Source organism: Robertkochia flava (assembly GCF_020166515.1).
GTDB lineage: Bacteria > Bacteroidota > Bacteroidia > Flavobacteriales > Flavobacteriaceae > Robertkochia > Robertkochia flava.
In genome coordinates this window covers 115,343-230,685 of record NZ_JAINZT010000002.1, presented here as the reverse complement: position 1 = coordinate 230,685, position 115,343 = coordinate 115,343, and the positions used below count along the sequence as shown (strand labels likewise).

At 48.2% G+C, this 115,343-nt stretch carries 94 protein-coding genes, 1 tRNA gene and 1 pseudogene (2 of these 96 running past the window's edge); 57 read left to right on the top strand and 39 right to left on the bottom strand.

The annotated features are described in order from the left end of the window. The 3 genes in view from K7R11_RS01500 to K7R11_RS01490 are tightly spaced (at most 49 nt apart) and all read left to right on the top strand, a layout consistent with a single transcriptional unit that may run on beyond the window. On the top strand, nucleotides 1–998 hold the end of the coding sequence (locus tag K7R11_RS01500) for a SusC/RagA family TonB-linked outer membrane protein (RefSeq protein WP_224488094.1). Its footprint begins 2,368 nt before the window's first position; only the last 998 of its 3,366 coding nucleotides appear in the window; the start codon falls outside the window, past its left edge; its stop codon occupies nucleotides 996–998. A gap of 11 nt (nucleotides 999–1,009) precedes the next feature. Further along, nucleotides 1,010–2,419, top strand: coding sequence for a RagB/SusD family nutrient uptake outer membrane protein (locus tag K7R11_RS01495; protein WP_224488092.1), 1,410 nt, complete (start codon nucleotides 1,010–1,012; stop codon nucleotides 2,417–2,419). Between the two features lie 49 nt (nucleotides 2,420–2,468). After that, nucleotides 2,469–3,437 carry a hypothetical protein gene (locus K7R11_RS01490; protein ID WP_224488090.1) on the top strand — a complete coding sequence of 323 codons (969 nt, stop codon included), beginning with the start codon at nucleotides 2,469–2,471 and terminating at the stop codon, nucleotides 3,435–3,437. 116 nt (nucleotides 3,438–3,553) lie between these two features. Here the strand turns inward: K7R11_RS01490 and K7R11_RS01485 are convergent, their stop codons facing one another. Next, on the bottom strand, nucleotides 3,554–4,138 hold the full coding sequence (locus K7R11_RS01485; RefSeq protein WP_224488089.1) for an RNA polymerase sigma factor: 585 nt from the start codon (nucleotides 4,136–4,138) through the stop codon (nucleotides 3,554–3,556). A gap of 47 nt (nucleotides 4,139–4,185) precedes the next feature. On the opposite strand from K7R11_RS01485, the gene K7R11_RS01480 reads away from it, so the two are divergent. The 7 genes from K7R11_RS01480 (at nucleotide 4,186) to K7R11_RS01450 (ending at nucleotide 13,771) form a co-directional block, all read left to right on the top strand. Further along, nucleotides 4,186–5,382 (top strand): FecR family protein, encoded by a 1,197-nt coding sequence (locus K7R11_RS01480; RefSeq protein WP_224488088.1) that lies wholly within the window; start codon nucleotides 4,186–4,188, stop codon nucleotides 5,380–5,382. Nucleotides 5,383–5,463: 81 nt separating this feature from the next. Continuing rightward, nucleotides 5,464–8,994, top strand: coding sequence for a SusC/RagA family TonB-linked outer membrane protein (locus tag K7R11_RS01475; RefSeq protein WP_224488087.1), 3,531 nt, complete (start codon nucleotides 5,464–5,466; stop codon nucleotides 8,992–8,994). Between the two features lie 3 nt (nucleotides 8,995–8,997). Next, on the top strand, nucleotides 8,998–10,395 hold the full coding sequence (locus K7R11_RS01470; protein ID WP_224488086.1) for a RagB/SusD family nutrient uptake outer membrane protein: 1,398 nt from the start codon (nucleotides 8,998–9,000) through the stop codon (nucleotides 10,393–10,395). Nucleotides 10,396–10,403: 8 nt separating this feature from the next. Further along, nucleotides 10,404–11,639, top strand: a complete 1,236-nt coding sequence (locus K7R11_RS01465; protein WP_224488085.1) for a TlpA disulfide reductase family protein — start codon at nucleotides 10,404–10,406, stop codon at nucleotides 11,637–11,639. 27 nt (nucleotides 11,640–11,666) lie between these two features. Further along, a complete protein-coding gene (locus K7R11_RS01460) occupies nucleotides 11,667–12,650 on the top strand; it encodes a DUF1028 domain-containing protein (protein WP_224488084.1) in 984 nt (327 codons plus the stop codon). A 185-nt stretch (nucleotides 12,651–12,835) separates the two neighbouring features. Next, the gene (locus K7R11_RS01455) at nucleotides 12,836–12,982 is read left to right on the top strand and encodes a hypothetical protein (protein WP_224488083.1); all 147 of its coding nucleotides are present in this window, start codon (nucleotides 12,836–12,838) and stop codon (nucleotides 12,980–12,982) included. 132 nt (nucleotides 12,983–13,114) lie between these two features. Further along, nucleotides 13,115–13,771, top strand: a complete 657-nt coding sequence (locus tag K7R11_RS01450) for an ion channel (protein WP_224488081.1) — start codon at nucleotides 13,115–13,117, stop codon at nucleotides 13,769–13,771. A gap of 240 nt (nucleotides 13,772–14,011) precedes the next feature. On the opposite strand, the gene K7R11_RS01445 is transcribed toward K7R11_RS01450, so the two are convergent. Both K7R11_RS01445 and K7R11_RS01440 read right to left on the bottom strand, forming a co-directional pair. After that, nucleotides 14,012–16,861 (bottom strand): M16 family metallopeptidase, encoded by a 2,850-nt coding sequence (locus K7R11_RS01445; RefSeq protein WP_224488079.1) that lies wholly within the window; start codon nucleotides 16,859–16,861, stop codon nucleotides 14,012–14,014. Between the two features lie 176 nt (nucleotides 16,862–17,037). Beyond that, a complete protein-coding gene (locus K7R11_RS01440) occupies nucleotides 17,038–17,889 on the bottom strand; it encodes a ChaN family lipoprotein (RefSeq protein ID WP_224488078.1) in 852 nt (283 codons plus the stop codon). Between the two features lie 141 nt (nucleotides 17,890–18,030). On the opposite strand from K7R11_RS01440, the gene K7R11_RS01435 reads away from it, so the two are divergent. Further along, nucleotides 18,031–19,032 (top strand): amidohydrolase family protein, encoded by a 1,002-nt coding sequence (locus K7R11_RS01435; protein ID WP_224488077.1) that lies wholly within the window; start codon nucleotides 18,031–18,033, stop codon nucleotides 19,030–19,032. 69 nt (nucleotides 19,033–19,101) lie between these two features. Here the strand turns inward: K7R11_RS01435 and K7R11_RS01430 are convergent, their stop codons facing one another. Both K7R11_RS01430 and K7R11_RS01425 read right to left on the bottom strand, forming a co-directional pair. Continuing rightward, the gene (locus K7R11_RS01430) at nucleotides 19,102–21,642 is read right to left on the bottom strand and encodes an ABC transporter permease (protein WP_224488076.1); all 2,541 of its coding nucleotides are present in this window, start codon (nucleotides 21,640–21,642) and stop codon (nucleotides 19,102–19,104) included. Beyond that, nucleotides 21,639–22,280: pseudogene (locus K7R11_RS01425) on the bottom strand (ABC transporter ATP-binding protein); the annotation flags it as partial. The gene K7R11_RS01430 and the pseudogene K7R11_RS01425, both read right to left, overlap by 4 nt. A 106-nt stretch (nucleotides 22,281–22,386) precedes the next feature. Here K7R11_RS01425 and K7R11_RS01420 point away from each other — a divergent pair. Further along, complete coding sequence (locus K7R11_RS01420; RefSeq protein ID WP_410528189.1) at nucleotides 22,387–23,130, top strand: arylesterase; 744 nt, start codon at nucleotides 22,387–22,389, stop codon at nucleotides 23,128–23,130. 52 nt (nucleotides 23,131–23,182) lie between these two features. Here K7R11_RS01420 and K7R11_RS01415 read toward each other — a convergent pair whose 3' ends face one another. Then, nucleotides 23,183–23,539 (bottom strand): four helix bundle protein, encoded by a 357-nt coding sequence (locus tag K7R11_RS01415; protein WP_224488074.1) that lies wholly within the window; start codon nucleotides 23,537–23,539, stop codon nucleotides 23,183–23,185. Between the two features lie 302 nt (nucleotides 23,540–23,841). On the opposite strand from K7R11_RS01415, the gene K7R11_RS01410 reads away from it, so the two are divergent. After that, the gene (locus tag K7R11_RS01410; RefSeq protein WP_224488072.1) at nucleotides 23,842–24,090 is read left to right on the top strand and encodes a hypothetical protein; all 249 of its coding nucleotides are present in this window, start codon (nucleotides 23,842–23,844) and stop codon (nucleotides 24,088–24,090) included. Between the two features lie 66 nt (nucleotides 24,091–24,156). Here K7R11_RS01410 and K7R11_RS01405 read toward each other — a convergent pair whose 3' ends face one another. Next, nucleotides 24,157–24,660: a hypothetical protein gene (locus K7R11_RS01405; RefSeq protein ID WP_224488070.1), complete on the bottom strand. Its 504-nt coding sequence runs from the start codon at nucleotides 24,658–24,660 to the stop codon at nucleotides 24,157–24,159. 311 nt (nucleotides 24,661–24,971) lie between these two features. Here K7R11_RS01405 and K7R11_RS01400 point away from each other — a divergent pair, with 311 nt between their 5' ends. The 4 genes from K7R11_RS01400 to K7R11_RS01385 all read left to right on the top strand — a co-directional run bounded on the left by K7R11_RS01400 (nucleotide 24,972) and on the right by K7R11_RS01385 (nucleotide 28,673). Next, nucleotides 24,972–26,612, top strand: a complete 1,641-nt coding sequence (locus K7R11_RS01400) for a BCCT family transporter (RefSeq protein ID WP_224488068.1) — start codon at nucleotides 24,972–24,974, stop codon at nucleotides 26,610–26,612. After that, nucleotides 26,599–27,453, top strand: coding sequence for a universal stress protein (locus K7R11_RS01395; RefSeq protein ID WP_224488066.1), 855 nt, complete (start codon nucleotides 26,599–26,601; stop codon nucleotides 27,451–27,453). Before K7R11_RS01400 ends, K7R11_RS01395 begins: the two co-directional genes overlap by 14 nt. A 222-nt stretch (nucleotides 27,454–27,675) precedes the next feature. Continuing rightward, the gene (locus K7R11_RS01390; RefSeq protein ID WP_224488064.1) at nucleotides 27,676–28,110 is read left to right on the top strand and encodes a nuclear transport factor 2 family protein; all 435 of its coding nucleotides are present in this window, start codon (nucleotides 27,676–27,678) and stop codon (nucleotides 28,108–28,110) included. A gap of 83 nt (nucleotides 28,111–28,193) precedes the next feature. Beyond that, nucleotides 28,194–28,673, top strand: coding sequence for a hypothetical protein (locus K7R11_RS01385; RefSeq protein ID WP_224488062.1), 480 nt, complete (start codon nucleotides 28,194–28,196; stop codon nucleotides 28,671–28,673). Nucleotides 28,674–28,899: 226 nt separating this feature from the next. On the opposite strand, the gene K7R11_RS01380 is transcribed toward K7R11_RS01385, so the two are convergent. Continuing rightward, a complete protein-coding gene (locus K7R11_RS01380; protein WP_224488061.1) occupies nucleotides 28,900–30,054 on the bottom strand; it encodes a hypothetical protein in 1,155 nt (384 codons plus the stop codon). A 182-nt stretch (nucleotides 30,055–30,236) separates the two neighbouring features. On the opposite strand from K7R11_RS01380, the gene K7R11_RS01375 reads away from it, so the two are divergent. The 6 genes from K7R11_RS01375 to K7R11_RS01350 all read left to right on the top strand — a co-directional run bounded on the left by K7R11_RS01375 (nucleotide 30,237) and on the right by K7R11_RS01350 (nucleotide 40,457). Then, a complete protein-coding gene (locus K7R11_RS01375) occupies nucleotides 30,237–33,491 on the top strand; it encodes a SusC/RagA family TonB-linked outer membrane protein (protein WP_224488060.1) in 3,255 nt (1,084 codons plus the stop codon). Nucleotides 33,492–33,510: 19 nt separating this feature from the next. Next, on the top strand, nucleotides 33,511–34,932 hold the full coding sequence (locus K7R11_RS01370; RefSeq protein WP_224488059.1) for a SusD/RagB family nutrient-binding outer membrane lipoprotein: 1,422 nt from the start codon (nucleotides 33,511–33,513) through the stop codon (nucleotides 34,930–34,932). Nucleotides 34,933–34,949: 17 nt separating this feature from the next. After that, the gene (locus K7R11_RS01365; protein WP_224488058.1) at nucleotides 34,950–35,717 is read left to right on the top strand and encodes a DUF4886 domain-containing protein; all 768 of its coding nucleotides are present in this window, start codon (nucleotides 34,950–34,952) and stop codon (nucleotides 35,715–35,717) included. Further along, nucleotides 35,717–37,201, top strand: coding sequence for an SLC13 family permease (locus K7R11_RS01360; protein ID WP_224488057.1), 1,485 nt, complete (start codon nucleotides 35,717–35,719; stop codon nucleotides 37,199–37,201). Before K7R11_RS01365 ends, K7R11_RS01360 begins: the two co-directional genes overlap by 1 nt. A 36-nt stretch (nucleotides 37,202–37,237) precedes the next feature. Further along, on the top strand, nucleotides 37,238–39,016 hold the full coding sequence (locus K7R11_RS01355; protein ID WP_224488055.1) for an Ig-like domain-containing protein: 1,779 nt from the start codon (nucleotides 37,238–37,240) through the stop codon (nucleotides 39,014–39,016). Between the two features lie 73 nt (nucleotides 39,017–39,089). Then, nucleotides 39,090–40,457, top strand: a complete 1,368-nt coding sequence (locus tag K7R11_RS01350) for an Ig-like domain-containing protein (RefSeq protein WP_224488053.1) — start codon at nucleotides 39,090–39,092, stop codon at nucleotides 40,455–40,457. A 243-nt stretch (nucleotides 40,458–40,700) separates the two neighbouring features. Here K7R11_RS01350 and K7R11_RS01345 read toward each other — a convergent pair whose 3' ends face one another. Further along, entirely contained in the window at nucleotides 40,701–41,639 is a 939-nt protein-coding gene (locus K7R11_RS01345) for a carbon-nitrogen hydrolase family protein (protein WP_224488051.1), read from the bottom strand. Nucleotides 41,640–41,773: 134 nt separating this feature from the next. After that, nucleotides 41,774–42,286, bottom strand: coding sequence for a c-type cytochrome (locus K7R11_RS01340; protein WP_224488049.1), 513 nt, complete (start codon nucleotides 42,284–42,286; stop codon nucleotides 41,774–41,776). Nucleotides 42,287–42,690: 404 nt separating this feature from the next. Between K7R11_RS01340 and K7R11_RS01335 the strand changes: the two genes are divergently transcribed. Beyond that, nucleotides 42,691–42,993 (top strand): hypothetical protein, encoded by a 303-nt coding sequence (locus K7R11_RS01335; RefSeq protein ID WP_224488048.1) that lies wholly within the window; start codon nucleotides 42,691–42,693, stop codon nucleotides 42,991–42,993. Between the two features lie 320 nt (nucleotides 42,994–43,313). Then, entirely contained in the window at nucleotides 43,314–43,556 is a 243-nt protein-coding gene (locus tag K7R11_RS01330; protein ID WP_224488046.1) for a hypothetical protein, read from the top strand. A gap of 117 nt (nucleotides 43,557–43,673) precedes the next feature. Here the strand turns inward: K7R11_RS01330 and K7R11_RS01325 are convergent, their stop codons facing one another. The 4 genes from K7R11_RS01325 to K7R11_RS01310 form a co-directional block, all read right to left on the bottom strand. Further along, complete coding sequence (locus tag K7R11_RS01325) at nucleotides 43,674–44,030, bottom strand: hypothetical protein (protein WP_224488044.1); 357 nt, start codon at nucleotides 44,028–44,030, stop codon at nucleotides 43,674–43,676. 563 nt (nucleotides 44,031–44,593) lie between these two features. After that, nucleotides 44,594–46,609, bottom strand: coding sequence for a M13 family metallopeptidase (locus K7R11_RS01320; protein ID WP_224488042.1), 2,016 nt, complete (start codon nucleotides 46,607–46,609; stop codon nucleotides 44,594–44,596). Between the two features lie 717 nt (nucleotides 46,610–47,326). Next, complete coding sequence (locus K7R11_RS01315) at nucleotides 47,327–48,451, bottom strand: glycoside hydrolase family 130 protein (protein ID WP_224488040.1); 1,125 nt, start codon at nucleotides 48,449–48,451, stop codon at nucleotides 47,327–47,329. A gap of 269 nt (nucleotides 48,452–48,720) precedes the next feature. Further along, nucleotides 48,721–50,580: a DUF4139 domain-containing protein gene (locus K7R11_RS01310; RefSeq protein ID WP_224488038.1), complete on the bottom strand. Its 1,860-nt coding sequence runs from the start codon at nucleotides 50,578–50,580 to the stop codon at nucleotides 48,721–48,723. Nucleotides 50,581–51,263: 683 nt separating this feature from the next. Here K7R11_RS01310 and K7R11_RS01305 point away from each other — a divergent pair. Continuing rightward, a complete protein-coding gene (locus K7R11_RS01305) occupies nucleotides 51,264–51,725 on the top strand; it encodes a (2Fe-2S)-binding protein (protein WP_224488035.1) in 462 nt (153 codons plus the stop codon). After that, on the top strand, nucleotides 51,722–53,896 hold the full coding sequence (locus K7R11_RS01300) for a xanthine dehydrogenase family protein molybdopterin-binding subunit (protein ID WP_224488033.1): 2,175 nt from the start codon (nucleotides 51,722–51,724) through the stop codon (nucleotides 53,894–53,896). Before K7R11_RS01305 ends, K7R11_RS01300 begins: the two co-directional genes overlap by 4 nt. Nucleotides 53,897–54,482: 586 nt before the next feature. On the opposite strand, the gene K7R11_RS01295 is transcribed toward K7R11_RS01300, so the two are convergent. Next, a complete protein-coding gene (locus tag K7R11_RS01295; protein ID WP_224488031.1) occupies nucleotides 54,483–55,832 on the bottom strand; it encodes a serine hydrolase domain-containing protein in 1,350 nt (449 codons plus the stop codon). A 945-nt stretch (nucleotides 55,833–56,777) separates the two neighbouring features. Between K7R11_RS01295 and K7R11_RS01290 the strand changes: the two genes are divergently transcribed. Together K7R11_RS01290 and K7R11_RS01285 are read left to right on the top strand one after the other, a co-directional pair. After that, the gene (locus K7R11_RS01290; protein ID WP_224488030.1) at nucleotides 56,778–57,041 is read left to right on the top strand and encodes a hypothetical protein; all 264 of its coding nucleotides are present in this window, start codon (nucleotides 56,778–56,780) and stop codon (nucleotides 57,039–57,041) included. Between the two features lie 499 nt (nucleotides 57,042–57,540). Then, entirely contained in the window at nucleotides 57,541–57,948 is a 408-nt protein-coding gene (locus K7R11_RS01285; protein ID WP_224488029.1) for a hypothetical protein, read from the top strand. 37 nt (nucleotides 57,949–57,985) lie between these two features. Here K7R11_RS01285 and K7R11_RS01280 read toward each other — a convergent pair whose 3' ends face one another. After that, nucleotides 57,986–58,333 (bottom strand): four helix bundle protein, encoded by a 348-nt coding sequence (locus K7R11_RS01280; protein ID WP_224488028.1) that lies wholly within the window; start codon nucleotides 58,331–58,333, stop codon nucleotides 57,986–57,988. Nucleotides 58,334–58,377: 44 nt separating this feature from the next. On the opposite strand from K7R11_RS01280, the gene K7R11_RS01275 reads away from it, so the two are divergent. Together K7R11_RS01275 and K7R11_RS01270 are read left to right on the top strand one after the other, a co-directional pair. After that, entirely contained in the window at nucleotides 58,378–59,373 is a 996-nt protein-coding gene (locus tag K7R11_RS01275) for a tetratricopeptide repeat protein (protein ID WP_224488027.1), read from the top strand. A gap of 280 nt (nucleotides 59,374–59,653) precedes the next feature. After that, complete coding sequence (locus tag K7R11_RS01270) at nucleotides 59,654–60,127, top strand: nucleoside deaminase (protein ID WP_224488026.1); 474 nt, start codon at nucleotides 59,654–59,656, stop codon at nucleotides 60,125–60,127. Between the two features lie 221 nt (nucleotides 60,128–60,348). Here the strand turns inward: K7R11_RS01270 and K7R11_RS01265 are convergent, their stop codons facing one another. Beyond that, nucleotides 60,349–62,334: a sensor histidine kinase gene (locus K7R11_RS01265; RefSeq protein WP_224488025.1), complete on the bottom strand. Its 1,986-nt coding sequence runs from the start codon at nucleotides 62,332–62,334 to the stop codon at nucleotides 60,349–60,351. A gap of 292 nt (nucleotides 62,335–62,626) precedes the next feature. On the opposite strand from K7R11_RS01265, the gene K7R11_RS01260 reads away from it, so the two are divergent. Further along, on the top strand, nucleotides 62,627–64,957 hold the full coding sequence (locus K7R11_RS01260; protein ID WP_224488024.1) for an OmpA family protein: 2,331 nt from the start codon (nucleotides 62,627–62,629) through the stop codon (nucleotides 64,955–64,957). Nucleotides 64,958–65,500: 543 nt separating this feature from the next. On the opposite strand, the gene K7R11_RS01255 is transcribed toward K7R11_RS01260, so the two are convergent. After that, on the bottom strand, nucleotides 65,501–66,100 hold the full coding sequence (locus tag K7R11_RS01255) for a riboflavin synthase (protein ID WP_224488022.1): 600 nt from the start codon (nucleotides 66,098–66,100) through the stop codon (nucleotides 65,501–65,503). Between the two features lie 122 nt (nucleotides 66,101–66,222). Between K7R11_RS01255 and pdxA the strand changes: the two genes are divergently transcribed. The 10 genes from pdxA to K7R11_RS01205 all read left to right on the top strand — a co-directional run bounded on the left by pdxA (nucleotide 66,223) and on the right by K7R11_RS01205 (nucleotide 74,490). Beyond that, complete coding sequence (gene pdxA, locus K7R11_RS01250) at nucleotides 66,223–67,269, top strand: 4-hydroxythreonine-4-phosphate dehydrogenase PdxA (protein ID WP_224488020.1); 1,047 nt, start codon at nucleotides 66,223–66,225, stop codon at nucleotides 67,267–67,269. Nucleotides 67,270–67,367: 98 nt separating this feature from the next. Beyond that, nucleotides 67,368–67,904: a YceD family protein gene (locus K7R11_RS01245; protein WP_224488018.1), complete on the top strand. Its 537-nt coding sequence runs from the start codon at nucleotides 67,368–67,370 to the stop codon at nucleotides 67,902–67,904. A 9-nt stretch (nucleotides 67,905–67,913) separates the two neighbouring features. Next, nucleotides 67,914–68,111, top strand: a complete 198-nt coding sequence (gene rpmF / locus K7R11_RS01240; protein ID WP_136334730.1) for a 50S ribosomal protein L32 — start codon at nucleotides 67,914–67,916, stop codon at nucleotides 68,109–68,111. A 171-nt stretch (nucleotides 68,112–68,282) separates the two neighbouring features. Continuing rightward, nucleotides 68,283–69,278 (top strand): beta-ketoacyl-ACP synthase III, encoded by a 996-nt coding sequence (locus K7R11_RS01235; protein ID WP_224488016.1) that lies wholly within the window; start codon nucleotides 68,283–68,285, stop codon nucleotides 69,276–69,278. Between the two features lie 27 nt (nucleotides 69,279–69,305). Further along, nucleotides 69,306–69,803 carry an acetyl-CoA carboxylase biotin carboxyl carrier protein gene (accB, locus tag K7R11_RS01230; protein ID WP_224488014.1) on the top strand — a complete coding sequence of 166 codons (498 nt, stop codon included), beginning with the start codon at nucleotides 69,306–69,308 and terminating at the stop codon, nucleotides 69,801–69,803. Between the two features lie 95 nt (nucleotides 69,804–69,898). Then, nucleotides 69,899–71,251 carry an acetyl-CoA carboxylase biotin carboxylase subunit gene (accC, locus tag K7R11_RS01225; protein ID WP_224488012.1) on the top strand — a complete coding sequence of 451 codons (1,353 nt, stop codon included), beginning with the start codon at nucleotides 69,899–69,901 and terminating at the stop codon, nucleotides 71,249–71,251. 154 nt (nucleotides 71,252–71,405) lie between these two features. Next, nucleotides 71,406–71,900 (top strand): CIA30 family protein, encoded by a 495-nt coding sequence (locus tag K7R11_RS01220; protein ID WP_224488010.1) that lies wholly within the window; start codon nucleotides 71,406–71,408, stop codon nucleotides 71,898–71,900. Nucleotides 71,901–72,176: 276 nt separating this feature from the next. Further along, the gene (locus tag K7R11_RS01215) at nucleotides 72,177–73,349 is read left to right on the top strand and encodes an NAD(P)/FAD-dependent oxidoreductase (protein ID WP_458693829.1); all 1,173 of its coding nucleotides are present in this window, start codon (nucleotides 72,177–72,179) and stop codon (nucleotides 73,347–73,349) included. 82 nt (nucleotides 73,350–73,431) lie between these two features. Continuing rightward, nucleotides 73,432–73,941, top strand: coding sequence for a DUF5004 domain-containing protein (locus tag K7R11_RS01210; RefSeq protein ID WP_224488008.1), 510 nt, complete (start codon nucleotides 73,432–73,434; stop codon nucleotides 73,939–73,941). A gap of 78 nt (nucleotides 73,942–74,019) precedes the next feature. Next, complete coding sequence (locus K7R11_RS01205; protein WP_224488005.1) at nucleotides 74,020–74,490, top strand: GreA/GreB family elongation factor; 471 nt, start codon at nucleotides 74,020–74,022, stop codon at nucleotides 74,488–74,490. Here the strand turns inward: K7R11_RS01205 and K7R11_RS01200 are convergent. From K7R11_RS01200 to K7R11_RS01170, 7 genes are all read right to left on the bottom strand, one after another. Further along, nucleotides 74,474–75,448, bottom strand: a complete 975-nt coding sequence (locus K7R11_RS01200; RefSeq protein WP_224488003.1) for an ABC transporter ATP-binding protein — start codon at nucleotides 75,446–75,448, stop codon at nucleotides 74,474–74,476. The genes K7R11_RS01205 and K7R11_RS01200 overlap by 17 nt on opposite strands. 109 nt (nucleotides 75,449–75,557) lie before the next feature. Continuing rightward, on the bottom strand, nucleotides 75,558–77,720 hold the full coding sequence (locus tag K7R11_RS01195; RefSeq protein WP_224488001.1) for a prolyl oligopeptidase family serine peptidase: 2,163 nt from the start codon (nucleotides 77,718–77,720) through the stop codon (nucleotides 75,558–75,560). Nucleotides 77,721–77,931: 211 nt separating this feature from the next. Further along, nucleotides 77,932–78,918: an aspartate-semialdehyde dehydrogenase gene (locus tag K7R11_RS01190; RefSeq protein WP_224488000.1), complete on the bottom strand. Its 987-nt coding sequence runs from the start codon at nucleotides 78,916–78,918 to the stop codon at nucleotides 77,932–77,934. 240 nt (nucleotides 78,919–79,158) lie between these two features. Continuing rightward, nucleotides 79,159–79,515 carry a four helix bundle protein gene (locus K7R11_RS01185; RefSeq protein WP_224487998.1) on the bottom strand — a complete coding sequence of 119 codons (357 nt, stop codon included), beginning with the start codon at nucleotides 79,513–79,515 and terminating at the stop codon, nucleotides 79,159–79,161. Nucleotides 79,516–79,711: 196 nt separating this feature from the next. Then, complete coding sequence (gene mscL, locus K7R11_RS01180) at nucleotides 79,712–80,128, bottom strand: large-conductance mechanosensitive channel protein MscL (protein WP_224487997.1); 417 nt, start codon at nucleotides 80,126–80,128, stop codon at nucleotides 79,712–79,714. A gap of 61 nt (nucleotides 80,129–80,189) precedes the next feature. Beyond that, nucleotides 80,190–81,302 (bottom strand): alanine racemase, encoded by a 1,113-nt coding sequence (gene alr / locus K7R11_RS01175; RefSeq protein ID WP_224487996.1) that lies wholly within the window; start codon nucleotides 81,300–81,302, stop codon nucleotides 80,190–80,192. After that, on the bottom strand, nucleotides 81,295–81,948 hold the full coding sequence (locus K7R11_RS01170) for a thymidine kinase (protein ID WP_224487995.1): 654 nt from the start codon (nucleotides 81,946–81,948) through the stop codon (nucleotides 81,295–81,297). Before K7R11_RS01170 ends, alr begins: the two co-directional genes overlap by 8 nt. A gap of 261 nt (nucleotides 81,949–82,209) precedes the next feature. Here K7R11_RS01170 and K7R11_RS01165 point away from each other — a divergent pair, with 261 nt between their 5' ends. Together K7R11_RS01165 and rsmI are read left to right on the top strand one after the other, a co-directional pair. After that, nucleotides 82,210–82,917: a hypothetical protein gene (locus K7R11_RS01165; RefSeq protein WP_224487994.1), complete on the top strand. Its 708-nt coding sequence runs from the start codon at nucleotides 82,210–82,212 to the stop codon at nucleotides 82,915–82,917. Between the two features lie 63 nt (nucleotides 82,918–82,980). Then, the gene (gene rsmI / locus K7R11_RS01160; RefSeq protein ID WP_224487993.1) at nucleotides 82,981–83,658 is read left to right on the top strand and encodes a 16S rRNA (cytidine(1402)-2'-O)-methyltransferase; all 678 of its coding nucleotides are present in this window, start codon (nucleotides 82,981–82,983) and stop codon (nucleotides 83,656–83,658) included. Nucleotides 83,659–83,846: 188 nt separating this feature from the next. Here rsmI and K7R11_RS01155 read toward each other — a convergent pair whose 3' ends face one another. After that, complete coding sequence (locus K7R11_RS01155; RefSeq protein ID WP_224487992.1) at nucleotides 83,847–84,437, bottom strand: carboxymuconolactone decarboxylase family protein; 591 nt, start codon at nucleotides 84,435–84,437, stop codon at nucleotides 83,847–83,849. Between the two features lie 133 nt (nucleotides 84,438–84,570). Between K7R11_RS01155 and K7R11_RS01150 the strand changes: the two genes are divergently transcribed. From K7R11_RS01150 to K7R11_RS01140, 3 genes are all read left to right on the top strand, one after another. Next, on the top strand, nucleotides 84,571–84,993 hold the full coding sequence (locus K7R11_RS01150; RefSeq protein ID WP_224487991.1) for an OsmC family protein: 423 nt from the start codon (nucleotides 84,571–84,573) through the stop codon (nucleotides 84,991–84,993). A gap of 65 nt (nucleotides 84,994–85,058) precedes the next feature. Beyond that, nucleotides 85,059–86,744 carry a single-stranded-DNA-specific exonuclease RecJ gene (gene recJ / locus K7R11_RS01145; RefSeq protein WP_224487990.1) on the top strand — a complete coding sequence of 562 codons (1,686 nt, stop codon included), beginning with the start codon at nucleotides 85,059–85,061 and terminating at the stop codon, nucleotides 86,742–86,744. Between the two features lie 28 nt (nucleotides 86,745–86,772). Next, nucleotides 86,773–88,908, top strand: coding sequence for a glycoside hydrolase family 97 protein (locus K7R11_RS01140; RefSeq protein ID WP_224487989.1), 2,136 nt, complete (start codon nucleotides 86,773–86,775; stop codon nucleotides 88,906–88,908). A gap of 16 nt (nucleotides 88,909–88,924) precedes the next feature. Here K7R11_RS01140 and K7R11_RS01135 read toward each other — a convergent pair whose 3' ends face one another. Both K7R11_RS01135 and K7R11_RS01130 read right to left on the bottom strand, forming a co-directional pair. Then, nucleotides 88,925–89,701 (bottom strand): UDP-2,3-diacylglucosamine diphosphatase, encoded by a 777-nt coding sequence (locus K7R11_RS01135; RefSeq protein WP_224487988.1) that lies wholly within the window; start codon nucleotides 89,699–89,701, stop codon nucleotides 88,925–88,927. Between the two features lie 48 nt (nucleotides 89,702–89,749). Next, the gene (locus tag K7R11_RS01130) at nucleotides 89,750–90,205 is read right to left on the bottom strand and encodes a 6-pyruvoyl trahydropterin synthase family protein (protein ID WP_224487987.1); all 456 of its coding nucleotides are present in this window, start codon (nucleotides 90,203–90,205) and stop codon (nucleotides 89,750–89,752) included. Between the two features lie 105 nt (nucleotides 90,206–90,310). Here K7R11_RS01130 and K7R11_RS01125 point away from each other — a divergent pair, with 105 nt between their 5' ends. Further along, on the top strand, nucleotides 90,311–90,961 hold the full coding sequence (locus tag K7R11_RS01125) for a 2OG-Fe(II) oxygenase (RefSeq protein WP_224487986.1): 651 nt from the start codon (nucleotides 90,311–90,313) through the stop codon (nucleotides 90,959–90,961). A gap of 3 nt (nucleotides 90,962–90,964) precedes the next feature. Here the strand turns inward: K7R11_RS01125 and K7R11_RS01120 are convergent, their stop codons facing one another. The 3 genes from K7R11_RS01120 to K7R11_RS01110 are packed head-to-tail and all read right to left on the bottom strand — an operon-like array spanning nucleotide 90,965 to nucleotide 93,614. Next, nucleotides 90,965–91,732: an enoyl-CoA hydratase/isomerase family protein gene (locus K7R11_RS01120; protein WP_224487985.1), complete on the bottom strand. Its 768-nt coding sequence runs from the start codon at nucleotides 91,730–91,732 to the stop codon at nucleotides 90,965–90,967. Between the two features lie 31 nt (nucleotides 91,733–91,763). Then, on the bottom strand, nucleotides 91,764–93,089 hold the full coding sequence (locus K7R11_RS01115) for an MATE family efflux transporter (RefSeq protein WP_224487984.1): 1,326 nt from the start codon (nucleotides 93,087–93,089) through the stop codon (nucleotides 91,764–91,766). Between the two features lie 12 nt (nucleotides 93,090–93,101). Beyond that, nucleotides 93,102–93,614 carry a GNAT family N-acetyltransferase gene (locus K7R11_RS01110; RefSeq protein ID WP_224487983.1) on the bottom strand — a complete coding sequence of 171 codons (513 nt, stop codon included), beginning with the start codon at nucleotides 93,612–93,614 and terminating at the stop codon, nucleotides 93,102–93,104. 122 nt (nucleotides 93,615–93,736) lie between these two features. Here K7R11_RS01110 and K7R11_RS01105 point away from each other — a divergent pair. From K7R11_RS01105 to K7R11_RS01075, 7 genes are all read left to right on the top strand, one after another. Continuing rightward, nucleotides 93,737–93,810, top strand: a tRNA-Ala gene (locus tag K7R11_RS01105). 336 nt (nucleotides 93,811–94,146) lie between these two features. Then, entirely contained in the window at nucleotides 94,147–94,488 is a 342-nt protein-coding gene (locus tag K7R11_RS01100) for a hypothetical protein (protein WP_224487982.1), read from the top strand. 285 nt (nucleotides 94,489–94,773) lie between these two features. Continuing rightward, the gene (locus K7R11_RS01095; protein ID WP_224487981.1) at nucleotides 94,774–96,321 is read left to right on the top strand and encodes a M20/M25/M40 family metallo-hydrolase; all 1,548 of its coding nucleotides are present in this window, start codon (nucleotides 94,774–94,776) and stop codon (nucleotides 96,319–96,321) included. Nucleotides 96,322–96,567: 246 nt separating this feature from the next. Beyond that, the gene (locus tag K7R11_RS01090; protein ID WP_224487980.1) at nucleotides 96,568–97,281 is read left to right on the top strand and encodes a TM2 domain-containing protein; all 714 of its coding nucleotides are present in this window, start codon (nucleotides 96,568–96,570) and stop codon (nucleotides 97,279–97,281) included. A gap of 189 nt (nucleotides 97,282–97,470) precedes the next feature. Next, nucleotides 97,471–98,610 carry a hypothetical protein gene (locus K7R11_RS01085; RefSeq protein WP_224487978.1) on the top strand — a complete coding sequence of 380 codons (1,140 nt, stop codon included), beginning with the start codon at nucleotides 97,471–97,473 and terminating at the stop codon, nucleotides 98,608–98,610. A 219-nt stretch (nucleotides 98,611–98,829) separates the two neighbouring features. Continuing rightward, nucleotides 98,830–100,323: a carboxypeptidase-like regulatory domain-containing protein gene (locus K7R11_RS01080; protein ID WP_224487976.1), complete on the top strand. Its 1,494-nt coding sequence runs from the start codon at nucleotides 98,830–98,832 to the stop codon at nucleotides 100,321–100,323. 187 nt (nucleotides 100,324–100,510) lie between these two features. Further along, nucleotides 100,511–101,518, top strand: a complete 1,008-nt coding sequence (locus tag K7R11_RS01075) for an acetylserotonin O-methyltransferase (protein ID WP_224487974.1) — start codon at nucleotides 100,511–100,513, stop codon at nucleotides 101,516–101,518. A gap of 108 nt (nucleotides 101,519–101,626) precedes the next feature. Here K7R11_RS01075 and K7R11_RS01070 read toward each other — a convergent pair whose 3' ends face one another. Continuing rightward, nucleotides 101,627–102,373, bottom strand: a complete 747-nt coding sequence (locus tag K7R11_RS01070) for a fasciclin domain-containing protein (RefSeq protein ID WP_224487972.1) — start codon at nucleotides 102,371–102,373, stop codon at nucleotides 101,627–101,629. Nucleotides 102,374–102,642: 269 nt separating this feature from the next. Then, a complete protein-coding gene (locus K7R11_RS01065) occupies nucleotides 102,643–103,389 on the bottom strand; it encodes a sulfite exporter TauE/SafE family protein (protein ID WP_224487970.1) in 747 nt (248 codons plus the stop codon). 225 nt (nucleotides 103,390–103,614) lie between these two features. On the opposite strand from K7R11_RS01065, the gene K7R11_RS01060 reads away from it, so the two are divergent. Beyond that, on the top strand, nucleotides 103,615–104,331 hold the full coding sequence (locus K7R11_RS01060) for an SDR family oxidoreductase (RefSeq protein WP_224487969.1): 717 nt from the start codon (nucleotides 103,615–103,617) through the stop codon (nucleotides 104,329–104,331). A 32-nt stretch (nucleotides 104,332–104,363) separates the two neighbouring features. On the opposite strand, the gene K7R11_RS01055 is transcribed toward K7R11_RS01060, so the two are convergent. From K7R11_RS01055 to K7R11_RS01030, 6 genes are all read right to left on the bottom strand, one after another. Continuing rightward, nucleotides 104,364–105,359: a succinylglutamate desuccinylase/aspartoacylase family protein gene (locus K7R11_RS01055; protein WP_224487968.1), complete on the bottom strand. Its 996-nt coding sequence runs from the start codon at nucleotides 105,357–105,359 to the stop codon at nucleotides 104,364–104,366. Between the two features lie 147 nt (nucleotides 105,360–105,506). Then, on the bottom strand, nucleotides 105,507–106,352 hold the full coding sequence (locus K7R11_RS01050) for an alpha/beta hydrolase family protein (protein WP_224487967.1): 846 nt from the start codon (nucleotides 106,350–106,352) through the stop codon (nucleotides 105,507–105,509). Further along, complete coding sequence (locus K7R11_RS01045; RefSeq protein WP_224487966.1) at nucleotides 106,342–109,119, bottom strand: PD-(D/E)XK nuclease family protein; 2,778 nt, start codon at nucleotides 109,117–109,119, stop codon at nucleotides 106,342–106,344. The genes K7R11_RS01050 and K7R11_RS01045 overlap by 11 nt, the downstream gene beginning before the upstream one ends. Nucleotides 109,120–109,211: 92 nt before the next feature. Next, nucleotides 109,212–110,567, bottom strand: a complete 1,356-nt coding sequence (locus K7R11_RS01040; RefSeq protein ID WP_224487965.1) for an OmpA family protein — start codon at nucleotides 110,565–110,567, stop codon at nucleotides 109,212–109,214. A 108-nt stretch (nucleotides 110,568–110,675) separates the two neighbouring features. Continuing rightward, a complete protein-coding gene (kbl, locus tag K7R11_RS01035; protein WP_224487964.1) occupies nucleotides 110,676–111,869 on the bottom strand; it encodes a glycine C-acetyltransferase in 1,194 nt (397 codons plus the stop codon). A gap of 34 nt (nucleotides 111,870–111,903) precedes the next feature. Beyond that, the gene (locus K7R11_RS01030) at nucleotides 111,904–115,026 is read right to left on the bottom strand and encodes a UvrD-helicase domain-containing protein (protein ID WP_224487963.1); all 3,123 of its coding nucleotides are present in this window, start codon (nucleotides 115,024–115,026) and stop codon (nucleotides 111,904–111,906) included. Nucleotides 115,027–115,151: 125 nt separating this feature from the next. Here K7R11_RS01030 and K7R11_RS01025 point away from each other — a divergent pair, with 125 nt between their 5' ends. Beyond that, nucleotides 115,152–115,343, top strand: the 5' portion of a protein-coding gene (locus K7R11_RS01025) for a superoxide dismutase (RefSeq protein WP_224487961.1). The gene runs 417 nt beyond the window's last position; only the first 192 of its 609 coding nucleotides appear in the window; it begins with the start codon at nucleotides 115,152–115,154; the stop codon falls past the right edge of the window.

Genomic DNA, 115,343 nt, shown 5'->3' with positions numbered 1-115,343 from the left:
TCTTTAATGGGGGCTTGTCCGGTTCCCTGGACTACTATAAGCGGGTGAGTACTGATATTTACGGGAGACGGTCATTAGATCCAACCGTTGGTTTCACTTCAGCTACGGTAAACTACGTAGGAATTGACAACCAGGGTGTGGAGCTGCTGATAAATGCAAGAGTGATCGATCACGAAGATTTTAAATGGGATCTTCGCGCCAACATCAACTACAATGAAAATATCACTACCGAGTTTGAACCAACTACCGAAACTGCCGACTATCTGGCAGGAGGTTTTGGGGTGATCGAAGGAGCTTCCATTAACAATTATTTCGCCTATAAATTTGCCGGGTTAAATGAGAATGGAGAGGCTACTTTTTACGATAAAGATGGAGTTGCCCAGCATTGGTCTCATGATTTCGATAAGGATGACCTGTTGTATATGGGAGGAAAGACGCCTCAACATTACGGAGGAATTTCATCTACCCTTACGTATAAGAATCTGGACCTCACGGTTAACCTTAATTATGGGGCGAAATTCGCTTTCCGGCATGCACCGAATTATATCTCTTCAGGCCTGGGTAACTACAATAATAACCGTTACAACTATGCCAACCTGAGACTGCATGAATTATGGGCAGAACGCTGGCAACAACCCGGAGATGAAGCGACTACCGGGGTGCCAAGAATGTACTATAACGGGGTAAATCCCCAGACAGGACTAACAGAAAGCCGCTTTGACGGTAGCGCCCAGGACAGAAAATGGGGACAATCTACTTTCAATACGTTTAAAGGAGATTACCTCAGGGTACAGGATATCATCCTGGGTTATAACCTGCCGCAATCGGCACTCGACAGAACCTTCTTTAAAAGCCTGAGATTCACCGCACAGGTTGCAAATCCATTCCTGTGGGTGGCCAATGATCGCGGACTGGATCCAACAGTGGGAGCCTTCGGATTAGAGCAGGCTACGCAGAACCTGACCAGAATTATTTTTGGACTTAGAGCTAACCTTTAAACAGAAAGAAAATGAAACTAAATAAATATTATTACCTGCTACTTTTCATAGCTGTACTCTTTTCTTGTGAGAAACCGGATGACTTTCTGGATGTGAAACCTACCGGTCGTGTGATCCCAACCACACTGGAAGATTTTGATAACCTGTTGAATGGGATCGATATGATGTTTTCCAGAAACATTCACATGCGATATATGGATCCTGATGTCTATATGAATGAGGCCAGTTACGCCAGTATCAGCGGTAACAGCATTAATGAAAATGCCTATAACTGGAATTCTGATCTGACCCTTCCGGACCAGGCCAACTCCGATTATAATGAGTCCTATCAGTTTATCCATATGATGAACTTTGTGCTCAGCGAGATCGATGAAGCAGAAACGGGAACCTTTAACCCTGCAGACCGGACCGACCTTAAAGCCGAAGCTCATGCCCAGAGGGCCATGGAATTATTCCTGGCTGTTACGGAATTTGCTCCCGCATACAGTCCCGAGAATCGGGAAACACTGGCTATTGCCATGCCCCTGGAGGTAGATATCAGTAAGTTCTATTCTAAAAGGACCCTCGGGGAGGTGTATGATCAGATCCTCCTAGACCTGAACAGTTCGCTGGAATTACTTTCCCCGGGCTATCCTGCTTATAACAAGGTTGGTAATTTCAGACCCGGGAAGGCCTCTATTTATGCCCTTTTGGCCGAAGTTCATCTCCATATGGGAAATTTTGAAGAAGCCAGAGAATTCTCAGACAGGGCCCTGAACTTGTACAGCTTTTTATACGACTGGAACGATATCGATTTTACAAATCCGGAAGATCCATGGGCGGGGTATAACACGGGTGTTTATGACCAGGTGGATGCCAGTGAAGAAACCTTGTGGAACAGATCGTATATCTGGAGCTATGCCAACCCATGGCAGCTGTATCATCCCGACCTTGCCAACCTGTATGACCAGGATAATGACAGAAGATGGTACCTGAGAGCCACTCAGGTGTCTCCGGGTGGTGTTGATGTGAGTCCGGATCATGTCTTCATGTTTCCCCGGGCTTATACGCAGCACGGGTTAACCACACCACGCTTAATTCTTACCAATGCAGAGGCAAAGGCAAGAACCGGAGATGGTGCAGGGGCCATTGCGGTGCTGAACACCTTATTAGAGAACAGGATCAGCAATTTTACCCCGCTTACGCATTCAGATGATGCAACAACGCTTCAGATCATTAAAAATGAAAGAAGAAAGGAATTGGTGGGTACCGCCTTAAATCTCCTTGATCTTAAACGATACCATGCCTATGGGGAAGCCATTCCAACCTTTTCCAGGACCAACCCGGTAAGTGGAGCAACGGTTACCCTGGAGCCGGGCGATGAAGATTATTATGTGAAGATTCCTGCCCAGGTACGCAACCTGAATCCAAACTTAAATTAGTGACCTGCCTTTTGGAGGATCATTTTAATCAGATTTAAAATTTAGAGAAATGAAGAACATATATAAATATTTAATTGCAGTATTACCCTTTTTTGTTTCCTGCAGTACAGAGGAAGATGAGGTGGTTCTACCCCCCGAATACGATGCCAAATGGTTCGAACAAGCAACGGTCGATTTTATACCCTTGGGAGAAGAAAATGGCTTTGTATATAATATCAACGAGAGTACGGGGCAATCCTTTTGGGGCACTACAGAAGCAGATTTTCAGGTAAGCCTGGATCTTGGAAGTGATAGTGATGCCAATATTGAGAAAATTCAATTTTTTGCCTTTGTAGAAACCAGGTCCGGAGCGAACACCCAATATTACGGGGGAGCAATGGGAAAACCTGTTGCTACTGTAAACAACCCCGGAGATACCTTTGAGATCACTATTTCTTCGGATGAGGTGTACCAGTTATACAGTACTGAATTAGCTTCAAGCCGTCCTGATGGCCTGGCTACAGACGATTTGGTAGAGCTCAAATGGGCAATTACCGATGCCAATGGCGATGTGTTGGATACCCGCGAAGGTTGTGTCGGGTTTAATTGTACCTATGGTATACAAACTAAGGTGAACTATGTGGATACCTGGCTTGGAGAATTTGAATATACCTGGATCGAAGTGGGACCTGATACAGAAACCTATTCTCATGGCGATCTGACCGTGGGATCTAAAGGCTCCGTGTTGTTTAGTCCCGGAGACGAGGAAGGACAATACAGTGTAGACGATCTTTCCATGGGGGCTTCTTTTTCCGTTAACAGCGGGTATATCACCTTTGATGATGCTACGGGAGTATTAAGCGTATACAATAACACCACCTATGCCAATAAGTGGACCCTGGTAAGTGTTACCCCGGAGGTATTAACCCTGGAATGGGAATATTACTATACCCAGTGGTATGCAGAATATGGAACCGTCGAATTGAGAAGGGACGATGGCCTGTCCTGGCCGGAGATCACCACAATAGAGAATTATTAATAATCATTGGTTTTTTGGTTTAGTTGATGAGGATCCTGCGGAAACGCAGGGTCCTTATTTTTTTAAAAACCATTTGGATCTGCCTTTCCGCTCAGGAGAATTATCAGGCCTTCGGATCAGGCTACAGATCTTGTATTTGAGCGTTGACAAAACAAGGTAAGGAAGAACAGGAAAAGCTCATCATCTTTAAAGGCTTCCCGCAATTTTTTAAAGGCAATACGCATTTGCGATTCTACTGTTTTTACTGAAATATCAAGGGCTTCAGAGATCTCCTGATAAGAGTACCCCTGCAGTTTATTCATAACGACGATATTTCTGCATTTCTCAGGCAGGTTTTCGATCTCCCCGGCTACCTTATTAAATCGTTCCCGGATCAGTTCTTCCTGGTCTGTGGCTTCTTCGATAATGGCGGTCTCCCTGATTTCTTCCAGGATCTCGTTCGCTTTACGCTTTCTTCGGTATTCATCGATAAAAATGTTCTTGGAGAGCGTGAACAGGTAACTCAAAGGAGCTTCGATCTTATGGAGTTTATGGCGCTTCTTCCAGAGCCGTAGAAAGGCTTGTTGGGTAATATCTTCGGCCTGGGCCTGATCCTGGGTATAAGTACAGCAAAATGCTACCACGCGAGTATAATATTCCTGGTAATATGTATTGAAAAGCGAATCAGGATCTGTGGTGTAATCTGCTTTAAATCGGCTCATTAACCTTGAGTTTCAACAAATGTAAACCAAAGTTTTTAAAGAAAAAATTGGTTATATTTAAGGGTGGAGGTAAACCTATTCGTTATGCCTGTAGCAGGCACACCCACCCGATGGAAGAACTTATATTAAAATACCTGGCCAATGAATTGCCTCCCGAGAAAGAAGCAGAGCTGTTGTTATGGCTGAAAGAGCCGGGAAATAAAGAGATCTTTAAAAATTATGTCAAGCTGGATTACCGTTTGCGACATGGTTTTATCGAGGCTCAAAATGCCGCCGGGCCTCCGGTGTTTAAACCCATACAGGAAGATCAGGTTCCGGTAAGAACCCTTAACCCGCAATGGTGGAGATACGCTGCCGTTATCGCGGTATTGATCGCGGTCTCAGCCTATCTTTTACTGAACGACCAGGGTAAAACATGGGAAGATAATTGGCAGCGCAGCCAATACAGTCTGTTAATTCCCGGTGATCATTCAAAACCCATAATACTCGATAAAATCCAGGAAGTAACCAATGCCCGCGGAGAGGTCATTATACGCTTTACAGGAGATTCATTGATTTACGCGTCTAATAATGCTGCATCCTTAACTGAAATGCATCAGCTCTTTGTGCCTTTTGGGAATACGGTGATCGTAAAAACCTCAGATGCTTCGGTAATAGAGGTTAATGCGGGGTCACAGTTTATTTATCCTGACGTTTTTCAACCCGGAGAACAACGGGAAGTGAATATAGCAGGAGAGGCCTATTTTAAGGTTAAGGCAGATCCGGCTGCCCCCTTCGTAGTCAATGCCTATGATCTTAATGTTGAGGTATTGGGCACGGCCTTTAATGTAAATGCCTATGAAGAACACGATCACACAGAAGTGGTTTTGGTAGAAGGGAAAGTAAGCTTATACGATGATGACCATGAAACAGAAGCCTTACTAAACCCCGGAATGATGGGTAGCCTGGAACGATTTAATGACCGGGCGATCATCGAAACGGCTTCGGTAGATCCTGAAGCCTATCTCGGTTGGAGAAACCAGGTGTTGAATTTTGATGATCATACCCTGGGAGAGGTTTTGTTACTGCTGGAAAGGCAATATAATGTGAATTTTAGAACTGATGATCCGGCATTATTGGAAAAACCCATCGCAGGGTCCTTTAAAAAGGAACAGCTGGAAACCGTACTGGACTATCTGAAGAATCTTTATAACCTGGAATACAGGATCGAAGACAGAACCGTTTTCCTGACCTCATCGAAATAATGACGGTCGCCCTTGTTCTGTATCAACAGATCTTACCGGAGAACTTATAATTAGAGAGCATGTAAAACTCATATGATCGGAATGCGCTATATCAACTATATAAGCACCCTGGTTTTTGTGCTTTGCACAGGGGCTGTCGTGCATGCGCAAAAGAAGGAGAAGATCTCGCTGAAGGCCTCAGGAATTACACTTTTAATGGCCGTAGATTCTATCCGGCTCAATACGATCTATAATATTGCCTATAACCCGGAGGAGATCGATCTTTCTGCCCGGGTAGATATCGACCTTGAAAATGCAGGGATCTATGAGGCCCTTGATATGCTGTTCAGGGATTCGGGGATCTATTATACGCTTATAGGCCAACAGGTCTTGCTCAGTAGTACTCCCCCGGTATCAGACCCCAGGCCACGCCCCCCCGGACTTGTTACCGATCGCATCGATATTAGTGGGGTAGTAACCGATAATTTTCGTTCTCCACTTCCGGGAGTCACCATTTATTCGAATTCCGGAGGATATACCCAAAGTGATAATAACGGATACTTTCTTCTAAGTGTCCCCGTTACCGATACCTTACTGAGTTTTAGTTTTCCGGGATTTCACCCGGTAGAGATCGACCTGGAAGGCCTGGAGAACAAGCAGGGAATGCGGGTGATCCTGGAAGAGAAGATCAACCCGCTGGAAGAGGTGGTGCTTACAGGTTACCAGGAATTAAAGGCTGAAAGGGTTACGGGATCTTTTGAAACGGTAGACCGCGAAGCACTGGAAGAGCGCCCGTTCTTTGGTATTCAGGAACGCATCAACGGAAAGGTCCCCGGCTTAAGTTTTAACCCGGTTACCGGCAGCCTGCAGATCAGGGGACAATCGTCCATATTGCAGGGCGCTACGAACCCCCTTGTGGTCGTAGATGGGTTCCCCCTGGTAGATCAGCAGAACCTCAACGCCATCAATGCAGAAGATATCGAAAGTATCACGGTTTTAAAGGATGCTGCCTCGGCTTCTGTTTGGGGGGCCGGAGCAGGAAATGGGGTGATCGTTATTGAAACCCGGGGAGGACGTTTCAATGAAGGACTTAACATTGAGTTTTCCAGCTTTACGGCTATTGATAAAAAAGCAGATCTCGACAATTTACCTTGGTTAAGTACCCGGGAGGAGCTTGACATGGACCTTGAATTTTTGGAGAAAGGATGGGTAGACCTGGAGAACTATCTGCAACGTGGCAGGAGTCTGAACGACCTTCACCTGGCTGAGGTATACCGTCAGGGTTTGGCGCCTGACGGGGGCATGTGGTCGAATACCACCTTCCAACGCTTTCTTGATGAGCTTGCAGACCGCAACGTAAATAAGGATTGGGAACGCTATTTACTGAGAAACCGTTTTACGCAGACCCTGAACTTCTCAGCCAGAGGAGGAGGTGAAGGCTATGGGTTTTTCGGTTCGCTATCTTATGTAGACCGGTTAGAACAGGAGGTGGGCAACAGCCAGGAAAGGTTAACCGCCACCTTGCAAAATGAATTGGTTATCACCGATCAGGTTAGATTGAGTACCGGACTTTTTGGAGCACTTGGCCGTATGGAATTAAACGGCATCCCCATTAACACCCTGCAGCGTATGCAGCCCTATGATCAATTGGTCGATGAGCAGGGCAACCCACAGTCTTATTATGTGAACTGGAATCCCTGGGTATCCCGGCAAAGAGAGGAGGAGATCGGGGGGAGTTATGGTTTTAGCTGGCTGGAAGAACAACAGAACAAAGAACATTTTGCCGACACCTATGATGTAAGAGGTAATATTAGCCTGGGAGTGACCTTTCTTAATAACTGGAAATTCACCTCTGCCTTCCGGTTTGAAAAAGGGCGAAATGATAAAAAGGATTACAGATCGATGACCCTGCCCTCTCACCGTAATTTCATCTATGATTATTTTCAGGAGGGTGAATTTGCGATTCCCAGGGGGGCAGATTATACCCGGGATATCAACGCCTATGAAGGTTGGACCTTTCGGAATACCCTCAACTATGAAAATACCTGGGGGGAGCATAATTTAACGGCATTTGTTGGGTTTGAATACCAGCGTCGCTCCAGGCAATTCACCAGGGACCGCAAGCTGGGTTACGACAGGAATTCAGGGGCCTTTACCAGTGTGGAGGCTATAGGGATAACCGACGGGAATTTTAGTGACTGGCAGGGTAACCGTTTCATTTATCGCGAAAATCAGTTCGATTTTTTCTCCTCCTCAGATAACCGCCTGGTGAGTGGTTTTACTAACATAGGGTATGAGTGGAAAGAAAAATACCTGTTTAGTGCGGGTTTGCGACTCGACCAGGCAAACATTTACGTTGACGATCCGCAGTTTCGCTACAAGCCCCTGTGGTCGGTAGGTGCGGGATGGATCGTGAGCCGGGAGAATTTTCTTGAAAACGAGGACTGGATCGATTTTTTAAAAATGCGGATCTCCGCAGGCACAGGAGGTAATACCATCTACTCCCTTTCTCCCCGGCCTACCGCAAACACCGCCTCCCGCAGCTATGGAAATTTTTACCGTTATAATTACTATATAGAACCCGGAAATCCCGATCTGAAATGGGAAGAGACCTTTACCGGAAATTTGGGAACTGACTTTTCCTTTCTTGAGGACCATCTCACAGGGAGTGTTGACCTTTATTACAAGCGCAGCCGCGATGTAGTGGGGCGGCGGCCGCTTGACCCCACCAACGGATTTGGTGAGGGCCTGCTTAACTACGCTTCTATAGAGAACCTTGGCTATGAAATAAGTATGCAGGCCATCTTGTTAAATACCGGCAGTTTTGAATGGACGGGAGGCTTCAACTTTAATTATAATAAGAACACGGTAAAGATCTTTGAAAACGCCAATGCCACTCCCGACAACCTTTCTTCCGGAGGGTTTATTGTTGAAGGGAGATCACTTTATGGCTTGTTTGCCTACCGTTTTGCGGGCCTCAGCAGTAGTGGAGAGCCGCTTATCTATAATGCCCAGGGCGTACCCCAATTATGGAGTGACCCCCTCACGCTTGATGCTCTTGCCTATGTAGGTAACAGGGAACCCAAATATTACGGAGGGATATCTTCCGGATTAAGGTTTGGCAACTTTGATCTTACGGTAAATATGAACTACCAGTTCGGTAATATATTCAGGTATTCCTATAATTACGCAAACTCGGGATTTGGGGTGGCAAACAATACAGGGTCTGCTACCTCCAATTTAAGGATGCATGAGATCTGGGCCAGCAGGTGGCAGAAACCCGGGGATGAAGCATTTACCATGGTCCCGGCCATTCCTTACAACGGCATAAATCCTTATACCCAACAGGCTCAAAGCCTGTCATCGACCAACCCGAGTCACCGTGTCTGGAGCTTGTCTGATTTTACGATCCATCCTGCCGGTTTTATCCGGGTTCAGGATATCATCCTGGGCTATACCCTGAAGGGGACTTCCCTTAAAATGCCCTCGCTTGATCAGTTAAGACTGAGCCTGCAGGTGGCCAATCCTTTTCTTTGGGTAGAGAATGAATTGGGAGTAGATCCACTGGCCCCGCAAGTGGAGGCCTACACCTACCTGCCGAGATTAATAATGGGAATACGTGCTAAATTCTGAGGCATGAAGAAGATCACTGCAAGTATATTCGGATTTTTAATTGGTGTCACCGCTTGTGAGACCCCTTCAGAGTTCTTAGATCAAAATCCAAGTAATCTCTTTACCCCTAATACCCTGGAAGAATTGAACGGAGTACTTAACAATCCGACGGTCTCTTTTTCCCGCTGCCTGAACCTGGACCTGATGGATCCGGATGTCTTTATGGATGCCCGAAGTTATGCCGGTATAAGAGGCATCCCCTCAGAAGAAAGGGCCTACCAATGGAACCATGAGCTTTATGATGAATTTGAGGATGACCCCGATTACCTGAAAGGCTACAATAATATTTTTATTTTCAATGAAGTTTTAGAGGTCATAGATGAGGCGGCTGCGGGCGATTATTCAGAGCGTGACCGGGAAATATTAAAGGGAGAAGCTCTTGCCCAGCGGGCGATGGAATTCTTTCTTCTGCTCAATGAGTATGCCCCCCATCCTGATCCGGGTAACCCCGGGCTTCCCGGGATACCCATGCCACTTAAAGTGGATATTGATGCACAATTATCAAGATCCTCGGTTCAGGAAGTCTATGCACAGATCCTTACTGACCTGCATATGGCTTTGACACTCTGGGGAGACCAACGCGAGGTCAGAATAGAAAATGCCAATTTCAGACCCGGGCTGGCAGGGGTTTACGGCCTGCTTGCAGAGGTTTATCTCTACCTGGGAGATTTTGAGCAAGCAGCCACCTACGGACAGCTGTGCCTGGAGCGCTATGATTTTATGTATGATTACAACGCGATAGAACTCCGGGATCGCGACGATAAATGGCAGGGGCTTGATCAGGAAGAGCTGTATTTTGCTACTACGAACCGTTCAGTGATATGGTCAAGAGACCACCGCTTTGATTATTCCTTTCAATACCAATTATACCATCCGGAACTGGAAACTCTCTATGATAAGCCCAATGATCGCAGGTGGTATTTCTGGTCTACACAGCGAACACTTTTCGGCGATGATCTGAGTCCGTATTATATCATGGCCATCTCCCAAATGGATACGAATATCGGTATAACCGTTCCAAGGGTGCTGCTTACTACCGCAGAGGCCCTTGTTCGTGAGGGAATGGTAGAACAGGGAATACAGCTTCTTGAGCAATTACAGGCGCACCGGCTGGCGAATGTACGCCCGTTTAATATGCCGGCACAGTCAGAAGCCCTGCAAATGATCAAGGAAGAAAGGCGGAAAGAACTGGTTGGCACCACCCTTAACCTCCAGGATCAGAAACGCTATCACGCCTATGGTGAAGAAGTGCCTGCATACACCCGCCTGGTGGATGCTTTTGCCTATGTACTGTTACCCGGATCAGAAGGGTATTACCTGGCCATACCGAAAAAAGTGAGAAACACCAACCCTAATCTATAACCTAAGCTATGATGACCTTAAAACGATCTTTGACCCTGATCTGGCTCCTGACGTGCTGTTTGGTCCTGACCGGGGTTGTATCCTGCAGAAATCAGGAAATTCCCGCCACAGGGTCCGATCCGGATCAATTTGTGTTGACGGCAGAAATAAAAGGGCTAAATGCAGACTACCTTGTTTACAAAGAAACCAATGACGCCTATCCGGAAGGTATCAGACGCGATACTATTCGGGTTAAGAATGGCAGGTTCGCCTTCTCAGACAAGATAAAGAAGCATAAATATTATCGCCTGTTGGTACCTCAAACCCTGAAGTATCTTGAACCGGACAATCCCAGATCATCATACCTGCCTTCTCCTGTTACCTGGATCGAATTCATAGGGTACCCCGGAGGTCGTACAAACCTGAAAGGCAGGATCACCGATTTTGCGGAGGTCTATGCAACAGGGGAGGATGTAAGTGGAGAACTTAGCATATTAAAAAGGGAGACCTACCCCCTATTAAATACCATAGTTAATATCAAACAGGATTTTTATAAACGAAAAGGGAGTGCCCGGGAATACGGTGCCGTTAGAGATACCACCATGAAGCTGTTTGAGATGGTTAAGGAGAAAAGGCGGCATTTTATCAGGGATCATAACAATTCGCCCGCTGCAGCCCTGGTGTTACTGAACGCTTTTGAGAGACGGGAATTCAGTACCGAAGAAGAGAAAATGTTATTTGAAGTATTAGATAGTGTTGCCCTTGCAAAGGTTAGCTTTTACCAGGAGTTGTCGCAACGTTTAGAGGCCCTTGAAGGAGCTGTAGTCGGACATGAAGCTCCTGACATTGCCCTCCCGGAGACGAATAGCGAAAGGGCCTTTGCCCTGAATGACCTTAGGGGCAATTATGTACTCATACATTTCTGGGGGACCTGGTGTGGTCCTTGTGTGGCAGAAATGCCGAAGATCAAGGCCTATGCCGATGAATTTGCAGACCGCAATTTCAAGGTGGTGGGTGTAGATAGTGGCGATGGAAAAGATATATGGCAGCAGTTTATAAGTGAGAATAATTATAACTGGACCCACTTACGTTCGGTAAAGGGCGAAAATGACCTTTTGATCCCATACAATGTTACTGCCCTGCCCAAGAAATTCCTTATAAGTCCTGAGGGGGTCATTTTGGCTGTTTCTGAGGGTGGATCAGAAGCGATCTTTAAAAAAATTGATGAGATATTTTCAAGGGAACATCAGGCAGATTCTCACTAAATTTAGAATATCAAAAACAACACTCCTATGAAAAATTGCCTTACCCTGATCGTATTGTTTGTTTCTTTCCACTGGTCTGGTGCTCAACAAAAACCAGCCGATCCGTTAGCGCATACTTTTTCTATTGTTGCCCGTGATGCCAATACGGGGGAGATGGCGGTGGCTGTTCAGAGCCATTGGTTCTCTGTTGGTACCGTAGTGGTCTGGGGCGAGGCCGGAGTTGGGGTGGTAGCAACCCAGTCGTTCGTGAACCAAAGCTTTGGGCCTAATGGACTGGCCCTGATGAAGGAAGGGAAAAGTCCGCAGGAAGCTATGGACGTGCTGCTCACCGCCGATCAAGGCCGGGATTTCCGGCAGCTGGCTTTGCTTGATACCCAGGGCCGGGTGGCCACCTATACCGGTGAAAAATGTATTGATCATGCGGGGCACTCGAATGGAGAAAATTTCTCTGTTCAGGCCAATATGATGCTTACCGACGGGGTGGTGGCGGCTATGGAGAAAGCGTGGAAAGCCCATGCAGAAATGCCCCTGGCCGAACGCATGGTGGCCGTTTTACAGGCAGCCCAGGAAGCAGGAGGTGATATTCGCGGAAAACAATCGGCAGCCCTCCTGGTAGTAAAAGGGGAAGCCACCGCAGAACCCTGGAATGCTCGGTTGGTAGATCTGAGGGTAGATGATCATCAGGATCCCATTAAAGAATTGGAACGATTGCTCAGGGTACATCGCGCATACGAACATATGAACCGGGGCGACCTTTATGTGGAAAAAGGGGCCATGAATGATGCGATGAAAGAATACAACGCGGCTATGAATATGTTTCCGGACAACCTTGAAATGCAGTACTGGACAGCCATAACCCTGGCCAATGACGGAAAGGTGGAAGCGGCTACGGCCATGCTTCAGAAGATCTATGCAGAAGATTCAAACTGGCGTGAACTCACCCGGAGACTACCCAAAGTGGGTTTGCTGACTGTGACTGAGGAAGATTTCGGGAGTTTGATTATGGAATAGGTAAGTATTAATATAATCGCCCTGGTATTTATTCCAGGCATTTAGGGCATTCGGTATAAGGTGGATTATTGCGAATATAAGTCGGACAATATATTTCTGGTTTAACAGGCTTGATGTTTAGTTGTAATATCCTGAATATCAATTAAATAATAATTATTTTCGCAATAACTTTTAATTACGTTCACATGAAGAAAACGGTAGCGGTAGTACTCTTTTTCCTTGCCGGGTGGCTTTTGGTTATCGCCATCATGAACAGGATCACAGCACCCGGTTTAACGGCGATCGGATTTCTGGCGATCGGGGCGATGTTGTGGTCAACCGAAAAGGTCTGATACCGATTTTGTTAAGTCGTATCTCCCCTATCGGGAAGCCTGGTTGCGGTTTCCCACTCTTCTGTCCCGCATGCCGGTATTCCTGAGCGCATGATTCCGAACTATTTCGTAATTTGATATAAATTCCCGGAGATGAGGCTTTTCAGACCCTTTTACCCTTATCGGTTTCACCTGTATCTGCTCACCCAGCTGTTGGTGTTGTTCGGGTCTTTACTACTCCCATTTGATGAGTGGGATCAACTGTTGCTTTCCATTTTTCTGTTATCCAACCTGGTGGGAGGATTAACCATTATTTCCGGAAGAAAATGGCTCTTCCGGGGGGTCGTTTCCCTGATCATTTTTCAGATGGTTCTCGCCTTTGTCGAATCGGAGAGCATCTCGCTGATGTCCGGCAGAACGGCCCTGTACCTCTTTTTATATATCGTGTTATTTGTGGAGATCATTCTCCAGGTCATAAGGGAGGAGAGTGTTGGAACCCGTGTGATCCTTGGAATGTTCAGCGGGTACATTACCCTGGGCTTTATAGGAATGTTCTTATTGCAACTCATCATGTTAAAGGATCCTGAAGCCCTCCTGGTCACCTATGAGACCTCAAGAGAGCTCGGGGTGAACTCATCCCGGCTAATGTATTTTTCCTTTATCACCGTGTTAACAATTGGCTACGGTGACCTTATACCCAATTCTGTACTTGTGCAGAAAACTGCCGTTCTTCTGGGACTTTGTGGTCAGTTTTACATCACCGTGGTCATCGCCCTTATCGTGGGGAAATATCTTAAAGATAAAAATTAGGTCTGCGGGTTGTCTTGAATGCCCCTGTATAACACGGATACCTGCAATGCCATTCCTTTTTCGATTGTTATCCTGGTTCGTTGCTCTTGTCTCCTGCTTCTTGTCTCTTGATTCTTTGCTCTTGTTCCTTGTCTCTTGTTTCTTGGCTCTTTACTCTAGATTCTTACTTCCGGTGTCTTTCCTTTATCCATAAAAAAAGCCCCCGAAAACGGAGGCTTTTTAATTATAGAAACCGAAATATTACAAAACACTGTCCCCGACCGGGTTCCCATGGATATCGAGTTCAATAACCGGTTTCCCGAGTTTTTTAACTTCCTCCAGCTGCGTGGCCTTGTCCCCCACGATGAGGTACATCATTTCATCCTCCTGCATATACTTTTCGATGGTGGCTTTGAAGTCAGCAAGGGTCATATTAACCAGTTCCTGTTGATCTTTCGTGATGAAATTATGGGATCTTCCGTATTTGCTGATCTCTCTCAGGATGCCAAGTTTTGCTCCCATGCTTTCGTAGGCCAGGGTAGCGCTCTTCAATAGTTTATTGCGGGTGGTTTGAACATCCTCTTCATCAAATGCTTCCCCGTAATCCCTGAGCATGCTGGTTATGATTTCCATGGAAGGAAGGGTCGCATTCGACCGGACTGAGGTGGAGAGGTAGAAGGGTCCCATGGCTTCGCGTTTAACAATAAAGGAATAGGCCCCATAGGTATATCCCTTTTCGATCCGCAGCACCTGGAACAGGTCTCCACTGCTTCCGCCACCTAATTTTTCGTTGGCGTATTCGAGGTTGTTGAAATCCTCGTTTCCTCCTGCCAGGGCCAGTTGTCCGCCATTGATCACCGATTGCTTGGCACCGGGAACATCGACAAAGAAAATGGTTCCCTGGTGATTTCTTTCTGGTTCCGGATATTCCGGAACGACAACTTCCTTGCTATCCCATCTGCTGTCAATGCCGGCAAAGGCTTTTTGAACCCTGTCTTCATTGGCCATTCCCACAAAGTGGATATTAGCCATGGAGGCACTCACGTTGTTTTCATAATAGGTTTTCAGATCGTCCAGAGTGATGCTTTCTGCAGTTTCCAGGGTTCCGGCAGATGATATTCCCAGGATATGGTCATCTCCATATAATAATTTAAACGCTGCATTTTGTGCAATGGCATTCGGATTGGCTTCCCTGCCTTTTAGATTGGTAAGCATTGCGCTTTTCAGGCGGTCAAATTCCTTTTCATCCCACCGGGGTTCCAGCAGGATTTCCTCTACCAGGGCCACAGTTTCTTCAAAATTCCTGGCCAGGCAACTGGCAGAGATCCGCATTTCTTCTGTACCACTGTAAACGCTGATGTTTGCCCCGAGCAGGCCAATAGCTTCTTCCAGCTCCTCGGGGGTTTTATTTACGGTACCCTGCATCATCATACTGGCCATGAGGCTGGAAAGGCCTGATTTTTCTATAGGTTCAAGCATATGACCTCCTTTAATGGTGATGTCAAAACTTACCAGGGGTAGTTCGTCATAGGTGATCCCGAGGATGTCAATATTTGATTGAGAAAGAGCAGTTGACCATACTTCCGGCATTTCAAATGTGGGCAGTTCCCCGTATTCGGGCTCTGACCTGTCGAAAGCAGAAGGGGTCTTTTCATATTGGGCTTCCTCTCCCTGGGAAACTTCTTCATTCGCTTTTCCGGGCACGATCTCCTCCTGCCATACTTCGGCAAGTTGTGCACCCTCCACCTTGAGGCTTTCAGCTCCCTTGGGAACAAAACTGGTCATTACATAGGGTTTCCCCTGGATGTATTCCCGGTATACCCGCATCACATCTTCCTTTGTGATGTCAGCCATGATCCTGGCCTGGGTAGTGATATAGGCAGGATCTCCCTTATACTCATTGTCCTGAACCAGGGTAAAGGCTTTGTTTAAAACGGTTTCCACGCCCCGGTACAAACTGGTTTCCAGTTCGGCTTTGATCCGTTTCAGTTCCGTATCGGAGATCCCTTCTTCCTCAAAAGTGGCGAGCGCTTCCTCAATAGCTACCTTTACCGAATCCAGGTCTGTACCTGCATTGGCACGAACCCGGAATATAAATTCTCCGGCCAGTTCGTTGCTGCTCTGGTAGGTGCCTGCTTCCGGGGCAAGTTTCTTTTCTTCTACGATCTTTTTATACAGGGGTGCCTTTTTGCTGCCGCTAAGCAATTGCCCCAGGGCCATTAAGGCATAAGAATCTTTATGGTACTGCTCTACGGTGGGGTAGACCATGCGAAGTTCGGGAAGCTTGGCAAAGTTGTCCTCAAAATAAAGTGATTTCACACTGTCAAGGGTTACAGGCATTGGTCGCATCTCCGGAACTTCCGGCCCCTTCCTGATCTCTCCAAACCAACGCTCTACCAGCTGCTTGGTTTTCTCTGCGTCTATATCCCCGGCGATCACCAGGGTGGCATTTCCAGCACCGTAATATTGATTGTAAAATTCTTTTACATCTTCCAGGGTAGCTGCCTGCAGGTCCGGTAGCGAACCAATAACCGTCCAGCTGTAGGGATGACCTTCCGGATACAGGTGTTTGCGGATGATCTCATCGGTGTAGCCGTAAGGCTGATTATCCACCCGTTCGCGCTTCTCATTCTTTACGACCTGCTTTTCCCGTTCAAGAGCTTCCTCGGTTACGGTGTTGATCATATAACCAAATCGGTCGGAGTCTATCCAGAGGATCTTTTCGAAGGCATCCTTTGGCACCACTTCATAGTAGATTGTACCATCACTCCAGGTACCTCCATTGCGTTCTCCGCCCCATTCCGGGATGAGTTTTCGGTTGGCTCCTCTCGGTACATTTTCAGAGTCGTTAAAAGACATGTGTTCAAAAAAATGAGCGAACCCCGTGCGGTTGGGTTTTTCCCGGTTAGATCCTACGTGCATAAGGGTAGCCACGGCCACGATGGGATCGGAGTGATCCTCGTGTAATACAACTTCGAGTCCGTTGTCAAGAGTGAATTTTTCGTAATCGAGGGTAAATTCCTGTTCCTCTTCTTTTTCTGCAGCCGGTCCGGCACATCCCACTATTAAGAGAAGGGTAAGCATCCAGCTGCTTAAATATTTAAGTTTCATGCGATTGATGTTTTATCGCATGAATATAGTAAGAAATTTACTAAGAGGGAGTTGGTGAACAGGAGCCGGCATTCACAGATTCAAATGGCCCGTATTTAAACTCGATAAGATAATTTTAAACTCACAACTCACAACTCACAACTCACAACTCACAACTCACAACTCACCACTCACAATTAATAAGTTCGCGTCATATCTTCATCCACCACCAGGATGTAATCGGCTTTGCCTTCGTGTTCTTCCTTGAGCTTACTGATATCGTCCTGAAGCACGGTAGAAAAGGTTACGATTTCCAGCTCCGGCCTGGCCTGTTTGATATACCACACGATGCCTTCGTAAAAGTCAGAATGATAGGCGCCGTTATAGTGGACGAAGACCGCATTGTTTTTCATATTCTCCAGGATGAAGTGCGCCATGGTGGCATCTTTGGTGGACTGGGCCATCACCAGGGTCTGGGAGCCGTGACCGCCCATCATTTCCAGGATCTTGCGGTAGGTGGGCAGGTCGGGGTCGAAGGCCATAGGCAGGGGCGCCATCCAGCTTTTTTCCTGGTCGCTCAGGCTGTCCAGTACTTCGAAGCCGCCTTTGTAAACCATATTGGCATAACGCCTTGGAATATTCGTAGCGATAAACTTCAGCTTGTTGTCCCGGGCGTAATTTAAAAGGGGCGCATAATCTGTAGGATAATTGGGCCACAGCCGGGCAAGGGAGTCCAGCGCCTTTTTGTCAATTTTCTTTTCCAGGTATTGGGATACCTCCTCCTGGTTGTCGGCCTCGAACATCTCGGCTCCCAGCACCAGGTCTTCCTTTTTATGCAGGTCTTTGGTGATCTCCAGTTGCATCCAGTGGGCTATAGGGTCGTTGTGCAATTCCCCCAGGAAAACCAGTTGCGACCGGGACATATCACGCAGCATCTTATTGTAACGAACCTTTTTTCCTTTGGCAGTATAGATCCTGAACGCTTCTTTCTGGGCAGACAGGGTTAGGGAGGTAAGAATACAACAACTCAGGAAGATTAATTTTTTCATGTACGGGGTTTCATTTTCGGTAAATATAATCAAGCTGTAAAAATTTTCGCCCTTTGTCACAGATTATTGCCGCTTAACAGAATGCTAAGAAAAGTTGTAATGGGAATTGTTTATTTTCATAATTCACTAATTCAGTCTTTCATGAGAATCTCAACTCCATGGTTGCAAAACCTATGCATCTTCTTCCTTTGTGTTTCCGTGCAAATGGCGGCAGGGCAAACCTTTGAGCAGTTTATGCGTGGCCAGCCGGTGATCGACGTACACCTCCATTTGTATCGGGGCGACACCCGGAGTGAGCATTATAACCCCGACCATCTTAACAAAGGGGAGGCCCTGGACAGCCTCCGGGAAGAGTGGGTTATGGGTACCCTCTCCAGGAACCAGGTGGTGTTGGCCATTGCCGGTGGAAGTCCGAAATATGCAGGAGAATACGCGGAGGCCGATACCCGGATCTGGGCAGGGATCACCTTTCCCTGCAGCGCTATGGTCGACCGCGACTGGCCCTGCGAGAAGGATTTTATGACCTATGAAGAGCTACGCGAACTTTATAAAGAGAAAAATCTCCGGGCCATGGGAGAGACCCTGTTCAATTACTACGGAATACCCCCCACAGACCCCCGACTGGAGCCATACTGGCGCCTGGCCTCAGAACTGCAGCTGCCCATCGGCGTGCATGCCGATGCCGGTCCGCCCAGCGTGAATGAAAAGGAACGCCCCAATTACCGCCCGGATTATGCCAATCCGGAATTGCTGCGCCCTGTGCTTCAAAAATACCCAGACCTTAAGCTCTATCTCATGCACTTCGGCGATTCCTATTCTGAACAGGCCATAGCCCTGATGAAAGACTTTTCCGGGGTATACTGCGATATCAGTGCCATCTCCCTCTACCAACCCCGGCAGATCTGGGAGCCCAACCTCAGAAGGCTTTTCGCCCAGGGGCTTGGAAACCGGCTGATGTTTGGTTCCGATTTTGAGGGGACCATCGAAGAAAACCTTCGGGTGATCTTTAATATCGGATGGCTAAACGAAGCCCAAAAAAGGGATATCCTGTATTTTAACGCCGCCCGGTTTTTAAACCTTTCCGAAAAAGAAAAGCATCAGCATCATTCGGAGGTGGTTTCCATGATGAAAGAGCAAAGATGAAAGAGCAAAGACTACAATCCATCATTTATAATTCATCATCTATAATTAAACGAGCAAGGCTCGTTTTACTTACTCCCTTCTTAGCACCTTCAACGGCGCACTTTTGATCACCCCCCGGCTGTTGCTCCATCCGATAATCAAAGTGAGCAGGGTAATGCCCGGGAACAGCACTACAAACGGGAACCATGACGGCACAAACGTGGTGTCGAAGGCAAAATAGGCCAGGAGCCAGCAGCTGATCAGCGAAAGCAGGATCCCGATGAGGCTTCCCAAAGCTCCGAGATAGAGATACTCCAGGGCAACGATCCTGGTGATCTGTTTTCCCCTGGCACCCAGCGTCCGCAATAAGACGCTTTCCCGGATGCGCTGGAAACGGGTACTTCGTATGGCGCCAAACAGGACAATGATCCCGGTGATGATACTGAAGGAGGCTATAAAATTGATGATCCAGGAGATCTTACCCAGCAGGTCCTGGAGAACATTGAGCAGTTGTCTGAGGTCGAGCACAGAAATGTTCGGGAAGAGTCTTACCAGTTGCTGCTGGAATCGTGCAGAAACATTTTCATTCCCGGCCTTGGTGGTAAACACTCTGAACTGGGGCGCATTTTCCAGAATTCCCGCCGGGAAAAGGATGTTGAAGTTGGGCTCCATCCGGCTCCAGTCGACCCGGCGCACACTTTTTATCACTGTAGGCATGATCACCCCCTGCACGTTAAAGGAAATGCTGTCGCCCAGGGAAACATTGGCATCGTCAACAAAATTTTCACTTACAGAGATCGGGATCACCCCCTGGCGATCTGCAGAATCGACAAAAGCACCTGATATTAATTCCTCAGAATCCACCATATGATCGCGGTAGGTGGTGCGAAACTCATGGCTCAGGATCCACCGGTTTACCTCATTTACGGTATCTCTTCTGATCTCATTTACGGGTCTGCCTTTAATGCTGGCAATGCGCATGGTTACAATGGGAATATCGCTGATCACATTCATCTCATTCCCCTCAATAGTTTTCGTTACCCCCTGTCGCTGGTCACTCTGCACATCGAGCAATACGATGTTCGGGTTGTTCTGCTGGTCTTCCAGGGTGGCCTGGGCCAGAAGCATGTCTTTGGTAAAATACAGGGTCGAGATCAGGAAGCTGCCCACGCCGATGGCCAGAATGAGGATCAGCGTCTGATTCTGCGGACGGAACAGGTTAAGCAAACTCTGCCGGGCTTCAAAATTCCAGTGTTTAGGGAAATACCTTTTAATGCCCTTCATAAAAAGATGGGCTGCTCCACTGAGGATGGCAAAAGTAACGCCAATGCCGATCACGAACCAAAGGGCGTAACGGGCATTGTCGAGTAACCATAGCGAGATCAGGAAAATACTCAGGAATATGGTGCCAAATACCCCCCATGCCCATTTTCGGGAGAGGGAACTTCCGGCGGCCTGTTTTCTTAGGGTTTGTAAAGGCGATACGCCAAGGGTGGTGAGCAGCGGGTAGAGCGCAAAGAGTACGCTCATGATGACTCCCAGTAAAAGTCCGCTAACCACTGCCGGTACCGAAACAGAAAGGCTGAGGTTTACCGGTAACAGGTCTCCAAGAAAATACGGGAAGAATTGTTGTAAAAGGAGTCCGACCCCAACGCCGATGATCCCGCCCAAAAATCCCATAAAGGCGATCTGAAGGAGGTAGATCATAAAGGTTTGCCGACGGGTGGCCCCCAGACATTTCAGTAAGGCTACGGCGCCCAGTTTTTCCTTGATGTAAATATGGATGGAGCTGGCAATACCAACGCATCCCAGTAATAAGGCGATGAAGGCTACCAGGTTCAGGAACTTCCCGAAATTCTCGTAGCGCCGGCCTAACCGGCTGCTGGTGGAGGTGTGGGTGTCCAGGTCGGCATTTTCATCGTCGAGCATGGGGTCTACCGTCTCATCTAAAACCTCCAGGTCGGCTGTAGTGTCTTCAAAATAGAATTCGTAATCGACCCGGCTTCCCAGTTGTACCAATTGGGAGGGACCGATAAAGCGGAAGGGAATGATCACGGGGGGTGCGATAGCCCCAAACATGGAATTGCTTCCCGGTGCTTTTTTCAGGGCCCCCAGCACGGGCAGGCTGATCTCTCCCAGGTTGATGGTGTCTCCCGGCTGTATATCAAACTGCATCATCAGGGTGGCATCCATCAGGGCACCTCCCTTTTGCTGGTAATCCTGAGCAGCATTTTCGGGGGTGGTTTCCAGGCTGCCGTAGAAGGGGAAACCTCCTTCAATTCCCCGTACCCTTACCAAGCGGGTCTGATCTGTGCCTGAGAACGAAGCCATCGAGGCAAAACTCACCTCGCGGGCATCAAAACCCCCCAGGGAATCCATCAGAAACTGTACCCGTTCGTTGGGCTCCTTATCACTGTCAATGATATAGTCGGCTCCCATAAGCTCTTTAGACTGGAAGGCGATGTTTTCTTTGAGGGTATCGCTGAATGATTGTATGGAAACCACAGCTCCGATACCGAGAATGGTGGAAGCCATGAACAGGAGAATACGCCCCCAGCTGGCACGTCCGTCCCTCCATGCCATTTTCAGTAACCAGGAGAATCCTGCCTTTTGCTTTTTAGGTGTATTCATACGGCCGTTTCATTTTTCATGAGTTTTCCGCCTTTTAGCCGGATCATATGGTCGGTCATTCTCGCCAGCTCCATATCGTGGGTAACGATCACCAGGGTGGTTCCGGCCTCTTTATTCAGTTCAAAAAGCAGGTCGGTCACCTTTTCCCCTGTGGCCTCATCCAGGTTTCCTGTGGGCTCATCTGCAAAGAGAATAGCGGGTTTGTTGGCAAATGCCCTGGCCAGGGCTACCCGTTGTTGTTCTCCCCCGGAAAGCTGGTTAGGATAGTGGTCCAGGCGATCGCCGAGACCTACTTTCTCCAGAAGCGTTCTCCCTGTGGTTTCTGCATGTTTAACCCCCAGTAATTCGAGGGGCACCACGACATTCTCCAAAGCCGTAAGGGTGGGTAAAAGCTGAAAATCCTGGAATACGAAGCCTACTTTTTCATTTCTGAGGATGGCGCGCTCGTCCTCCGTGAGGCTGCTCAGGGTTGTTCCGCAAAGGGTAACCGTGCCGCTGTCTGCTATATCCAGTCCGGCACACAATCCGAGTAAGGTGGTCTTTCCCGATCCGGAAGGGCCAACAATAGCGAAGGTAGCCCCTTCGGGAATGGAGAATGAAACATCGTTGAGAACAGTAAGTTCCCGGCTTCCGCTTCGATAGGACTTTGTGAGATGATCAACTTTTAGTATGTATGCCATTTTTGGTAATTTGCAGAGATATAATTAACAGAGGGGGGGTACCCTCTTTAAAACAGAAATCAGCGTGAAGATAAGAAATTGGCATTGCATATGGGTGAGCCTGGTATTGATACTATTTATAGGGTGTAAGGAGAAGACTGATAATAGAGAATCGGAAGTCGGGAATCGGGAGTCGGAAGTGGAAACAACCCAAAGCCCGAAAACCGAAAAGGCGGAGGATTCCCGGAGTTCGGAATCAGTGACCGTCAGGGAAGGCACTAAAACCATCCTGTTCTTTGGAAACAGCCTTACTGCCGGGATGGGGCTCGATACCCAGGAGGCTTTCCCTGCAGTGATCCAGGAAAAACTGGATTCTCTGGGGCTGGACTACCGGGTGGTGAATGCCGGGTTAAGCGGGGATACCACCGCCAGCGGACTCAATCGCCTGGGGTGGGTGCTGGAAAACCCGGTGGATGTCTTTGTACTGGAACTCGGCGCCAATGACGGATTAAGGGGTATACCCCTTAGTGAGACCCGGAAGAATCTCCAGGCCATGATCGACAGGGTCCGGGAAAAATACCCGGAGGCGACCATTATCCTTGCGGGTATGCAGATCCCCCCGAACCTGGGGCCCGAATACACCACAGAATTTCGGGAACTCTATCCCGAATTGGCAAGCAAGAATAACCTGGAGCTTATTCCTTTCCTGCTGGAAGGGGTAGCCGGAGACCCGGAACTCAACCAGGAAGACGGTATCCATCCCACGGCTAAAGGCCAGCAGATCCTGGCGGGGAATGTGTGGGAGGTTTTGGAGGCGATAGTTCGATAGGGAAATAGGGATATAGGGATATAGGGATATAGGGATGTGGGGATATAGGTTGTTAATCTTCGAATCTTTTTCTGAGCGCCTGTTTTTGTTTGTACAGCATTTTCTGAATGGGAGTAAGAGATTCAGAAATGAGTTGAGAAGTTTGAGCATACTTAAGGCGTTCTGCTATTTTCAGTAATGTATCTAACTCGGTGGCTGATGCTGTAGCAATATCCAGGAATCTGATATATTCCTTTGAGCTACCACGTGCGGATCCCTCAGCTATATTCGTTGGGATAGAAACAGCAGCTCTGTTTATTTGCGAAACCAGACCGTATTTTTCCTTATCTGGAAGGGAATCGGTGAGTTTATAAATAAGGGTTACCAAATCCATGCTCCTTTTCCAAACGTCCAATTTCGTGTGTATCATTTAATATCTTTTTTACAAAGATATAGAAAATAATCTATATATTTACACATCCCCACATCCCCACATCCCCACATCCCCACATCCCCACATCCCCACATCCCCACATCCCCACATCCCCACCTGCCGATTTACCGGAAGCAATATTCGCTAACATTTACTATATTTATAACACGCTATAAATCAAATAGTTGAAACCGGAAGTCTTCCCGTTTAAAAACCTAACAAACCCCTAACACACGCTTAACCGTAGGATGAACCACGGGTACTATACTTGTACTATAATACCTGCTAAATGAAGTAAGATGAAAAAGAAAAATCTACTCAACTACCGATACGGAATCGCCTTTGTTTTTGTTCTCGCGACCCTGGCCTGGGCCTGTTCCAATGATGACAGCAATGATCTGGAGGCCTGCGGATGTAATTTCTACCCGGAGATCAACCAGTATTTACCCGAACCCCTCTCTGCAGATGATGTGATCGGAGAGGACACCTATTACAGTGGGGAGGATTTGCGAGCGCTTAACAGGGAGTGCCTGGAAAGATGCCGGTAGTATCTTAAAATTTTGAAATGAAAAAAAGGCCCAACAGGCCTTTTGGTGTCTTCACCGTGTTTGAATTTAGAATTTCCGCAAACTGTCATTTTCTGAAGCCGGAACTTTAGGTTGTCCCCGCATTTGCCGTAAAAACTCCTGCCGGAGCCGCTCCATTTCATTTACCAGCTGGTCGATGTCGGATTGGTCGATCCATAAGGAATCATTGCGGAGGTAGTCTTCCAGCTCCTCCATGGAATAGGGAGTGTCATACTGCGGATGGAGGCTGTCGGCCCCGAAGATCTGGGAGAAGAACGGATCGTTCTTGAAAAACTCCTCCATGTCCCTGCTAATCGGGTCGAGCATTTCCGGGATCCCCTTAAAAAGGCTGTCGATCATTTCCTGGCTGAATTGTTCCGAGGCATCGTCGGAGGTGTAGCGGTACACCGAATCATACCGGATGAGATTCCCGTTCTCGTCAAATTCCTTATGTACCTGCCAGGACCCCTGTTTGTCTTTTTCCGGGGGATTCTGTGTCCATCCCGGAAGAATAAAACCACATGCGAATAGTAGAAAAAATATACGTTCCATATGTCATGATGTTTTTACGGATTCTCTGTAAGTAAGTTACTGAAAAACTGTAATTTTTAAAAGCTAATCATTTGGTGTTTAAGACTTTAAGTGTCTTAATTTTTTAAGGTTGGGTTCGGTGCTCCCCCGTTTTTTTTGTATTTTAAAGGACAACCATCCGATCCCGGTCGTGATAAACCGGGTTTCCATTCCGATTACCAGCCCTTTTTAGAATATCCGCTCAGAATCCTGAGGGCGTTTGCAGGCTTTTGTAAAACCTTTCCCCCTGAACTGTTTCCTGTTGCCATGGTTCAACCTTGAAAAATTCTATTATGGCCAAGAAAGTAACACGGAGTGATCAGTCGAAAAAAATGTTTGGGTTTGAAGTGAATCCCCCGGTATTTTTCACCTCCACCTTTATTATTATTCTCAGTATAGCGCTCACCCTGATCTTTCGGGAGCAGGCTGAGGTTTTCTTCCTCAAGGTACAAACCAGTGTGGCCAATAATGCCGACTGGTTCTTTATCCTGTCTGTAAATATTTTTTTAGTATTTCTTATCTATCTCGCCATGAGCAAATACGGTGGGATGCGCCTAGGCGGAGATAAAGCCCGTCCGGAGTTTAGCACGGCCTCCTGGTTTGCCATGCTTTTTAGTGCCGGGATGGGAATAGGACTGCTCTTTTTCGGAGTGGGAGAGCCGGTGATGCACTTTCAGAATCCGCCCTGGGCGCCTCCGGGAACGGCTGAAGCCGCCCAGCAGGCGATGAACTTCACCTTCCTGCACTGGGGGCTGCACCCATGGGCCATCTATGCCCTGGTAGGTCTGGCGCTGGCATATTTCACGTATTCCCGCGGTCTCCCCCTCACCATTCGGTCGATCTTTTATCCATTTCTCGGGGACCGCATTTACGGAAGGGCGGGGGATCTTATCGATATCTTTGCCGTGCTGGCAACCCTTTTCGGGTTGGCCACCTCCCTCGGATTCGGGGTGCAGCAAATCGCTTCCGGACTCAATCACGTTTTTGGGATTCCCAGTGGGATCAACACCCAGATGATACTTATAGGCGGTATCACAGTCATTGCCACCACCTCGGTAGTGCTGGGGGTAGACAAGGGGGTAAAGGTGCTCAGCGAATGGAATATGAGAATCGCCCTGCTCTTGCTGGTACTTGCCCTGGTGCTGGGTCCAACCATTTTTATCCTTCGGTCTTTTGTGGAGAATACCGGGAGCTACCTCTTTAATTTCCTCGAGATCGCCACCTGGAGCGAAACCTTTACAGGTACCTCCTGGCAGAATGCCTGGACGGTATTCTACTGGGGTTGGTGGATCGGATGGTCCCCTTTTGTCGGGATGTTTATTGCCCGAATCTCCAAAGGGCGAACCATACGCGAGTTTATTCTGGGAGTATTGCTGGTGCCTTCCCTGGTTACCTTTTTCTGGATGTCTACCTTTGGTAGCTCAGCCATCAAGCAAACCCTGGATGGGAAATCGGCCCTGGCAGAAGCGATTAACTCGGATATCGCAACGGCACTTTTCGTGTTTTTCCAGGATTATCCCCTGACCATCGTGATCAACATCGTGGCAGTACTGCTCATTGCCGGATTCTTTGTAACCTCTTCCGATTCAGGGTCCCTGGTGATCGACAGCCTCACCTCCGGCGGAAAGATCGATTCTCCCGTAGCCCAGCGTATATTCTGGGCGGTTACGGAGGGTGCTGTGGCGGCGGTATTACTTTTAGGGGGCGGATTACAGGCCCTGCAAACTGCCACCATTGTAACGGGACTCCCTTTTGCCGTGATCCTGCTGATCATGTGCTATTCCCTGTTCAAGGGATTGAAGGAAGATTATGTCAAGATCAAACAAAAGCAGTCTCAGCAACAGCTGGAGAATTACGAAGAACTGGTATCTGAGATCATATCACGACGGTCTGCAGTGAAGAATAAAAAATCCAAGACGCATGAAACCGATTAAAAAACTTCTGGTTGCCCTGGACCTGTCTGAGATGGACAACGACCTCTTGCGGTATGCCGCCTTCCTTGCATCGCATTTGCATCCGGAACTGGTCGTATTTGTGCATAATATCAAAAAATACGAGATCTCAGAATTGTTTAAGGATCAGCTCGCTGATATCGATCTCGACCAGGTGATCAGTGAGGAACTGGATGAAAAAGTAGCCCGCAACTTCAAGGCCGATGTGCCCACCGAAGTGCTTATTTCGGAAGATCCCTATACCGAAGCCCTCATTAACTATGTAGTGCAGCGCTATACCATAGATCTTCTGCTTATCGGTAACAAGAACAACCATGTTGGCAGTGGGATTATTGCAGATAAATTGCTGCGAATGGTTAAATGCCAGATCCTCCTGGTGCCGGAGAACCCGGTGCTGAGTATGGACCGGGTTTGGCTGGGGACCGACTTCTCCGCCGCATCCCGGAAGTCCTTCCTCCTGGCAAGATACCTGCAGTTGCATATGGAATCTGAGATCTCGGTGATCCATGTGTATAATGTGCCTATACAATTTTCGCCTTACCTGGATAAGGAGGAAATGATTCCGAGGATCGAAAAACACATCGGCGAAAAATTCAGGAAGTTCCTGGTAAAGGTGAGCATGGAAGATGCCCCTACCCGGGTGGTTCGGGGCCGAAACACCAGTGTGGCCCAGAAATTAGTGGAGGAAGCCCGGCGGGGGAAGGCCGATGTGCTGGTGGTAGCCGATAAAGGAGGTAATATCTTTTCGTCTTTGCTGGTAGGTAGCGTTACCGACGAGCTGTTCAGGAGTGTTTTACCTTTTCCGCTTTGGGTGGTTAAGTGATCCCTTCTGTCAGCGCATTTGCGCTGACATCTTTCCCTTATTAAGGGGAAGGAAAAGTTGTGTTAATTGGGATATGAGCAATGGAAGGCCTGTTTTGCCGGGCCTGTCTTCAATGTCATACCAGGCAGATAGGCTGGTTTCCATTTGAGAAGTAATGAGCAACAGGTGTAACATTTCCTTAATTCCATTAACTAACAATTACATCAATCAATGATCAATCTTATGAAAACAATTCTTTTAGGGATCTTACTGTTTCCGGGGATATCTCCGCTTTTTGGCCAGGAAGACCTTACCGCCACCATCAAAAAAATGGACAGCCTTTATTTTGCAGCCTACAATGCCTGTGATATGGAGACCCAGGCCAATTTCTATGATGAGAACATTGAGTTTTACCACGACAGTGGCGGATTGGCGACCGATAAGCAGGCATTATTGCAATCCATCCAGGATAATATCTGCGGAAAGGTGAGCCGGGAATTGCTTCAAGGCAGTATTGAAGTGTCACCCGTTCCGGGATTTGGTGCGGTGGAGATCGGTCAGCATTCTTTTATTAATCATATGGAAGGCGACAGCAAATCGAAGCCGAGTAAATTTGTGGTGATCTGGAAAGATACTCCTGAGGGCTGGAAGATCTACCGGGTGATCAGTTTGCATTAGAAAGTTACATGTTACGGGTTACAGGTTACAAGGGGGGCTCTCCCCATCATTCCGTAACTTCATAACCTCATAATTTTATAACCGTGTCAACCCTTTCCGATCTCATAGAAAAAGCCAAAAACCTCACAACCCCCGAACCCATCTCCGGGGAGCAGGTAAAAATCGCATGGAATGATCGATATATACCGATATCAAACCGGGAGGAGGCTTTCTATTTTTTATGTGCTGTAAACCTGCTCAATGCCGCCATAAAACGTAAGGCATTCAAAAAGGAGATCCACTACGGAGGTATTAAAAAACCACTGGCGCTTTTTCTGATGCAGTTGATAGAAACCAATGGGAAATACGTGGATGACTTTTATATGAATCCCGAAGAAGGCCCCTGCTTGTATGTGGAAACTTTTGGTTTGCAATTTACTTTTCACAATGTAAACGCAAAGGAGGAAGCCATACAGAACTTTATGGACAGTGATCGCAACCACATCAAAGACTGGAGAGGTATCCGGCTGCAATGGATCGCGGGAGAGTTGTTTGAGATAGGGTTAGAGATGAAGCGCCAGTAACTGATCCGACTCTTTTTAGAATATTAAGAATCAACATGACTTTTACCATCTGCCCGTGGATCCTTCTCCCATTCAACTATATAGTAAAAGGTGCTTCTACAATGCCTGGTGGTTCTCTTTACCAAGAAGCCCGTAACAAACAGCCGTAAACAAGATCTGATGGCTAAAAGGGCCAGGGAATAATCTACTAACCACTCCCGACTAACCACTAACTACTCCCCACTATCTACCTACAAACATTATTGATATACTGATATTCCAGGCGGTAGGTCTTGTTGTAATCTACCAGGAACCTTCCGGTGCTGAACTGGCAGTTAAACTCGAGAGTATCGCCTTCATCTACTAAATGAAAGTCATTTTTCGGAGCTTTTGCCGGACTGCAGTTAATGGGTTTTGAGAAATCTTCAAGGCGGTTCTGTGCAATAGCATTCACTTCCGATTTCAGATCTTCGAGTAGTTTCGTAGAACTCAGGGATTCCAGGAGCTGCTCGTCGGCTATAAATTCGATATCCCTTCCTATCACCTTTCCGGAACGGTATACCGAGGCGCTGTCTATCGCGTATTCCCCGCGAAAGAAAGTGTGCACATAAGCGATCTTCACAAAATTAGCATCCTCTTCAAAAACAGCATTGGTGTATTCCGGACGAATTTTCGTGGAACCGGAATGTACCAGGAAGGAATCTATGGGTAATTCCCTTTTGTCGTACCAGATCTCATGACGCTGGTACTCATACCCTTCAAATGCCTCCCCTTCGGTGATGCGTTCGGCCTGTAAACAGTTGGAGTACATGGTGGCTTCTTTGGCCACATAATGGAATCCGTTGCGCTCCCTGAAGAAAGGGATCTTATATTCTTTTTCCAGGGTCCATTTGCCCTGGTATTTGTAACAGGGATAATAACAATCTTCGGGAAGTTCCTTCAGTTTTACATACGGATTGATATAGTGATTTTCAAAACTCCATTTCAGCATATCAAAACGCGACGCTTCCTGGGGTTGGTTTTCAGCGATCACTTCCGGGGTGGTGAAATACGGAATGGCAAAATACAGGGTAGAAAAGGTCAGAGCCAGAAACAGGATAGCCGGTAGCGGGCTGCGTTTTTGTTTTTTAGGAGCTACTACAGGAGTGGTTCCGTCTGTCTTTAAAGAGGCCAGTTCGAGGGATCGCTCCACGTTTCGCACGGCTCTTTTAAATTCACCCTCAGAGGCGGTTCCATTGATCAGGCGGGAAAACTGGGAGTCGCTGTAAAAGAGATCCCGGGCAATTTTAGAATTGCTCGTCGATTCAAATTTGTTCTTCTCCTTGTTGAAAGAACCGTAGAGTTGCTCCAGTAATTCAATGAATTTTTGGTGCAAGACACTAATATTATCCTGGTTGTTCATAGCCTGTAGGTGATTGGTAGACAGTACAAATATTGCTAAAAATCACTAAAAATTGATAAAAATTTTTAAAACAAAAGTTTAACCCCTCCTTTTTTATATAATTGGCAAAATTATGAAGTGATTTTTGCGGTATTCTCGACGAAAGAGACCGTTGTTTAACCAGAAACTAAAACCTAATACGAATGAATTTTTGCCTTAAAAAGACTTTCCTGGTGCTTGGGATTTTGATATCCCACATCAGTTTGGCCCAAAATCAACAGATCATAACGGGTACTGTCTATGATGAAACACAGATCCCTTTGGCTGGGGTGAGTGTTATGGAAGAAGGAACCAGCAATGGTACGGCCACAAATTTTGACGGAGAATTTTCCATCACCGTTTCCCGGTCTGATGCGAAACTTGTATTCTCTTATCTTGGTTTTCAAACGCAAACGATTGCGTTAAGCGGGGTGTCTTCTCCACTTAATGTAACGATGACCACAGATGTTACCACCCTGGAAGGCGTGGTTGTAACTTCCCTCGGTTTCGAAGAGAAGAAAGATGAACTGGGGTATGCCAATACCCGGGTAGAAGGAGAGTCGGTGGTACAGGCCAAGGAATCCACCCTGCTTAACGGACTCCAGGGGAAATCTTCAGGGGTGCGGATCTCGAGAAACTCGGGCGACCCGGGAGCAGGATCCTACATCCAGATACGGGGTCTTTCCTCTATTACCAGAAACAGTCAGCCGCTTATTGTGGTAGACGGGGTGCCAATTAGTAATGACATCAGGGGAAACAGCGACCGAAGCGGGGTGTCTCAGCAATCACGTCTGAATGACCTGAACCCTAACGATATCGAGAGTGTATCTGTTTTAAAAGGTGCTTCTGCTGCAGCCCTCTGGGGTACGCAGGCTCTGGGTGGGGTGATCGTGATCACCACCAAGAGCGGGAAATTCAATGAAAAACTTTCTGTAAGCTACCAGAGTACTTTCTCCTATGACGAGATCAATCGCCGTTATCCGCTGCAAACCAAATTTGGTCAGGGAGATAACGGGGTGTATAACCAGCGCGCCCGGGATTCCTGGGGAGACAAGATCGCTGACCGTGCCGGAGGAGAAGATGAGTTTGATACTTCCGGAGAGTTTTATGTAGATCAGGACGGGGAGGTGTACTACCCGATCATCAATAAGAATTCACAACGCATCTATGACGATGCCAATTTTGACCAGGTTTTCGACAACGGATACTTTTTTGAGAACAATCTGAGCCTTACCGGAGGTGGAAAAAATACCTCTGTGTTTTTCAGTATCGGAGATCTGGATCAGAAAGGGGTTATTAAAAACAACTCCGATTACCGCAGATCTACCGTGCGCTTTAATGCGAAGCACCGATTTAACGATTGGCTGCGGTTAAAGTTTACCTCCAACTATGCGAGAACAAGTTCGAACAGAATACGAAAGGGTGCGAGTTCTTCCGGGCTTTACCTGGGACTGTTAAGAACCCCGGCAGATTTTGACATCTCCGGATATCGTGGGGATTACTACAGTTCTCCCGACGCCTCTCCGGTAGCCAACAGGCACCGATCCTACAGGGAACCTCTGGGGGCCGACAATACCGCCACCTATAACAACCCTTTATGGACTATTAACGAGCAGGAGAACCTGGCCGTGGTAGACCGGTATATCACTAACGTGGAATTTACCGCTTCGGTTACTCCATGGTTAGACCTTATCTCGAGAACAGGTCTGGATCAGTACACAGAAGAAAGATCCCAGTTCCTTACCCCCGGTTCTGCAGCGGGAGAATTCCGCGACGGGTATATGGATGTTTCCCTGGCCCAGAACACCATCCTGAACACCACCTGGATGGCCAAAGCCGATTTCCGGCTTACAGAAGACATTAACCTGGACGGAATTTTAGGCTTTAACTATTTCTCGGAAAGAACAGTGGTAAACTCGGCCACCGCTACCAATTTCATCCAGTTCATCGATGTAGACAGCGGGATCAGGGATCTTAGCAACTCCCTGCCGGAAAATATCCAGTCTGGCTATGGAAGCGGAAGCGAAAGAAAGGCAGCGGTATTTTCTACCATGAACCTTTCGGCTTACGATATGCTATTCTTAAATGCATCCCTGCGAACAGAAGCGGCATCGACCTTCGGACAGATGTCTTCAGACACATTTACCTTCCCATCGGTATCCCTGGCCTGGCAATTCTCGGAATTGTTTGAGAGCGGCAATGGATTTTCCTTTGGTAAGTTCAGGGCTTCCTACGGGGAAGTAGGGGTAGAGCCTGCGCGCTACAATACCCTGAACAGGTATGTACAGCCTACCTTCGGAGACAACCTCGGAGGAGAACTCAACCTGGGGTTATTCGGAAACGGAGGCTTTGTGCCCAGTGCAAGTCTTGGGAACGATCAGCTAAAACCGGAGCGTAAAAAAGAATTCGAGGTTGGGTTAGACCTGAGGTTCTTCAACAACCGCCTTTCCCTGAGCGGAACCTATTTTGACAACGTTACCGAGGATGTATTGTTAGACCTTGACCTGGCCAACTCTACCGGATTTGCCCGTATCTATGACAACGCCGGGGAGATCACCAACAAAGGTTTCGAAGTGGACATGAGCTACCAGATCATTTCAAACAGCGACTGGACCTGGGAACTGGGTGGTAACTTCACCAGCGTGAGAAACATGGTTACGGACCTCAGAGGAGTGAGTTCCCTAAACCTGGGCGGACTTGATGCAGTAAGTTCCAGGGCGGTGGAAGGACAGCCCCTGGGAGTGCTTTGGGGATCAAGAAGCCTGAGGGATGAAAACGGAAACATTGTTTTTGATGAATACGGTTTCCCGGAACAGGATCAGACCGAAGGTATTATCGGTGATCCTAACCCGGACTGGCAGGGAGCCCTTACCAGTTCGCTTTCCTATAAAGGTTTTAACCTGCGTGTATTGTTTGAGACCTACCAGGGAGCAGACATTTATGCCGGTACCAAATCGGTACTGACCGACCTGGGTCGCTGGTCGACCACGGCCAACGAAGTAACGGCCACCAGGAATTATTTTGAGGCCAACGGGAATATTATCAATATAGGGGAAACCTTCCGTGGAAATGTAGGCGATTTTGGCGCCGGTCCTGTAGCCCTTACCGAGACATGGTATAATGGCGAAGGTGGATTCTTCGGAGCAGGTAACGATGAGCTTTATGTGGAAGACGGATCCTGGAGTCGTATCCGGGAGATCGCCCTTACCTATAACTGGAGTTCGGAATGGTTGAGAAAGGCAACGGCCCTGGAATCGGTTCAGTTCTCCCTGATGGGAAGAAACCTGTTCCTCTGGTCGGAGTTTGAAGGAAACGACCCCGATACCAACCTTTCAGGGGTAAGTGCTGCCCGGGGAATCGAATACTTCAACAACCCGGGAACCAAGTCGTATGTATTTAGTTTAACCCTGAACCTGTAATCTTAAAAAACCGATGAAAATGAAATCTCTATTATATAGTTTAGGAGCTGCTTTATGTCTCTATTCCTGCAGTGAAGCAGTAGGAGATATTAACCAGGATCCTAACAGCGTAACCAGCAGCCCGTATGACAATATCATTACCGGGGCTGAGGTAGGAAACATTGTACTGCAAACCGGAGAATCTGCCAGGAGGGCAGGGATCTTCGCCGGACAATTCACCGGGATCGATCGTCAGCACCTCGGCTTTTCGCAGTATTCTGTAATTGCCAGTGACTTCGATCCGCTGTGGTATGCAGCCTATGTCAATACCATCCGAAATGCAAAGATCGCTGAGGAGATCATTCTTGAAGAGGAAGAGGCTGCTCCGGTGGCCCAGGGAATTACCCAGGTAATCCAGGCCTATGCCTTTGGTACGGTAGCCTCCCTCTTTGGAGATATTCCTTTCTCTGAGGCCGTGGTGGAAACCATAGGAGATCCGGTTTATGAAGATCAGGTAGCCGTTTACGCCCAGGTACAGAACCTGCTGGATGCTGCTATCGGGAACCTGCAGACCGGAACCGGAAGACCTCAGACCGGAACAGACATCTATTTTGACGGGAATCCTCAGAAGTGGATCGCCGCTGCCTGGACCCTGAAGGCGCGCTTTTACAAGCACACCGGGCAATATGCTATGGCGTACAGTGCTGCCCAGAACGGGATCGCTGATCCGGCCGACAATATGAGCGCTCCTCACGATGAGGCACAGGAAGAGAACAACCTCTACTACCAGTTCTTCGCAATAGAAACCCGTGGGGCAGATCTGGTGGTGTCTGATTTTATGGCCAGCCTTATCGATCCGGGAGTTGGTAACCCTATTCCTGCAAACTACCGCGGAAACGCCAAGACCGATGAGACCGGAAGATTTAAATTCCTGCTTACAAAGAACAGTGTGGGTATACAGCCCAATACCAATAACGGTTATGCCGCCCTGGATGCTTCAGCTCCCCTGGTTACCTTCGAAGAGAACATGCTGATCCTGGCCGAAGCCGGATTGCGTTCGGTGGATTTCCAGACAGGACTTAACCACCTGAACAGCTATCGAAACTACTTGAACGGAGGAGGGTATATGACCAATGCCGATGCAGCTGAAGTGCTTTATGAAGCCTACGTTGCCGCCGATTTTGACAACGGAGGGATAGAGAATGCAGACGGAATTGCTCCTGCAGATGCATTGCTTCGCGAGATCCTGGAAGAGCGGTATATCACCCTGTTCGGACAGATCGAGCCCTTTAATGATACCAGGAGAACCCTTGGGGAAACCAATGCACGCGTTAAGGTAATGCCAAACGTAGGAAGTGAATTGCCACAGCGATTCCTGATCCCGCAAACGGAGGTAGACAGAAACGAGAATGCCCCGAACCCCATCCCTGACTTTTTTGAACCAACAGACGTAAATCAGTAAAAATGTCGCTGACGCATATGATAAAGATTTTTCTCAGGATGTCACTGTGCATGGCCTTGCTCGCGCTTACAATTGGGCAGGCCAATGCGCAGGACAATGACGAACGAGCGCTTTTTGTAGGGAATAGTTTTACCTTTTTCTGGAACACTCCCCAGCTGGTGCAGGCCATGGCCAAAGACCAGGGGGTGGCTCTTTCCACAGCACAGTCTACCGTTGGAGGGAGTAACCTGAAACAACATTGGGAGGGCGAAAAGAATACGGTAACCCGTAAACGCATGGACGAGGAATCATGGGATATTGTGATCCTCCAGGACCACAGCACCAGTACCATTGCCCATACCGAAAGGTTTCATGAGTACGGCGCGAAATGGATCGACCTGGTAAGGGAAAAGAAGGCTCAACCGGTACTTTTTATGACCTGGGCCTACGATTCCAATCCGCTGATGCAGGAAAAGATCACCAGGGAATATATGGCACTGGCCCAAAAAACCGGAGTCCGGGTGATCCCGGCCGGCCCCGTTTGGGAAAAGGCCAGGGCTGCCCGTCCGGATCTGGACCTGTTCTTTGACGACAAACACCCATCGCCGGACGCGACCTATATGAACGCCCTGCTGATCTATAAAACCCTGACGGGGAAATCGGTTGCCGATATCCCGGACCGACTGTTTACAACCACAGCCGATGGTGAAAAGCAGTACCTCTGTTTTGTGCTTCCGGAGACCGGAAAATTCCTGAGAGACCTTGTAGACGGATTTGATGTAGCGAATTATAATTTGAAGAATTAATGAAGGATAGCAGAAAAAATATATTTATCATTCTCGGGCCCCTGTTGTTTTTTGCCATGCAGGCCCTGGACACCCCCGGCGGCATGCCGGATGCAGCCTGGGATGTGCTTAGCGCCGTAGTCTGGATCGCCCTGTGGTGGATCACCGAGGCCGTGCCGATCGCCGTTACCGCCTTGTTGCCTATTGTGCTCTTTCCGTTAACGGGAGCACAGGACCTGGCAAGTACCACGGCATCTTACGGGCATAAGTACATCTTTCTTTATATGGGCGGATTTATCCTGGCCATAGCCATTGAAAAATGGGACCTGCATAAACGTATTGCCCTGCATATCATTAGCCTGATCGGAACCAATGTGACCCGGATCATTCTCGGGTTTATGGTGGCCACCGCCTTTATGTCGATGTGGATCTCCAATACCGCAACTTCGGTGATGATGCTGCCAATAGCCATGTCTATTATCAGCCAGTTAAAGGACAACCCGGCCACGGAGGCAGATGAGAATAAGATCTTCGGAAAGGCCCTGATGCTCAGCATCGCCTATTCAGCCTCGATCGGGGGTATTGCCACCCTGATCGGTACGCCGCCTAACCTGGTGCTTGCCGGGTATGTGCAGGAGGTGTATGATATCGAGATCACCTTTTTCCAGTGGTTAAAATTCGGGCTGCCGATCTCGGTGGTGCTGTTGGCCATTTCCTGGTTCTACATTACCCGAAAAGCCTTTACTTTCAAGCAAAAGGAATTTCCGGGAGGTAAGGCCGAGATCAGGAGGCTGATCACCGAACTCGGACCCATAAAGCGGGAAGAGAAAATGGTGCTGGCCGTATTTGTATTCACGGCATTTTGCTGGATCACACGCTCTTTCCTGTTGCAAAAGTTCCTGCCACAGATAGACGACACCATTATTGCCATGTTTGCGGGAATACTGTTGTTCTGCCTGCCGGCAAAAGGTTCGCGAAGGCTGATCAACTGGAAGGAGGCCGTAAAAATGCCATGGGGTATTATGATCCTCTTCGGAGGGGGTATGGCCCTTGCTGCCGCTTTTGAGACCTCAGGTCTGGCGGTCTGGATGGGAAGTACCATGACCCTGCTTAAATTTCTTCCGCTGGTATTGCTGGTGATCCTGATCATTACCAGTGTGAACTTTATCACTGAGATGACCTCCAACCTGGCCACTACGGCCATGTTGCTGCCCATTCTCGCACCCATAGCCGTATCCCTTAATGTAAACCCGTATATCCTTATGGTAGCCACTACGGTGGCGGCATCCTGTGCCTTTATGTTACCGGTGGCTACTCCGCCCAATGCGGTGGTGTTCGGGTCGGGGTACCTCAGAATCCCCGATATGATCCGTACCGGGATCTGGATGAATATCATCTCGATCATCCTGCTGTCGGCATTCGTGTATTTCATACTGCCCCTGGTTTGGGGATTTGATCCCCTGGAACTCGGACAGGAATTTGTAAAAACAACAACAACTAAATAAAAACACCGTACTAATTAAAACTTTGATATGGAAAAAATGTCTAACCTTTTAAAGTATATCGCCCCGGTTTTTATCCTGGGTGTGTTTACCCTGATCGTGTCCTGTGAAGACGATGACGAGACCGTCATAGACGATACCAACCTTGTGTTCATGCAGGGAGCGCTCAATGGAGCCGAATTTAAGGATGGTGCCCAGGAGGTACTTACCAATGTGGATATCAGCCTGATCTTTTCCCATGAAATGGAAACTGCAAGGGTGCAGGATGCCTTAACCATTAGTGGGGGCAACGGAGCTGCTGATTTTACGGTAGGCTTTACCAATACCAACTCTACCCTGCAGATCACCAGCAGCAATGAGCTGGATTATGAAACCGCTTACACCATTGCCCTGCCTGCAGGTGCTTACGGAACCAAGGGGGAGGAGCTCAGGGATGATTTCTCCATCTCCTTTACCACAGAGGCTTTCACGCCTCCACAGGTTAGCCTTTCGGCAGATGCCATCGAAATCGAGGAAAATGCCGGGGTGGCTACCATCACCGCCAGTCTTGATAAGCCGGCAGACCAGGATGTAACGGTAGAATTCTCAACCGGAGGTATGGCGGTGGTCGACACCGACTATATCCTTGATCCGGTATCCCTGGTGATTCCCGCAGGAAACCTGGAAGCCACAGCCACCATTACCGCCAGGCTGGACAGTGAGGATGAAATGGATGAAGAGATCATTATCGGGATCGCTTCGGTAACCAATGCCGATGAAAACGGTACACAGCAACTGTCTATCCTGATCAAGGAACAGCCTGCTCCGCTTATGCTAAAAGGAGTAATGGCCATGACCTGGGACGGACAGGTTTCTACAAACGAAGGAAAAGCAGTACATCTCTATGCTAATGAAAATATCGCCGACCTGAGCGTTTACGGTTTGGGTATTGCAAATAATGGAGGAGGTACCGACGGACAGGAGTATACCTTCCCTGCAATTAGTGTGGCTGCCGGAGATCATATTCTTGTAGCCAGAGAAACGGCTGCCATCAGTGCGTATTTCGAGGGTTGTATCAACGAATTCGATCATGTACTGATGGATGATACGGGCAGTGTTTCCCAAAACGGGGACGATGCTATTGAGCTCTTCAGCAACGGAGAGGTGATAGAAACCTATGGGGATGCCAATGTTGACGGAACTGGAATGGACTGGGAATATTCAGGATCCTGGGCGTATAAGTTCGACGGGGAATGGATGACCGGCGGACTGGATTGTACTGTAGGGTCTTCTACAGCCGCGACTTCGGCTTGTCAGTATCCGCTTTGTGGTCCGGCAGTATCCCTGAAAGGAGTACTGGCCATCGAGTGGGATGGAAGTGGAACCAATGGCGGAAAAGCCTGGCACCTGAAGGTAATGAAGGATGTAGATGACCTGAGCATTTACGGAATAGGAGTAGCTAATAATGGTGGAGGTACTGACGGACAGGAATTTACCCTGCCTGCAGGTCCTGCCAAAGAAGGAGACGATATCCTGATCGCCAGGGAGCCCGGAACGATCTCGGCTTACTTCGGCAACTGTATCAACAGTTTTGAATTCGTGATCGATTCCCAGGATCAGGCCAACCAGAACGGAGACGATGCCATTGAATTATTTGAAAATGGAGTGGTTATCGAAACCTATGGAGATGCCAATATAGATGGAACAGGAGAACCTTGGGAGTATGCCGGTTCATGGGCCTATAAGATGGACGGATTCTGGACTACCGGAGGCCTTAATTGTGCCGCAGGAGCTACCAGCAATGCCGGATCCGGCTGTCCTTATCCGGAATGTCAATAATTTTAAGTTCAAATATTGGAAAGGCCGAAGAATTTTTAATTCTTTGGCCTTTCCTTTCTAATACCCAAAACTGATGATGAAGTACAGACTGATATGCCTTTTAGCACTGGTCCTGGCAATGACAGGTTGCAGTTCAGGAGATGAGGATCCCGGGGTGGAGAATATGTCCCTTTTTGGGGTTACCATAGACGGGGTCAATGCCAACACGAACCCTGAACAGATCCCCGGAAACACGGTGATCCAGCTGAATTTTTCGACCGGACTCGATCAGCAGGCATTTCGCAATGCGGTAAGTATTACCGACGGAAGCGGAGCGGTACCAATGCAGGTTAGTTTTTCGAACGCCTCTGCCACGGCAAGGATCACCCTGAGTGATCTGCAGCCGCTCAAAGAGCATACGTTTCAGCTGAGGTCGGGGAAACTCGGGGCAAAGGGTGAGCAACTGCCACAAGCGGTTACCTTTACCTTTACCACGGCCGCAGAAGCTGGGTACAGTGCCTGTACCACAGGAACTGCCGAATGCCTTAGAACCATGACCATAGATGTTAACGGTTCCAATTATGAAATGCAGTACTATAGCAACTACGACATTGACGGCGATCCTGAATTTGTCTGGAGTGACCTTGAAAACCTGGTGGTAGTGGTACACGGGCAGAACCGCGATGCCGATAACTATTTCCGGATCATGAATCAAACCATTGCAGGGACTGCGCTTCATGGAAAAACCCTGGTGGTGGCGCCTTACTTTAAAGATGCCGCTGCAGCGAATGCCAATGCCCTTTTCTGGGGGAGTAACTGGCGCTTTGGAGCAGATACCGGGAACACCGGTGCTGCCTTAAGTTCTTTTGCCGTAGTTGATGAGATGATCAGCAGGTTCTCAGAGACGGCCCGCTTCCCGAATATGAATACGGTTTTTGTAACCGGACATTCATCGGGAGCCAGCTTCAGTCACTATTACGGGATCTCCAGCGGCATCACCGCTCAACATCCGGATCTGAATTTTGAGTTCAGCGTGCTCAACAGCCAGTATTTCTTTTATCCAACCGATTACCGGTTTGATGAAGGTACCGGACAATGGTACATCCCTTCCGGATGTGCCGGTTTTGATTACTGGCCTTACGGATACAAGGTGGCACCTGCCTACCTGCAAACCACCGATAAAAATGCTGTAGTCCAGCGCCTGGGATCAGTGAATATGGTTCTTTTCCATGGCGAAAATGACACATCTACCACGGGAACCCTGAATACGAACGATTGTGAGGCGGTGTTGCTGGGAAGCGACCGGTTGGAAAGAGGGCGTAATTACAACAACTACCTCAACACCTATTTTCCGGCCAACAATTGTGATTTCACCATCGTGCCCAATGCGGCTCACGATGCCGGGGCCATGTACGGTTCCGAAGCGTTCACCCAATACCTGGAAGCACGGATTTCAAATTAAAGATTTCCTCTTTACATACCTACACCAACTAAACAATGAAAAGCCCGGATGAATTTCCGGGCTTTTTTATGGAATGTCTTCGCGAACTTTTCCCCGGAAAGTGAAGCGATCTTTTATTCCAATGGGCAGCGCTAATAGCGGCAACGGGTTGGTTCAGTAAATATTCACGACATCTAAATAAGGAAACATTTTCCTGACCCTTTCTAAGGGGGAGGTGGTTCGGTACGTCCGAACCGGAGGGGGTTAGTCTTTCTTCTTTAAAACCCCCTGCCGTTCTGTATTCAACTGCAACTGCAGTACATCCGGCCTGGAATAGTGGCCTGAAGGATCAAAATTCTGCCGTTCTTTTAAAACTTCAGTAATGTCCAGTTCAGCGGTAAACAAACCTTCCACGCCTACAACCGGTTCCAGTACCCATTCTCCATCCGGTCCCGCAATACAGGACCCGCCGTTTGCAGGAGTATCGGGAAGCACTTCGATGAGGTCTTCGTAATAGGGGGTATCTTCGGGAATATCCTTTTCAGAGAGCAGTCCGCTAACGGATATGACGAACGACCGGGATTCTTTCGCAATAAACCTGGTAATGTCTTTGGTGTTACTGAGGCTGCCTGGCCATACCGCGATGTGCAGGTTCTCCCCCTGGGCGTAAAGTGCTGCCCTGGGCATGGGCATCCAGTTCTCCCAGCAATTGAGTCCGCCCACGGTGAATCCTTCCAGGGAATGGGTTCGGAGTCCGTGACCATCTCCGGGCGACCACGATAATCGCTCTTCATAGGTGGGTTGAAGTTTTCGGTGTACAGAACCTATGGTGCCGGTTTTGTCGATATAGACCAGGGAGCAATATATACTGTGTCCCCCGCGATCTTCGGGCCTTTCAATGATGCCTAAGTATACTGCAGTGGCTGAACTGCGCGCTGCCTCACACACGGGGTCCAGCTCTCCCTTCTCCAGGCAAACCGCATGGTGAAGGTAGTGGGCATGCATCACTTTATTGTGTTCGGCCTCGAACTCAGCCCCCCTGAAATGCGCCAGCCAGAAGGGATACCCGGGCATCAGACCCTCGCCGAACACTACGAGGTCTGCTTTTTCCGTACCGGCCTTTTGGATGTAGGAAACAATTTTATCCAGGGTGTTTTTCTTGTCGAGCCATACCGGGGCCATCTGTGCGAGGGCGACTTTCATATGTCTTTGGGTTAAGGGTTACACCTGCCTGCCTTACCGCCAGGTAGGCAGGAGTTACGGGTTACAAGTTACGAGGAATTATGAATGGGGAATCAGCTGTCTTTACTCTTTACTCCTGGACCTTGATTCCCTCCTTACCTCAATGTCCTCAAATATTCCAGAATGGCCCTGGCATCGGCTTCACTGAGGTTCTGGTTGACCATAACCGCATTTTTGTACTCGGCCAGGAGCTCCTTCGCCAGCGGATCCTTCATGAGCATTTCCTGTGGATTCAGCATAATGTTCATGATCCATTCTGGACTGCGTCTTTCGGTAATGCCCTGCATTTTAGGACCGAGCATGTTGTTTTCCACCTGGTGACAGGCAACACACTTGGTACTGTAAAGCAACTCCCCTTTTCGGGTCATTTCCAGGTCCAGGTTGTTGTCGAGGGTAAGGTTTTTAACAGGGCCAATTCCCTTGCTGTTCTGGTCAATGCGTTCCGAAGGTTTATCGGTATCGTCCGTGGTATCTACAGCAATGTTGTTGTCCTTAACAGGTTGCTCATAGGAGAAACCGTTGTCTTTCTTCTTTTGGGTATCACCTCCACAACCCGGCGATACAAAAAGGAATCCAAGAGCCAGAACGAAGGAGAAAAAGGTTTTCATAGGAATGCATTTTGATAAGGGTGAAATTAGGGTTTTATGGCCGAAGCGTTTATGATGAATGTCAGTTGGGGAAGCAGGGAGGCGGGGAGACAGGGAAATGGGGATGTGGGGATGTAGGGATGTGGTGATATGGGAAGGTTTTATTATAAATGATAGATAATCTCGTACCTCCGTACCCCTTTACTTTCGTGCCCCCGTACCCCTGCCTGCGGCAGGATTTCCTCCCGCAAAGGACGGCAGGCTCGTACCCCCGTACCCCTGTACCCCTGTACCTCCAATCCATCATCTATAATTTATAATCCCTACTTCCCCACATCCCCGCCTCCCCGCCTCCCTACATTTATGGAAACCCGTAAGGAAGGCAAAGGGGTTCTTTATAAATTCATCGCGTTAAAACCATACCCATGACCCTGAAACAAACCTTTAAGGAGTACCTGGAGCTGGAGTTGCCTATAGGCGGAGGTGACGGCAGCAGCGCCGAAGAGGCCATTGTGATCAATGACCCTTCCTGTGATATCCACGAATTGCAGTCGGAAGTAATGGAAAATTACTATGCGATCAAGGAGTATCCATGGAAGCTGCTTATGCGTCGCCTGGATCGTATAGAAGGCAAGCCGGTAGATGTGGTGAAGGCCGGATATATTAAAAATGGCAACACCTATGTTCAGGATTGGTATTTTGATCTGACCGGGTTAAAGTTGTTCTGACCTGCAGACAGGGCCGGACGATTTAAAGATAAAATACACGTTGGGCACCACCCGATCTCCGGAGTGCTCCGGAATCCCAACCTCCCCCTGGTTTAACTACCAACTATGTTTCCCAAAATACAACCTAAACTTTCCAAACCGAACCGGGGGGATTTTTTTACGAAAGGAGCGTGCTCATATTCCATTAACGTTATCCGTTAGATTTTTCGGTCTGTTTGTAACTCTCATGAGCCCAGATGTATATGACGAAAAATTTATAAGAACAAAATACGTTATAAAAGATTATTTTCTATATTTAAAGGAATAGACACCCAATCACCATGTCCAAACGGGCCATCATCCAATTATTCATAGGAACGCTGATCATTGCGGGCACGCTGAGTTTATTCAATTCTTATATGGCCATGTCCAAGATGGAGCGGATTCGCAAGGCTTTTTACGAAGAGGCAGAACGCGCCTATGTTCTGGAAAAGCGGGAGAAGGATCTCAGCGAAGCCTTAAAACGAACCCAAAAGGAACTCAATAAGTGCAAAGGCCTCGGGAAAGCGGAAAATGCCAGGTGATAAGCGGAGGAACTCACACGATTATAAACGGTAAATTTTAGATAATAGATTGGATGGAGGAGCACCACCATTCAACATTCATAATTCACCATTTTTATCTCCTACCGGTTTTGGAAATTACATAGAAACTTCACTAACAACAGCATTCGGAGAAAGACATGCTCCCCACCGTTCCACTAAAAACACATGCATTTCCCGCCGCTTTTCTTTTTCCAGAAAACGGACGTTCAGGAATTCCCTTATTGCTGAAGGCAGTGGACGGGGAATCTCCGGAAACACCTGGAACGGATCAAAGGCAAAGGCATCCCACAGGGTTTCAAAGTCCGGATACAACTTTCCTTTCCCTCGTTTGGGCACCTCATCATAGAACTCCCCTGTAAACCAGAAGTAATATTGCTGATCGCCCAGGGTCAGTTCATTTATGGTAATGCTCTTCCCGTCATCGGTTAAGGTGAGTATCTTTTTAGCTTTCATGGGTCGGTTTTTTCGGTTGTTGGTTCGGATTCAGGGGAAATCCACTGCAAAACTAAACCGCTTTGTCATGATTCCCTTACGGGATTCCGGAAATGGTTGATTGGGGATGTAGGGATGTAGGGATGTAGGGATGTAGGGATGTGGGGATGTGGGGATGTGGGGATGTGGGGATATAGGGATGATAGATTTTAGATGAAGGCCGGTCCTGGATGATTTGTCTTTGCGAGGCGGCCACAGGCCAACGAAGCAATCTTTCAAATGGAGAACGAGTGCAATGAGGTGGTTTTAATAGGCATTGATGTCGCTTCAAAAGATCGCCACGTCCCGACCCCGATTACATTCGGTCTCGGGACTCGCGAAGACACCTAGGTATGTCATTGCGAGGCGGCAGGCTCGTACCCCTGCCTGCGGCAGGATTTTCTCCCGCAAGGGACGGCAGGCCCGTACCTCCGTACCTCTGTACCTCCGTACCTCCTTACCTCCGTCCCTTCAATCCATCATCTATAATCTATAATCCATAATTGATAATCCATAATTCCCCTGAGCTTTAGCGAAGGTGCTCGTTACCAAACCACGATCCGATCTTCCGGCGCTAGGTACATGGCATCCCCGGGTTGCACATCGAAGGCTGTGTAGAAGGCAGGGGTATTCATCAGCGGACCGTTCACCCTCCAGATCGGTGGGGAGTGGGGGTCGTTGTTGATCCAGTAGCGCAGGTATTCCTCCTTCATCTTTACCCTCCAGATCCTGGCGATCGACAGGAAGAAACGCTGATCAGGGGTGAAATCCCCGATCCTGGTGGTATCCTGACCCTGTGCGGTCATCTTAAAGGCATCAAAGGCGGCGGCCACCCCGCTCACATCGGCAGTGTTCTCTCCTACGGTCATTTTTCCGTTGATGTGCAGGGTATCGAGCACGGTAAAGCTGCTGTAGAGGTCAGCCACGGCTCCGGTCCTCTTTTGGAATTGTTCGTAATCTTCTTCGGTCCACCAGTTCTTCACATTTCCTTCCTTATCGTATTGCGCGCCCTGGTCGTCAAAGGCATGCGAAAGTTCGTGTCCGATAACCATACCTATTCCGCCATAGTTCAGGGCATCATCGGCATCATTGTCAAAATACGGGGGTTGCAGGATGCCTGCGGGGAATACGATCTCATTGGCACTGGGGTTGTAATAAGCAGTAACCGTGGAGGGAGTGGTGTACCATTCTGTTTTATCCACAGGCTTCCCTAGTTTATCAAGGTTGTACTGAAAATCTGCAGCAGAGGCCGACACGACATTTTCGAAATAGGTGTCGCGACCGATAGCTACAGCGCTGTAATCTCTCCAGGTATCCGGATACCCGATCTTTTTGGTAATGGCAAAAAGTTTTTCCTTGGCCTGGACCTTAGTGCTGTCCTGCATCCATTCGAGGTTATCAATTCGGGTGGCATAGGCCTTTTGTACATTGTTTACGAGCTCCAGCATACGCGCTTTGGCCGATTCCGGGAAGTATTTCTTCACATAGATCTGCCCCAGGGCTTCGCCTAACATGCCGTCGATCTCAGATGCGATCTTTTCTCCCCTCGATCTCTGAACAGACTGACCCGAAAGGACCTTGCTGTATTCGAACTGGGCATCCACAAATGGTTTGCTCAGGTAATCCGCATAATTAGTCATGGTATGGGCCTTCAGGTACACCTTCCAGTCTTCAACCGGGATAGTCGTTAACAGGTCGTTCAGACGGTCGTAATATTCAGGCTGACTCACATCCATAGAATCGATGTTGGCACCCAGGTTATTCAGGAATTCCTGCCAGCCGATGTTGGGCTGTCTTTCTTCCAGTTCAGTAACAGCGAATTTATTGTAGTTGGCTTCCACATCCCGCCGTTCTACCCGTGTTCTGTGGGCTTCGGCCATCTGTTTTTCGATATCGTAAACCAGGTTCGCCTGTGTTGCAGCGGTGGCAGAATCGCTTCCGGTTAGTTCAAACAGAGTAGTTAAGTATTGTTTATAGGTTTCCTGTATGCCCAGGGTAGACGGATCGGTCTTAAAGTAGTAATCCCTGTCCGGCATGCCGATCCCGGTTTGGGTGGCATGGGCAATATTCATAGAACTGTTCTTGTCGTCCGGTCCGGCGTAAAACATCATCAAAGACGGATTGTAGACCTTGAATTCATCCGCAACGAATTGCATCATGGTACTCCGGTCACTGATGTTGTCAATTCTTGATAACACAGGGGTCAACGGCTCAGATCCCCGTTGGTTGATGGTAGTGGTGTCCATACCCGAGGCGTAGAAGTCGCCTACCTTTTGGGCCATACTTCCTTCGGGATTCTCCTGTTGAGATACGCTGTCCAGTAAGTTCATTAAACGAATCCGCTGGGGGAAGTTCATAAAGCGGTAGGCTCCAACCCCGGACTGGGATGGCGGTATCTGTACCGAATCGTACCAGATGCCATTGACATGACGAAAGAAGTTATCGCCGGGTTTGATGGAGTTGTCGATCCCTTCGATCATAACGACTTCCTTTTTCTCCTCCGGGGAGGAGCAGGCCACCAGGGTGGCAAGTGCTAATAGTAGCAGTGAGATATTTTTCATGGTTGGTTTTTCTTGTTAAAGCCTTCAAGTTAGGGATTTATTCTGATTTGGGAGTCGTTAGTGGTGAGTCGTTAGTCGGGAGTCGGGAGCTTGCCTGCCTGTGCGGAGCGCGGTAGGTCGGGAGTCGGGAGCTTGCCATCCCTAACGGGAGGAGATCCTGCCTGTGCGGAGCACGGTAGGTCGGGAGTGGTTAAAGGAGTTAAGTGTCTTCGCGAGGTTTATTCAATAAACCGAAGCGATCTGCCTTTACTTTTTATGGTATTTTGAAATGACCCCTCCCGCTCTCCCTTTTGTCCCCTCCCAACGGCGAAGCCCTCATGAGCTCCCGTGAAATAACATGTATGCGAATAAAAGGATGAAGGGCGAGCGGAGTCGTGTTCGCGTGGCGGCCGCAGGCCAACGAAGCAATCTTTTTAATGGATGGCGTGGGCAATGAGGTGGCAATAATAGACATTGAGGTCGCTTCAAAAGATCGCCACGCTTTTCTTTAAAAAGCTCGCGAAGACACATTGGAATGTCGTTAGGAGGCTGCAGTCAGATAAGCTCATACCCCTGCCTACCTGGAGGTACGGCAGGATTTCCTCCCACAAGGGACGGCAGGCTCGTACCCCCGTACCCCCGTACCCCCGCACCTTCAATCCATCATCTATAATTCATAATCAATAATCCATAATCCCTCCTGTCTCCCTGTCTCCCTGCTTCCCCACTTCCCCTAATCTATAATCCCGATTTCAAAACCCCCACCATCGAATCGGCAGTCCCGTAGTACAAATACCAGGCATTTTTGAAATACACCAGTCCTTCGATAAAGGTGGTGCCGTCTTTGTATTGTCCGGACTTTTCAAAGGGGAGTTCGGGTTTAATGAACGGATGATCGGTGCGGTCGAGGAGCTTCCAGGGTTCCCTGGGGTCAAAGAGGGCCTGTCCGCCGGAATAGGTGCGGTTACCAAGGTCTTTTACGCCCAGGCTTTGGGAGTTCCCCGCATTGTAGAGTACGACGATGCCTTCGTCGGTAAGCAAAGGCGGAGGTCCGGCTTCCACCAGCCAGGAATCAAAATATCCCGGCCGCGGACTCAGCACCGGTACCAGGTTGCCATCTTCGTTTTCCAGGGGTGTCCAGTGGATAAGGTCATCGGAATGGGCCAGCCAGATGTGGGGCACGCCGAAGTACATCCAGTACTTGCCATTGATCTTTGCGGCAACCGGTTTGTTGTCATCGTTGAGCCGGGTAACAATAGCCCCTGATTTGGTTTCCCGGGTATGGTATTTCCCTTTTTTATAGTTTTTAAAAATAGGCCCGTGTTTCTTCCAGGTTTTCAGGTCGGTCGTGGTAGCTACCGCCAGCCTTGGCACCTCCCGGTTCCACTGGGTATAGGTAAGCACATAGAGGCCTTCCTCGGTTTCCACGATCCGGGGATCTTCCGTCCCTCCCGGCCATTCGTATTTTTGCTGCTTATCGGTATCCGGGTAGAATACCGGTTCGGGGCTTCGTGTATAGTTCAGTCCATCGGTTGAAACGGCCAGTCCCAGTCGGGAGGTATGCCTGCCAATTTTGTCTTCCCCCAGGTCTTCCTCGGCCCTGTAGAACACAAAGATCGAATCGTTCCGAACGATCGCTGCCGGGTTAAAGGTGGCCTTGGATTCCCATCGGACATCCTCCCCGCTTACCGGATCTGTGAACGCAGAGGTGGGGTTTTTGGTGATGATGGGGGCTTCATTGGTGAAGCGTTGGAAGGGGCCGAGTGTCCAGGGTTTTTCTTGGATTTGCTGTGCTTGTATTCCCCATATAGACAATAAACAAAGTAAGGTGAATGTAAGTAACAGAATGCAGTTTGATTTCATGATCAGGAGATTACGGTACTATATAAAAATACATTATTTCACAGATCGGCACACAGTAAGGAAGATTTGGATAGGATTGCCTAATCCAAGGTTTTGAATTTACGGGGCAATAAGAAACGTCTTTGCGAGTACCTGTAAGGCTGGCCCGTGGCAATCTCCTTAATCGTGTAATGAATTTAAGCTTAACAAAACCTTGAATTTAGCTGGGGAAAGTAGTCCGATCTCTCCATTCCCCACCTACCGTCTTTCAGTTATGGCGGCTAAGCTCCCTACTCCACGATCACCGAATTCCGCTTCGGGTATTTCACTGTGTATTCCAAAATGAGTTCTTTCTTTTCTGAAGGGTCCAGTTCCAGTTCCCATTGTACCTCCCCGGTAATTTCATCCAGCTTGCCTCCTGACAGTTCTTCCACTTCCACATCGATCTCCTCCAGTCGCGACAGGGGCACCTGGTCGAGTACTACAAGGTTGATGTCGGTGCTCTTGTTGTTCTTTACCGAGATCTTCCAGCGTCGGGTTTCTTCTTTCTTGCTGCCGAAGAATTTTTTCCCGGACAGGTCCAGGTCTTTTTCGCGGTTGATGCTTACATTTTTATCCCTGCCTAACGACAACTCCAGGGCTTCGGTGGCATAGCGGACATCGAGGATCGACTTGCCTACATAGGTGTTTTCAAAGAAGATGTTCGCTTCGCCTTCCAGAAGGTCGTATTGCTCCCAGTCGGTTACCCGGGCGATCAGAAAGGCTTCCTTTTCGATCTTGGGGACGGCATAATAGCGGTAGGTGGCCGGTAAACTGTAGCGTACCATTTCCACCGTGCGGCTCTGGTTGTCGGAGGCAATTGAATACGGCATGTCGATCTCAAAATCGACCGTGGTCTGATTTCTTACCGTTTCCAGGGGAATGGTGCTGACAGTTCCGCGGATGCTGACCCCGGCGGCCCTTCCTTCCAATGCCATATCCTTATTTCTTTTGTTTCCATACCCGGTGACCACCACCTCTTCGAGTGCCTGGCTGTCTTCCTGCAGGGTTACATTGATCACCGGTTGGCGCGCGGGAATGTCCTGGCTTACCATGCCGATAAAGGAAAAAGTAAGCACTGTGCCCTCCCCGGGAATGGCGATGGAATAATAGCCGTCAAAATTGGTTTGTGTACCTATGGTACTTCCCTTTACCACCACATTCGCTCCGGGTATGGGCTGACCATTCACGTCTCTTACGTATCCGGAAACTTCTTTGACATTTTGTTCATAGCTTGGCGGTGGAGTATTGTAATCCAGGTACCAGGTGCGGAGTTCAGGAGCCGTTCCGGAGGTATTTGGATTGGCAGAGGAGAATTTCAGCCTCACATCCTTCCAGTCTACCTTGGTGTCTTGTCGTACATTGGCCTTATAGGCAAGGGTGACGGGCTGGTTTACATTGGTGGCGCGGATGTCATAGGAAGGGTGCCATCCTGCATTGCTCACCAGGTAGTTCAGGGTAATGGCTGTTCTTCCCGCCTTTTCGGCCTTAACCTTTACGATAATTTCTCCGCTGGCAAATTCCGTTTTTCCGTAGATACTTCGGATCTGAACTTCCAGCGCTGCCTTCTCTTTGTTGAGGGTTCGCAACGTCTTTTCCCGTTCTAAGGCTTCCAGCTTCAGGGCGGTCAGGGAACTGCCATAAAACTCTGAAGCCGAACGAAGATCACCGGCCGTCACCGCCTGGTTGGTTCCGCCAATATCCCTGTTCTCCTGTAAAAAAGCGATTTTTTCAGCAACGATCTCCTGGTGGGTCCTCTCCAGGCGGATCTTATCATCGATGTCTCTCCGTTTATCCTCTAATTCCGAAAGTGTTTTTGACCTTTCCAGGGTATCCAGCTGATTCTGCTGATGGTTGGCCGACAGGACCACCACTTCATTCCCGGCTTTTACCTGAATACTTTTCCCATTGATAAAGGGAGAAAGGCCGGTGAATTTTAACAGGGTTATCCCCGGAGCGATGTCGATGGTCTTGTTCCGGCTCACCTGGGCCCCTTCCAGGAATACGGTAACCTCACTGATGTCGGTTTCAACTTTTTGTTCTTTCGTCTCTTGTGACCACACCATGAGGCTGAACACACATAGCAGCAGGGTAAGGAAATGCTTTATCATTTGGAATAGGATTTTAATGTTGAGGGTGAACAAACAATATCTGTACCAGAATATATCGAATGAATATAGAAAATATTTTATTAGGGAGGTAGGGAGGTAGGGAGGTAGGGATGTGGGGATGTTTGATTATAGATGAAGGCCGGACCTGGTTGATTTGTCCTTGCGAGGCGGCCGCAGGCCAACGAAGCAATCTTTCTAACGGTGGGCGTGAGTAATGAGATAGTTTTAATGGGAATTTAGGTCACTTCAAAAGATCGCCACGTCCCGATCCCGATTACATTCGGTCTCGGGACTCGCGAAGACACTCCGGAATGTCATCGGGAGGCTGCAGGCAGACAGGCTCGTACCCCTGCCTACCTGGCGGTACGGCAGGATTTCCTCCCGAGAGGGATGGCAGGCTCGTACCACAGTACCCCCGTACCCCCGTACCCCCGTACCTTCGTACCCTCGTACCTCCGTACCTCCGTCCCTTCAATCCATCATCTATAATTTATAATCCATAATCCTTCTTTAAGCATTTAGGTCACTTCAAAAGATCGCCACGCTTTTCTTCGAAAAGCTCGCGAAGACAAGTTTTTTACTGACTCCCTACCTACCGTGCTCCGCACAGGCAGGCAAGCTCCCGACTAACGACTCCCCACTAACCAAAAAATCGTAACTTCAAGTCAACCAACAAACTATTTATGGAAACGATCTCCTTAACAGTGAACGGAAACCCCGTTCAACTCGATATCGACCCCGCCACCCCCTTGCTCTATGCCCTTCGTGAAGAACTGCAGCTCAACGGACCCAAATTCGGGTGCGGACTCCAGCAGTGCGGGGCGTGTATGGTGCTTCTGGATGGGGAAGCCACCCCGTCTTGTGTTTTGCCTATTGCTGCAGTGGAAGGCAAGGAGGTGACCACCCTCGAAGGCCTCGCCGGCAAAGATGGTAAGCTGCACCCGGTACAGCAGGCCTTCCTCGAAGAACAGGCCGCCCAGTGCGGGTATTGCCTGAACGGAATGGTAATAAATGCCGTTTCTGTACTCGATGCAAACCCTTCGGCTACCGAGGCCGAGATCAGGGAAGCCCTTGACATCAATATCTGCCGCTGCGGTACCCACTCCCGTATTTTAAATGCCATCTTAAAATCCCGGAAGTCATGAGCAACAGAAGAACTTTTATCAAGCAGGCTGGGAGTATTACCATCGGATTTTCCATCCTCGGACCCATGGCCTGTACCACGGAAAATAAAGACCTGTCCTTGGGGGAAGTGCCCGGGGTACTTACGGATCCCGATCGCATCGATTCCTGGATCCGGCTCCTGGAAGACGGACGCATACAGGTGATCACCGGGAAAATGGAGCTGGGGCAGGGCCTGTCCACAGCCATCCTCCAGGTCGCAGCCGAAGAACTCAATACCTCCTTTGATACCCTTTCCCTCCAACTGGCCGAAACCGGGGTGACGCCCGACGAGGGGATCACGGCCGGAAGCCGGTCGATGGAAACCAGTGCGATGAGCGTGCGACAGGCAGCAGCCTGTTTGCGGGAAATCCTCTTTGGTCTGGTAGTGGAGGAGTATAAAACGGAGGCCGAAGGACTGGAAATGGAAAACGGGGCGGTGATCGTGAATGGGGTCTCACTTTCTTTTGCCGAGATACTGAATGGCAAGAAGATCGAAAAAACCGTCTTTGAACCCAGGGAGTACTACGGAAAAACCCGAAGAAAGTTTGTCGGGCAACCCATACCACGACCTGATCTTGAGAAAATGGTAAGGGGAGAGGCCTTCTATGTGCAGGACCTTCGCTTTCCCGGGATGGTGCACGCCCGTATCATCAGGCCTCCTGCCTATAGCGCAGCTTTGGCCGGTGTAGATGAAGCCACCGTATCCGATAAACTGGGATTTGTACAACTGGTGCGTAAAGGCACCTTCCTGGCCGTTGTGGCAGAAAAAGAATTCCAGGCGGTGCAGCTCCAGCGTGTGTTAGATGGTAAGGTAACATGGGAGATTGGGGAACCGCTTGAACAACCTGAAGACCTCAAAGCATTCATAAAATCCCTGCCACAGGATTCCAATACCGATGAAGATAAGGGCGATTGGGAGAGGGTTAAGGAAGGGGGAACCCTTGTTAAGGCCTCCTATTCCAAACCCTGGATCATGCATGCCGCCAACGGTCCGTCCTGCGCGGTGGCCCTGTTCGAGGAGGGAATGCTCCATATCTGGTGTCACAGCCAGGGGGTGTATCCGCTTCGGGAAACCATCGCTAAAATGGTGGATCTGCAATTGGAAAAAGTGCATATCAAAGGGGTCCCCGGTTCGGGGTGCTACGGGCATAACGCTGCCGATGATGTCGCGGGGGAGGCGGCCCTGATCGCTGTGGAGATCCCCGGGAAACATGTGCGCCTGCAGTGGATGCGAAATGAAGAACACGCCTGGGAGCCCTACGGCACGGCCATGGTGATGGAGCACGAGGCGACCCTCGACAGTAATGGAAAGATCAAAGGCTGGCATTATGAGCTGTGGAGTGATGCCCACTCTACCCGTCCCACTTCCGGGGATCCGGCCAACCTCCTTCCCGGCCGCTTCCTGGAGCCCTCTTTCGGAACACCGGGACAAGGGTGGAGAGGGGGTGCCATTCGCAATGCACCACCTATTTATAACACGGATGCGTTCCGACTGACCTCCCATATCTACCAGGGTCCGCTGCGGGTGTCGGCCCTCCGAAGCCTGGGCGCCTATGCCAATGTATTCTCCATCGAATGCTTTATGGACGAGCTGGCGGAAAAGGCCGGACAGGATCCTTTCTCGTTTCGCCTGGCGCACCTGAAAGATGAACGGGCTATTGCCTGTGTAGGTCGTTTAAAACAGATCACCGCTGCTGTCACTCCGGGAGAACGACAGGGCCTGGGGATCGGCTTTGCCCGCTACAAAAACAGTGCTTCCTATTGTGCGGTAGCCGCCCTGGTGGAGGTAAACGACGGACTCCCTGTGGTAAAACAGATGTGGAGTGTTATCGACGCCGGGGAATGCATCAATCCCGACGGACTCATTAATCAGACGGAAGGAGGTATGATCCAGTCGGCCTCATGGACGCTGAAAGAAGCTGTGAAATGGAATGAAACCCATATCTCGTCTATCGACTGGCAGAGTTATCCGGTGTTGCGATTTAAGGAGATTCCCAAGGTGGAGGTGGAGGTGATCGACCGGCCGGAGCTGCCGCCTTTAGGTGCCGGGGAAGCGGCCCAGGGGCCTGCGGCGGCTGCGATTGTTAATGCGATTTATAAGGCGACGGGAGTAAGGGTTAGAGACCTTCCTGTTGGTAGAATATCTTCATAATATTTGGCTTTTCATGAATTCATATATGTTCATTTTGCCTTGATGCAAAACGAACCAAAAAATCAAGAATATTTGAGGCAATTTCTGCTACGCAGAACCGCTGCTAAAACGGCGCTGCATGCTCTTTTTTTCTTCGCTTCGCTTCGAAAAACGCACTTCCGCTTGTTTTACAGCGTATTGCTGCAAATATTCGGTTTCCTTCTATTGGCGAAATCTTTCTATATAATTGGCTTTTCCCTGCTCCCTTTAGGGCAGGGGAAATCAGGGAAAAGCTTAGGTATTTGCAGCTGAATGTAGGGTCACTGGAAGAGGATTAAAACAACATTTTATTTCACGGGAGCTCATGAGGGCTTTGTCGTTGAAAGGGAAAAGAGAGAAAGGGACAAGGGATTTAGTTCCGGCGAAAACAATTCATTCATAATCTATCATCTATAATTTATAATCAATTACCCCTGTAACTTGTAACCTTTGTAACCCTTGTAACCCTTGTAACCCTTGTAACCCTTGTAACCCTTGTAACCCTTGTAACCCTTGTAACCCTTGTAACCCTTGTAACCCTTGTAACCTCCTTAACCTTCCTCCCTTCTCACTTTTTCACCAACTTATAATACCCAGCAACTTCTTCTACGAAGAGGGTGTCTTCTTCAAACCGGAATTTAGCACCCTCCCTGAACCAGGTGGTATTCCCCAGGTAGGTTAACACAGTGTCCGGAGTTTCGGCGTCTTTCGGTTGCAGGATGATCCCGTCTTCGAATCCTTCTACCCTGAGGTTAAGCATGAGTCCGCGGACCTGGCCTTCGTAGGTGCCGGTAAGGGTTTCGGTATTGGTGTCCAGGTCTTTTGTTACAGGTTTCTGCGGGGTCACCAAAGTATCGATGAGGGCCTGGGTAAAACGGCCGGGACCGTGAGGACCGGTGGTGTTTACCAGTCCGATCACATAGAGGTTTTCTTCCGGCAGGTACCGGGTATCGCTCAGGAATCCGTTGATTCCTCCCCCGTGACTTATCTCCAGGTAGCCATTTGACCTGTGATTTGTTACGCCCATGGCATATTGCAGGGGTGCCCCATTGTTCAGCTTTTTAGGAGTGATCATTTGCCGGTATAAGCTGTCAGGGAGTACCCGGCCTCCATGCAGGGCCTTCATCCAGGTATACAGGTCTTGGGTGGTGGAGCACAGTGAGCCTGCGGCATACGGCCAGGTGTGATCCAGGTAAGGTTTTTGCTCCAGTCCGTTCTCCCCCATATTATAACCATATACCTTGCCGGGAGTCACCTTAGTGGAAGAGCAATAGGTGGTGTGGTCCATCCCCAGGGGATCAAAGAAGGTTTCTTTAAGGTATTCTTCATAGCTTTTCCCGCTTACCTTTTCAATGATGAGTCCCAGGAAGAAATACCCGGAGTTATTATAAATAAGCGCCTCTCCGGGTTCAAAAAGAAACGCTTTGGATTCGACCAGCCTTACCAGGGTGTCTCTTGGGTGAGATTCCAAAGATAGTTTCCAGAATTCCGGGATCTCGGTATAGCTGGGAATACCTGAGGTGTGATTGAGCAGCTCATCAATAGTGATCGTTCTTCCTTTTGTGTCAAAGTTGAGGTATTTGGTAAAATCATCTTCCAGGCTGATTTTTCCATTCTCCACAAGTTTCAGGATGGCTGCTGCCGTAAATTGCTTGGTAACCGATCCTATTTCAAACTGCGCATTTTCGGGAATAGGACTCTGTAGTTCCAGGCTGGCATACCCATAGGCTTTGTCCAGTATCATGCTGTCTCCCTTTGCAATCAGCAGGGCTGCTCCGGCGATCATCGAACTATCGATACTGGCCTGTGCCAGGGAGTCGGCGTAGGTTTCTGTGATATTGGAATTCTGCGTTGTGGTTTGCTTGCAGGAAATGGTAAGAAGCAGGATCATTGATAATACCGGAAGTATGAATCGCATAAATACATCATATTGAGATTATTATCGTTAAAAGTAAGGTTTTTTTAAGCATGAAACCATAGGGTGGGGGTAAGCTATTTGATGAGGGGGGGTGGGGATAATGTAAGAGGCAATTCTGATTGGCGAGTAGAGATTGATTAATAAAGACATGTCATTGCGAGCCTGCCTTCCTGGCCGGAGGGCAGGCAGGGAGGGCGTGCCCGACGTGGCAATCTTTTGGTTGTAGTTGAGAATTTAAATACTAATTGGGGTACTTTTGGGGAGATCGCCACGCTTTTCTTTGAAAAGCCTGTCTGCCGTCATGCAGGCCTACCTTCGGTAGATAAACTCGCGAAGACGGATAGTCTTAATTGCCATCCCGCCACCTGGCTCCATCGCTAAAAAGAGCCACAGGCAGTTTTTTTAACGCTCGGCCCTCGCTTGTTTTACAGCCTATTGCTGCAAATATTCGGCTTCCCTTCTATTAGCGGAATCTTTCTATAAGAATGGCTTTCCCCTGCTCCCTTTTATTCGCATACTTGTTATTCCACGGGAGCTCATGAGGGCTTCGCCGTAGGGGAGGGGAAACAGGGGGAAGCTTCGTCCGGGAAGCCGCAGGCGGGGTCATCGGAAGATGAAAAGAGAGAAAGGGACAAGGGATTTAGTTCCGGCGAAAACAATTCATTCATAATCTATCATCTATAATTTATAATTAATTACCCCTGTAACTTGTAACCTTTGTAACCTCCTAAACCTTCCTCCCTTACCCCTTTACCCCTTCGCTCCTTCGCTCCCCTGCCTGCCGGCAGGTAAATTCGCTACTTAGCTCCTTTGCTCATTACCCCTTCACCACCCAAACAGAAAACTTCACCACACCTGGCTACTCGCTCACAACTCTTAATCCTTTCAGGCACACTATTTTGTAAGAAAAAATCTATATTTAAGTCCCCAAATAATCCATTGTTTATGTCCCCATTCCTGCGACCGTCCAATTTTGTGGTCATGTACAAACGCAACCTTACCCATATCGTGCTGGCAGGATTTGTAGTCTACGGACTCCTGAGCGGGATCATTCTCTACAGCTATCACACCCAGACCGAGGCCCTGATCGAAGAGCAGCAAAAGCTCGCCAACAGCAACAAGAATCTCAGTGAGAAGTACGACAACCTTGTGCAGGTCGTCAATGGCTATAAACGGGAGCTGGAATCGCGGAAGGATAGTATTCAGTAAGAATTATGAATTGTGAATGACGAACTATTAATGGAGGATAGTCATTGCGACAAGGGCTTTGCCCGACGCGGCAATCTTTTTAAGTAGGACAATTCTAATTAAAGTTCAGTCAAAATTTGGGAGTCCTCAAGGCAGGCAAGTTCCCACAGGAATTTTTCAACCACGGCCATTCGGCAGTCAGTTTCACGAAAACGTTTCCTGGTTATTCCGGAGTTACTTTAATAATACTTTAAAACCTTGCAGCTTCACGCCTTCACGCCCCTGCCTGTCGGCAGACAGGTTTACAACTTTAAACCTTCACCCATTCGCCTATTTACCTATTTGCTGGAACTGTAACCTTTGTAACCCTTGTAACCCTTGTAACCCTTGTAACCCTTGTAACCCGTAACCTTAAATTCATTTTTATCGCTTTCTTCTCCCGATTCCCGACTCCCTTAATATAATTAACTGTAATTCAGTATTTTAGTATATCAAAATCACTTAAAAACAATTACGATTTATGAAACTATTTGGTATACTACTGCTGTTTGTGATGGCTGTACCCGCTGTACAGGCCCAGGACGGAAACTGGAAGAAACTGGCCGAGAAGAGTGTGGCCTTTAAAAGCGAGACCGATAAGGTAAATCTCACGGGAAATGAACGCACCGCCAACTGGATCCGCATCAAATGCGTTCAGGGCACCGTACAGATCAAGGAGGTGACTATAAAGATGGAAGGAGGCGAAAGTAAGACCTTCAACCCTGCCACCGGGTTGCTCACCAAAGGCATGGCCACTGTACCCTTCCAGGTACCCGGTAAAAAGGACGAAAAGGTGAAATCCATAGAGATGAAATACGATTCCAAAGGGACCATGGTCACCAACAAACGCGCCAAGGTCGAGGTGCAGGGGAAGTTGGATAAGGATTAGGGGATAGAGAGTAGAGAATAGAGAGTAGATAATAGGGTTAGAGTTTATTCTTTAGGGTTGATTCGAGTTTATTAAGCATTTTTTTAATTGGAATTATATGATCAATTATGAATAAGTCTGTATCCCCATATCCGATACCCTCGGATATGATTAATAGGGTTTCCAGCTCCGTTAAGGAGGCTTTAGAAATATTTAGAAATTTGATGTAATCTCTGGTTGAAGTTCGAGCAGACCCCTCAGCGATATTTGCAGCTACGGAAACTCCGGCCCTGTTAATTTGAGATACTAATCCGTACCTCTCATGTTTAGGAAAGGTATCAGTTAGGTTGTAAAGAGCAATGGCCATTTGAACACTCTTTTTCCAAACAATTAAATTGTAATGCATTGACAAAAGATATTTATAAATATAGAAAATATTCTACAAACAAAATGTTTATCTTAATTTTAAAAGAAACATCTCTACTCTCTATTCTCTATTCTCTATTCTCTGCTTTAGCTTCCTGCAACCAACAAACCAAACCCCCTGTAAGGGTTGCCTTAATTTTAAAACAAACATTTCTACTCTCCATTCTCTACTCCCTACTCTCTGTATTTGTTTCCTGCAACCAGCAAACCAAAACCCCGGAGCAGTACCCTCCCTTTGAGGAGATGGTCAAACCGGGCGATTCCCTCTTCCTCGGAGGTAATTTCGCCGGGGCGGTCAGGGAATACCGAAAAGTGATACAGGCCTACCCGGATAGTGTTTCGGCCTACAGGTCGCTCACCAGGTCCTACCTGGGTATCGGGATGTTTGATGCTTCACGGGGGATCCTGGATAAAACGGAATTTGGCGATGATACCTTAAGCACGCTGTCGAAATACCGGCGATATGCGATCTGGTCCATCTTTAAAGGGGATACCACCACCCTTCGTAAATACACCGATTCCCTGTTGAGGTATGCTTTTCATACCTATCCCAGGCCTTACCTGAATGCCGCCTTTAACGAGGTATTCCTGAAGGATTACGAATCGGCCATGGCACATTTAGAGCGGTACACGGTATATGGGGTGCCGGAGCATCCTCCGATCAATATGGGGTTTTTGTATATGAAACAGGGGGATACTGCGGCGGCCCGGGTCATTTTCAGCGAGGCCGAATCGCGGCTTACCCAGGTGCTCCTGGAGACCCCGGCAGATCCTGATGCCCTTTTTGAGCTGGCCGAGATCTATACGATGAAAGGCGACACGGCGGTCGCCATGGAGTATTTAAAACGGGCCTTGAAAACCGGGTGGGGAAATGAGTGGTGGATCTACCATATCATCAGTGATGAATCTGTTCCGGACCCCGTGTTTCAACCCCTGAGACAACACCCGCAATTTGAGCGTATACGCGATTCCCTCTACAAACAAAGACAGCTCATGAAAGCCGAGGTGATGACGGAGTGAGGGTTAGTCGGGAGTCGTTAGTAGGGAGTCGTTAGTCGTTAGTCGTTAGTAGGGGGCCTGCCTGGCAATGGCCGTGGCGATCACATCAGGTAATGTATTAGAGTGATGAGTTGGAGTCCGGACTTGTCTGCAATGGCGGGGAACAAGGCGCTTTGATTTTGAGCATTTAGGTTTTTGGAATTTGCCTTTTGGGTATTGAATTATTCATTTCCTGTAACCTGTAACCCCTGTGACCTGTAACCCCTGTAACTTGTAACCTGTAACCTTAAATTTTAAACTAATGGAAGAAGACCGAAAATATTTAGAACAGGCCATCGCCCTCGGCCGCAAAGGGATGCATAACAACAGCGGCGGACCCTTTGGTTGTGTGATCGTTAAAGAGGGTGAGGTGATCGGACGCGGATTTAACCAGGTGCTCAGCACAGTAGATCCTACCGCCCATGCCGAGGTGGTGGCCATTCGGGATGCCTGCCGTTTTCTGAATAATGGCGACCTGGCCGGGTGTACCCTGTATGCCAGCTGTGAACCCTGCCCCATGTGTCTTGGGGCCATCTACTGGGCGCGACCCGACCGGATCGTGTTTGCATGTACCAAGGAGGATGCTGCCACTATCGGTTTCGATGATGACTTTATCTATAAGGAAATTCCACTGCCCATTCAGCAGCGTAAGATCAGGACGGAGAACAAAATGCGGGAACAGGCTTTTACGATGATGAAGGAGTGGCTGGAGAAGGAAGACCGGGTAGGGTATTGATTTCCCTTCGCTGAAGCGAAGGTGAAATTGTTAATGGTGGATTCAGGCGAATGCCTGAAGACGGAAGGGGTGTTCCTGATGAACAATGATCTCAATTATCAGGTGGCTTCGCGGTGACTTTCTCTCTTTTTCTTAAGTCTCATATTCAAAACGCACCATTTACAACTCACAACTCACAACTAACGACCTACCGTGCTTCGCACAGGCAGGCAAGCTCCCGACTAACCATAAACCACCTCCACCTTCACGCCTTTGCCCTCGGCGCTATCCAGTTTAAACCGGCCTCCGGTTTGGGTAACCCGGCTTTTCATATTGTGCAGACCGCCGTTTTCAAGTTGACCGTTCATCTTCATCCCTTTTCCATTGTCTTTGTAAGTCACCTGAAGGAGTTTTCCCTGCTGCGTAAAAGTGATCACCACCAGAGTGGCTTCGCTGTGTTTGCGCATGTTCACCAACAGTTCCTGGAGGGAACGGTAAAGGGCCTCCTGCCTGTGGGTTTCCACCTTGCTCCAGTCGATCTGATTTAATCCGCGGGCCAGGATATTGGTATGGCCGCTCTGGTACTGTTCTATTAGGTGGTCCAGGACCTCGTCAAAATGCTTGCCGGTAACCACGGTGGCATTATCCCTGGAGATGTCCCGGGTTCGCTGGTACAGGTGCTCCAGGTTATCGAGCAGGGTACTCTTGGTGGTATCCTTCTCGAGGTTGTTAAGTTCGGCAAAGGTCATGGTGTTGTACAGGTCGTTGGCCAGTTCATCGTGAATACGCTTGGCAATGCGTGACTCCGTCTTTCGGATCTCCTCCGATTGCTGTAACAGGTGGCGGGTACGCATAAGCCGGTAGCTTTGGAATCCGGCCCCGAGAAGCAGGGCAATGCCTACTGTCAGGGCAATGTTCTGCATTCTGCTGCGCTCCAGTTTCAGCTGCTGTTCCCTGGCCTGAGCTTCCAGTTCGTTGTTTTCTGTGCGGGTGCGTTCTACGTCGTAAAGATATCGTCCAAAGAGATTCTGAGAATTGTTGACCTCCCTGTTCAGGCTGTCATTAAGGTTTTGAAATTGCAGTGCATAAGCCTTGGGATTCGGATGGATCTCGACCAAAAGTTTCAGGGCATCGAGCTCTTCTTCCAGCATGTGGGTATCTCTTGCGTAATCCAGGGATTTAAGGGCAAATTCACGGGCTCTCACCAGGTCGTTCCTGTTGTAAAGAGCCATGCGGTAGTATACGGAAGCCAGGTCGTCTTTGGCTCCAATACTGCTCCAAAGGTCCCTTGCTTCTTCGTAGAGCGCCATGCTGCCCTCCAGTCCAAGATCGGCCTTTACATAACCGAGGTTGGCAAGTGCCCGGGCTTTATCTGACCTTAATTTGGGGCTCAGTAATGCTACTTTAGAGTTGTATAGGGAGTCTGTTCTGATGTCCTCGAGGATCTCCATGGATTTCCTTTTATCCCCCTTCTCGCCCCGGCGGAAATAGCCCATGGCCAGGTTGTTCTGTAAGATGAGCCGGATCTTGTCTTCCTTTGCCAGTTTTAGGGCTTCATTAAGCCAATAGATCTTTTCGTTATAATCCTTGTTTGCACCGGATACGGTGGCAAGGACGTTGAATAATTTCAATTTCTCAGAATCCTTGCGGGTATAGGGAAGTCCTTCCAGTGCAACCTTCTCCGCTTCCCTGTTGAGGGAGTGAGACCTCAGCATATTGGCCACGGTCAGGGCTGACTTGAATACCAGGGAGCTGTCTTTGATCTTTTTCGCGAGTGCGATGCCTTTGACCCCGTATTTATGGGAGGCATTTATGGCATTGGCCACAGAATAATAATAGGAAAGCCGGTAATAGGCGTCGGCAAGCAAAGTGCTGTCATTCTTGTCCATGGCCATTTTTTCATATCCATGGGTCAGCGCCAGGGTGCTGTCTAACAGGAATAACTCTCTGCTCAGGCCGATCATCTGCTGGTACACCTTCGCTTTTAACGTATCGTGAAGCTCCTCTTTAAACAGGGCGGTTTGCAGGTCCCACGCCTTCGAGAAATTTCTGTTCGCCTCTTCCGGGATGGTGTCTTTTTTTGCCTTTTCTTTCAGCTCCATGGCTTCCAGGAACCGGGAGTAGGCCTGGCTTTCATGTTCCGTTACGATAAGGGTCTCCTCTGTACTGCTGTCAGCACAACTCTGAAGCAGCATTACAAGACAAAAAAACCAAAGGTATGTACGCATGTATCTCAAGGATTTAGGGTCGGGTAATATATAGAATTATTTCAGATATAGAAAATAGTTTAATACCCTAATTCAATAACATTTTAACTCACAAAAAATATCAGACACAGCTGATATGCAGAAGTATATACGGCATTGGTTGTGCTAAATAACCCACATATATGCTTTTTAACTGTAATATTTGCATTTTGTCTGTTTGGGCATTTACCTTAGAGGCAAAAGTGTGAATTTGTAGATAAGGTCGATGCCGCAGCGCAGACAGCCTTGTGAATTCATTTTTATTTGGTACTTAATGGGGCGTAAAGTACTTCAGTTTATAAGACAATTCAGCTGGTTATTGCTGTTTGGGGCGATGGGGCTTCAGGCACAGGACCGTCGACTGCAAAAGGCTGAGGAATCTTATGATCAGCTCAATTATTCCAAAGCCACCCGCCTGTATGAAGGGGTGGTAAAACAAGGGGGACACAGCCCTGACGTCTACGCCAAACTGGCCAATTCCTTTTATTTCATAGCCGATTACGAAAACGCGGCTTCCTATTACCACAAACTTTTTGAGATCGTTCCCGATCCTGATCCGGAATTGTATTTCCGTTTTGCCCAGGCCCTTAAGACCGTGGGCGATTACAATCGTTCGGACGAGATCATGAATGCCTTATACCGAAAGAATCAGAACGACGCCAGGGCACGATTGCTGCAGCTGCACAAGAACTACCGCCAGGAGATACGCCGGCAAAAAGACAGGTTTACGGTGAGCAGGATAAACGGGAATACCCGCTATTCCGAGTTCGGGCCGGTATGGTATGGCGATGAGGTGGTGTTTACCTCTACCCGCGATACCGGTGGGGCCGTTAAAAATCAGCACGGATGGGACCAGGCCTACTTCCAGGAGATCTACAGGGCCGGTCGGGACACGGCTACAGGCAACCTTCAGGGAATCAAGAAGTTTTCAGAGACGATCAATTCGCGATATCACGAAAGTACGGCTACCTTTTCAGCCGATGGTCAGCGGATCTGGTTTACCCGTAATAATTCAACAGGGAAGAAACTTAAAAAAGATAAGGATGGTATTACCCGGCTGATGATCATGACCGCCGAACGCCTTCCCCGCGGAGGGTGGACAGAGCCCGAACCGGTGCCTTTTAATGATGATGGGTGGTCTGTGGCGCACCCGGCTCTGAGTGCCGACGGGAAGGTGTTGTATTTTGCCAGCGATATGCCCGGCACCAAAGGCGCTTCTGATATTTTTGCAGTAGCCATCAAGGAAGACGGGTCCTACGGAATTCCTCAGCCGGTGCAGGGCGTGATCAATACCGAAGGAAGGGAGACCTTTCCTTTTGTGTCCAACGGAAAGCTTTATTTTGCCAGTGACGGTCATCCCGGTTTGGGCGGACTGGATATCTACGAGGCAGAGTTGCTCGACCCGTATATCGTGGGACGCATCAATAACCTGGGGTCGCCGGTAAACACCAGAAGAGACGATTTTAGCATGCTTACCGATGCCAGCGGGCAGGTGGGATATATTTCCAGTAACCGCTGGGGCGGAAGGGGAGGCGACGATATCTATGCTATCAAAGCCAATGATGAATATATCGATGTGGAGGGGATCATCATCGATCTTGAAAGCGGAGAGCCTATTGTGGAAGCTAATGTAACCTTGCTGAAGGATGGTAATGTAATCGATTCTACCCTCACTAACCACCAGGGAGCTTATCTTTTTGAGAACGTTCGTAATGACGGAGAGGTCTGGGTGGAAGCCGAAAAGAAGGATTACGGTAAGGAGAATATGGATGTTAAGGAAGATGGCAGGTATTACGATATTGCCCTGAAGCCCGAACTGGAGCAACTGGTAAGACGTGACCTGCTGGAAGTGCTTGATTTTAATGATATTTATTTTGATTTTGATCGTTCGGTCATCCGCCGCGACGCTGCTGTGGAACTGGATAAGATCGCAGAATACCTCAATAAGAACAAAGAGCTTACCCTGGAGATCATTTCCTTTACCGATAGCCGCGGGTCCCGTGCCTATAACCAGAAACTGTCTGATCGCAGGGCGGAAAGCACTGCGAATTACCTGATCTCAAAAGGGGTGGATAAGGACAGGATCAAAGCGGTGGGACTCGGAGAACGTCACCTGGTTACCGACTGTCCGGACGGGGTAAATTGTACCCGGGAAGACCACCAGCTTAACAGGCGATCTGAATTCTACATCTCGAACGATCCGGATCGTGAACGGGTGGAGTACTATATGGCCGAGGGTATGGACGAAACATCCGGAAAAACCGCAGCGGTGGAAAGTGGCTCCGCATCCGATCCGGAAAAAGCTTCCGGAAATGTACCGGAAGCCACCAGGCGAAGGGGGATGATCCCGGAGCTTAGCGTGAGTCCGAACTCCCTTTCTCCGGCAGCCTATGCTGTGCAACTCGCCGCTTACAAGGCCGGAGAGAATATAGACCTCGACCGCTTTGCCGCCGTTAACGACCTGGTACTGGAAAAAGGAAACGATGGCTATACCCGTTTATTCTCAGGGATCTTCCAGAAGAAAGGCCAGGCCTATGCTCACCTCAATGAACTCAAACAACGCGGCTACCGCGGATTTGTACGAACCCTGGAGCCGGTTCGTTAGGAGTTAGTCGGGAGTCGTTAGTCGGAAGTCGGGAGTCGTTAGTGGGGAGTCGGGAGGAACAGTTGGAGTTTGAGTTGGAGTTGGAGTTGGAGTTTGAGTTTGAGGGGAGAATCATTGCATACGAGCGAACCCACCTGTTGAATGACACTTTTTCTATTTCGGTAAACACCACACAATTATTTTTTAAAATATCACATCGGTCAGCGCTTTTCGCTGCCATTTTTCCTTGTAAGGGGAAGTTGCTTTTATTAATTAGGATGCGTAGCAGAATTTTCAACCTATTCTCAGCCTAACAGAGGGAACTGTCCGAAGGACTGAGTGGGTGATTTAAAGGTTTAAGTCATGGATAAACATCTCCCCTCAGTAGGGGAAGGTCTAGGAGGAACATAGGGCGTAGCATAGGTGTTCCTTCCCTTTAGAGGGGGGCTGGCTAAATTAAAGCGGACGGGAGGATTCTGTCAGGCGAGCATAAGGACTTGACCTGATTTTCAGCGCTCAGACCCAAACCCAAACTCCAACTCCAACTCCAACTCCAACTCAAACTCAAAACTCCTTTCCTCTTAGCTCCATAATCCTTGCCACATACTTCCCAACCACATCAAATTCCAGGTTGACGATCGTGCCTACCTTGTAGTTTTTGAAGATGGTGTGATCATAGGTATAGGGAATGATGGCCACGCTAAAATGGTCTTTTCCGGAGTCTACCACGGTAAGGCTGGTGCCGTCTATGGTAACAGAGCCTTTTTCGATGGTGACGTTGCTCTTCTCCGGGTCGTAGGTAAAGGAGAAGCGCCAGCTGCCGTCTTCTTCCCTGATCCGGGTGCAAATTCCGGTTTGGTCTACATGGCCCTGCACAATATGTCCGTCGAGGCGGGCCCCCATTTTCATGGCGCGCTCCAGGTTCACCTGGTCGCCTACCTTCCAGTGGCTCAGATTGGTCTTGTTCAGGGTCTCCTGGATGGCAGTAACCACATACGACCTGTCCTTAATAGCCACCACGGTAAGACATACCCCGTTATGGGCCACGCTTTGGTCGATCTTAAGCTCATGGGTGATGTTGCTTTCGATATGAATATGCAGGTTTTCCTTTTCTTTTTCCAGTTTGGTAATGGTTCCCAACTCTTCGATAATGCCTGTGAACATTCTGATTTAATTTGGTTAAATTTGCTTTTAAAGGCAGCTGAATTATGAGGTGTAAAGATAGGGAAAGCTGTCAACAACTCATACCTGCCCGATTTTGAACAACCGAAAATTTCACACTTGAAATGAAAAGTGAAGAACGTATAAAAGTAGGGATCTCCATGGGCGATCTCAACGGTATTGGCGTGGAGATCATTCTGAAGACCTTTGAAGATAGTCGCATGCTCGATTTTTGCACCCCGGTGATCTTCGGATCTACCAAGGTGCTGTCGTATCAGCGCAAAGCCCTTAATATCAATATGACCTACCAGGGAGTGGAAGCCGTTGATAAGGTGGTGCACGGGAAGATTAATGTGGTTAACGTCTGGAAGGAAACCCCCGATATTGAGCCCGGGAAGGAAACGGAGGAAGGTGGTAAATACGCCTGGCTTTCCCTGAAGGCAGCCGTGGAGGCGCTGAAAAACGAGGATGTGGATGTCCTGGTTACGGCCCCCATCAATAAGCACAATATTCAGAGTGCCGATTTTAAGTTTCCCGGGCATACCGATTACCTGGCCCAGGAGCTGGAGGGAGATGCCCTGATGTTTATGATAAGCGATGGCCTTCGTGTAGGCCTGCTTACCGACCATGTGCCGGTAAAGGATGTACCTGGCCATATTACCCCGGAACTCATCAAAAAGAAGGTGAAGATCATCCACGATTCCCTGCTGAAGGATTTCAGGATCCGCCGTCCGCGTATTGCTGTTTTAGGCATTAATCCGCATTCGGGAGACCAGGGCGTGATCGGGAATGAAGACGATGAGGTGGTACGCCCTGTATTGCAGGAGATGCATGAAGGCGGAATTTTGGTTTACGGTCCGTATTCTGCCGACAGTTTCTTCGGCAGCGGGACCTATAAGCAGTTTGATGCGGTGGTTGCCGCCTATCACGACCAGGGGCTTATTCCATTCAAGACGCTGAGCTTCGGGAATGGAGTGAATTATACGGCCGGACTGAGCAGGGTACGCACGTCTCCCGATCACGGAACGGCTTATGAGATCGCGGGAAAAGGGAAGGCCGATCACCATTCTTTTGAAGAGGCTGTTTTTGCCGCCATGGCCATCTTCAGAAACCGTCAGGAATACGCTGAGATCACCTCAAATCCCCTGAAAAAGCTATCCGGCAAGTTATGAACAAAAAAAAGTTGATAACATGATTATGATTCATAAAAATTTATATCTTTGCACCCGCCTTATCCTTAAGGAGATGGCTTTGAAAACTGATGTTTAAAATGAAGCAGTTAAAGGAGTTCGATATTCCTTTTGTTGGGTTGAAACTCGGAAAACACCAGTTTGATTATCAAATTGATAATTCGTTCTTTGAGGCTTTTAACTATGACGAATTTGCTTCCGCAGCAGTGGAGGTAAAGGTTGTTTTAGAGAAAAAGAGCACTATGCTGGAGCTTCTTATTGAAGGTGACGGCGCGGTTAACGTGCCATGTGACCTTACTGATGAGCCCTTCGATCTGCCGGTAGACGGCAAGCTTCACCTGGTGGTGAAGTTCGGGGATGAATACAATGATGAAAACGAAGAGTTACTCATTATTCCTCACGGAGAACATCAGATCAATATTGCCCAGTACATCTACGAGATGATGGTATTAGCGGTTCCCGCCAAAAGGGTTCACCCCGGCGTGAAAGACGGTACCTTGTCGAGTGATATCTTGAAAAAGCTTGAAGAATTTCAACCGAAGGAAGAGAACAAAAATAATGACGGGGATACAGATCCGCGTTGGGACACACTGAAGAAACTATTAACGGATAAATAAGATTTAAAGATGGCACATCCTAAAAGAAGACAGTCCAGCACAAGAAGAGATAAGAGAAGAACGCATTATAAGGCGACTGCTCCTCAGATTGCTGTTGATCCTACTACCGGAGAAGCGCACGTTTATCACAGAGCTCACTGGCACGAAGGTAAACTTTACTACAGAGGCCAGGTACTTATCGATAACTCTGCAGAAGAAGTAGCTTAAGGAAGAAATACAGACGACAATAGAAACTCTCACCCATGTGAGAGTTTTTTTTGTCAAAATTTTTCTAAGGGCTAAAAACCAATTATTTTGCACCCTGATTCAGATAAAAATTAGTAATTTCAACAAATTTTTATCGAATTTTGCACGTTTTAGGATTAAAACTAGCGGATTATGAGTGAACTTAAAGCAGCTATCACTGCTGTGGGAGCTTACGTTCCCGATTATGTGCTGACCAACAAGGAATTAGAAACCATGGTCGACACCAATGATGAGTGGATTACTTCCAGGACCGGGATCAAAGAACGACATATCCTAAAAGAGGAAGGTAAAGGTACTTCCTATCTCGCCATAAAAGCGGCTCAGAACCTGATGGAGAAGAGCGGCTTAAACCCCGAAGACATCGATTTGGTTATCGTAGCCTCGGCTACGCCAGATATGCCCGTTGCCGCAACAGCCACCTATGTGGCCAGCGAGATCGGTGCAAAAAATGCGTTTTCCTACGACCTTCAGGCCGCCTGTTCCAGCTTCCTTTACGGGATGTCTGTAGCATCCGCCTATATTGAAAGTGGGCGCTATAAAAAGGTGTTGCTTATCGGAGCCGACAAGATGTCGTCTATTATTGACTATACCGACCGGACCACCTGTATTATTTTCGGGGATGGTGCCGGAGCGGTTTTGTTTGAACCCAACCAGGAGGGGTATGGCCTTCAGGATGAATTCCTCAGAACTGATGGTATAGGAAGGGAATTCCTGAAGATTGAAGCCGGAGGATCTATTCTTCCTGCCAGCGAGGAAACGGTTCGCAATAAAAAGCACTTTGTATACCAGGATGGAAAGAACGTATTTAAATACGCGGTTTCCAATATGGCTGATGTCGCTGCGCGAATCATGGATCGCAATGACCTGAGCAGGGAAGATGTTCAATGGCTGGTGCCTCACCAGGCCAATAAACGCATCATCGATGCTACTGCAAACCGCATGGGTGTGGAAAGTGAAAAGGTAATGGTAAATATCCATAAGTATGGGAATACCACCTCGGCCACCCTGCCGCTGTTGCTTGCAGATTATGAAAAACAATTGAAAAAAGGAGATAACTTAATTTTTGCAGCCTTTGGCGGTGGATTTACCTGGGGGTCGATCTACCTGAAATGGGCTTATAACTCTTAACAAACACACTAATCTAACAGAGTAATCATGGATTTAAAAGAAATTCAAAGTTTGATCAAATTCGTGGCAAAATCCGGAGCAAGCGAAGTAAAGCTTGAGATGGAGGATGTTAAGATCACTATTAAGACAACATCTGATGAGAAGAAGGGTGAAGCCACAACCTATGTGCAACACATCCCTATGAATCAGCCTATGGCACAGGCCCCGGCTCCGGCTGCCCCTGCTGCCCCCGCTCCCGCAGCTGCAGAATCTGCTGCCCCTGCTGCCAGTGACGAAGACAGTAAATACGTTACCATAAAATCGCCTATCATCGGTACTTTCTACAGAAAACCTTCTCCCGATAAGCCTGCCTTTGTTGAGGTTGGTGATAGCATCGGACAAGGAGATGTGCTTTGTGTGATCGAGGCCATGAAACTCTTTAACGAGATCGAGAGTGAAGTGAGTGGAAAGATCGTAAAGGTGCTTGTAGACGATTCTACACCTGTAGAGTTTGATCAGCCTTTATTCCTTGTTGACCCATCTTAATCGAGAACTTCTGACCTGTTATTCCCGGCAGCCATTGTCAAGAGTGGAGGCCCCGGAAAAAGGGTTGTAAGTACGAATCTAAAATATCGAATGATATGTTTAAAAAGATACTGATTGCCAACAGAGGAGAGATCGCACTTCGTGTGATCAGAACCTGTAAGGAGATGGGAATTAAGACCGTGGCGGTTTATTCTACCGCCGATGCCGAAAGCCTTCACGTGCGTTTTGCCGATGAGGCGGTATGTATCGGCCCGGCTCCTTCCAAGGACTCCTACCTTAAAATAGCGAATATCATTGCAGCGGCAGAGATCACCAATGCCGATGCCATTCACCCGGGTTACGGGTTCCTGTCTGAAAATGCCAATTTTTCCAGGATCTGCAGGGAACACGGAATAAAATTTATCGGAGCTTCTCCGGAACAGATCGAACGGATGGGAGATAAGGCTACGGCCAAAACGACCATGAAAGAAGCCGGGGTTCCTACCATTCCCGGAAGCGAAGGCCTGCTGGAGAGTTTACAGCAAGCTCAACAGCTGGCCGGCGAAATGGGGTATCCCGTAATGCTCAAGGCTACCGCCGGAGGTGGCGGAAAGGGTATGCGTGCTGTCTGGAAGAAGGAAGACCTTCAGAAAGCCTATGAAAGTGCCAAGCAGGAAGCCGGAGCTGCCTTTGGAAACGATGGGATGTATATGGAAAAGCTTATCGAAGAGCCACGCCATATCGAGATCCAGATCGTTGGAGACCAGTTCGGAAAAGCCTGTCACCTTTCAGAGCGTAACTGTTCCGTACAGCGTCGTCACCAGAAGCTTACCGAAGAAACGCCATCGCCGTTTATGACCGATGAACTTCGTGAGGCCATGGGACTGGCTGCAGTAAAGGCTGCCGAATACATCAAATACGAAGGTGCAGGTACGGTAGAGTTCCTGGTGGATAAGCACCGTAACTTCTACTTTATGGAGATGAATACCCGTATCCAGGTAGAGCACCCGATCACCGAGCAGGTGATCGATTATGACCTGATCCGCGAGCAGATCCTCGTGGCTGCAGGGGTGCCGATCTCCGGGAAGAACTATACGCCAAAGCTGCATTCTATCGAGTGCCGTATCAACGCAGAAGATCCTTATAACGATTTTCGTCCCTCTCCGGGAAGGATCACCACCCTGCATGCCCCTGGAGGGCACGGGGTGCGTCTGGATACGCATGTGTACAGCGGATACACCATCCCGCCTAACTACGACTCTATGATCGCCAAACTTATTACCACCGCCCAGACCAGGGAGGAGGCCATTCATAAAATGAAACGTGCCCTGGATGAGTTTGTGATCGAAGGTATAAAAACCACCATCCCCTTCCACCGCCAGTTGATGGAGCACCCTGATTATATCGCAGGGAACTACACCACCAAGTTTATGGAGGATTTCAAAATGAAACCGGAAGAGGTAGAATAAATAAAAAGCCCCGCTGCAAAGCGGGGCTTTTTTATTATGTAGCACTACGGAAGATCGGTGAGTTCCCAACCCGGATGGGATTATTTTATTGTTGTACCTTATAAGGATGAAATTCGTTGGATACGCCTTTTGTTTTATTTTAACCCTGGTAAGCATGCAATCTGAACTCGTGATCTATGATTTTGCCTCCCGGCCCGATACCGGGGCGTGGGCCATTGTTAATGATGTGGTCATGGGAGGTGCGTCCAATGCACAGATCCGGAAAAACCAGGCGGGGAACGGGGTGTTCTCCGGTCACGTTTCCCTGGAGAATAACGGCGGATTCGCATCGGTGCGTTTGCGGCTTTCCCCCGTTGATATCAGCGATTTTTCAACCATTCATCTACGGGTAAAGGGGGAGCCTGCCCGCTACCAGGTGCGCTGCAAGTCCAACTGGGGCGATCCTCAGAGCTATGTGGCTTATTTTGAAACGAACGGTACCTGGCAGGAGGTGGTGATATCCCTGGGATCTATGTATCCCACCTTCAGAGGGAACAGGCTCGATATGCCTGATTATTCGGGAGAAATGCTCTCTGAAGTTGCTTTACTCATAGGGAATAAAAAGGAAGAAGATTTCAAAGTGGAATTGGAAAAGATCTGGTTGGAGTAAATTGCATTAGCTTGCCACAAGCATCATAGCCTTAAAGTCTCCATTGGTGTTTTATATAAATCCTGCTTACGCTTTAATTCGGCAATCTTGGAAATTTTGCATTTACCCCCTGTGGAAGCAGGTATGTATGCCCCTGTCGCTCAAGCGATGGATGGCTTTTTTTAGCATGGTCTGGCTTTTCTTTTACACACATAAAGTATTGTAAATGAGTAAGTTAAAATCAAAAATATTTTTTGATTCTCATTGCTATTTTCCGGAATTATATATCTTTAAGATATGAAAGCCAATCCTGCGACCCATAGTATGCCCCTGGCATTTGTTAACCATTCGGTTTCTTCCGGTTTTTCCTATTGGGAGATCCGGGAATTTTTTGATGAACCGGATTTTGTGGTGGTAGGGGCCGGCATTGTTGGGCTCAATTGCGCCCTTTCCCTTCGTGAGCGCCATCCCAAGGCCAGGATCCTGGTGCTTGAACGCGGACTCTTGCCACAGGGTGCCAGTACTAAAAATGCGGGATTTGCATGTTTTGGCAGTCTTTCTGAACTTTTGGATGATATGAACACCCAAACCGAAGATGAAATGCTGGCCTTAGTAGAAAAACGCTACCAGGGCATCCAGTTGCTACGAAAAAATCTGGGCGATAAAGCCATAGGTTATAAACCCCACGGGGGGTACGAGGTCTTTCTTAAGGGAGACCCCGAATTTTTTATGGCCTGCCTGGAACATCGTAAGCGGGTGAATAAAATTCTGAAACCCCTCTTCCGGAAAAAAGTCTTTGAAGTAGTTCCCAACACCTTTGGTTTTGAAGGTGTTCAGGATTACCTGATGAAGAACCGTTACGAAGGGCAGCTCAATACCGGGAAGATGATGCTGGCGCTTCAGTCCAAATGCATCAAAAAGGAGATCCGTATTCTGTTTGGGGTAAGCCTGGAGGACTTTACCGATCTTAACGGGAAGGTGGCTGTAAAAACCAGTCTCCGGGAATTTACCTGCGGGAAACTCTACCTGGCTACCAACGGCTTTGCCAGCTCTGTACTTGGGGATTCCGTTTCTCCTGCCCGCGCCCAGGTGCTTATTACCAAACCCATAAAAAAGCTGAAGATCAAAGGCAGTTTCCATATCGATCGCGGGTATTATTACTTCAGAAATATAAACGACCGTATCCTTTTGGGTGGTGGTCGAAACCTCGATCCCCTTGGAGAGAAAACTGCGGAGTTCGGAATGACGCCCCTGATCCAGGGGAAACTCGAGCAATTGCTGAAAGAGGTGATCCTTCCGGGCACTCCTTTTGAGATCGATACCCGGTGGAGTGGCATTATGGGGGTAGGTACTTCTAAGGTTCCGGTGCTCAAGAGTCTTTCTGACAACGTTGCCTGCGGCGTGCGTCTCGGCGGAATGGGCGTGGCTATAGGAAGCCAGACCGGTAAGGAATTGAGTCGTATTTTTTAAGGATACCGGTGCTGGCAATTTTTAATAGAATCATTGGTGTCCTATTCCATTTTTCGGTTATAAGACTGAAACTACTGCTGTTATGATACGATCAATTTCCCTGTTGCTTTTCTTTTGCATGATCTTTTCTGGCTGCTCCAAAGATGAAGGCCCGGGTTGCCCGGAAGACTTTAGCGGTCCGCTTTCGGCAGGAGAGGAGGTGATGCCTGGCATGTGGCAATTAAGCGGACTGGTGGGGGCGGTGCCCATGGACCTCACCGACGATGATATTGATAACCCGGATACCGACCTGTTTGCCCAATTGGGAGATTGTGCAAAGAACGCCCGGTATACTTTTGATGCGAACCGATCGGCATCCTATTACGCTTCTGTCACGGAGGGGGATGCCTGTTCTGAGAAGTTGTTATTTGATGGCACATGGAAGCTGGATGCGGGTACCTTATACCTCAATGCAGGATGCTTTAATATGCAGGCTGCCCTGGATTTTATGGATAACAACCAAAGTTTCGCCTTTTCAGTGGAAGAGATCGTCCGGGATTACCGCGAACGGGAAGTACTTATGGAAGTCACCTATATTTTTTCCCGATCCTGAACATTCCGGCTGCTCCCCGTATCCTTTATCCCACTCCTATTCTTTTTCCTTCTCCTTCCCTTTCTCTATTTTAGCTTCATGAATATCGATCTTCAGGAATTAAAAAAGGAAACCGTAAGGGTGTGCAGGCAAAAACTGGTGGAGTCTCATGAAAAGATCACCCGGCAGATAAGCGGTTTGAAAGACGCTCTTGACAGCGAATCAAAAAGCACCGCGGGCGACAAACACGAAACCGGGAGGGCAATGGTTCAACTGGAGATGGAACGTGCTGCTTCCCGCCTGAGGTTGCAGGAGGAGGAATTTCAGGTTTTTGAACGATTGGTCTACAGGGATTCCCCGGTTGCAAACAGGGTAGCAGCGGGAAGTATGGTAGACACCACGGCAGGTATTTATTTCCTGTCGGTCTCCCTTGGGATACTGAAGATCTCTGAGTTTCCCGTAATGGTGATCTCACCATTGTCACCTATAGGGCAACTCCTTCTGAGCAAGTCAGCCGGAGATACGGTGACCTTTAACGGGAAGCCGATCGGGATTAGGGCTGTGGTTTAAGGCGGTGCTCCAGGACGCCGTCTTTCAGGGTTAATCCTATGGCGAATTGTTTGTTAAGGGGATTGTCGTTTCGGAAATAGACCAGTCTTCGGCCGATACGGGCTTTAACCAGGTAAGAATGCCCTTCAAAATAATTCTCCTCGACGATGGCCTTGATCTTTCCTTCGGGGTTCAGGAAAAGCTCATGAGGGTAGATCAGCACCAGGCCTTTCCGGTCTTCTATAAACCAGGAAACGGGTAGTTGGTTTACCTCTCCGAACAGTCGCGCCACATACCGGGTTTGCGGACTCAGGTAGAGTTCCCTGGGGTTGCCGCGGTGAATGATCCTTCCGTTCTTCATGACCAGGGCTTCATCAGAAAAAGAAAGGCTGTCGGCATTGTCGTGAGTAGCTACGATACAGGCAATACCCTTATCCTTAAGGTATTCGAAGAGTTGCCTGCGCAGGGCACTCTTTTTGAAATTATCGATATTGCTAAAGGGTTCATCCAGTAAAAGGAGTTCGGGTTCCCGGGCCAGCACCCGGGCCAGGGCAACTCTTTGTTGCTGCCCGCCACTAAGCTCATCGGGTCTGCGGTCTGCAAAATCACTCATGTCTACCAGCTCCAGTAATTCTTCAATTCGCTGTTTCTTTTTTCGGGGATAAAAATTTGAAAGGAACTTTCCCACATTCTGAGCCACGGTAAGGGGAGGCATCAAATCGTAATCCTGGGCCTGGTATTTGATGAATTCTTCCCCGGGTACCAAATTAAATTCCGGGCCCAGGAGTTTTTTATCGTTCCAGTGAATACTGCCCTGCTCCGGCTGAAGCAGGCCGTAAATGATCTTAAGTAAGGTGCTTTTCCCAGAGCCGCTTTCGCCTATAACAGATAGTTGCTGTCCGGGTTGGAGCCGGAAGCTGATGTTATTTAATACTTTTTTATCGCGATAGGCGAAGGAGAGATTTTTAACCTGCAGCATAGTTGATATTTAGATACAAAGTACGTGTGATCACCTGTTCGCTAATATACTATAAAACGAAAAAACCCGGCTGTATTTAGCCGGGTTCTCCCATATGATGTGATCGGGATTATCCCTTGATCTCGTCTTTTAATACTGCCTGGTTAGGCAAAGTTTCAAAGCCCATGTTGTAAAGGGCAAAACTGAAGATGTCTGAATACAGTTCAATAGTTTTGCTCACCGGGGTTCCGGCTCCGTGACCTGCGTTGGTCTCAATACGGATCAGGGTAGGATTACTTCCTGTTTGCTTGTCCTGCAGCTCGGCTGCAAACTTAAAACTGTGGGCAGGTACTACGCGGTCGTCATGGTCTCCCGTGGTTACCAGGGTGGCAGGATAGTGGGTGCCTTCCTTTACATTGTGCACAGGAGAATACCCTTTCAGGTAATCGAACATTTCCTTGCTCTGCTCTGCAGTACCGTAGTCATAGGCCCATCCTGCACCGGCAGTAAAGGTGTGATAACGCAGCATATCCAGTACTCCAACCATAGGGATGGCTACCTTCATAAGATCAGGTCGCTGGGTCATTACCGCGCCCACCAGGAGCCCTCCGTTAGATCCCCCGCGTACGGCAAGGTATTCGGGAGAGGTGTATCCTTCTGCGATCAGGTATTCACCGGCTGCGATAAAATCGTCAAAAACATTTTGCTTTTGCATCTGGGTTCCGGCATCGTGCCATTCTTTTCCGTACTCTCCACCCCCGCGAAGGTTAGGCACGGCATAGATACCGCCCTGCTCCATCCAAACAGCCATAGCCGTACTGAAAGAAGGGGTGAGACTGATGTTAAATCCGCCGTATCCGTAAAGCATGGCAGGGTTCTTACCGTTTTTCTCCAGTCCTTTTTTGTAGGTGATGATCATCGGTACTTTGGTACCGTCCTTAGACTCGTAAAACACCTGCTCCGATTCGTAATCGTCCGGATTGAAGCTGATCTCAGGGCTAAAGTATACCTGGGAGCTGCCGTCTTCCGGGTTGTAGCTGTAGATGCTTCCTGGAGTCTTGTAATTGGTAAAGCTGTAGTACAGGGTAGTGTCTTCTTTTTTACCACCGATGCGACCTACACTTCCGATTCCGGGAAGTTCCACTTCTCTTACCAGTTCTCCCTCATAATTGTACTGGAGTACTTTGGAAACCGCATCAACCATATATTCTGCAAAGAAATAACCTGCCCCTGTACTGGGTGATAATACATTTTCGGTCTCTGCAATAAAGTCTTCCCAGTTCTCGGGAGTCGGATTGGCGGCATCTGTCTTCACCACTCTTTGGTTGGGTGCATCCAGGTCGGTCACCAGGAAAAGTGTGCTGCCTTCGTTGGTGAGCAGGTTCGTATTGCTGTCGGTATGGTCAACAATGGCCGTTAAAGGCGCATCCGGGGTACTGAGATCTTTAAGGAAAAGCTTGTTTCCGTTGGTGGAAACCGAAGCAGAGATCATCAGGTATTTGTCGTCTTCTGTAACCCGGCCTCCTACGTAACGGTGCTTCTCTTCTTCAGTACCTCCGAAGATAAGCGCATCTTCACTTTGAGGAGTGCCAAGCTTGTGATAGTATAACTTATGCTGATCGGTTTTTGCCGATAATTCACTTCCCTCCGGCTTGTCATAGCTGGAGTAAAAGAAGCCTTCATCCCCTTTCCAGGAAATGCCACTGAACTTGATGTCGTTAAGGGTGTCTTCTACGACTGTTCTGCTCACCGCATCGATCACGATCACCTTACGCCAGTCACTTCCTCCCTCAGATATGGAGTAAGCAGCCAGGTTTCCGCTTTTTGAAAAGCTGAGTCCGCTCAGGGAAGTGGTTCCGTCTTCCGAAAAGGTGTTGGGATCCAGGAAAACCTCCTCTTTGTCTTCCCCGTCTTTCTTACGGTAGATCACCGACTGGTTTTGCAACCCGTCGTTCTTGCTGTAATAGGTGTAGTCTCCCTCTTTGTAAGGAGCTCCTAATTTCTCGTAGTTCCAGATTTCTTTAAGGCGCGCCTCCATCTGGGAGCGATAGGGAATGTTTTCCAGGTACCCGAAGGTAACCTCATTCTGGGCCTTTACCCATTGGGCGGTTTCGTCTGAAAGATCGTCTTCCAGCCATCGGTAAGGGTCTTTTACTTCGGTGTCGAAATACGTGTCTGTGGTATCTACTTTTTTGGTAGCGGGGTAATTCAAAGCCATGTCAGATTTTGATTCGTCCTTACAGGACGTCAGGGCCAGTAAGGCTACCGCAAAGATGCTAAAACGTTGATTCATTTGTTGGTAAATTTTTCACTAAAATACAGAAAACTATGTTAGAAAAGCGTTAAATGAAGGGATACCGGTGCGCTTATTCCTTTAGCGTTTTTGTAACAGGGCGTTAAAGTAACGGGAGGTTTCCAGGGAAGAGAAACCTACGTGTGGTGGTTTTTTAATAAAAAAGCCCCTTCGGTATCGAAGAGGCTTTTCGGTTTGTTTTATGTTCAGGTTATACGAGTTCGTTCTCCAAAAGGTACTCTGCGATCTGAACTGCGTTGGTGGCAGCACCCTTACGCAGGTTGTCTGCAACGATCCACATATTAAGGGTGTTGGGTCGGGATTCGTCCCGTCTTATCCGGCCAACGAATACTTCATTCTTACCTTCTGCATATGCTGGCATAGGGTAGGTGTTGGTATCCGGGTTGTCCTGAACGGTAATTCCGGGGGTATCATTAAGGATACCGCGAACTTCGTTAAGTTTAAAGTCGTTCTCAAATTCGATATTCACAGATTCACTGTGCCCCCCAACAACGGGGATACGTACGGCAGTAGCGGTAACCGCGATATGCTTGTCTACGATCTTCTGGGTTTCACGAACCAGTTTCATCTCTTCCTTGGTATAGCCGTTCTCCTCAAATACGTCGCAATGTGGGAGTGCGTTTCGGTGGATGGGGTATGGGTAGGCCATCTCCTCCTGAATGCCGGCGTATTCATTTTCCAGCTGTCTTACTGCCTTTACCCCGGTTCCTGTGATGCTCTGGTAGGTAGAAACAATAACGCGTTTTGCGCTGTACTTTTTATGAAGGGGTGCAAGAGCCATGACCATCTGTATGGTGGAACAGTTCGGATTGGCGATGATCTTATCTTCGCGGGTAAGGTCGCCGGCATTGATCTCGGGTACCACGAGTTTTTTCGTGGGATCCATCCTCCAGGCAGAAGAATTGTCGATAACCGTGGTTCCGGCCTCAGCAAATTTCGGGGCCCACTCTAAAGAGGTGCCTCCACCGGCAGAGAATAAGGCAATATCCGGACGGGCGGCAACTGCATCCGCTAACCCGACCACCTTATACGTGTTGCCGTTGAATTCGATCGATTTCCCTACAGAGCGTTCTGAAGCTACAGGGATAAGTTCACTAACCGGAAACTGGCGCTCGGCCAGTACCTTTAGCATTACCTGGCCAACCATTCCGGTGGCACCAACAACTGCTATTTTCATATCAGGGGTATAATTTTACGAGGCAAATGTATAGGATTCTTTCTGTAAAACAAGGGGGTAGAATGATAATAATTTAATTATAACAAAATGTTTGTTTTGTAACAGGTGGTTGGGTAAGTAGGTAAATGGGTAAGGAGGTAAGTAGGTAAGTAGGTAGGGAGGTAGGGAGGTATATAGGTAAGGAGGTAAATAGGTAAGGAGGTAAGGAGGTATATAGGTAAGTAGGTAATTGTTGCAGAGTTACCGTTTTATTTGCGATCTCAATGACAGTTTCTGTTTATAAAGCATCTTTTGTACTGGAATGAGGTATTGGGTGATAAGGTCTGGTTTTAAGGGGTAGTTCAGCCGTTGTGAAAGTCTTAGTAATGTTTCCAGTTCTGAGGCTGATCCTGTGGCGATATTTAAAAAATGCAGGTATTCTTTGACACTATGTCGACCTGCCCCTTCGGCAATATTTGAAGGTATTGAAATGGCTGCACGATTGATTTGACTGATCAGCCCATATTTTTCTTCTTTTGGAAAAGTACTGGTCATATTGTATGCTTCGACGGCTAAATCCATACTTCTTTTCCAAACTTCCATTTCAGTGTGTAACATGATTAGTGTTTCTTTCAAATATAGAAAATAATCTATAAATTAATAATACCCATCTACCCATCTACCCATTTACCTACTTACCTATTTACCTCCATACCTATTTACCTGCTTCCCTCCAAAAAAAGAACCACCCCTTCCGAGGTGGTTTAGTTAAACATGCTACGTGTAGCGGTTTGTCCCGAACAGGCGGGATATATTATTGATTCTGTTTTCTCAGTTCATCGCGGATCTCGATCAGCAATTCTTCCTGGCTCGGTCCTTTAGGGGCGGCCGGGGCTTCTTCTTTTTTCTGTGTGCTTTCGTAAGCCTTTAATACTGCAAAGATACAGAACCCTATGATAATGAAGTCAATAACCGTTTGAATAAAACTTCCGTAGTTAATGGCAACGGCCTCGGCGATCACCTCTCCGTTCTCCATAACAGCATCTTTAAGCACGATCTTGAGTTCAGAAAAATCAACTCCTCCAAGCAAAAGCCCGATCGGAGGCATCAGTACGTCATTGGTAAAGGAAGAGACAATTTTACCAAAGGCACCACCTACAATAACCGCGGTAGCCAGGTTTACGATATCTCCTTTGAGGAGAAACTTTTTAAAGTCTGATAAGAATCCCATAGTAAAAGAATTTAGTTGGATATACTAATGTAAGAAAAACATTTAAGTAAACCCTTGAAAACTATTGCTCTATGAAGATTCTTCTGACGCGTTGCGAGATGGCGGTGATCAGTTCGTAGCTAATGGTTCCCCCGGTAGCGGCGAATTGTGCCGCGGTGGGTGCTGTTCCAAAAACGGTGACTTCATCTCCTTCCCGGCAATCGATCCCGGTAATGTCTATCATAAGCATATCCATACAAACATTGCCGATAATCGGGGCGCGCTGGCCTTGGACGGTCAGGAATCCCTTTCCGTTACCATAGATCCTGCCGATTCCATCGGCGTGTCCGAGCGGAATCGTGGCGGTTTTGGTGAATGTTTTTGCGGTAAACTTCCGGTTGTATCCAACAGATTCCCCCGGTTCTATCCTGTGGATCTGGGAGATCACACTTTTCAGACTCACCACGGGTTTGAGGATGTGGTCATACTGTACTTCATTTCCGAAGCCATAGAGTCCGATCCCACTGCGTACCATATCAAACTCGGCCTCTGCCGTATAGTTGAGAATTCCCGAAGTATTCAGCATATGTCGCATGGGGGAATATCCCAGAGCACCGATCAATTTTTCGGAGGTCGACTTAAAACTTGCGATCTGCAGGAGGCTGAAATCTTTTTCTTCAGGATCTTCAGACGCTACCAGGTGAGAAAACAGGGAGGCTACTTTAAGCTGTGGGCTGTTCGTTAAGAGCTCCAGGATATGGTCGGTATCATTTTCCCAGAATCCGAGGCGGTTAAGCCCGGTATTGAATTTGATATGTACCGGGTAATCTTTAACGCCTTTGGTGCTGGCTGCGGATGCAAATTCACGCAATACTTTGCTGTTATACAGGGCGGGTTCCAGGCAATGATCGATGAGCTCGTCAAAATGCACGGGCAGGGGGTGGAGCACGAGAATGGGTTGAGTAACTCCCGCCTGTCGCAGGGTGATGCCCTCTGCGGTATAGGCTACAGCAAAATAATCAGCACCCAGGTCCTGCAATTTCAGGGCTACCCTGGCGGGGGCGCTGCCATAGGCATAGGCCTTTACAACAGCCAGGAACCTGGTGGTCTCTGCTAATCGGGATCTCAGGTATCGGTAATTGTGTTCCAGGGCCCTGAGATCGATCTCCAGTGTGGTTTCCCTTACCTTACTCATTGGAATTGGAGCCGGATTTTTTTCCGGATACATTTTCCGGGGATTGCACGTTCATACGCTTCACCTTTTCCTCCAGCATGGCTTTGTAAAATGCTGCCCGGCTCAGGGGTTCATATTCTGCGGTTTCTCCAAGCATGACCAGTTGGTCATTGCCGGATTTCCTGAAACTGTAATTGGCGAGATTGCCGGTTCTCGTACAAACGGCATGTACCTTGGTGACATATTCGGCGGTGGCCATTAGGGCCGGCATGGGTCCGAACGGGTTACCTTTAAAGTCCATGTCGAGACCTGCGACAATGACCCGGACGCCTTTGTTCGCCAGGTCATTACAAACAGAAACGATCTCGTCGTCAAAGAACTGGGCTTCATCAATACCGATCACATCACAGCCATCTGCCAGAAGGCGGATGTTGGCGGCTGCCGGAACCGGGGTGGAACGGATCTCATTCTCGTCATGAGATACCACCTTTTCGTCATCATAGCGGATGTCAATGGCCGGTTTGAAGATCTCTACCCGTTGCCTGGCAAATTGGGCGCGCTTAAGGCGACGGATAAGTTCCTCTGTTTTTCCCGAGAACATAGACCCGCATATCACCTCTATCCATCCAAATTGTTCTTTATGGTTAACTGTATTTTCGAGAAACATGGTAGTGTAAGCCTTATAAGATTCAGAGAAAAGTTACGTTCTCCTTATGGAAGCAAACTTAAGGAATTATTCGTTGCGGGACCTGGTTCTGCTTAATTTTTAGGGAGCTGCCGTTTGACCTCCAGGAGGTTGCGGACCCTCAAAAAGTTTTAACAGGACAAACACCCCATTTAATCTGGTTTTATGAAAATATTTTTTACCTTTTCCATAAGTTTGAAAAATCAGAACCTGGCCCTTCCGGGCTAACCAAAAGCATTAATGATGAAAAAGAAATTAGAAAGCGAACTGGTAAAGATAGCTCACCGAATTCTGGCCATGCAGGGCATGCAAGATATCGAGGCCCTGCAAAGGGAAGCCCGCCTGGCCTATGAGAACCTTACCCTGCTCCGGTTTCTGGAAACGCATTTTGGAGAGAGCAATCAGGAAGTGATACGCAACGAGATCGCAGATCGGTTTGAAACGCTTGCCGGAAGAGTGCTTCGCGGGAATTCCAATGTTCCCGAAACCAATCCGCACCAGGATTCTGATGCCTTGATGACCCCGGGGATGGAGACCATTCGCGATATGGTTAGCGAAATGCCCGACCCACAAACCCTGGAAGACATGCTGTCCGGTTTTGGAATGGAACCCGATTTTGTAAAACGCGACAAGGATATCGTGACCCCCGATGTGGAGGTCAAAGAAAAAAAGGCCGAGCCCAGGGTGGCTCCGGCTCAATATTCCATGAGAGAGAAACTCCAGGGATCCCTGAGCCTGGGACTCAACGATAAGATCTCTTTCATAAATAACCTGTTCGACGGAAGCGAAGAAGATTTTACACGGGTGGTCTCCCTTTTGAATACCAAGAGCTCTTTTGAGGAAGCGAAACGATTCATAGAAGAGATGATCAAACCCGATTATAACTATTGGGAAGGAAAGGAGATCTATGAGGTGCGCTTGTTGAAGATCCTCGAAGCCCGGTTTTCCTGATATGAATTCCTGAAAGTATATCCGGGCCGTGGCATTTTTGCTGCGGCCTTTTAATTTTATCCTATGTCAAAACTTTATATCGTTCCCACTCCAATAGGTAATCTGGAAGATATTACCCTCCGGGCCATCAGGGTCTTAAAGGAAGCCGACCTGATCCTTGCAGAAGATACCCGCACCAGCAGTAAGCTGCTCCAGCATCTGGGGGTGGAGACTCCAATGCAAAGTCACCACATGCATAACGAGCATAAAACTGTGGAGGGGGTGGTAAAACGTATCGCCTCGGGAGAAACCGTAGCCCTGATAAGTGATGCAGGTACACCCGCCATTTCCGACCCGGGCTTTCTGCTTACCCGGGCCTGTGTAGCCCAAGGCCTGGAGGTGGAATGCCTGCCCGGAGCCACTGCCTTTGTCCCGGCCCTGGTGAACAGCGGTTTACCAAACGACCGGTTTGTTTTTGAAGGATTTCTTCCCGTTAAGAAAGGCCGGCAAACCCGGTTGTCTGCCCTGGCCGAAGAGCCCCGTACGATGGTCTTTTACGAGTCACCCCATAAGATCCTCAAAACGCTTAAGGATATTGCCGAGCATTTTGGAGCCGACCGCCCTGTGAGTCTTTCCAGGGAACTCACCAAACTTCACGAAGAAACCTTCAGGGGCACGGCAGAAGAAGTGCTGACCCATTATGAAAAGCATCCCCCCAAGGGAGAGATCGTACTCGTAGTGGGTGGGAAACCGAAGAAATAGTTAGTCGGGAGTCGGGAGTAGAGCCCGCGAGATGGTATCGATTATATTATGATGGATTATAGATTATAGATGGCCAGGCCCTACATTCATCTCCAATCCATCATAATATAATCTATAATTACCTAGTACCTCCGTACCCTCTTAACTTTAGAAAATACTATTCCCAACTCCCGACTAACTACTAACCCTTAAACATGTTTCCCAACTTCCCATCCGCCGGAAGCCAGGTGCTTTTCGCCGCTTTCAATGGCGCCTTCTTCCAGGGTAGTGCCCATAGAGTCGTTCCAGCGGTTGAGGTAGCCGAAGAGAGAGATCACGCCGAGCATTTCCACAATTTCTCCCTCATCCCAGTATTGGTGAAGCCTTTTCTTTACGGTTCCATTGACCTGGTTGGGAATTACCGAGGCAGCAAGGGCAAAGTCTAGGGCCGCCCGTTCGGCCTCCGAAAAAGCCGGATGGGTTTTGTATTCCCACACATTGGCAAGCTGCTCGCTTTTTGCACCATAGCGCTCTGCGGCCCGGATGGCATGGGCCTGGCAATACCGGCAACCCGCGGCATTGCTGCTTACCCAGGCGATAAGGCGCTTCAGGGAGGAGGTGACGCGGCCATGATTAGCCATAACAGCCTTGTTGAGGTTGATAAAGGATTGGGCGATCTCCGGGCGGATCTGCATGGTGAGCACAGAATTCGGACAGAAGCCCAGGGTCTCATTAAAAAATTCAGCAAGCTCCCTGGTTTTTTTATCGTGTTCCGGAGATAATGGTGATACTAATGGCATAACTTGGTTTTTGGTTTTTCCTGAAAATACAATTTTTCAAAGAATCTCCGAATTTCACTTCCGGATTTTGAAAACGCCCGGGCCACTATCTTTTTTTATTGGTAATTTTGGGTCGAAATAAAAGAAACACACCATGAAAACAGATCACGTTGTTACCACCTGGCAAAAGAATATGCGATTTCATACCACCAATCCTGCAGGGGAATTTTATATAGATGCCGGCCCGGAAGACGGGGGGCAGGGAGACGGGTTTCGCCCTAAAGCGCTGATGTTGTCTTCTCTTGCGGGTTGTAGTGGACTCGATGTGGCGATGATGATCAAAAAAATGAAGTTGGCTGTTGATGATTTCAAGATCGATATCAAGGCCGAGCTCACCGAAGAACATCCCCGGTATTACCATAAGGTGACCATGGAATTTCATTTTTACGGATCTGAATTGAGTGAGAAGAAACTGCAGCGTGCGGTGGATCTTTCAGTAGAAACCTATTGCGGGGTTATGGCGATGTTCGAGAAATTTGCCGATGTGAAGGTGGCTACAGTTTTTCACCACGAATAATTTCTCCATTTAACTGTTTTTTCCTTCCTCATTAAAATTGTAAATTCATTGTAAATCTGCTTGCTATGCGCTGGACCCTGAAACCGGAACCCGATGCTGTCATTGTGGCCAATCTGGCTAAAGAACTTGGAGTGGGAGAAACCATTGCCCGGTTACTGGTACAGCGTGGGATCACTAATTTCGGGCAAGCGAAAAGTTTCTTTCGTCCTTCACTGGAAGAGCTCCACGATCCCTGGATGATGAAGGATATGGAAAAAGCAGTAGAGCGCATTGAACGGGCGGTACAGGACGGAGAAAATATCCTGGTGTACGGAGATTACGATGTAGACGGCACCACTGCGGTATCTCTTATGTCTTCCTACCTGATGGAGGATTACGACCGGGTGGCTACCTATATTCCTGACCGTTACGACGAGGGCTACGGGGTGTCTTATAAAGGGATAGACTTTGCAGCAGATAACGATATTACCCTGATCATCGCCCTTGACTGCGGGATCAAAGCCATTGATAAGGTGGCCTATGCCCGGGAAAAAGGAATCGATTTTGTGATCTGCGACCATCACCGTCCCGGAGACAAGATCCCTGAGGCTGTGGCTGTCCTGGATCCAAAGCAGGACGATTGTAACTACCCCTATAAGGAGCTCTGTGGCTGTGGGGTAGGTTTCAAACTCATTCAGGCCCTCGGGTCAAGAAAGGGGCAGGGACTTTCTCATTTAATGCCCTATCTTGACCTGGTGGCTGTGGCCATCGCTGCAGATATTGTTCCCGTTACCGGGGAGAACCGGATCCTGGCGCATTACGGAATGAAGGTGCTCAATGCGCATCCCCGCCCCGGATTTAATGCGATAACCGGCGGGAAGAAAGGGGAGCTGGGCCTTACCGATGCCGTTTTTACCATTGCCCCGCGAATCAATGCCGCCGGGAGAATGAAACACGGTCAGCATGCAGTGAACCTGCTCACCGAAGAAGATATTAATATTGCCGTTACCCTGGCTGCAGAGATCGAAACCTTTAACCAGGATCGCCGGAGTCTCGATGAGGAGATTACCAGGTGTGCTCTGGAGCAGATCCGTGAGAACAGGGAAGAAGAACGGTATACCACGGTGGTTTACGATGAGGTATGGCATAAAGGCGTGATCGGTATAGTAGCCTCCCGGCTTACAGAAACCTATTACCGGCCTACCCTGGTATTTACCAAAAGCGGGGATAAGCTGGCCGCTTCCGCACGATCTGTAAAGGGATTTGATGTGTACAATGCCCTGGATGCCTGTAAGGAGCACATTGAGCAATTTGGAGGTCATAAATACGCCGCAGGCCTTACCCTTTTGGAGCAGCAGTATGAGGATTTTAAGAAAAAGTTCGAGGAGGTAGTGGCAAATACGATAGATCCCGGGTTGTTAACCCCGGAGATCAGCATTGATGCCAGGCTTGACCTGAAGGAGATCACCCCGAAGTTTTATAGAATTTTAAAGCAGTTTGCCCCTTTTGGTCCCGGAAACCTGCCTCCTGTTTTTATGGCAGAAGGGTTGAAGGATACCGGATATGCCAGGCAGGTAGGAGGCGATGGCAAACACCTGAAGCTCAGTGTTACTCAGAACGGCGGGCCTGCCATTGGCGGTATCGGTTTTTCTCTTGGGGATAAGCTCGGAGTGATCAGGAACGGAAAAACTTTTTCGGCAGTGTATTCAATAGACGAGAATGAATGGCAGGGCAATGTGAGTTTGCAGCTGAAGGTGAAGGATATACGTTAACTTCGTAAAAATCAAAATCAACTATATTATGAAACGCATTTTCAATGCAGTGCTCTTTTGTGCTGTTCTGCTATTGGCGACATCGTGTTCCCGGGGAGAAGCCGTTCCTCAAAAGGCAAGTGTAGCATCGCCTTCCGGGAATAATACCGTAGAATTTTTCCTGTTGGACGACGGAACTGCTGCCTACTCTGTGCAGCATGCCGGGAAGGTAGTGATCGATACCTCTGCCCTGGGATTTGAATTTAATTCCATGCCACCCCTGCGATCCGGTCTTTTAGTTACCGCCGTGGAGACGGACTCCCTGGATAATACATGGAGCATGCCCTGGGGAGAACAACTCGAGGTGAAGAACCACTATAATGAACTCCGGGTTGACCTGAAGGAAGTTGCAGAAGCCGGAAGAAGGCTTACCCTGCGATTCCGGGTGTATGACGACGGACTGGGATTTCGCTATGAATTTCCCCAACAGGAAGGTATGGGTGATTTAGAGATCACTGAAGAGCTAACAGAATTTCAGCTTACTGGAGATCATACCGCATGGTGGATACCCGGAGATTGGGATATATACGAACACCTTTACAATACTACCCGGGTGTCTGAGATCAATGCCATCGCAAAAAGGGACCACCCCAACCTGGCCTCGACCTACATTCCTGAGAACGCCGTTAACACCCCGGTGACCATGCGTTCGGATGGTGATGAGAAATACTACCTGAGTTTTCATGAAGCGGCCCTGGTAGATTATGCAGGGATGACCCTTAAGGTAGATACGACTGCATTAAAATTAACCAGCGGACTCGTGGGAAGTGAACGCAATGCATATAAGGTGAAGCGCAGCCTTCCTTTTACCACGCCCTGGAGAACGATACAGATCGCAGATGAGGCAAAAGACCTTATTGCCTCTCATCTCATCCTGAACCTGAACGAGCCCAATGCCATTGGGGATGTGTCCTGGTTTACCCCAATGAAATACACCGGGATCTGGTGGGAAATGCACCTGGGGAAATCCAGCTGGGATTTCGCTAATACCCAGAGAGGCGGGGAAACCCTGTCTATGGATGACGCTTCCGGAACACACGGGGCAACCACGGAGAACACCAAGTCCTATATCGATTTTTCTGCCAGGAACAACATTGGCGGAGTTCTGGTGGAAGGCTGGAATACCGGTTGGGAACACTGGATAGGTTTCGAAGACCGTGAGGGTGTCTTTGATTTTGTGACCCCTTATCCGGATTATGACCTGAAGGATGTAGTGCGTTACGGAAGGGAAAAGGGTGTGGAGATCATCATGCACCACGAAACCTCCGCGGCGCCAAGAACCTATGAGCAGCAAATGGATACCGCCTATGCCCTGATGCAAAGCCTTGGGATCCATTCGGTCAAGTCCGGTTATGTAGGGAAGATCATTCCGAAGGGGGAGTACCATCACGGACAATGGATGGTGAACCACTATAACAATGCGGTTAAAAAGGCTGCAGCCTACCAGGTGGCCGTGAATGCCCATGAGCCGATCAAAGCCACAGGGCTGAGACGGACCTATCCGAATATGATTTCCAGGGAGGGTCTTCGCGGACAGGAATTTAATGCATGGTCTGTGGAGAAAGGAAACCCGCCGGAACATTTACCTATTGTGGCCTTTACACGAATGCTGTCCGGCCCCATCGACTTTACTCCGGGGATCTTTAACATCAAACTTGAGCCCTGGAAACCCGAAAGTCAGGTGAATACCACCCTTGCGCAACAACTGGCCCTGTATGTGGTGATCTACAGCCCGATTCAAATGGCGGCCGATCTCCCGGAATATTACGAGGGAAATCCGGCCTTTCAGTTTATCAGGGATGTGGGTGTCGACTGGCAGCGTACCGAGGTGATTAACGGGGAACCCGGGGATTTTGTGACCATAGCCCGTCAGGAGCGTGAAACCGGAGATTGGTTCGTTGGAAGCATTACCGATGAGAACGCCAGGGCAATGAACATCGATCTCGATTTCCTGGAACCCGGGGTGGCCTATGAGGCCAATATCTACGCCGATGCAGACGATGCCCACTGGGATTTAAATCCGGAGGCTTATAAGATCACCCGGGAGGATGTAAACAGCGAAACAACCTTGCAGCTAAAACTGGCTGCCGGGGGTGGAGCGGCCATAAGTATCAAAAAGAAATAAAGGAAAAAAGGGGCCTTCAGGCCTCTTTTTCTTTTTCAGGGGAAAAGGTTTTGAGATGCATCGCCTCCCCGTCAAATTCGCCATAGGTAAAGTACCCGATCCAATCCCCGAGGTTGATGTATCTGGAGCCTTTACCCAGGTCGATCTCCATAGGCAGGTGGCGGTGGCCGAATACAAAGTAGTCGCGGTATTCCTGTTCCAGCTTTCTGCGGGAATATTGCACCAGCCATTCATTATCCTCCCCCAGGAATTTCACATCGTCTTCTCCGGAGATGAGTTTGTTTTTTACCGAAAGGTATTGTGCCAGTCGCACCCCGAGATCAGGGTGAAGCCAGCGAAAGAACCATTTGGCAACCGGGTTGGTGAATACCTTTTTCATCCGTTTGTAGCCCTTGTCGCCGGGGCCTAGTCCGTCGCCATGCCCGATCAGGAATCGCTTGCCGTTAAACTCAAATTCCTTTGGTTCATGGTATACCGGGATATGGAGCTCTTCCTCAAAATAACCGTCCATCCACAGGTCGTGGTTGCCTACAAAATAATAAACGGGAATTCCGGAGTCGGTGATCTCTGCCAGTTTCCCCAGGGTTCTGGTGAATCCTTTCGGGATAACGCTTTTGTATTCAAACCAGAAATCAAAAAGGTCGCCCAACAGAAAAATCGCAGCGGCATCTTCTTTGGCTTTATCCAGCCAGGCAACGAATTTGCGTTCGCGATCGGCGCTTAATTCCCGGGTGGGAGCCCCAAGGTGATTGTCCGAGGCGAAATAGATCTTTTTTCCGTGGGGTAGTTCCATAGATCAGATTGTGATGTAAATATAGAAAATAAAAAAAGGTGAGGAGGGTTACCCTTCCTGGTCTGAAGCATACCATTCGGCAAAAGAGGTTTCGGTCTCCTGGAGTTTCAGGGAATGCAGGCTGATGGATTCAGGAAGACGGGCCTTGATCTTTTGGGCGAAGTCAATGATCATTTCCTCGCTGGTAGGCTGGTAGTCTACCAGGATAATGTTGTGCCCCCGTTCGCCAAGTTCCCTGGCCAGTTCGATATGGGGGGTGTTGCGGTTGAAAACGGTGGCGTGATCAAATACGTCAACGATCTCTTCCTTTACGATCTTTTTCAGATCGCCGAAATCGATCACCATTCCGTATTTCACGTGGCCCGTATCCGCAATCGGGGTGCCTATAACGGTAACCGAAAGTTTGTAGCTGTGCCCGTGCACATTGCGACACTTGCCGTCGTAGCCGTACAAGGCGTGGCCGGTTTCGAAGTTGAACATCTTGGTAATGCGAATCTTTGACATGGCGAACCGTGATTTTTTGCAAAGATAAGGTATTTACCTGTTTGTTATTTTTTTGAAAGAGGTATGTGATTTTGGATTATCTTCGCCCCACTTTTCCATTTTAGGATGACACCCGATCTGTTATTGGAACAAGACGGGCTTCGGGAGGAGCCGTTGTTCGAGAAGATCATCGAAGACCTTAGTGTTCAGAGATACAGTATAGTTGAAGCATTTTTTAATCCCGATGAGGTGGCGCTGCTGCGCTCGACCTTATTAGCGAGGTACGAGGAAGACCAATTTCGCAAATCGGCCATTGGCGATCATTTCAATGAGCAGATCCGAAGTGCGGTTCGGGGAGATTTTATTCACTGGATCCAGGAGCGTGAAACCGGACCTGCAGAACGGGTATTCTTTTCCCGGGTCCAGAGCCTGGTCACCTATCTTAACCGTACTTGTTTTTTGGGGATCGCAGAGCGGGAATTTCACTATGCAGTATATCCCAAAGGCACTTTTTATGTGCGTCACCTGGATATGTTTCGCAATGACGACAGGCGTAAGCTTTCGGTGGTTTGCTACCTGAATGAAGATAACTGGGATCCCGGGAATGGCGGAGAATTAACCCTCTACCTGCCGGATGGGGATGGAGAACGGGCGTTGGATATCTATCCCTTTCCCGGACGCATGGTCATTTTTGAAAGCCAGGTGCTGGAACACGAGGTGAAACCGGTGAAGCAGGGTGAGCGCTACAGTATTACCGGTTGGTTAAAGACCCGGTGATCCTTACTTTCTGAATTTTTTCAGGGCATTCTTTGTGAAATCCGACAGGACAAGTCGGCCGGAAACGGCAGCTCTTGCCATTAGAAGGTTCTGCCATTCGGGGGTGGTTTCCCACAGTGCCTTTTTCATTTCTATCAGGGCTTCCGGGTTGTAAGATGCCAGCTGACTGCTCAGCAGGTCGACCTCCTTATCGAGTTCGGCAATGGAGGGCATTACCTTGGCGAAAAGGCCTTTTTCCTCCGCCCAGTATGCCGTTTTCCATTCCGTAGGGGCCAGGCTCAGTTCGGCAAGCGCTGCAACCCCGGCTTTTCGCTCGATAGCCGGCGCGATCACAAATGGTCCAATTCCAATGCTTAGCTCAGAGAGTTTAATGCGGGCGGCTTCCGTGGCCAGGGCGTAGTCGCATGCGGCAATGATGCCCACTCCGCCACCGACGGTTTTTCCCTGGATCCGGCCTATAATGGGTTTTTTACATCCTCTCATGGCCAGCAGCACCCGGGCAAATCCGCTAAAGAATTCCTTCCCGTTTTCGGGGTCACTTACGGCCAGGAGTTCGTCAAAAGAAGCTCCGGCACAGAAGGCCTTTTCCCCTTCACTTTTTAAGATCACCACCCTGGCTTCAGTGTCGGCAGAACATTCGTTAAGGGCCTGGCAAAGCCTGTCCAGGAGTACCCCGGGAAAAGCATTGCTCGCCGGATGTCCGAATTCGATGGTGGCGATTCCGTTTTGTACATGCTTATATAGGCTTCCGTTGGCTCTGTCTGTTGTCATGTTCACACGCTTTTTACCAAAGGTAAGGAATCTAGGCCTTCCCGTGAAGGTACTTCCTTCTGAACTTGATCACCAGGGCTGCGGAACGAATGAGCATCCAGACAAAGAAAGCGATCCAGATGGCATAGAGTTTTAACCCGGCCCGGTCAGCCAGTAATAGTGCAGGGGTAAAACCCAGGAAGGTAGCTGCCAGTAAGACGTTTCTCAGGTAGGCAGCCTCCCCCAGCCCTTTGAAGATGCCGTCGAACATAAAGGCAATGGCATTTACGGGCTGCATGATCAGCACGATCCAGAATACGGTGGCAAACAGGGCCAGCACTTCCGGGTCTTTGTTAAAGATCAGTCCGATATCCCTGTAAAAGATCCCGCATACTGCCATGAGTAAAACCGCTACCACAATTGCGTATTTGCTGATATCCTTACTCAGGTTCCAAAGTCGGGTATAATCCTTGGCCCCCAGTAGTTTTCCTGAAATGGCATTACCCGCACTTGCGTAGCCATCGATAAAGAAGGAAAAGAACAACCAGATATTCATTAAAATACTCTGGGCAGCGATGTAATTCTTGCCGTAGTCGGTAGCATAGGCATTGGCCAGGTAAATGGCAAAATTAAGAGCTGCCGTTCGTACAAAAAGATTGGCACTCATGAGCAGGAGGTCGCGCATTCGGGGATTGATATTCAGACTGATCCTCAGGGAGAACGGGGTTTTTTTGAAGTAAAACCAGAAAGCCATGATGAGCATAACCCCCTGTGCCATCACACTGGCCCAGGCTGCTCCTTCAAGATGCATGGGGGGAATAAGTCCTTCAATACCGTAGACCAGCAGGAAGTCCAGAACCACATTGATAAGGGCCCCGGTAAGGCTGCATTTCATGGCCCAGAGGGTGTTCTGCATCCCGCGAAAGACCCCAAATATGGCAAAGGTAACCAGGGTAAGGGGATAGCCCAGGGCACGGATGCGGTAATAAGAAGCCGTGTAGTCAAGGATCAGGCCCTCGGCATTGTAGAGGCGAAATATGGCCTCTGCAGTAAATGCTGTGGTAAAATAGATAACCAGGCTGAATATGAAATTAAAGGCCAGCGCCTGGGGTACGAGGGTTTTTACGGCCAGCAGGCGGTTGGCTCCCAGGTGCTGGGAAACAATGGCCGAGATGGCTGTTTTGGTCTGAGCCACGATCCAGATGATGGCCGATAAAAAGGAACCCACGATGCCCGCCGCTGCAAGGGCTTCTACGGCATGGTCTTCAACGTTTCCGATCACTGCGATATCGGTAAGGGAGATCAGGGGTTCTGCGATCCCGGCAATGATCGCCGGAATGGCAAGTTGGTTGATCTCTTTAAAACTTACCCTGGACATAGATAGCAGTGTTTAGGACTGCAAAGGTAGTTCATAACAATAAAATGGAAATTTGCTCTGCTTGGGGAAAAAGATCTCCCCGAGTCTATGGTATCCCCGGGCCTCGTAGAAGCGCTGGTTGCGCTCATTCCTGCTAAAGGTGTCCAGGCGGATGGAGGTGAGCTTTTGTTCCCGGGCCATTGCCTCGGCAAAATCCATGAGTTGCCGGGCATAGCCCTTCCCCTGGTGATCGGGATGTACGGCCAGCCGATGTATAAAAAAGTGGTTTTCGTTCGGGGTAAGCCATTCCACATCTCCGTAGAATTCGTCAAAGAGCGTGGAAATCGTGATGCACCCGATGATCTTTTTTCTTCGCTCCAGCACGTAAAGCTCTTCACGGCTCATGTCGGTTTCGAAAGCTTCCCTGGAAGGGTAGTACCCGTTCCATTGGTAGATACCCTGGAGGCGCATTTTTTGGGCACAGGCCCTGGTGATATTCAAGATGGGGTCCAGGTCTTTTTCACTAGCCTTGCGGATGTTGGTCATAGGTAATAGGATCAGTTTGATTTGCGGTGCCTAAAGTTAGCTAAATTCTTACACGGTTAAAGTCTGAAATTTTTGTTGGGATTATATTCAAAAAAATAACTATATTCGCAGCCGAATCCAATGGGGATGTAGCTCAGTTGGCTAGAGCGCTTGACTGGCAGTCAAGAGGTCGTCGGTTCGAATCCGATCTTCTCCACATTGAAGCACAGCGCGCTACGGCGTAGCCGCAACGCAAAACAACAACAAAGCCCTTCGAGCTCGCTCGAAAGGGCTTTGTTGTTTTGTGGAATGAGCGCAAAGCGCTCTGGCGCGCTGTATTTCCAGCATGGGGAGGATCGGATGTCTGTGAAACAGACAATCCGATGGATGAAAGAGTCAAGAGCCATGAATAAAGACTAGTTACCGGGCGTTTGCATTCTCCGATTATGAAAGGCCTGGTTGCCATTTTGATGCCTGGATCGCAAAGCGCTCTGGCGCGCTGTATTTCCAGCCTGGGGAGGATCGGATGTCTGTGAAACAGACAATCCGATGGATGAAAGAGTCAAGAGCCATGAATAAAGACGAGTTACCGGGCGTTTGCATTCTCCGATCAGACGAAAGAGTCAAGAAAGAAGATAAAAGATGGATTCCGGGAAATATGAGGCTTTTTAATTCCAAAGTAGAGAAACTCTACGCCCCTTCCGCCCTTCGGGCACCTTCCCCTGACCAGGAGAAGGAGCTATTCCTACGATTAGAAAATGATTTTTTACAATGTCCCTTTATCGGTGTCACAAGCGCAAAGCGCTCTGGCGCGCTGTATTTCCAGCTTATGGTTGCGTCGGATGCTTGCGCAGCAAGCAATCCGATCAGACGAAAGAAGCAAGAAAAAAGATAAAAGATGGATTCCGGGAAGTATTAGGCTTTTATTTCCAAAGTAGAGAAACTCTACGCCCCTTCCGCCCTTCAGGCACCTTCCGCTGACCAGGGGAAGGGTATATTCCTTCGATTAGAAAATGCTTTTTTATACGATGCCCCTTGATAGTGTCATGCAGGATGCGCTACAACGGGCTCGGTTTTCAGGATGGGACTCAACAATATCTGTAGGTGTAATCTGAATATTAGTGGCGATTACACCTCAATTATATTATTTATCTATATTTAGCTCCAAATCAAAACGACCATGTTCAAACTAAAGCAATACCTGTCAACAGCACTAGTCCTTTTAAGTGTTAGTATTTCCGCACAAGATGACATTGTCATCAAGGAGATTGTTAAAGAAGCCAATGAAAATTCACAGCTTGAACGATTAGGACAAGAATTGATGGATGGGATCGGACCCAGACTGGTGGGGACCCCACAAATGAAACAAGCCCATGATTGGGCAGTAAACACCTATGCAGAATGGGGTATTTCTGCCCACAATGAATCCTATGGTACATGGAGAGGATGGGAAAGAGGGATTACGCATATCGATATGATATCTCCCAGAGTGCAAAGCTTAAAAGGGACGCAATTGGCCTGGAGCCCATCTACCTCAAAAAAAGGAGTTACAGCGGAAGTAGTGGTGCTTCCCATGGTAAACGACTCTGTTGAATTTGCCAAATGGCTGCCTGCTGTAAAAGGGAAATTGGTAATGGTGTCAAAACTGGAAATGACCGGCAGGCCTGATTATAACTGGGAAGAATTTGCTACCGAAGAATCATTTGAAAAAATGAAAGCGGCCAGAGACGCAGCCGATGAAGCATGGAGAGCAAATATGGAAAATACCGGCTACACTTCAAGGACAATTCATGAGGCATTGGAAAATGCCGGAGCTGCCGGGATTATCAGTTCGTATTGGTCCAAAGGGTTTGGCGTAAGTAAAATATTTAGCGCAAGGACAAAAAACATTCCCACGGTCGATCTGGAAATGGAGGATTATTCTTTGGTTTACCGTTTGGCAAAGAGAGGAGAACAGCCCAAACTTACTATAGTAGCCCAATCGAAAGAATTGGGGGAAGTCCCGACATTCAACACCATAGCTGAAATTAAAGGAAGTGAAAAACCGGAGGAATACGTTATTCTTTCTGCACATTTTGACTCCTGGGATGGCGGAACAGGGGCCACAGACAATGGCACCGGAACACTGGTGATGATGGAGGCTATGCGAATCCTCAAAAAAGTTTACCCCAATCCCAAAAGAACGATCCTGGTAGGGCACTGGGGGAGTGAAGAACAAGGGTTAAATGGTTCAAGGGCCTTTGTTGAAGATCATCCTGAAATTATAGACAATGTACAAGCGGTATTCAACCAGGACAATGGGACCGGTCGCGTAGTGAGGATCTCAGGTCAGGGGTTTTTACACGCATATGATTATATTGGCAGGTGGCTGAGTGAAGTCCCGGAAGACATTCGAAAGCATATAGAAACAAACTTTCCCGGTACACCGGCGCGCGGAGGTTCTGATTATGCCTCTTTTGTGGCGGCCGGAGCACCTGCATTTGGCCTGAGCTCTTTGAGTTGGTCATATTGGAATTATACCTGGCATACCAACCGTGATACCTATGACAAAATTGTTTTTGACGACGTTAGAAATAATGCGATACTCACGGCTATTCTGGCCTATATGGCTTCTGAAGATCCTGAAAAAACGTCAAGAGAAAAAAGTGTTTTGCCTGTGAGTGAAAGAACAGGAGAACAAATGGAATGGCCCGAGAAAAGGGAACCTACCCGAAGAGGAGGCTTTTAATTTCTTCGCGGAACATATTTCTTTGATCTTTTACCTGCCTTTGGAGGGCAGGCCCTCCTTTACAGGGAGGGAACGTTTCTGTCTCAAAAGAGACTTTCTTAAAGGCACTATTTATATGAGATAGCATCTTCCTTTTAAAGGGATTGGAAGGAGCTGTTTCAGGTTGTGAATTGGGCCGTTTTAAAGGGTGTTAATAATTTTCTTACATTTAGAATGTTGATGTCATTCCAAATGCTTTAGTTCAATATGAATATCCTGAATCCGATCGTGAACAGCCCGACACCCCAGCCCGGAAAGCGGGGTTTTAACAAAATGCTGGGAGAGGCAGATCTCACTTATATTAGAAATTCCAGACGCTATCAGGGCGCAGTACGAAGAACCGACAATGACTTTGTAAAAGCCATTAAGGAAATAAAAGCGGTCGAATTTTCAGGTTCCGGGAAAGCCCTTGTTTCCCAACTTTTGCAGAATACAGACCGGGTACTTGAGGTGCTGAGAAACCAGGATAACAAGTCGCTTACCTATGTACAGGACCTGAATGTGCTAATTGATATTTATAGCACCAAGGCAGAACAGGGAGAAGCGTTGTTGCATGCCCCGTTTGAAGGAAGGGAATTTGAACTCTATAAAACCAGGGAACAGGAGCTGTTGAATTCCGTAAATTCCCTGAGTTTTTTCCTGAGGGAAAAGATTAAAGCGGGTTTGGCAAATGCCGAAAAGCACAAAAAGAAGCGTAAAACGGCACTCATCCTGGCCTTTCCCGTTTTAGGAGGATTCGGACTTCATAAATTCTATCTCGGAGATCTGATCTGGATCGGGTATCTGCTTTTTTCCTGGACTTTAATTCCATTCATCGCCGCAATTATTGACTTTATCAAAATTTACCGGATGAGTGATGCATCCTTTGATCTGGAATACAATAAGGAGTACATATTCTACAAGCAATTCAACGGTAAATAAAGCAGGTGCAATTTCTTAAAGACGCTTTATTCTGTGCCGAATTTGAGGACGTAGGGGTATAAACCATCTTGTAATGGTGTTAACCCGGTATTGGTTTACTTAATCTTATATTAACTCCAATTAGCTAACTGTGAATCTTTTTCGCTCATTATTAGGTTTATTTTTCGGATTTGAACCTAATTAACATATATGAGCAAACTTAATTTTGGAAAGGGAATCGTAATTCTTTTTCTGGCACTTTCCGCCTGCTCCGGCATTTGGGCACAGGGATGTGTGGCCATCAGGCATTTCTCAACCTGCGCGGGGAATAACCTGGAATCGAATTTACTGATGCCTGGAGACCTCCAGATAGGGACTAACTACCGTTATTTTAAATCCTTCAGGCATTTCCGGGGTACGGAGGAAGAGCCCGATCGCATAGCCAATGGCAGTGAGGTGATCAATCACTCCCATTCATGGGATATGTTCCTTTCCTATGGGATCAGCAACCGCATGTATGCCAGTCTTACTATCCCTCTTGTAATCAATACGCGGTCTTCTCTCTATGAGCATGGCAGGGAAGAGCGAAATATGACCTTCTCCAGGGGAGTGGCAGATATCAGGGCCGGAGCGGGGTACTGGCTGCTGGATCCGGAAAAACACCAGCACAGTAATATTGCCATTGGAGCAGGGATCAAACTTCCAACCGGGAACTTTAATGCTACAGATATTTTCTATAATGTGGGCCCCGATGTCGGCTCTCAGACCCGTCCTGTGGATCAGTCAATACAACCCGGAGACGGGGGCTTCGGGTTCACGATCGATCTTCAGTATTATGCGCGAATTACTGAAAAACTCTATACCTATGGAGGTGGTTTTTACCTTTTTAATCCGAGGGAAACCAACGGAATCAGAACCTTCAGAGAGACCCTTAGTCCGATTCTGGAAAACGAATCGATTATGTCTGTTCCCGATCAGTTTGCCGTTCGGGCCGGATTGAGTTATACGCTTAATGGTTTTCTCTCTGGTTCCCTTGGAATGCGCTATGAAGGGGTCCCCGTCGAAGATGTTCTGGGGGGTAGTGAAGGATTCAGAAGACCGGGGAACGTACTTTCTCTGGATCCGGGAATTTATTATATGAAGAATAATTTCACTTTTAATCTCAATGTTCCTGTGGCAGTGCGCAGGGAAAGACCGCAAAGTGTAACAGATCGTGAAACAGAAATGATCACCGGCAACCCCAGAAATGGAGATGCCGCCTTTGCCGATTACCTGATCAATGTGGGATTTGCATTCAGAATTCCATCCAGAACCGTTGTTGATCCTGATCTGATGGAGTCTTTTAATTAGCAGGCTGCTCCGGCCCGTAACCGGATAAAAACCGGAGAAAAACCCGTAACCTTAAAGTGCACCGGCAGAATCGGAATCAAAATAATGATGTCTTTACCCAGATGTAAATCGGGTGGTATTTGCCATGTACTTCCATAGTTTGTGAGTACAGATGTACCTTAATGTGAGGTTCTTTTCCTGAGTAAGAGTATATTTACAGGGAAATACAAAACCCTGATTTTGAAAACACTGTTCTCGTTTCTTGTCGCGTTCTTTTGCGCTATTTCCTGCCTGCAGGCACAATCAGTTTCCGGAAAGGTGGTTGATCAACAGGAGCAACCTGTTCCTTTTGCTACCGTACAGGCAGGAGCCCGTTATGGGGTGATCACCAATATTGAAGGCGAATTTACCTTTAATATCCCCGATGAGTCGATTTCCGATAGCATTACAATTTCCTGTCTTGGATTTGAGACACTGGAAATTGCCCTCGGTGATTTTAGCGGGGGAACAATCGTATTGCGGGAGAAAGTGACGGAGCTGGATGAGGTATTGGTGAGCAATAAACAACTCACCCCGGAGGAGATCGTGGGAGCTATGATGGAGGTGGCCCCGGAGTTGCACCAGGTCTCCGATTTTTCGGAGGTGTTCTTTATGAGGAACCAGGAAAATCAGCGCCTGATGGATTTCAGTTTTGAGGTTGATAAGGCCAGTAAGACTTCCAGGTCCGACCTGAGAACGCTTAACTCAGAGGTGGAAGCCTTAACCCAAAGCCTGGTTGGGCGGAGGTTTAATTTCTTTACGGAATATTATGGGGATCACCTCAGGTTAAACGATTCGGTAAAAGTAAACGTGGAAAGATCCGTGATCCTTAAGGATAAAAAAAGGGATATTTCCTCTGAGGAGATCACCAAAAAACTCATCAATACCATACGTCCCTATCTGGATACGGCGGCAACCTATAAGGTCAAAACCGGTTTGATCAAGGTGGAGGACTCCCTGAAGACCGATGAGATCTTTGAACAGGATCTCGATTCTACCAAGGGTAAGACCCGTTATGTAAAAAGTATGTTGCGTTGGAAATTAAAAGATCACCAATCCTTCTACAAGAACGAGGACCTTGATTTTTTGCAAAAGAGGAACCGCTATACCTACGCTTTGGAGGGATACTCCAATATTGACGGAGAGTCGGTGTATATCATAGCCTTTTCTCCAAAACGGGGTAGTGCAATGTTTCTGGGGAAAATGTATATCAATGTCTTTGATTTCGGCTTAATGCGAATGGAGTACGAGATGCAGGAGGGGGAACATCTGCAGAACATCAACCTGAAGCTCTTGCTGGGCATAAAATACCGGGAAGACCGGGTTAAGGTGATGGCAGATTACCGGAAAAATGAAGACGGGAAGTATTACCTGAAATTTGGCCGGAAAAGCTCCGGAATGTACGCCTATATCAGCAGGCCGCTGAAGTTTATCAAGAACCGTGAAGATCGGTCGGATAACCGGCAGGTATTTAAAATAGATTTTATGTTCGAGCTTGATAACGTCTCGACTTCCGAGATCTATATCGCAGAAAACAACCCGGTCTCTCCCGAGACTTTCAAAGCTGTGGAAGAGCAGGAACGTTTTCAGCCTTTGGAGATCGAGGTGTACGACCCCGGGATCTGGGAAGGATATAATATTATAGCCCCTATTGAAGCCATAAGAAATTACGGGAATTCTGCTAAAGAATTATAGGCGAAAATGGTGTCTGTGCCTTCCATTATGTTGAAGGTGAATAACTGGCCTGAAAGTGCCGGGTTTTGAATTGGTGACGGTTCTTAGGCTGTTTCCGGTGCGCTGCCGATTTCTGTCTTATTACTCCCTGAATTGTTGTAACTTCATGTTATTCAGAGGATTAAGTTCAACTTCAATTGTTTTTAAAATGCAGGAAATACAACCGCACCAGCAACTCACCCAAATGATCACCGGTTATACCGTTACCCAGGCCTTATATGCAGCAGCAAGGCTGGACCTGGCCGAGATAATCGCAACCAATGACCTGCTATCTGTAAGCGATCTGTCAGAAAAGACAGGGGCAGACACCGATGCCCTGTACAGATTGCTCAGGGCCCTTGCCTCAGTAGGGGTTTTCAGGGAAAAGGAAGAAGGGGTGTTCATTATGACGCCCATGGCAGAATGCCTTCGGTATGGGAATCCTCATAGCGTCAAAGCCATGGCCCTGGGAATGGGGCACGTATTTTATCCTGCTTACCAGGAATTACTGTACAGCGTAAAAACGGGCAATGGCGGATTTGAAGTGCACCATGGCAAGAAAGTCTTCGAATATTTTAATCAGCATCAGGATCAGGCGAAGATCTTCGATAGAATGATGACCGATTTTCACGGGGGAGAAACCATGCCGATGATCGAGAACTACGATTTCTCTGCATGTGAAAAGATCGTGGATGTGGGTGGTGGAAACGGGGAAGTTTTGATTCGCCTGCTTCGTGCGCACAAGGAGCTGGAAGCTGTACTGTTTGACCTTCCTCATGTGATCAAGCGGTCTGAAGAGAATATAGAAAATTGCGGGTTGGCAGATCGCTGCTCCTGTGTGGGAGGTAGTTTTTTTCAAGCCGTACCTGAAGGTGGAGATGCCTATATCCTGAGACATATTGTACACGACTGGGATGATACCTCGGCCGTTAAGATCCTGAGCAATTGCGCTAAGGCCATGAAACCGGATGGTAAGGTCCTGGTGGTGGAAGCGGTGATTCCCTCCGGCAACGACCCGCACCCCTATAAATGGCTGGATCTGACCATGCTGTTGATAGGCGGCAGGGAACGCACCGAGAAACAATTCCGTGAGATCTTTGACGCAGCCGGCCTGCAGTTATCCCGGATTATCCCTATTACGCCATTGGTAAATGTGGTGGAAGCGGTACGGAAGTAAGTCCTTGAAACTCGTTCCTGTAACTCGTCCATGAAACTAAAAAAGCCACCCCTCTCAGGATGGCCTTACTTAAGCAATGAAAACATTTCATTGATTACAGTTCATGTCTTATTCTTTTAATGGGAGGTCGGCAGGGTTTACCGGTAGTATAACCGTATTGATAATATGAATAATACCGTTGGAGGCAGAGATATCGTAAGTTACTCCCTGACTGTCTTCCATAATTACGATCTGTGAAGTATTGCCCACTGCATTGATGCTACCATCTTTATTTACCTGGAATGTAGCACCATCGAGTAAGGTTTCTATGGTTTTTGGATTATCCGTTTTAGGTAGCACACTGTTAGACTTCCTTCGGCCGTCAGTAACATGGTATAAAAGAACGTTCAGGACGATATTCGGGAAATTTTCATATTTCTCTTCTCCATTCTCTATGGTTAAAGCAATGGTCTCGTTAAGATCAGCGCCTGCTTCCAGAATTTCCAATGCTGTGAAAGCATTTACAAAGGCTTCATCTGTGGGTGCAAAGACCGTGTACTGATCTGTTCCGTTTACGAATAAATTAACCAATCCTGCATTCAATTCGGCATCCACATACCCAAGGGCTGCCACGAGGATGTTGAATTCATCCGGATTACTGTTCAGAGCGATCTGCCCTATCGAAGGTCCTTTTTCAGGGCCATTCTCCTCCATATTTTTTCCCTTGGCCTGTACTTCGGTCAGGGATGCATCCTGGTCATTGTAAAGATCTGATTGGTCATTGGTACAGGACATGAGCACCATCAAAAGCGATAGCATGATCGCAAATCCGATAATTTTTTGTGAAGGTTGAAAGTAAAGTTGATACGTTTTCATAATAGCATTTTTTATTGTTTAATAAAGTTACACATATGATTAAACAAAAATTAATTTTTATCAGAATTTTAATACGAAGTAGTTGATATTCAATAGATTGAAGATGTTTTTTCGGGGTGATTGCAGCGGGATAACTCGGAGTTCAAATCTAAGAAGGCTTTACCATAGATGGAGGAAGTTGCTTTTTCACCTTCCTGTTTCACAGAGGTGAAAGATTTAAAATACGTGATGGTTTCTTTTCTGTCACTCGTTTATGATATAAGAAAGACCTATCCTCCCAACTGCCTCGCCAGTAAGATCACTCCGCTTATCACCATCAATCCGATCATCCACTGACGGAAGCGAACACTGCTCATTCCCTTTAAAAAGCGTTTGCCTAAGATGTTTCCGAGTGTGGCTCCCAATCCCAGGACGAGTCCGTAGAGCCATAGTTTCCCTGAAAGCAGGCCTAAAAAGGTATAGCTTCCCAGTTGGGCGAGGCCCATGATAAAAGCGTTCGCTGTTTTGGTGGCAATAAGGTCTTCCTTATCCAGTCCGAGGTTGAGATAGAACGGATTGAGTACCGGCCCCATGGCACCGATCATGGTTCCGAATACCGAAACCAGGAATCCCAAGGGCAGGAAATAAGGGAGTTTCATAGGGAAGGATTGTGACTTTTTGCCGAACCGGAATTGAAAAACGGTACTGATCAGAAACACGCCGACCAGCAGTTGTAATCGTTCCAGGTTGATTTCCTTAAAGAGCCAAGATCCTGTCCAGGCACCGAGAATTGCTGCAGGTGCATACCACTGTACCACTTTCCATTGGATGTGCTTCCGGAAAATGACCAATCGGGAAGGCCTCCCGATAAAGGTTCCCAGGTTTAGAATGGGTGCAGTATTGCTTACACCCAGCGCAAAATTAATAACCGGCACCATGATCAGGGCACCGCCTCCACCTGAGATGGTGGAGATGACAAAGGCGAGGGTTCCAAGACCAAAAAGTAATAGTAATAGTAAAGGTTCTGACAGCTCCATTTGACATGGAAATTACAAAGAAATCCGCATTCCAGCAGGAAATCTGTCATTACCGTAAGCTGGCTGTATATGCCGGTTCCCAGCCGGCTTAATTTTAGGATTTTTTAGCATATGGTCTGTATTCCGGCACCTATGTTTTAAGATGAGGTTAAAATTTGGGATCTGTTATTCTCAGAATTTTCATTGCGCTATGAATCGCTTATCTTTATGAGAAAGCATTAAAACATGGAGATAAAAGATAAAGTAGCCTATATCACGGGCGGAACAAAAGGAATAGGATACGGCATTGCCAAAACCCTGCTGGATGCCGGAATGCGGGTGGCCATCAGCGGTCGCGATGCGGAAGACGCGAAAAAAGCTGCTGCCACACTTTCCAAAGACAGCAGTCGTGCTTTGGGAATTGGGTCAGACGTCAGGGATCTGGATTCGGAAAAGAAAGCGGTGGCTGCAGTTCTGGAAGCCTTTGGGCAGGTAGACCTGGTGCTGGCCAATGCGGGGCTGGGGCATTTTGCCCCTGTAGATGAACTGGAACCGGAACAGTGGTTACAGATGATTGACACCAATCTGACCGGTGCTTTTTATACCCTTAAAGCATCAATGGATGCCCTTAAAGCTTCGAAAGGGTATTATATGACCCTTGCGAGTCTAGCCGGAACCAATTTCTTTCCGACAGCCTCCGGGTACAATGCTTCTAAGTTTGGCGTGGTAGGCTTTACGCAGGCTGCCATGTTGGATCTGCGGCAGTACGATATCAAGGTAACCACCATCATGCCCGGGTCTGTGGCCTCCCACTTTAACGGTCATACTCCGGATGAGGACTCCGATGCATGGAAAATACAACCGGAAGACCTTGGAGAATTGGTGTTGGACCTGCTGAAAATGCATCCGCGTACCCTGCCAAGTAAGGTGGAGGTAAGACCAACACGACCTGATAAGAAGTAAAAGACTTAAAAAATAACCAGTGCAGTGCCCTGCTATGGAGTAATCCTGCAGGGCACTTTTTCTATGCTGTGGGCCAGGTTCAGGATGGCGCTTCCGGTCTGGGCTATAGGGTTCACATTCTTCGCCAGGACCATTCCGCTGCTGGGCGCAAAGAACTCCCTGCTGAGCTCTCCGAAAATATTGCGTACTTCGGCTATTTTTTCTCCTTTTTCAACATGGCTTAACAGTTCCGGAAATACGGTTAGTATGCCTCCGGCATTCGATCGCATCCAGGTGGAGCCTTCCACGAGCCAGGTGTCTTCAAGGGTGCAGGAAACCGGGGAGGATACCATGTTGAGGTGGTGCATAACATTCCAGATACCTACCATGGCGTCATTTACCACATCCGGTTGAAAAATAGAAGGATCCTTAAGCTCCAGGGTCAGGGATTTTATTCCCAGGGACGAAGCGTAGCCGCGCACGGTTTGTTCATCCGGGGTGCTGTGTAATATGGCTTCCGGGTTCTGAAGTAGAGCCAGGTTACGGGTTTCCTTGTCTTTCAGGTCGGCCCGGATATGCCAGCAATTCTGTTTGCCGTATCCGGTGGTATGCAGGTCCAGGAAATAATCGAAGTGTTTGATAACCCTTTCAATAAGCCTGTTGATATAAACGCTGCTCGCGATCCCTGTTTCAGATCCCGGTGCCTGGCGGTTCAGATCAAAATCGTCATTGAACCTGCGTTGCCCGAGAAGTACCCCTGGGACATTGGCGACGAGAATTCCGATTACCGTACCGTTGATGTCGTCATTGTTGTTGAGGTGGTCAAATAATCGCTGGATGACATTGATCCCATTCAGCTCATTTCCGTGCAGGGCGGCATTTAAGCCCAAAACGGGGCCATCTTTCTTTCCCCTGGCTACCAGGATGGGTACCCTGATAGGCTCTCCAAGTCCGTTATTGATAATGTGCAGCCAAAATTTCGAGATCTCTCCCTTGGGAAATCTGGAAAGGTCAAATTCCTTGTCTGATGATACTTTTGTAAACTTCATAGTCCTGGTTAACAATGCAGAATTTCGGACACCTAAGCTATTAAATTAATTGATGCCAAGGTTCAAATTCAGGCAGATGGTTCAGATTTTTTTTGTCCGTAAAATAGTGCTGCAACCCAGTAGGTAAATGACTTTCCCGGGGACACCTTACTCCTGTTTGATGAAGTCAACGGTGGCGTCTACCGCATTTTTTAAATGTCCGGGTAAACGATTGACCTCCCAGGGGTGTTTGCCGCCAAAAACGTGGTCGGCCCCTTCTATGACATGGAGCCTGGCATCCGGATTCCAGGATTTCAAAGCCATGGCCTCCTTAAGGTCTACGGTGGGGTCTTCGGTGCCGTGAACAATGAGATGCGGCAGGTCCAGGGATGTGGCAGCCGCTCTTATGGTAAAGCGCTCTTCATTGGCCACAAAATCTTCGTAAAACTGGTAATAGTGGGGGAGCTGTTGTTTGGTACGGCTGTTTTCCACATAGATCACCCCATTTGCCCGCCAGTAATCCAGGGCTTTCTTATCGGCAAAACGCGATTTAAAATCACTGACTCCTGCCCAGCTGGTTACCGTGGCAACCCGGTTTTCCTCTGCTGCCTTTAGGGTAACGATACCTCCGCCACGGGAATGTCCGATGAGGTGAATGTTCACCGTGTTCTCTGATTCTACCCGGGACGCGCCATCGCCACAGACCCATTCGATCACCGTTTGAAGATCGTCCATCTCCTTGGTGAAATTGTTCAGGGCAAAGGCTTCCAGGTCCGGAAAGTCAATGGGCTGCTCGATGGTACCCCCGTTATGGGAAAAGTTGAATTTGAGAAAAGAAACCCCTTCCCTCACAAATTCACGGGCTACAAGGTCCCAGCAGCCCCAGTCCTTGAATCCCTTATAACCATGGCAGAATACGGCCAGGTCTCCGTTTTGCTGTTTTGGGGTGTAAAGATCAAGAGGGATAGGGCGCTCGTGTTTTCCTTCGAGAATGTGCTGCGTTTTAGTAATCATAACTTTTTATTTCTTTTTCTACAAAAGGCAGTTCAGGGTCGCAAATAGTTCGGATCAGGGTGAAAAGTTGGGCTTCAAAGGCATCCATCACTTCGTCCGTGATATTAGGATCTGAATTCCGGGAACCGGGGCCCTCTGAGATGGCAAAGGGCATAAATCCGTTCTTAATCTTTTTAAGGCTCACGATGCCTGCCTGTACTTTGGTGTTTTCTGGAATGTAGCCTTTCATCATATATACGTAGCAAAGCACCTGGAAGGCTTTACTGTATTTGTAATCGGCGGTCAGATTTTCCCAGTTATAGATCTTCAGGTCTGAAGGTTCTACGGTCCCGGTTTTGTAATCTACTACGGTCCAGATCCCGTTAACCTCTTCAATGCGGTCTACCTTACCCTTTAGTTTTACCGGGAAATCCAAACCTGGTATGGAGAATTCAACCGGCACATCATTTTCCAGGGCCAGTATGCATATGCGGTCACCTTTCTTTATACGGCTCTCTTCGTAGTCGAGATATTTCTCTACATAGCGTCTTGCTACGTGATAGCTTATCAGGTTTTGCCCTCTTACGGTTTCCGGATCTGAATAGAACTCCCGGAACTTATTATCCACCACCGGGCTGAGGTTTTCCCGGATGCGTTTGAGGTCGGCCAGTTCCAGTGTTTTATTCAGGTAGGGCAGGTATAATTCTTCCAGGCTGTCGTGTACGATGGTTCCCATGGTGTTGGCGGCAACGGTTTCTTCTACCATTTCGAGTTCACGAATCCTCAGTACGCGTTGCTTATAAAAATCGATCGGGTTTCTGATAAAGTTCGTCAGAGAAGACGGGGAAAAGCCTTCTCCTGCTACGGTGCGCAGTCGCGATAGAAGACCGGGGGATTTGTCCAGGGATAAGAGGGCGACTTCCTTACTTTCAATTTCCGGACTTGCGAGTATTTCCCTGATACGGTGTTCGGGAATGTCTTCCAGGAGCAGTTGCTGTATAAATCGGCTTTTTTCTCCTCCATCCAGGGATTCCGTGGCGGTATTGTAGATGATATAAATGTTTTTGGCCCGCTGCAAAAGGCGGTAAAAGTGATAGGTATATATCGCATCCTTCTCTTTATAGGTGGGTAGTCCGTAGTGGATCTTCAGATCAAAAGGGATAAAGGAATTAAAGCTTTTTCCTCCAGGGAGTACTCCCTCATTGACAGAACTGATGATCACCGTTTCAAAATCGAGGTTTCTGCTCTCCAGCATCCCCATCACCTGGAGTCCCGTCAGGGGTTCTCCCTTAAAATCTACGGTTTCTTTTACCAAAAGGTCACGATATACCTGTAAGAGGGCGCGATGGTCTGTTAGCGAGGTGTAGGTTGTGCGGATATGCTGCAATTGGTTAAACAACTGATAGAAACGGTAGAGGTACTGAAGAAAAACAGGATTCTTATGTTCTTTGTCCCGGTAGTGATCCCGCATTTTAAGGGTAAGCGCAGCGCAATTGTCGATAAGGGTTGACAGATGCTCCGTATCTTCCGGGAAAAGCAAGGAAAGCACTGCCCGGTTCTCATCTCCGGGGATAAGCTCGGGAATTCGTTGTCCGGGGATATAGATCAGATTTTCTTTTCCGATCCGCTCCAGGAATTGTTCTACTCCATGCTGCGGCATAATGCCCTGGCATGCCGGGTGTGAGAGTATGCGGTCCAGGTCTTTGTGATACCACAGGCTGTTCCTGGTCTTGCTCCAGCTGTGTATCAGAATTTCGAAAAAGCTGGCAAAAGGAGTGAGTTCCAGCGGTAATCCGCTGGTAATGTTGATCTGGTCGATCCCATCCGGAATGGAATTAAGAACGGCTGGGAGGAGGGCTTCCTGCCCCAATACCACAGCTGTTCCTTCGGGTTTACCCTGTCCGGAGTGGAGGTTTTTAAGGAGGTTTCCGATGTATTTGGCTTGTTGTATATTGCCTGGGACTCCGACAATTTCGATGTTTTTAGGTTGATGGTAATGATTGCCGATATATTTAAACCCCTGTTTTTTTATATGGGGCCAATCTTGCTGGACTCGCCTTAAGAACAACCCGGCATCATGATCGGGATCTTCCAGGAAATGCCGGTCGGTGTCCCAGTAGATCTCGCCGGGACAATTGGCAAGGATCTCCTGGATAATGTGACTCTCGGCCTTGTTCAGGGCATTGAATCCTATAAAATAGTGAGGTCTTTCCGGATGTGCCTGGATATAATACTCTACCTGTTCACTCGCTTCCCTGTAGATCATGCCCTGGTAGGCCAGGCCTTTTGCGGCCAGGGTATTCCGGAATTCGTGATAGAGTTGCTTCAGGTGTTTCCAGAAATGAAGGTAGTTTTTTTGAAGCGTTGTCTGTGAACCGGAATTGGTCCAGTGATCGATCTCCTTGATGTTGAACAGATGATCAAAAATGGTGTCCGGAGGGATAAGATACCTGTCGATCTCATTGAAATCCTGGATGGCGGTTTGTGCCCAGGACGTAAACTCATAAAGTGGGTCGCGTTGTGATTCCGGCGTGCATTTTTCGTAAGTGCGGTAAAGCTCGAAAAGGAGATGGAGGTTGGTAGCCTGCTCCAGGTTTGAGATCTCCTGTACAAATTCTTCGATGCTGTATATAACAGGAAGAAAGGTGGTTTTATCAATAACCGATTTTAATTCGTTCTTCAGAAAGGCTCCCGCTCTTTTGCTGGGCAGCACCAGTACCAAATCGTGCAGATTCTCAGGATGTAATTGGGCGATCTCCGAAATGGTGGCAGAGAGGAAACTTTTCATAGCATTTTAAAAAGAAGTGATGAGGTATAAAAATAAAAAAACGCTCCGGAATGCCGGAGCGTTTTAGTGTATTTAGTGAAACGGGTTTCTGATTATTCTTTGATCAGGTTAATTTCAACCCTTCTGTTCTGACGTCTTCCATCTGCAGTTCTGTTGGAAGCAATTGGCTTGCTTTCTCCAAAACCTTCAGAGGTCAGACGGTCAGGAGCGATACCTGCGTTCTCAAGATACTGCTCAACAGCACTTGCTCTTTCTTTAGAAAGTCTCAGGTTGAGTTCTTCGCTACCTGTAGAATCGGTGTGTCCTTCAACCTTAAAGGTAGAAGCTGGGTATTGCTTAAGAATTCCGATGATATCTGCTAATACTTGCTCAGACTCTGCTTTGATCGAAGACTTACCTGTGTCAAACAGGATGGTTCTTGCGTAAGAGTTAAGCGCAGCCTGAACTTCTTCAGTTACCTCAGGACATCCCTGGTTGGCTACAGTACCCACTTTTTCTGGACAAAGGTCATCCTTATCCGGAACACCATCTCCATCAGTATCTGGCCATGGGCATCCGTTGTTTTCTGCAGGACCTGCTTCGTTAGGACACTCGTCCTTATTATCTGGAATACCGTCTCCGTCAGTGTCAGGACATCCGTTGAACTCAGCTAATCCGGGAACTTCAGGACAGTCGTCAACGTTGTCGGCAATACCATCACCGTCGCTGTCAGGACAACCGTTCATATCCAGAGATCCAGCCTCATTAGGACAGGCATCTTTAGAATCTTCAATTCCATCTCCGTCGCTGTCAGGACAACCGTTGAATTGCTCCAGTCCGGCAACCTCAGGACAGGCATCGTCCTTGTCGTAGATCCCGTCACCGTCAGTATCGGTCCCACCAAACTTGATGTTAAGACCCAACAGGTGCTGGAAATGTTCTACTCCGTAATCTTCGAAAACGTGTTTGTATGATGACTGAAGGTTCAGACCGATATTATCGGTGAACCAGAAGTTGATCCCAAGACCTCCGTTAAGCGTCCCGGCACCAATCTCATCGATCCAGGTGTAACCCCCACCGAGTTCTAAGTAGGGTTGGAAGGCGGCTTCCTTAACAAGATTGTACTTGATGGTACCGTCGATAGCATAGTGAGAAAGATCGTCTGCTTCCAGGTCACCTAATTTGTCAATCCGGTTAAGTGAACCACGTACTCCCACAGAAAAACCATCTCCTACATAGCGGGAAACGGAAATTGTCGTAATTGATGGAAGTATGTTCCAATGGTCGGAAAGATTGAAATACTCATCAAACCAGTCCCCTGCAAAAGCTTTGTCAGAATTGGTAGGATAAACGTCAATGGCGTTTATTCCAAATCCAACCTGCCATGGGTTGTTGTGGTCTTGAGCATTTACGTTGCTAAAACCTGCGATCAGCAGGAAAACAACTAAAATTTTGCCAAGATGTTTCATGTCCAATTATTTGATTTTAAGTGTTAATTCCTAAACAAATGTAAGTTGTTACAACTTATTAACAAAACTAAATATATAAATTTTTGGGATATTCCTAATAACATATCGTTAAATGACACCTAATTCCTTACCTACTGAGGTAAAGGCACTTATCGCTTTGTCCAGGTGCTCCCGGGTATGAGCCGCGGAGAGCTGCACCCTGATCCTTGCCTTATTTTTCGGTACTACTGGATAGAAAAATCCTATTACATAAATTCCTTTTTCAAGTAATTTATCTGCCATAATCTGTGAGAGTTTGGCGTCATAAAGCATAACAGGTACTATGGCCGAATCCCCGTCTATAATGTCAAATCCGGCTGCTTTCATTCCCTTTTTAAAATAGGTGGTGTTGGCTTCGAGCTGGTCCCTGAGTTTGGTGTCTGTAGAGAGCATATCGAATACCTTAATGGAAGCGCCAACGATGTTCGGGGCCAGGGAATTAGAGAAAAGATAAGGTCGGGAACGCTGACGAAGGATCTCGATGATCTCTTTCTTTCCGGTAGTATAGCCGCCCATAGCGCCTCCGAGGGCCTTTCCGAGCGTTCCGGTAATGATATCGATACGTCCCATAACATTCTTTTCTTCCAGGGTTCCTCTCCCGGTTTCTCCTATGAATCCGGCGGCATGGCACTCATCGATCATCACAAGGGCATCGTACTTGTCGGCCAGGTCACAGATCTCGTCAAGGGGCGCTACCAGTCCGTCCATAGAGAATACCCCGTCGGTAACAATAACCTTGAACCGCGCGTTATCTGCCTTGGCCTGCTTCAGCTTTTCCTCGAGATCTGCCATATCGTTATTGTTGTAGCGGTAGCGCATGGCTTTGCAAAGGCGAACCCCGTCTATGATGGAGGCGTGGTTCAGTGAGTCGGAGATAATAGCATCTTCCGGGCCCAGTAATGGTTCGAAAACGCCTCCGTTGGCATCAAAGGCAGCTGCATAGAGAATGGTGTCTTCGGTACCGTAATAGGAAGCGATCTTTGCCTCCAGTTCTTTGTGGATGTCCTGCGTCCCGCAGATGAATCGAACCGATGACATACCGAAACCATGAGAATCGAGGGTGTCTTTGGCAGCCTGTACCACCTCCGGATGGTTGGAAAGTCCGAGATAGTTGTTTGCACAGAAATTAATAACGGTTTCCCCGGTAGATATAGTGATCTCTGCTCCCTGAGGAGAGGTGATAATGCGCTCTTTCTTATAAAGTCCTGCTTCCTTGATGTCTTCCAGTTCCTGCTGGAGATATTCTTTGATTTTACCGTACATAAAGATTTTTTTTGCAAAGTTATGAAACCTCGTATTAAGTAAGCTTCTCCACCCTGATCTCTTCGTCTATATACACTAAAAGCTTTTGAATGACCTCCAGACCCATATCCTGAAGTGCCCTGGCATATTGCTCCAGTTGCCTTTCATATTTTGGGTTGCTGCCTCCCGTTTTATAGTCGATGATCCAGGCTTTTCCCCCTGCGATCATAAACCGGTCCGGACGTAAAAGTTGTCCCTGTGCTGTTAAAAGCTCCCGTTCCCGGTAGATCTCATAGTCCCTGCTAAAGAATTCCTTCAGGTCGGGATGGGTGATCACTTTTTCCAGGTATTCCCGGGTCTGTGAGAGGTTGTGCCCGGTAAGGTCGCCCTTCAGAAGGGCCTCTTCGAGAACCTCCTCCAGGTCTTCAGGATAGCGTATCATGGACAACAAGTCGTGGTAGAGGTGTCCGCGCTCAATAGAGGCTTCTGCATCTGTTCCCCACAGACTCCCCGAGGTGGTTACAATAGTATAGTTATCCAGGAGTCCCTCGTTACTGATAAAGGGAATGCCCCGGATCTGAGCGTTTGGTTGCTTCCCGGAGACCAGCTGCTTGCCGGCTTCGCCCAGATCGTAAGTCCTTACCCCATCTTGCCACAATCCTTTTTCCTTAAGGTAGTTCATAAAAATTCCTGAGAGGAATTTCAGGTTTTCCTCTCCGTTGGTCCTCGTCTTTTCCTTGCAAATCACGTACAGGCGTTCCACGGCCCTGGTGAAAGCCACATACAGCACATTGAAGGTATCGAGTTCCTGTTTGGCGGTGTAGTTTTCCAGGGTCATCGCGGCTTCCTCTCCAAAATCTTCCAGTTCTGCATTCTTGTTAAACAGGGCCGATGTCAGATCCCAGGGATTCTCCTCAAGGGCGATCCAGAGTTTTGGGTCTACTTCCTTGTAGATGTCTGAATCTGCGAACGGATAGATCACCACAGGGAATTCCAGTCCCTTGGATTTATGAATGGTGAGGATCTGGATTGCATTGGCGTGATCGGGAGCAGAAAGGCTGAGTTTTTTCTTTTTGTTGTCCCACCAGGTTACGAAATCGCCAAGGCTTCCTGATTCTTTTTGTGTAAAATCCAGCACCGTATCCAGGAAGGCCTGAAGGTAGGCTTCATCTCCATCGCACAGCTCAAAACATTTAAGGCTGTATTCGAGCGCATTGTAGAAGGGGAGTTCCCGGAAGAGGTCTTTACTGAACCCGTACCCGGCGAATACCTCTCCGGGATTATCGAGGGCTTCTGATAGAAATAGATGGAGGTCCTGGACTTCGGCCTTTTCTCCTAGAAACCACAACAGCTCCAGCAGGTTTTCCCGGTCTTCTTCCCTGTAGGTGTATTTTACCAGGTTCACCAGGAAATTGACCTTCGGGTCATTTTTCAAAAGGAGAGATTCGGAGGAGATCACGGGAATTCCCGCCTGGGTAAGGTGTTGGGCGATCTTGAGCGCCTCCTTATTTCCCCGGTTCAGTACGGCGATGTCTCCCCACTCATAACCCTGGGCCTTTAGCCCATGGATGGTTTCCAGGGTGCTTTCCAGTTGCGCCAGGTCGGTATCTTCGAGGTCCTTATCTATAAATTCAAAACGGATAAATCCTCCCGCTTTTCCATTGGTTTCCTGGGTGCTGTGCCTGGCGAAAAGATCGCTGTAAGACGGGTCGCTCAGGAATCTGGAAATAAAGCTGAAAAAATCGTTGTTAAAATTGACGATGGCATCATGACTGCGATAGTTCACAGGCAGATTGATCACTTCTTTCGGGGTATGAAACGGATTGTGGTCCGGTTTCCCGTAGAGGTCTATAAACTGCTCGGCCTTGCCGCCCCTCCAGCGATATATGGATTGTTTGGCATCTCCAACCAGCAGGAGGCTTCCCCTTCTTCCGCCCAGGGATTCCCCGGAGAGGGCATTAGAGATAAGCGGGATCAGGTTGTTCCATTGCAGGGCTGAGGTGTCCTGGAATTCATCGATGAAGTAATCGCGGTATCGCTCCCCGAGACGTTCGTAGATAAACGGTGCCGGTTGTTCCCGTATCGCCTCGGCGATGAGGTTATTAAATTCGGAGATGGGCAGCAGTTGTTGCTCTTCCTTTATGCGCGCCATTTCCTTGTTCACCGCATTGATCAGGGACATTGGGGCCAGGTTTCGGTACAAGGCCTGTAGGAATTTAAAACGGATCAGTCCGGCTTTTATGGTGTTAACAGTTTCCGCAAGCATGGGCTGTAAGGCATCTATAGCGGCCTTGTCTCCTTTGGTGTTTTTCGGATACAGGGGTTCAGAATCGACTGTATCCAGCCACTTGGCGTCCAGTTTTAGACCCGTGTTCCCTTCCCGGATATGTTCCAGGAATTTTGGCAGGCTGCTCCTGCTAAAGTGGTTGTGAGCTATACCCGCCTCGCTGATCCGGGCCAGGGCTTCGGTGGCCAGGGCCTGAAGCTGTTTACGCAGAGTGCCGGATTCCTCCCGAATCTGACTGAGGATGCCTTGAAAATCCTTAAGAGATTTCCCCTTAAGTCCCTCCAGGTAGGGCCTGTCATTTTCGTTGAGAAGGAGTTTGCTGATCTGGTAGAGGTCCCGGCTGAGATCCCAGTTTTTGTCGTCATCGGCCTTTTCAAGGGCGAACTGTATCAGGGTTTTTGTCAGGATCTCCTCTTCCCCCGCCTGGTAGAGCAGGTCGTCTATAGCCTCCTTGAGCAGGCTCTCGGTATCCATGACCACTTCGAAGTTCTGAGGGAGTTCCAGATCACGGGCGAAAGTCCGTATCAGGCGATGGGTGAACTTGTCTATGGTGACAATATCGAAAAAAGCATAGTTGTGCAAAATGTAATGCAGCAGGCTTTTGGCCCGGCCCTGTATGACTTCAGGAGGAAGCCCGAGCTGGTCTCGTACCGCAAGAAAAAGCGGGGAGGGCTTTTCCAGTTGTGCGGGACGTGCGAAACCGGCCAGGCTTTCCAGTACGCGTTCCTTCATTTCATTGACCGCCTTGTTGGTGAAGGTAATGGCCAGGACCTGTTTGAAAAGGTCCTTATTCGTGGAACCCAGCAAGATGCACAGGTACTCCCTTACCAGGGTAAAAGTTTTCCCCGAACCTGCCGAGGCGTTGTAGATCTGAAAAGGAGTTGTTTTCAAAAGGACAAGGGTTTTGATGCAAAATAAGAAAATCGCATGGAGTTCTTAACAATTTCTTAGGCAATATTGTATTAGATTTCCTTAAATTTGTTCAACAAAATACTAATAATTAAATCACTGAAAATATGGCATTTGAATTACCAAAATTACCCTATGCATATGATGCATTGGAACCGAATATAGATGCGAGAACCATGGAAATTCACCATACCAAGCATCACAACGGGTATACGACCAAACTGAATGGTGCCGTAGAAGGGACAGACCTGGAAGGGAAGTCTATAGAAGCTATCCTCGGAAACCTGGATATGTCTAAT

What these genes read in the sequence shown, in the direction of transcription:
- K7R11_RS01200 (WP_224488003.1), bottom strand. Translation starts at nt 75,448, where the DNA reads ATGCTGCAGGTTAAAAATCTCTCCTTCGCCTATCGCGATAAAAAAGTA.
- K7R11_RS01245 (WP_224488018.1), top strand. Translation starts at nt 67,368, where the DNA reads ATGAAGCAGTTAAAGGAGTTCGATATTCCTTTTGTTGGGTTGAAACTC.
- alr (WP_224487996.1), bottom strand. Translation starts at nt 81,302, where the DNA reads ATGAGTAAGGTAAGGGAAACCACACTGGAGATCGATCTCAGGGCCCTG.
- K7R11_RS01280 (WP_224488028.1), bottom strand. Translation starts at nt 58,333, where the DNA reads ATGCATTACAATTTAATTGTTTGGAAAAAGAGTGTTCAAATGGCCATT.
- K7R11_RS01210 (WP_224488008.1), top strand. Translation starts at nt 73,432, where the DNA reads ATGATACGATCAATTTCCCTGTTGCTTTTCTTTTGCATGATCTTTTCT.
- K7R11_RS01445 (WP_224488079.1), bottom strand. Translation starts at nt 16,861, where the DNA reads ATGAAACTTAAATATTTAAGCAGCTGGATGCTTACCCTTCTCTTAATA.
- K7R11_RS01475 (WP_224488087.1), top strand. Translation starts at nt 5,464, where the DNA reads ATGCGCTATATCAACTATATAAGCACCCTGGTTTTTGTGCTTTGCACA.
- K7R11_RS01465 (WP_224488085.1), top strand. Translation starts at nt 10,404, where the DNA reads ATGATGACCTTAAAACGATCTTTGACCCTGATCTGGCTCCTGACGTGC.
- K7R11_RS01360 (WP_224488057.1), top strand. Translation starts at nt 35,717, where the DNA reads ATGAAGGATAGCAGAAAAAATATATTTATCATTCTCGGGCCCCTGTTG.
- K7R11_RS01285 (WP_224488029.1), top strand. Translation starts at nt 57,541, where the DNA reads ATGAAACTATTTGGTATACTACTGCTGTTTGTGATGGCTGTACCCGCT.
- K7R11_RS01440 (WP_224488078.1), bottom strand. Translation starts at nt 17,889, where the DNA reads ATGAAAAAATTAATCTTCCTGAGTTGTTGTATTCTTACCTCCCTAACC.
- K7R11_RS01470 (WP_224488086.1), top strand. Translation starts at nt 8,998, where the DNA reads ATGAAGAAGATCACTGCAAGTATATTCGGATTTTTAATTGGTGTCACC.
- K7R11_RS01115 (WP_224487984.1), bottom strand. Translation starts at nt 93,089, where the DNA reads ATGTCCAGGGTAAGTTTTAAAGAGATCAACCAACTTGCCATTCCGGCG.
- K7R11_RS01120 (WP_224487985.1), bottom strand. Translation starts at nt 91,732, where the DNA reads ATGACAACAGACAGAGCCAACGGAAGCCTATATAAGCATGTACAAAAC.
- K7R11_RS01050 (WP_224487967.1), bottom strand. Translation starts at nt 106,352, where the DNA reads ATGATTACTAAAACGCAGCACATTCTCGAAGGAAAACACGAGCGCCCT.
- K7R11_RS01270 (WP_224488026.1), top strand. Translation starts at nt 59,654, where the DNA reads ATGGAAGAAGACCGAAAATATTTAGAACAGGCCATCGCCCTCGGCCGC.
- K7R11_RS01165 (WP_224487994.1), top strand. Translation starts at nt 82,210, where the DNA reads ATGAAAAAGAAATTAGAAAGCGAACTGGTAAAGATAGCTCACCGAATT.
- K7R11_RS01220 (WP_224488010.1), top strand. Translation starts at nt 71,406, where the DNA reads ATGCAATCTGAACTCGTGATCTATGATTTTGCCTCCCGGCCCGATACC.
- K7R11_RS01195 (WP_224488001.1), bottom strand. Translation starts at nt 77,720, where the DNA reads ATGAATCAACGTTTTAGCATCTTTGCGGTAGCCTTACTGGCCCTGACG.
- K7R11_RS01135 (WP_224487988.1), bottom strand. Translation starts at nt 89,701, where the DNA reads ATGGAACTACCCCACGGAAAAAAGATCTATTTCGCCTCGGACAATCAC.
- mscL (WP_224487997.1), bottom strand. Translation starts at nt 80,128, where the DNA reads ATGGGATTCTTATCAGACTTTAAAAAGTTTCTCCTCAAAGGAGATATC.
- K7R11_RS01255 (WP_224488022.1), bottom strand. Translation starts at nt 66,100, where the DNA reads ATGTTCACAGGCATTATCGAAGAGTTGGGAACCATTACCAAACTGGAA.
- K7R11_RS01490 (WP_224488090.1), top strand. Translation starts at nt 2,469, where the DNA reads ATGAAGAACATATATAAATATTTAATTGCAGTATTACCCTTTTTTGTT.
- K7R11_RS01325 (WP_224488044.1), bottom strand. Translation starts at nt 44,030, where the DNA reads ATGAAAGCTAAAAAGATACTCACCTTAACCGATGACGGGAAGAGCATT.
- K7R11_RS01100 (WP_224487982.1), top strand. Translation starts at nt 94,147, where the DNA reads ATGAAAGAGTCAAGAGCCATGAATAAAGACGAGTTACCGGGCGTTTGC.
- K7R11_RS01055 (WP_224487968.1), bottom strand. Translation starts at nt 105,359, where the DNA reads ATGAAGTTTACAAAAGTATCATCAGACAAGGAATTTGACCTTTCCAGA.
- K7R11_RS01155 (WP_224487992.1), bottom strand. Translation starts at nt 84,437, where the DNA reads ATGCCATTAGTATCACCATTATCTCCGGAACACGATAAAAAAACCAGG.
- K7R11_RS01315 (WP_224488040.1), bottom strand. Translation starts at nt 48,451, where the DNA reads ATGAAATCAAACTGCATTCTGTTACTTACATTCACCTTACTTTGTTTA.
- K7R11_RS01295 (WP_224488031.1), bottom strand. Translation starts at nt 55,832, where the DNA reads ATGCGATTCATACTTCCGGTATTATCAATGATCCTGCTTCTTACCATT.
- K7R11_RS01150 (WP_224487991.1), top strand. Translation starts at nt 84,571, where the DNA reads ATGAAAACAGATCACGTTGTTACCACCTGGCAAAAGAATATGCGATTT.
- kbl (WP_224487964.1), bottom strand. Translation starts at nt 111,869, where the DNA reads ATGTACGGTAAAATCAAAGAATATCTCCAGCAGGAACTGGAAGACATC.
- K7R11_RS01330 (WP_224488046.1), top strand. Translation starts at nt 43,314, where the DNA reads ATGTCCAAACGGGCCATCATCCAATTATTCATAGGAACGCTGATCATT.
- K7R11_RS01350 (WP_224488053.1), top strand. Translation starts at nt 39,090, where the DNA reads ATGATGAAGTACAGACTGATATGCCTTTTAGCACTGGTCCTGGCAATG.
- recJ (WP_224487990.1), top strand. Translation starts at nt 85,059, where the DNA reads ATGCGCTGGACCCTGAAACCGGAACCCGATGCTGTCATTGTGGCCAAT.
- K7R11_RS01355 (WP_224488055.1), top strand. Translation starts at nt 37,238, where the DNA reads ATGTCTAACCTTTTAAAGTATATCGCCCCGGTTTTTATCCTGGGTGTG.
- K7R11_RS01205 (WP_224488005.1), top strand. Translation starts at nt 74,020, where the DNA reads ATGAATATCGATCTTCAGGAATTAAAAAAGGAAACCGTAAGGGTGTGC.
- K7R11_RS01075 (WP_224487974.1), top strand. Translation starts at nt 100,511, where the DNA reads ATGCAGGAAATACAACCGCACCAGCAACTCACCCAAATGATCACCGGT.
- rsmI (WP_224487993.1), top strand. Translation starts at nt 82,981, where the DNA reads ATGTCAAAACTTTATATCGTTCCCACTCCAATAGGTAATCTGGAAGAT.
- K7R11_RS01070 (WP_224487972.1), bottom strand. Translation starts at nt 102,373, where the DNA reads ATGAAAACGTATCAACTTTACTTTCAACCTTCACAAAAAATTATCGGA.
- K7R11_RS01300 (WP_224488033.1), top strand. Translation starts at nt 51,722, where the DNA reads ATGAGCAACAGAAGAACTTTTATCAAGCAGGCTGGGAGTATTACCATC.
- K7R11_RS01085 (WP_224487978.1), top strand. Translation starts at nt 97,471, where the DNA reads ATGAGCAAACTTAATTTTGGAAAGGGAATCGTAATTCTTTTTCTGGCA.
- K7R11_RS01305 (WP_224488035.1), top strand. Translation starts at nt 51,264, where the DNA reads ATGGAAACGATCTCCTTAACAGTGAACGGAAACCCCGTTCAACTCGAT.
- K7R11_RS01335 (WP_224488048.1), top strand. Translation starts at nt 42,691, where the DNA reads ATGACCCTGAAACAAACCTTTAAGGAGTACCTGGAGCTGGAGTTGCCT.
- rpmF (WP_136334730.1), top strand. Translation starts at nt 67,914, where the DNA reads ATGGCACATCCTAAAAGAAGACAGTCCAGCACAAGAAGAGATAAGAGA.
- K7R11_RS01110 (WP_224487983.1), bottom strand. Translation starts at nt 93,614, where the DNA reads ATGACCAACATCCGCAAGGCTAGTGAAAAAGACCTGGACCCCATCTTG.
- K7R11_RS01235 (WP_224488016.1), top strand. Translation starts at nt 68,283, where the DNA reads ATGAGTGAACTTAAAGCAGCTATCACTGCTGTGGGAGCTTACGTTCCC.
- K7R11_RS01400 (WP_224488068.1), top strand. Translation starts at nt 24,972, where the DNA reads ATGGCCAAGAAAGTAACACGGAGTGATCAGTCGAAAAAAATGTTTGGG.
- K7R11_RS01060 (WP_224487969.1), top strand. Translation starts at nt 103,615, where the DNA reads ATGGAGATAAAAGATAAAGTAGCCTATATCACGGGCGGAACAAAAGGA.
- K7R11_RS01310 (WP_224488038.1), bottom strand. Translation starts at nt 50,580, where the DNA reads ATGATAAAGCATTTCCTTACCCTGCTGCTATGTGTGTTCAGCCTCATG.
- K7R11_RS01395 (WP_224488066.1), top strand. Translation starts at nt 26,599, where the DNA reads ATGAAACCGATTAAAAAACTTCTGGTTGCCCTGGACCTGTCTGAGATG.
- K7R11_RS01370 (WP_224488059.1), top strand. Translation starts at nt 33,511, where the DNA reads ATGAAATCTCTATTATATAGTTTAGGAGCTGCTTTATGTCTCTATTCC.
- accB (WP_224488014.1), top strand. Translation starts at nt 69,306, where the DNA reads ATGGATTTAAAAGAAATTCAAAGTTTGATCAAATTCGTGGCAAAATCC.
- K7R11_RS01265 (WP_224488025.1), bottom strand. Translation starts at nt 62,334, where the DNA reads ATGCGTACATACCTTTGGTTTTTTTGTCTTGTAATGCTGCTTCAGAGT.
- K7R11_RS01495 (WP_224488092.1), top strand. Translation starts at nt 1,010, where the DNA reads ATGAAACTAAATAAATATTATTACCTGCTACTTTTCATAGCTGTACTC.
- K7R11_RS01290 (WP_224488030.1), top strand. Translation starts at nt 56,778, where the DNA reads ATGTCCCCATTCCTGCGACCGTCCAATTTTGTGGTCATGTACAAACGC.
- K7R11_RS01430 (WP_224488076.1), bottom strand. Translation starts at nt 21,642, where the DNA reads ATGAATACACCTAAAAAGCAAAAGGCAGGATTCTCCTGGTTACTGAAA.
- K7R11_RS01130 (WP_224487987.1), bottom strand. Translation starts at nt 90,205, where the DNA reads ATGTCAAAGATTCGCATTACCAAGATGTTCAACTTCGAAACCGGCCAC.
- K7R11_RS01275 (WP_224488027.1), top strand. Translation starts at nt 58,378, where the DNA reads ATGTTTATCTTAATTTTAAAAGAAACATCTCTACTCTCTATTCTCTAT.
- K7R11_RS01455 (WP_224488083.1), top strand. Translation starts at nt 12,836, where the DNA reads ATGAAGAAAACGGTAGCGGTAGTACTCTTTTTCCTTGCCGGGTGGCTT.
- K7R11_RS01045 (WP_224487966.1), bottom strand. Translation starts at nt 109,119, where the DNA reads ATGAAAAGTTTCCTCTCTGCCACCATTTCGGAGATCGCCCAATTACAT.
- K7R11_RS01065 (WP_224487970.1), bottom strand. Translation starts at nt 103,389, where the DNA reads ATGGAGCTGTCAGAACCTTTACTATTACTATTACTTTTTGGTCTTGGA.
- K7R11_RS01390 (WP_224488064.1), top strand. Translation starts at nt 27,676, where the DNA reads ATGAAAACAATTCTTTTAGGGATCTTACTGTTTCCGGGGATATCTCCG.
- K7R11_RS01090 (WP_224487980.1), top strand. Translation starts at nt 96,568, where the DNA reads ATGAATATCCTGAATCCGATCGTGAACAGCCCGACACCCCAGCCCGGA.
- K7R11_RS01435 (WP_224488077.1), top strand. Translation starts at nt 18,031, where the DNA reads ATGAGAATCTCAACTCCATGGTTGCAAAACCTATGCATCTTCTTCCTT.
- K7R11_RS01460 (WP_224488084.1), top strand. Translation starts at nt 11,667, where the DNA reads ATGAAAAATTGCCTTACCCTGATCGTATTGTTTGTTTCTTTCCACTGG.
- K7R11_RS01185 (WP_224487998.1), bottom strand. Translation starts at nt 79,515, where the DNA reads ATGTTACACACTGAAATGGAAGTTTGGAAAAGAAGTATGGATTTAGCC.
- K7R11_RS01415 (WP_224488074.1), bottom strand. Translation starts at nt 23,539, where the DNA reads ATGATACACACGAAATTGGACGTTTGGAAAAGGAGCATGGATTTGGTA.
- K7R11_RS01485 (WP_224488089.1), bottom strand. Translation starts at nt 4,138, where the DNA reads ATGAGCCGATTTAAAGCAGATTACACCACAGATCCTGATTCGCTTTTC.
- K7R11_RS01190 (WP_224488000.1), bottom strand. Translation starts at nt 78,918, where the DNA reads ATGAAAATAGCAGTTGTTGGTGCCACCGGAATGGTTGGCCAGGTAATG.
- K7R11_RS01040 (WP_224487965.1), bottom strand. Translation starts at nt 110,567, where the DNA reads ATGAAACATCTTGGCAAAATTTTAGTTGTTTTCCTGCTGATCGCAGGT.
- K7R11_RS01340 (WP_224488049.1), bottom strand. Translation starts at nt 42,286, where the DNA reads ATGAAAACCTTTTTCTCCTTCGTTCTGGCTCTTGGATTCCTTTTTGTA.
- K7R11_RS01380 (WP_224488061.1), bottom strand. Translation starts at nt 30,054, where the DNA reads ATGAACAACCAGGATAATATTAGTGTCTTGCACCAAAAATTCATTGAA.
- K7R11_RS01320 (WP_224488042.1), bottom strand. Translation starts at nt 46,609, where the DNA reads ATGAAAAATATCTCACTGCTACTATTAGCACTTGCCACCCTGGTGGCC.
- K7R11_RS01345 (WP_224488051.1), bottom strand. Translation starts at nt 41,639, where the DNA reads ATGAAAGTCGCCCTCGCACAGATGGCCCCGGTATGGCTCGACAAGAAA.
- K7R11_RS01170 (WP_224487995.1), bottom strand. Translation starts at nt 81,948, where the DNA reads ATGTTTCTCGAAAATACAGTTAACCATAAAGAACAATTTGGATGGATA.
- K7R11_RS01260 (WP_224488024.1), top strand. Translation starts at nt 62,627, where the DNA reads ATGGGGCGTAAAGTACTTCAGTTTATAAGACAATTCAGCTGGTTATTG.
- K7R11_RS01140 (WP_224487989.1), top strand. Translation starts at nt 86,773, where the DNA reads ATGAAACGCATTTTCAATGCAGTGCTCTTTTGTGCTGTTCTGCTATTG.
- K7R11_RS01125 (WP_224487986.1), top strand. Translation starts at nt 90,311, where the DNA reads ATGACACCCGATCTGTTATTGGAACAAGACGGGCTTCGGGAGGAGCCG.
- accC (WP_224488012.1), top strand. Translation starts at nt 69,899, where the DNA reads ATGTTTAAAAAGATACTGATTGCCAACAGAGGAGAGATCGCACTTCGT.
- K7R11_RS01410 (WP_224488072.1), top strand. Translation starts at nt 23,842, where the DNA reads ATGAAAAAGAAAAATCTACTCAACTACCGATACGGAATCGCCTTTGTT.
- pdxA (WP_224488020.1), top strand. Translation starts at nt 66,223, where the DNA reads ATGAAAAGTGAAGAACGTATAAAAGTAGGGATCTCCATGGGCGATCTC.
- K7R11_RS01405 (WP_224488070.1), bottom strand. Translation starts at nt 24,660, where the DNA reads ATGGAACGTATATTTTTTCTACTATTCGCATGTGGTTTTATTCTTCCG.
- K7R11_RS01450 (WP_224488081.1), top strand. Translation starts at nt 13,115, where the DNA reads ATGAGGCTTTTCAGACCCTTTTACCCTTATCGGTTTCACCTGTATCTG.
- K7R11_RS01365 (WP_224488058.1), top strand. Translation starts at nt 34,950, where the DNA reads ATGATAAAGATTTTTCTCAGGATGTCACTGTGCATGGCCTTGCTCGCG.
- K7R11_RS01095 (WP_224487981.1), top strand. Translation starts at nt 94,774, where the DNA reads ATGTTCAAACTAAAGCAATACCTGTCAACAGCACTAGTCCTTTTAAGT.
- K7R11_RS01215 (WP_458693829.1), top strand. Translation starts at nt 72,177, where the DNA reads ATGAAAGCCAATCCTGCGACCCATAGTATGCCCCTGGCATTTGTTAAC.
- K7R11_RS01375 (WP_224488060.1), top strand. Translation starts at nt 30,237, where the DNA reads ATGAATTTTTGCCTTAAAAAGACTTTCCTGGTGCTTGGGATTTTGATA.